Origin of the sequence: Microterricola viridarii (assembly GCF_900104895.1) — a bacterium.
Taxonomy (GTDB): Bacteria; Actinomycetota; Actinomycetes; order Actinomycetales; family Microbacteriaceae; genus Microterricola; species Microterricola viridarii.
Genome location: NZ_LT629742.1, coordinates 1,648,081 through 1,761,355 on the forward strand (window position 1 = coordinate 1,648,081; position 113,275 = coordinate 1,761,355).

Annotated in this window: 101 protein-coding genes, 3 tRNA genes and 1 pseudogene (2 of these 105 running past the window's edge); 68 read left to right on the forward strand and 37 right to left on the reverse strand. The window is 70.4% G+C overall.

Annotated features, from left to right (window positions below):
- On the forward strand, positions 1-680 hold the 3' portion of the coding sequence (locus tag BLT62_RS07480; RefSeq protein WP_083363491.1) for an HNH endonuclease signature motif containing protein. It extends 538 nt beyond the left edge of the window; 680 of the gene's 1,218 nt are visible here — the last part of the coding sequence; its start codon lies beyond the left edge, outside the window; the stop codon is at positions 678-680.
- Here the strand turns inward: BLT62_RS07480 and BLT62_RS07485 are convergent.
- Positions 677-1,234 carry a hypothetical protein gene (locus BLT62_RS07485; protein WP_156786274.1) on the reverse strand — a complete coding sequence of 186 codons (558 nt, stop codon included), beginning with the start codon at positions 1,232-1,234 and terminating at the stop codon, positions 677-679. The genes BLT62_RS07480 and BLT62_RS07485 overlap by 4 nt on opposite strands.
- A gap of 447 nt (positions 1,235-1,681) precedes the next feature.
- On the opposite strand from BLT62_RS07485, the gene BLT62_RS07490 reads away from it, so the two are divergent.
- Positions 1,682-2,434 carry a rolling circle replication-associated protein gene (locus tag BLT62_RS07490; protein WP_231919390.1) on the forward strand — a complete coding sequence of 251 codons (753 nt, stop codon included), beginning with the start codon at positions 1,682-1,684 and terminating at the stop codon, positions 2,432-2,434.
- Positions 2,435-2,599: 165 nt separating this feature from the next.
- Here the strand turns inward: BLT62_RS07490 and BLT62_RS07495 are convergent, their stop codons facing one another.
- Positions 2,600-4,000, reverse strand: a complete 1,401-nt coding sequence (locus BLT62_RS07495) for a recombinase family protein (protein ID WP_083363494.1) — start codon at positions 3,998-4,000, stop codon at positions 2,600-2,602.
- 31 nt (positions 4,001-4,031) lie between these two features.
- Between BLT62_RS07495 and BLT62_RS07500 the strand changes: the two genes are divergently transcribed.
- A complete protein-coding gene (locus BLT62_RS07500) occupies positions 4,032-4,244 on the forward strand; it encodes a hypothetical protein (protein WP_083363495.1) in 213 nt (70 codons plus the stop codon).
- 172 nt (positions 4,245-4,416) lie between these two features.
- On the opposite strand, the gene BLT62_RS07505 is transcribed toward BLT62_RS07500, so the two are convergent.
- Positions 4,417-5,352 carry an HhH-GPD family protein gene (locus BLT62_RS07505; RefSeq protein ID WP_083363496.1) on the reverse strand — a complete coding sequence of 312 codons (936 nt, stop codon included), beginning with the start codon at positions 5,350-5,352 and terminating at the stop codon, positions 4,417-4,419.
- Positions 5,353-5,405: 53 nt separating this feature from the next.
- Here BLT62_RS07505 and BLT62_RS07510 point away from each other — a divergent pair, with 53 nt between their 5' ends.
- On the forward strand, positions 5,406-6,020 hold the full coding sequence (locus BLT62_RS07510) for a nucleoside/nucleotide kinase family protein (protein ID WP_083363497.1): 615 nt from the start codon (positions 5,406-5,408) through the stop codon (positions 6,018-6,020).
- Between the two features lie 372 nt (positions 6,021-6,392).
- Here BLT62_RS07510 and BLT62_RS07515 read toward each other — a convergent pair whose 3' ends face one another.
- On the reverse strand, positions 6,393-7,403 hold the full coding sequence (locus BLT62_RS07515) for a ketopantoate reductase family protein (protein ID WP_083363498.1): 1,011 nt from the start codon (positions 7,401-7,403) through the stop codon (positions 6,393-6,395).
- Between the two features lie 97 nt (positions 7,404-7,500).
- On the opposite strand from BLT62_RS07515, the gene truB reads away from it, so the two are divergent.
- From truB to BLT62_RS07535, 4 genes are read left to right on the forward strand one after another with little or no spacing between them, the layout of a single operon-like run.
- Positions 7,501-8,502 carry a tRNA pseudouridine(55) synthase TruB gene (gene truB / locus BLT62_RS07520; RefSeq protein WP_083363499.1) on the forward strand — a complete coding sequence of 334 codons (1,002 nt, stop codon included), beginning with the start codon at positions 7,501-7,503 and terminating at the stop codon, positions 8,500-8,502.
- The gene (locus BLT62_RS07525) at positions 8,499-8,867 is read left to right on the forward strand and encodes a hypothetical protein (protein ID WP_083363500.1); all 369 of its coding nucleotides are present in this window, start codon (positions 8,499-8,501) and stop codon (positions 8,865-8,867) included. Before truB ends, BLT62_RS07525 begins: the two co-directional genes overlap by 4 nt.
- A 40-nt stretch (positions 8,868-8,907) precedes the next feature.
- Complete coding sequence (locus BLT62_RS07530) at positions 8,908-9,360, forward strand: hypothetical protein (RefSeq protein ID WP_083363501.1); 453 nt, start codon at positions 8,908-8,910, stop codon at positions 9,358-9,360.
- Positions 9,360-10,292: a bifunctional riboflavin kinase/FAD synthetase gene (locus tag BLT62_RS07535; protein ID WP_083365366.1), complete on the forward strand. Its 933-nt coding sequence runs from the start codon at positions 9,360-9,362 to the stop codon at positions 10,290-10,292. Before BLT62_RS07530 ends, BLT62_RS07535 begins: the two co-directional genes overlap by 1 nt.
- 82 nt (positions 10,293-10,374) lie before the next feature.
- Here BLT62_RS07535 and BLT62_RS07540 read toward each other — a convergent pair whose 3' ends face one another.
- A complete protein-coding gene (locus tag BLT62_RS07540) occupies positions 10,375-11,040 on the reverse strand; it encodes a hypothetical protein (protein WP_083363502.1) in 666 nt (221 codons plus the stop codon).
- 23 nt (positions 11,041-11,063) lie between these two features.
- Between BLT62_RS07540 and BLT62_RS07545 the strand changes: the two genes are divergently transcribed.
- Positions 11,064-12,281: an MFS transporter gene (locus BLT62_RS07545; RefSeq protein WP_083363503.1), complete on the forward strand. Its 1,218-nt coding sequence runs from the start codon at positions 11,064-11,066 to the stop codon at positions 12,279-12,281.
- Positions 12,282-12,321: 40 nt separating this feature from the next.
- Here the strand turns inward: BLT62_RS07545 and BLT62_RS07550 are convergent, their stop codons facing one another.
- A complete protein-coding gene (locus BLT62_RS07550; protein WP_083363504.1) occupies positions 12,322-13,281 on the reverse strand; it encodes an ROK family protein in 960 nt (319 codons plus the stop codon).
- Between the two features lie 120 nt (positions 13,282-13,401).
- On the opposite strand from BLT62_RS07550, the gene BLT62_RS07555 reads away from it, so the two are divergent.
- The 6 genes from BLT62_RS07555 to BLT62_RS07580 all read left to right on the forward strand — a co-directional run bounded on the left by BLT62_RS07555 (position 13,402) and on the right by BLT62_RS07580 (position 19,422).
- Positions 13,402-14,346 carry a sugar-binding transcriptional regulator gene (locus tag BLT62_RS07555; protein WP_083363505.1) on the forward strand — a complete coding sequence of 315 codons (945 nt, stop codon included), beginning with the start codon at positions 13,402-13,404 and terminating at the stop codon, positions 14,344-14,346.
- 73 nt (positions 14,347-14,419) lie between these two features.
- The gene (deoC, locus tag BLT62_RS07560) at positions 14,420-15,406 is read left to right on the forward strand and encodes a deoxyribose-phosphate aldolase (protein WP_407662187.1); all 987 of its coding nucleotides are present in this window, start codon (positions 14,420-14,422) and stop codon (positions 15,404-15,406) included.
- Between the two features lie 11 nt (positions 15,407-15,417).
- Positions 15,418-16,944 carry an aldehyde dehydrogenase family protein gene (locus tag BLT62_RS07565; protein WP_083363507.1) on the forward strand — a complete coding sequence of 509 codons (1,527 nt, stop codon included), beginning with the start codon at positions 15,418-15,420 and terminating at the stop codon, positions 16,942-16,944.
- Positions 16,941-17,801 carry an aldehyde dehydrogenase family protein gene (locus BLT62_RS07570; protein ID WP_083363508.1) on the forward strand — a complete coding sequence of 287 codons (861 nt, stop codon included), beginning with the start codon at positions 16,941-16,943 and terminating at the stop codon, positions 17,799-17,801. Before BLT62_RS07565 ends, BLT62_RS07570 begins: the two co-directional genes overlap by 4 nt.
- Positions 17,802-17,902: 101 nt before the next feature.
- Positions 17,903-18,772 (forward strand): glycerophosphodiester phosphodiesterase, encoded by an 870-nt coding sequence (locus tag BLT62_RS07575; protein ID WP_083363509.1) that lies wholly within the window; start codon positions 17,903-17,905, stop codon positions 18,770-18,772.
- 65 nt (positions 18,773-18,837) lie between these two features.
- Positions 18,838-19,422: a GDSL-type esterase/lipase family protein gene (locus tag BLT62_RS07580; protein WP_083363510.1), complete on the forward strand. Its 585-nt coding sequence runs from the start codon at positions 18,838-18,840 to the stop codon at positions 19,420-19,422.
- Here the strand turns inward: BLT62_RS07580 and BLT62_RS07585 are convergent.
- The gene (locus BLT62_RS07585; RefSeq protein ID WP_231919392.1) at positions 19,406-20,779 is read right to left on the reverse strand and encodes a M20/M25/M40 family metallo-hydrolase; all 1,374 of its coding nucleotides are present in this window, start codon (positions 20,777-20,779) and stop codon (positions 19,406-19,408) included. The genes BLT62_RS07580 and BLT62_RS07585 overlap by 17 nt on opposite strands.
- Positions 20,780-20,783: 4 nt before the next feature.
- A complete protein-coding gene (locus tag BLT62_RS07590; RefSeq protein WP_083363511.1) occupies positions 20,784-21,062 on the reverse strand; it encodes a metal-sensitive transcriptional regulator in 279 nt (92 codons plus the stop codon).
- A 51-nt stretch (positions 21,063-21,113) separates the two neighbouring features.
- Between BLT62_RS07590 and BLT62_RS07595 the strand changes: the two genes are divergently transcribed.
- The 7 genes from BLT62_RS07595 to BLT62_RS07625 all read left to right on the forward strand — a co-directional run bounded on the left by BLT62_RS07595 (position 21,114) and on the right by BLT62_RS07625 (position 29,011).
- Entirely contained in the window at positions 21,114-22,994 is a 1,881-nt protein-coding gene (locus BLT62_RS07595; RefSeq protein ID WP_172829660.1) for a DUF2207 family protein, read from the forward strand.
- A 31-nt stretch (positions 22,995-23,025) separates the two neighbouring features.
- The gene (locus BLT62_RS07600) at positions 23,026-23,385 is read left to right on the forward strand and encodes a DUF6804 family protein (RefSeq protein ID WP_083363513.1); all 360 of its coding nucleotides are present in this window, start codon (positions 23,026-23,028) and stop codon (positions 23,383-23,385) included.
- A 163-nt stretch (positions 23,386-23,548) separates the two neighbouring features.
- The gene (locus BLT62_RS07605) at positions 23,549-25,675 is read left to right on the forward strand and encodes a DEAD/DEAH box helicase (RefSeq protein ID WP_083363514.1); all 2,127 of its coding nucleotides are present in this window, start codon (positions 23,549-23,551) and stop codon (positions 25,673-25,675) included.
- Between the two features lie 105 nt (positions 25,676-25,780).
- Positions 25,781-26,812: a 6-phosphofructokinase gene (locus tag BLT62_RS07610; RefSeq protein WP_083363515.1), complete on the forward strand. Its 1,032-nt coding sequence runs from the start codon at positions 25,781-25,783 to the stop codon at positions 26,810-26,812.
- 41 nt (positions 26,813-26,853) lie between these two features.
- Complete coding sequence (locus BLT62_RS07615) at positions 26,854-27,360, forward strand: 8-oxo-dGTP diphosphatase (protein WP_083363516.1); 507 nt, start codon at positions 26,854-26,856, stop codon at positions 27,358-27,360.
- Between the two features lie 140 nt (positions 27,361-27,500).
- Entirely contained in the window at positions 27,501-28,682 is a 1,182-nt protein-coding gene (locus tag BLT62_RS07620) for an inorganic phosphate transporter (protein WP_083363517.1), read from the forward strand.
- Entirely contained in the window at positions 28,679-29,011 is a 333-nt protein-coding gene (locus BLT62_RS07625; RefSeq protein WP_083363518.1) for a peptidase, read from the forward strand. The genes BLT62_RS07620 and BLT62_RS07625 overlap by 4 nt, the downstream gene beginning before the upstream one ends.
- Positions 29,012-30,249: 1,238 nt before the next feature.
- Here the strand turns inward: BLT62_RS07625 and BLT62_RS07630 are convergent.
- A complete protein-coding gene (locus BLT62_RS07630; protein ID WP_083363519.1) occupies positions 30,250-31,530 on the reverse strand; it encodes a uracil-xanthine permease family protein in 1,281 nt (426 codons plus the stop codon).
- A 128-nt stretch (positions 31,531-31,658) separates the two neighbouring features.
- Between BLT62_RS07630 and BLT62_RS07635 the strand changes: the two genes are divergently transcribed.
- Entirely contained in the window at positions 31,659-33,158 is a 1,500-nt protein-coding gene (locus tag BLT62_RS07635; RefSeq protein WP_083363520.1) for an NCS2 family permease, read from the forward strand.
- 79 nt (positions 33,159-33,237) lie between these two features.
- Here BLT62_RS07635 and BLT62_RS07640 read toward each other — a convergent pair whose 3' ends face one another.
- The 5 genes from BLT62_RS07640 to BLT62_RS07660 are packed head-to-tail and all read right to left on the reverse strand — an operon-like array spanning position 33,238 to position 38,337.
- Entirely contained in the window at positions 33,238-33,999 is a 762-nt protein-coding gene (locus BLT62_RS07640; protein WP_083363521.1) for a FadR/GntR family transcriptional regulator, read from the reverse strand.
- 16 nt (positions 34,000-34,015) lie between these two features.
- A complete protein-coding gene (locus BLT62_RS07645; RefSeq protein WP_197675181.1) occupies positions 34,016-34,816 on the reverse strand; it encodes a 3-oxoacyl-ACP reductase in 801 nt (266 codons plus the stop codon).
- A gap of 41 nt (positions 34,817-34,857) precedes the next feature.
- Positions 34,858-36,213: an aldehyde dehydrogenase family protein gene (locus BLT62_RS07650; protein WP_083363522.1), complete on the reverse strand. Its 1,356-nt coding sequence runs from the start codon at positions 36,211-36,213 to the stop codon at positions 34,858-34,860.
- The gene (locus BLT62_RS07655) at positions 36,210-36,983 is read right to left on the reverse strand and encodes a gamma-glutamyl-gamma-aminobutyrate hydrolase family protein (protein ID WP_083363523.1); all 774 of its coding nucleotides are present in this window, start codon (positions 36,981-36,983) and stop codon (positions 36,210-36,212) included. Before BLT62_RS07655 ends, BLT62_RS07650 begins: the two co-directional genes overlap by 4 nt.
- Positions 36,970-38,337, reverse strand: coding sequence for a glutamine synthetase family protein (locus BLT62_RS07660; RefSeq protein WP_083363524.1), 1,368 nt, complete (start codon positions 38,335-38,337; stop codon positions 36,970-36,972). Before BLT62_RS07660 ends, BLT62_RS07655 begins: the two co-directional genes overlap by 14 nt.
- Before the next feature lie 239 nt (positions 38,338-38,576).
- Between BLT62_RS07660 and BLT62_RS07665 the strand changes: the two genes are divergently transcribed.
- The 3 genes from BLT62_RS07665 to BLT62_RS07675 all read left to right on the forward strand — a co-directional run bounded on the left by BLT62_RS07665 (position 38,577) and on the right by BLT62_RS07675 (position 42,356).
- Positions 38,577-40,121: an amino acid permease gene (locus BLT62_RS07665; RefSeq protein ID WP_083363525.1), complete on the forward strand. Its 1,545-nt coding sequence runs from the start codon at positions 38,577-38,579 to the stop codon at positions 40,119-40,121.
- Between the two features lie 162 nt (positions 40,122-40,283).
- A complete protein-coding gene (locus BLT62_RS07670) occupies positions 40,284-40,721 on the forward strand; it encodes a DUF4190 domain-containing protein (RefSeq protein WP_231919393.1) in 438 nt (145 codons plus the stop codon).
- Between the two features lie 183 nt (positions 40,722-40,904).
- Entirely contained in the window at positions 40,905-42,356 is a 1,452-nt protein-coding gene (locus tag BLT62_RS07675; RefSeq protein ID WP_083363526.1) for an aspartate ammonia-lyase, read from the forward strand.
- 366 nt (positions 42,357-42,722) lie between these two features.
- Here the strand turns inward: BLT62_RS07675 and BLT62_RS07680 are convergent, their stop codons facing one another.
- Complete coding sequence (locus BLT62_RS07680; protein ID WP_083363527.1) at positions 42,723-43,598, reverse strand: fumarylacetoacetate hydrolase family protein; 876 nt, start codon at positions 43,596-43,598, stop codon at positions 42,723-42,725.
- Positions 43,599-43,842: 244 nt separating this feature from the next.
- Here BLT62_RS07680 and BLT62_RS07685 point away from each other — a divergent pair, with 244 nt between their 5' ends.
- A complete protein-coding gene (locus BLT62_RS07685) occupies positions 43,843-45,123 on the forward strand; it encodes an L-fuconate dehydratase (protein WP_083363528.1) in 1,281 nt (426 codons plus the stop codon).
- A 78-nt stretch (positions 45,124-45,201) separates the two neighbouring features.
- On the opposite strand, the gene BLT62_RS07690 is transcribed toward BLT62_RS07685, so the two are convergent.
- The 5 genes and pseudogenes from BLT62_RS07690 to BLT62_RS18390 form a co-directional block, all read right to left on the reverse strand.
- Positions 45,202-45,873 carry a FadR/GntR family transcriptional regulator gene (locus BLT62_RS07690; RefSeq protein WP_083363529.1) on the reverse strand — a complete coding sequence of 224 codons (672 nt, stop codon included), beginning with the start codon at positions 45,871-45,873 and terminating at the stop codon, positions 45,202-45,204.
- A gap of 336 nt (positions 45,874-46,209) precedes the next feature.
- Entirely contained in the window at positions 46,210-47,733 is a 1,524-nt protein-coding gene (locus BLT62_RS07695; protein WP_083363530.1) for an AlkA N-terminal domain-containing protein, read from the reverse strand.
- 32 nt (positions 47,734-47,765) lie between these two features.
- Positions 47,766-48,419 carry a hypothetical protein gene (locus BLT62_RS07700; protein ID WP_083363531.1) on the reverse strand — a complete coding sequence of 218 codons (654 nt, stop codon included), beginning with the start codon at positions 48,417-48,419 and terminating at the stop codon, positions 47,766-47,768.
- Between the two features lie 44 nt (positions 48,420-48,463).
- The gene (locus BLT62_RS18385) at positions 48,464-49,138 is read right to left on the reverse strand and encodes a hypothetical protein (RefSeq protein WP_331710519.1); all 675 of its coding nucleotides are present in this window, start codon (positions 49,136-49,138) and stop codon (positions 48,464-48,466) included.
- 154 nt (positions 49,139-49,292) lie between these two features.
- Positions 49,293-49,925 (reverse strand): annotated as a pseudogene (locus BLT62_RS18390) (ribonuclease catalytic domain-containing protein); the annotation flags it as partial.
- 59 nt (positions 49,926-49,984) lie between these two features.
- On the opposite strand from BLT62_RS18390, the gene BLT62_RS07710 reads away from it, so the two are divergent.
- Complete coding sequence (locus BLT62_RS07710; protein WP_083363532.1) at positions 49,985-51,760, forward strand: proline--tRNA ligase; 1,776 nt, start codon at positions 49,985-49,987, stop codon at positions 51,758-51,760.
- Positions 51,761-51,818: 58 nt separating this feature from the next.
- Here the strand turns inward: BLT62_RS07710 and BLT62_RS07715 are convergent, their stop codons facing one another.
- Positions 51,819-53,312, reverse strand: a complete 1,494-nt coding sequence (locus tag BLT62_RS07715; RefSeq protein ID WP_083363533.1) for an SDR family oxidoreductase — start codon at positions 53,310-53,312, stop codon at positions 51,819-51,821.
- A gap of 97 nt (positions 53,313-53,409) precedes the next feature.
- Here BLT62_RS07715 and BLT62_RS07720 point away from each other — a divergent pair, with 97 nt between their 5' ends.
- The gene (locus tag BLT62_RS07720) at positions 53,410-54,636 is read left to right on the forward strand and encodes a ferrochelatase (RefSeq protein WP_083363534.1); all 1,227 of its coding nucleotides are present in this window, start codon (positions 53,410-53,412) and stop codon (positions 54,634-54,636) included.
- Between the two features lie 14 nt (positions 54,637-54,650).
- Here BLT62_RS07720 and BLT62_RS18315 read toward each other — a convergent pair whose 3' ends face one another.
- Positions 54,651-55,208, reverse strand: a complete 558-nt coding sequence (locus BLT62_RS18315) for a TetR/AcrR family transcriptional regulator (RefSeq protein ID WP_269457800.1) — start codon at positions 55,206-55,208, stop codon at positions 54,651-54,653.
- Positions 55,209-55,334: 126 nt separating this feature from the next.
- Here BLT62_RS18315 and BLT62_RS07730 point away from each other — a divergent pair, with 126 nt between their 5' ends.
- From BLT62_RS07730 to BLT62_RS07745, 4 genes are all read left to right on the forward strand, one after another.
- A complete protein-coding gene (locus BLT62_RS07730) occupies positions 55,335-56,870 on the forward strand; it encodes an MFS transporter (RefSeq protein WP_407937560.1) in 1,536 nt (511 codons plus the stop codon).
- Between the two features lie 87 nt (positions 56,871-56,957).
- Positions 56,958-58,016 carry a 3-isopropylmalate dehydrogenase gene (locus BLT62_RS07735; RefSeq protein ID WP_083363536.1) on the forward strand — a complete coding sequence of 353 codons (1,059 nt, stop codon included), beginning with the start codon at positions 56,958-56,960 and terminating at the stop codon, positions 58,014-58,016.
- A gap of 8 nt (positions 58,017-58,024) precedes the next feature.
- Entirely contained in the window at positions 58,025-59,134 is a 1,110-nt protein-coding gene (locus tag BLT62_RS07740; RefSeq protein WP_083363537.1) for a branched-chain amino acid aminotransferase, read from the forward strand.
- A gap of 37 nt (positions 59,135-59,171) precedes the next feature.
- Positions 59,172-59,954 (forward strand): fumarylacetoacetate hydrolase family protein, encoded by a 783-nt coding sequence (locus BLT62_RS07745; RefSeq protein WP_083363538.1) that lies wholly within the window; start codon positions 59,172-59,174, stop codon positions 59,952-59,954.
- A gap of 134 nt (positions 59,955-60,088) precedes the next feature.
- Here BLT62_RS07745 and BLT62_RS07750 read toward each other — a convergent pair whose 3' ends face one another.
- Positions 60,089-61,159, reverse strand: coding sequence for an aminotransferase class V-fold PLP-dependent enzyme (locus BLT62_RS07750; RefSeq protein WP_083363539.1), 1,071 nt, complete (start codon positions 61,157-61,159; stop codon positions 60,089-60,091).
- A gap of 81 nt (positions 61,160-61,240) precedes the next feature.
- Here BLT62_RS07750 and BLT62_RS07755 point away from each other — a divergent pair, with 81 nt between their 5' ends.
- From BLT62_RS07755 to BLT62_RS07790, 8 genes are all read left to right on the forward strand, one after another.
- The gene (locus tag BLT62_RS07755) at positions 61,241-62,194 is read left to right on the forward strand and encodes a LysR family transcriptional regulator (RefSeq protein WP_083363540.1); all 954 of its coding nucleotides are present in this window, start codon (positions 61,241-61,243) and stop codon (positions 62,192-62,194) included.
- Positions 62,195-62,250: 56 nt separating this feature from the next.
- On the forward strand, positions 62,251-63,768 hold the full coding sequence (gltX, locus tag BLT62_RS07760; protein ID WP_083365371.1) for a glutamate--tRNA ligase: 1,518 nt from the start codon (positions 62,251-62,253) through the stop codon (positions 63,766-63,768).
- 14 nt (positions 63,769-63,782) lie between these two features.
- On the forward strand, positions 63,783-64,700 hold the full coding sequence (locus BLT62_RS07765) for an NAD(P)/FAD-dependent oxidoreductase (RefSeq protein WP_083363541.1): 918 nt from the start codon (positions 63,783-63,785) through the stop codon (positions 64,698-64,700).
- A 122-nt stretch (positions 64,701-64,822) separates the two neighbouring features.
- A tRNA-Gln gene (locus BLT62_RS07770) sits at positions 64,823-64,894 on the forward strand.
- A 190-nt stretch (positions 64,895-65,084) separates the two neighbouring features.
- Positions 65,085-66,542: an anaerobic C4-dicarboxylate transporter family protein gene (locus tag BLT62_RS07775; RefSeq protein ID WP_083363542.1), complete on the forward strand. Its 1,458-nt coding sequence runs from the start codon at positions 65,085-65,087 to the stop codon at positions 66,540-66,542.
- 47 nt (positions 66,543-66,589) lie between these two features.
- Positions 66,590-67,945 carry a M20/M25/M40 family metallo-hydrolase gene (locus tag BLT62_RS07780; RefSeq protein ID WP_083363543.1) on the forward strand — a complete coding sequence of 452 codons (1,356 nt, stop codon included), beginning with the start codon at positions 66,590-66,592 and terminating at the stop codon, positions 67,943-67,945.
- Between the two features lie 35 nt (positions 67,946-67,980).
- Entirely contained in the window at positions 67,981-69,264 is a 1,284-nt protein-coding gene (locus tag BLT62_RS07785) for an APC family permease (RefSeq protein WP_083363544.1), read from the forward strand.
- Positions 69,265-69,350: 86 nt separating this feature from the next.
- The gene (locus BLT62_RS07790; RefSeq protein ID WP_083363545.1) at positions 69,351-71,555 is read left to right on the forward strand and encodes a transglycosylase domain-containing protein; all 2,205 of its coding nucleotides are present in this window, start codon (positions 69,351-69,353) and stop codon (positions 71,553-71,555) included.
- On the opposite strand, the gene BLT62_RS07795 is transcribed toward BLT62_RS07790, so the two are convergent.
- Positions 71,552-72,196 carry an MBL fold metallo-hydrolase gene (locus BLT62_RS07795; RefSeq protein ID WP_083365372.1) on the reverse strand — a complete coding sequence of 215 codons (645 nt, stop codon included), beginning with the start codon at positions 72,194-72,196 and terminating at the stop codon, positions 71,552-71,554. The two genes, BLT62_RS07790 and BLT62_RS07795, sit on opposite strands and share 4 nt — an antisense overlap.
- An 87-nt stretch (positions 72,197-72,283) precedes the next feature.
- Here BLT62_RS07795 and BLT62_RS07800 point away from each other — a divergent pair, with 87 nt between their 5' ends.
- From BLT62_RS07800 to BLT62_RS07825, 6 genes are all read left to right on the forward strand, one after another.
- Positions 72,284-73,186: a diacylglycerol/lipid kinase family protein gene (locus tag BLT62_RS07800; RefSeq protein WP_083363546.1), complete on the forward strand. Its 903-nt coding sequence runs from the start codon at positions 72,284-72,286 to the stop codon at positions 73,184-73,186.
- An 88-nt stretch (positions 73,187-73,274) separates the two neighbouring features.
- Positions 73,275-73,347, forward strand: a tRNA-Glu gene (locus BLT62_RS07805).
- 639 nt (positions 73,348-73,986) lie between these two features.
- Positions 73,987-74,059: transfer RNA gene (locus tag BLT62_RS07810), tRNA-Glu, on the forward strand.
- Between the two features lie 98 nt (positions 74,060-74,157).
- Positions 74,158-74,904 (forward strand): DsbA family protein, encoded by a 747-nt coding sequence (locus BLT62_RS07815; protein WP_083363547.1) that lies wholly within the window; start codon positions 74,158-74,160, stop codon positions 74,902-74,904.
- Between the two features lie 11 nt (positions 74,905-74,915).
- Positions 74,916-75,764, forward strand: a complete 849-nt coding sequence (locus BLT62_RS07820) for a cytochrome c biogenesis CcdA family protein (RefSeq protein WP_083363548.1) — start codon at positions 74,916-74,918, stop codon at positions 75,762-75,764.
- A gap of 2 nt (positions 75,765-75,766) precedes the next feature.
- Positions 75,767-77,122: an MFS transporter gene (locus tag BLT62_RS07825; protein ID WP_083363549.1), complete on the forward strand. Its 1,356-nt coding sequence runs from the start codon at positions 75,767-75,769 to the stop codon at positions 77,120-77,122.
- On the opposite strand, the gene BLT62_RS07830 is transcribed toward BLT62_RS07825, so the two are convergent.
- From BLT62_RS07830 to BLT62_RS07840, 3 genes are all read right to left on the reverse strand, one after another.
- On the reverse strand, positions 77,119-78,309 hold the full coding sequence (locus BLT62_RS07830; RefSeq protein ID WP_083363550.1) for a glycine C-acetyltransferase: 1,191 nt from the start codon (positions 78,307-78,309) through the stop codon (positions 77,119-77,121). The two genes, BLT62_RS07825 and BLT62_RS07830, sit on opposite strands and share 4 nt — an antisense overlap.
- A gap of 9 nt (positions 78,310-78,318) precedes the next feature.
- Entirely contained in the window at positions 78,319-79,371 is a 1,053-nt protein-coding gene (tdh, locus tag BLT62_RS07835) for an L-threonine 3-dehydrogenase (protein WP_083363551.1), read from the reverse strand.
- Between the two features lie 80 nt (positions 79,372-79,451).
- The gene (locus BLT62_RS07840) at positions 79,452-80,153 is read right to left on the reverse strand and encodes a TIGR00645 family protein (RefSeq protein ID WP_231919394.1); all 702 of its coding nucleotides are present in this window, start codon (positions 80,151-80,153) and stop codon (positions 79,452-79,454) included.
- A 301-nt stretch (positions 80,154-80,454) separates the two neighbouring features.
- On the opposite strand from BLT62_RS07840, the gene BLT62_RS07845 reads away from it, so the two are divergent.
- The 9 genes from BLT62_RS07845 to BLT62_RS07885 all read left to right on the forward strand — a co-directional run bounded on the left by BLT62_RS07845 (position 80,455) and on the right by BLT62_RS07885 (position 89,887).
- The gene (locus BLT62_RS07845) at positions 80,455-81,477 is read left to right on the forward strand and encodes a TerC family protein (RefSeq protein WP_172829661.1); all 1,023 of its coding nucleotides are present in this window, start codon (positions 80,455-80,457) and stop codon (positions 81,475-81,477) included.
- Positions 81,478-81,724: 247 nt separating this feature from the next.
- Complete coding sequence (locus tag BLT62_RS07850; RefSeq protein WP_231919395.1) at positions 81,725-82,522, forward strand: PP2C family protein-serine/threonine phosphatase; 798 nt, start codon at positions 81,725-81,727, stop codon at positions 82,520-82,522.
- Between the two features lie 146 nt (positions 82,523-82,668).
- Entirely contained in the window at positions 82,669-84,138 is a 1,470-nt protein-coding gene (gene leuC / locus BLT62_RS07855) for a 3-isopropylmalate dehydratase large subunit (protein WP_083363554.1), read from the forward strand.
- 2 nt (positions 84,139-84,140) lie between these two features.
- The gene (gene leuD, locus BLT62_RS07860; RefSeq protein WP_083363555.1) at positions 84,141-84,737 is read left to right on the forward strand and encodes a 3-isopropylmalate dehydratase small subunit; all 597 of its coding nucleotides are present in this window, start codon (positions 84,141-84,143) and stop codon (positions 84,735-84,737) included.
- A gap of 38 nt (positions 84,738-84,775) precedes the next feature.
- Complete coding sequence (murA, locus tag BLT62_RS07865; RefSeq protein WP_083363556.1) at positions 84,776-86,146, forward strand: UDP-N-acetylglucosamine 1-carboxyvinyltransferase; 1,371 nt, start codon at positions 84,776-84,778, stop codon at positions 86,144-86,146.
- 23 nt (positions 86,147-86,169) lie between these two features.
- The gene (locus BLT62_RS07870; protein WP_231919396.1) at positions 86,170-86,934 is read left to right on the forward strand and encodes a lysophospholipid acyltransferase family protein; all 765 of its coding nucleotides are present in this window, start codon (positions 86,170-86,172) and stop codon (positions 86,932-86,934) included.
- Positions 86,924-88,069: an NAD(P)H-dependent glycerol-3-phosphate dehydrogenase gene (locus BLT62_RS07875; RefSeq protein WP_231919397.1), complete on the forward strand. Its 1,146-nt coding sequence runs from the start codon at positions 86,924-86,926 to the stop codon at positions 88,067-88,069. Before BLT62_RS07870 ends, BLT62_RS07875 begins: the two co-directional genes overlap by 11 nt.
- Positions 87,972-89,060: a D-alanine--D-alanine ligase family protein gene (locus BLT62_RS07880; protein ID WP_083363558.1), complete on the forward strand. Its 1,089-nt coding sequence runs from the start codon at positions 87,972-87,974 to the stop codon at positions 89,058-89,060. Before BLT62_RS07875 ends, BLT62_RS07880 begins: the two co-directional genes overlap by 98 nt.
- Positions 89,061-89,584: 524 nt before the next feature.
- Positions 89,585-89,887: a GIY-YIG nuclease family protein gene (locus tag BLT62_RS07885; RefSeq protein ID WP_083363559.1), complete on the forward strand. Its 303-nt coding sequence runs from the start codon at positions 89,585-89,587 to the stop codon at positions 89,885-89,887.
- Positions 89,888-90,260: 373 nt separating this feature from the next.
- Here the strand turns inward: BLT62_RS07885 and BLT62_RS07890 are convergent, their stop codons facing one another.
- Positions 90,261-90,746, reverse strand: coding sequence for a DUF3515 family protein (locus tag BLT62_RS07890; protein ID WP_083363560.1), 486 nt, complete (start codon positions 90,744-90,746; stop codon positions 90,261-90,263).
- Positions 90,747-90,770: 24 nt separating this feature from the next.
- On the opposite strand from BLT62_RS07890, the gene thiL reads away from it, so the two are divergent.
- Entirely contained in the window at positions 90,771-91,853 is a 1,083-nt protein-coding gene (thiL, locus tag BLT62_RS07895) for a thiamine-phosphate kinase (protein WP_083363561.1), read from the forward strand.
- Here thiL and BLT62_RS18320 read toward each other — a convergent pair whose 3' ends face one another.
- Genes BLT62_RS18320 through rsmD form a run of 3 tightly spaced genes read right to left on the reverse strand, consistent with a single transcriptional unit; the run spans position 91,854 to position 94,647 of the window.
- Positions 91,854-92,585, reverse strand: a complete 732-nt coding sequence (locus BLT62_RS18320) for a potassium channel family protein (protein WP_083363562.1) — start codon at positions 92,583-92,585, stop codon at positions 91,854-91,856. It lies immediately after the preceding gene.
- Positions 92,582-94,021, reverse strand: a complete 1,440-nt coding sequence (locus BLT62_RS07905) for an ATP-binding protein (RefSeq protein ID WP_231919398.1) — start codon at positions 94,019-94,021, stop codon at positions 92,582-92,584. The genes BLT62_RS18320 and BLT62_RS07905 overlap by 4 nt, the downstream gene beginning before the upstream one ends.
- Positions 94,022-94,074: 53 nt before the next feature.
- Positions 94,075-94,647 carry a 16S rRNA (guanine(966)-N(2))-methyltransferase RsmD gene (rsmD, locus tag BLT62_RS07910; RefSeq protein WP_083363563.1) on the reverse strand — a complete coding sequence of 191 codons (573 nt, stop codon included), beginning with the start codon at positions 94,645-94,647 and terminating at the stop codon, positions 94,075-94,077.
- A 52-nt stretch (positions 94,648-94,699) separates the two neighbouring features.
- On the opposite strand from rsmD, the gene BLT62_RS07915 reads away from it, so the two are divergent.
- The 11 genes from BLT62_RS07915 (at position 94,700) to BLT62_RS07965 (ending at position 108,472) form a co-directional block, all read left to right on the forward strand.
- Positions 94,700-95,479: a tetratricopeptide repeat protein gene (locus BLT62_RS07915; protein ID WP_083363564.1), complete on the forward strand. Its 780-nt coding sequence runs from the start codon at positions 94,700-94,702 to the stop codon at positions 95,477-95,479.
- Positions 95,476-97,716, forward strand: coding sequence for an ATP-dependent DNA helicase RecG (locus tag BLT62_RS07920; protein ID WP_083363565.1), 2,241 nt, complete (start codon positions 95,476-95,478; stop codon positions 97,714-97,716). Before BLT62_RS07915 ends, BLT62_RS07920 begins: the two co-directional genes overlap by 4 nt.
- Before the next feature lie 50 nt (positions 97,717-97,766).
- A complete protein-coding gene (gene coaD / locus BLT62_RS07925; RefSeq protein ID WP_083363566.1) occupies positions 97,767-98,255 on the forward strand; it encodes a pantetheine-phosphate adenylyltransferase in 489 nt (162 codons plus the stop codon).
- A gap of 38 nt (positions 98,256-98,293) precedes the next feature.
- Complete coding sequence (locus BLT62_RS07930) at positions 98,294-99,307, forward strand: AAA family ATPase (RefSeq protein WP_083365376.1); 1,014 nt, start codon at positions 98,294-98,296, stop codon at positions 99,305-99,307.
- Between the two features lie 13 nt (positions 99,308-99,320).
- The gene (locus BLT62_RS07935; RefSeq protein ID WP_083363567.1) at positions 99,321-100,694 is read left to right on the forward strand and encodes a DUF58 domain-containing protein; all 1,374 of its coding nucleotides are present in this window, start codon (positions 99,321-99,323) and stop codon (positions 100,692-100,694) included.
- Positions 100,684-103,107 carry a transglutaminase family protein gene (locus tag BLT62_RS07940; RefSeq protein WP_083363568.1) on the forward strand — a complete coding sequence of 808 codons (2,424 nt, stop codon included), beginning with the start codon at positions 100,684-100,686 and terminating at the stop codon, positions 103,105-103,107. The genes BLT62_RS07935 and BLT62_RS07940 overlap by 11 nt, the downstream gene beginning before the upstream one ends.
- A 75-nt stretch (positions 103,108-103,182) precedes the next feature.
- Positions 103,183-103,686: a YceD family protein gene (locus BLT62_RS07945; protein WP_083365377.1), complete on the forward strand. Its 504-nt coding sequence runs from the start codon at positions 103,183-103,185 to the stop codon at positions 103,684-103,686.
- Between the two features lie 2 nt (positions 103,687-103,688).
- Positions 103,689-103,892, forward strand: coding sequence for a 50S ribosomal protein L32 (gene rpmF / locus BLT62_RS07950; protein WP_067226862.1), 204 nt, complete (start codon positions 103,689-103,691; stop codon positions 103,890-103,892).
- 44 nt (positions 103,893-103,936) lie between these two features.
- Positions 103,937-104,632: a ribonuclease III gene (gene rnc, locus BLT62_RS07955; RefSeq protein ID WP_083363569.1), complete on the forward strand. Its 696-nt coding sequence runs from the start codon at positions 103,937-103,939 to the stop codon at positions 104,630-104,632.
- A 27-nt stretch (positions 104,633-104,659) separates the two neighbouring features.
- Complete coding sequence (mutM, locus tag BLT62_RS07960; RefSeq protein WP_083363570.1) at positions 104,660-105,589, forward strand: bifunctional DNA-formamidopyrimidine glycosylase/DNA-(apurinic or apyrimidinic site) lyase; 930 nt, start codon at positions 104,660-104,662, stop codon at positions 105,587-105,589.
- A 300-nt stretch (positions 105,590-105,889) separates the two neighbouring features.
- Positions 105,890-108,472, forward strand: a complete 2,583-nt coding sequence (locus BLT62_RS07965; RefSeq protein ID WP_083363571.1) for an ATP-dependent Clp protease ATP-binding subunit — start codon at positions 105,890-105,892, stop codon at positions 108,470-108,472.
- A gap of 72 nt (positions 108,473-108,544) precedes the next feature.
- Here the strand turns inward: BLT62_RS07965 and BLT62_RS07970 are convergent, their stop codons facing one another.
- From BLT62_RS07970 to BLT62_RS07995, 6 genes are all read right to left on the reverse strand, one after another.
- A complete protein-coding gene (locus BLT62_RS07970; RefSeq protein WP_083363572.1) occupies positions 108,545-109,066 on the reverse strand; it encodes a DUF6434 domain-containing protein in 522 nt (173 codons plus the stop codon).
- A 47-nt stretch (positions 109,067-109,113) separates the two neighbouring features.
- A complete protein-coding gene (locus BLT62_RS07975) occupies positions 109,114-109,941 on the reverse strand; it encodes an ABC transporter ATP-binding protein (RefSeq protein ID WP_083363573.1) in 828 nt (275 codons plus the stop codon).
- Positions 109,938-110,741: an ATP-binding cassette domain-containing protein gene (locus BLT62_RS07980; protein WP_083363574.1), complete on the reverse strand. Its 804-nt coding sequence runs from the start codon at positions 110,739-110,741 to the stop codon at positions 109,938-109,940. Before BLT62_RS07980 ends, BLT62_RS07975 begins: the two co-directional genes overlap by 4 nt.
- Positions 110,738-111,607, reverse strand: coding sequence for an ABC transporter permease (locus BLT62_RS07985; protein ID WP_083363575.1), 870 nt, complete (start codon positions 111,605-111,607; stop codon positions 110,738-110,740). The genes BLT62_RS07980 and BLT62_RS07985 overlap by 4 nt, the downstream gene beginning before the upstream one ends.
- Positions 111,604-112,572 (reverse strand): ABC transporter permease, encoded by a 969-nt coding sequence (locus BLT62_RS07990; RefSeq protein WP_083363576.1) that lies wholly within the window; start codon positions 112,570-112,572, stop codon positions 111,604-111,606. Before BLT62_RS07990 ends, BLT62_RS07985 begins: the two co-directional genes overlap by 4 nt.
- Before the next feature lie 73 nt (positions 112,573-112,645).
- Positions 112,646-113,275, reverse strand: the end of a protein-coding gene (locus tag BLT62_RS07995) for an ABC transporter substrate-binding protein (protein WP_083363577.1). Its footprint extends 876 nt past the window's final position; only the last 630 of its 1,506 coding nucleotides appear in the window; the start codon falls outside the window, past its right edge — the gene reads right to left on this strand; it ends in the stop codon at positions 112,646-112,648.

Consider the following 113,275-nt stretch of genomic DNA (forward strand, 5'->3'; position numbering starts at 1 on the left):
ACGAGGTGCGCGGGCAGGCCCGCGTCTGGGAGAGCGTCCTGGACGAGGACGGCACCGAACCGATTGAGGAGCGGGCGATGGCCGCGCGCGGCATCAGCGGCGGCCTGACCCGGGACGGGTTGGTGCACCGCAGGATGGCGCTGCTGCCGGAGGTCGACGCCAAGTTCGAGTCCCTGCTGAACGCCTATCTGAGCCCGCGCTCGAAGCCCACCTTCAACGACGCCGACCCGGACCAGCCGAAGGACCCGCGGGCGACCGCGCAGGCCCGGCACGATGTGTTCGCGAGCCTGATCGACGGGGCCGCCCGCAGCGCCGCCGCCCCGACCATGGGCGGGGCCGCCCCGACCGTGCTGGTCTCCGTGCGGCAGGCCGACCTCGCCGCCGGCAGCGGCGCCGGCTTCATCGAGGGCTGCGAGGCCCCGATCTCCCTGCGGGCGGTCGAGCAGTTCGTGTGTGCCGGCGGGCAGCAGCACGTCCTGATCGACGGCGACGGGCGCCTGGTCAGCCTGAGCAGCACCGATCGGGTGTTCAACGCCGCCCAGCGGCGGGCGATCAGCCTGCGCGACGGCGGCTGCATCATCCCCGGCTGCTCCATCCCGGCCGCCTGGTCCGAGATCCACCACGTCATCGCGTACCGGGACGGCGGCGAGACCGAGACCTGCAACGGGGCAAATTCTTAATACGTCCCTTGTGCAGGCATCTCGTCCGCGGGCTTCCGATGAGGCAACGGTGGGTCAATCGATTCGAAACCTCGCAACTGATTCGAGAACCACTTGCGTTTGACCTTTCCTTGCTTCCACCGATCAAGGAAGGTGATTGCCAGGTTCATGTTTTCTTCCGCCCACTTGAGCTTCTCGCGATAGTTGTCCAAGTCGTTGACGCCTTCGCTGAATCCTTCGACCGTACCGACCACAATCCGCATCGCCCATTCCCCGACGGCCCGGTCGCGATGAGGAAGGGCCCAGGTGAAACGCCATCCCATGTCGTAGACCTCCCACCGGCTGAACTTCGGGCGCTGTTCATCGATCGATAGTCGCTGCGCGACGTAAGCACAGAAGGACATGAACTTCTCAAACGCGGCCTCGACACGCTGAGCTTCACGGGCTCGCCGCTCTGCCCGTTGCTGTAGCCAGAAAAGCGTGATTGTGCCTGCTAGCGCCACCAGCCCGCCCGCCACTACTGGCGCGACAGATTTCACAAACTGCGCGGCGGCTTCCGGATCAATCCAGCTCATGCGTCCCCCTCAGAGTCAACCCGAAGGTTATCGTAGGGCGGCTCGGCCGCCGCTTTACTTGAATCTGCAACGTAACTCGGGAACGAGCCACAGCGGTCAGATGGCAAGGTTTCGCCAGCCGAAGGCTGGCGAAACCGCGGCAGCTTGGAAGACGCTGTGAACGAATGACAATGTTGTCATTCTTCCGGTATGAATGACAGACACGTAAGGGTGCAGCGCTAGAGGCGATGCATAAGTGAATTGTCGATAGGTGTGAGGGACCTCTGTGAGGTTGAGCGGCGCTAGAAGGCCAGTGCCCCCGCTCGAATAGAAACGACTAGAGGCCAGACCCGGTTGAAATCCGGGAGCTGAAGTGCGCGTCGTTCCTAATGATCTCGACGGCACTTCGGTGTTCCTGTCGGCATCGAGCACTGGTCCCTTATGTCTCCTCACGCTTCAGCGTCGTCCTTGCAGTCCCTCGTGCGCCCGGATGCGGGCTGGCAGTTCAGCCTCTACCCGGATGCCGGGGAAGGAGGCGGCTCGTTCCAGTACTCAGTGCGCCGGGTGCCCGAGTATGTCGCGTCAGGCTCCGCCGCCGATCCGGAGCGGGCCGCTGCCGAGGCGGGCCGTCGCGCCCGGGCCAAGCTCCGCCGCTACTGCGCCGCCAACAGACTGAACCGGCTCGGCACACTCACCTACGCGGGCGCGGGCAACCATGACCCGGCAGCGCTCCGCGAGCACCTGGCGGGCTTCTTCCGTGCGCTGCGGGAGAGCCTGGGCGGGGCGGCGTTGCCGTATGTGTGGGTCCCAGAGTGGCACAAGTCCGGGCACGGCCTGCACGCGCACTTCGCCGTGGGTCGATACATCAAACGGTCCCTGATCCTGGATGCTTGGCCGCACGGCTTCGTTCACATCAAGCTGCTCGGGGATCTCCCGGTCGGCTCCGGCGACCTCTCACAGGCCCGGCGTGCCGCAGGCTACCTGTCCAAGTACGTCGCGAAGACGTTCGCTGACCCGACCGTGCGCGATCTCGGCCTGCACCGCTATGACGTTGCGCAGGGTTTCCAGCCTGCTGTGTTGCGCTTGTCGGCATCCTCGTCGGACGCGGTCATCGGGGCAGCGTCGGAGTTGATGAGCGGTGCGCCGGTGACGCGGTGGTCGTCGGCGGAGAATGCCGACTGGCAGGGCGCTCCGGCGATCTGGGCGCAGTGGGGGCGCTGATGGCCCTCGATGCGGATGCGGTGCGGGCGTGGGTGGAGCGCACCTGCATTGAGCAAGGTGTGCCGGTGTTCGTCGCCGATGCCGCCATCGTGGTGCGGGTGGGACACCTGTTGGGGTCCGGGGCCCCGGGCGCGGTCCCGGAGGGGCGAGCCGGGGGCGCGGGCCTCACAGGGTCCAGACTGGCTCGATCCGGTTCGGGTCGAACTTCCCACCCTTCTTCACCGCCGGGGTGATCACGGCGTGATCGAGCACGGCGGCGACGATTGCGGCCTGCCGCTGCAGGTTCATCCCCTCCCACCGGGTGCGCAGCTCCTGCCCGTGGCCGACGATGCCCTCCAGCGCTGTGCTCCCAGTGATCTGGGAGAGCTGGCGGTCGATGGTCTTGATCCGATGCTCCAGCGGTTCCCGGGCGGCCTTCCACTCCGGGCGGGAGATATCCCCGTCCGCCCACATGCTGGCCAGTTCGGCCATCTTCGCCTGGGCGCAGGTCAGCTGCTCCAGGAGCTCGCTGTGCCGGGCGTCGTCGGCCCGCCGCCCGGTGAGGGTGTCGCCCATCTGCGGCGTGTCCAGCCGGTAGAGCACGGCGGCGGCGATCCACTCCTCCACCGGCGGGGCGGTGACGGTGATGCCGCCGCAGCCGCCGTGGTCCGGCCCGGACAAACACACGTAGCGGCGCTCGAGCTGGCGGGCGGAGGAGAACAGTCTCCCGCCGCACTTGCCGCAGCGCAGCATCCCGCTGAGCAGGTAGCTGCGCGGGGTCCGCCGCCCGGTCGCCACCTTGGCAGCGAACACGTTGAGCAGTTGCTGCCGCTCCTCGAGCGTGATGATGCCGTCCCAGATGGCCGGCCCGACGACCTCGCCGAGGTGGGAGCGCAGACCGGCGATCCGCGGCGAAAGCAGAATCGCCCGCAGCGTGGGTGTGCGCCACTCCGCCCCGGTGCTGGTCGGGACGCCCTGGGTATCCATCCACACTGCCACGGACCGCACCGATTCCCCCGCGAGCACCCGTCGCATGGCCTGCCGGATCAGCTCGGCCTCGACCGGGTTCACGGTGAGCTTGTCCGGCTCGTAACCGAAGGGCCGGTTCGCGCCTCCGCCGGGCTTGCCCGCCTCGGCGTTCTGCCGGGCCTTCCGACGCAACCTCTCCGACTTCCGGGCGGACTCTTTCGCGGCGAACGCTGCGAAGATGCGCGCCATGAACATGCCATCATCGGTTCCAAGGTCCACGTCCGCCGTCACCGTGGCGAGCTGCCGCACACCTGCCCGTTCGCAGATCTCGGCGAACTGTTCCAGCTCGACCGGGCGGCGAGTGAGCCGGTCGAGGTTGTAGACGACCACGCCATCGCGCCGCCCCTGCTCGATGTCGGCCACCATCCGCTGATAACTTGGCCGCGTCTTGCCGGAGTAAGCGGACACGTCGTTGTCGACGTACTCCTCGGCCACGCCCCAGCCGCGCTCGGCGGCGAGCTTGCGGCAGTCCTCAAGCTGGCGGGCCACGCCCAGAGCCTGTCCACTCGGGTCAGACGATATGCGGGCATAGATGGCGACGGAGCGCAGTTGATCCATACGGGCATATTAGCGATACGCGTGGAACGGGGTGCTGCTGTGCTGGTTCCACCACCGCACGATCGAGACGAGCGGCTGGCGGATCCTGATGATCGACGGCGTCCCGCACGTGAAACCGCCGCCCTGGCTGCGGAACGGACGCACCGACGCGGAGACGCCGTGGCGAAGATCGACGAGGTCCCGCACCCAGCTGGCCGACCTGCTCGAGCGCCAGCGGGAGCGCCAGCCCGTCCTCGTCGAGTAGAAGCCGCGGCCGGAACGAAACCCCTCCAACCTGATCGGGCACACGCTCAGGGCTTCGGTCGCTGGCGCTCCCTCCAGCCAGCGTGCGGAGGCGCGCCGACCGCCGATGCCTCCTTCCAGCCAACGCGGCGTGAGGCGACTACTCGGCAAAGCCGGCGACGTCGCTCGTCGCGCTAGGCGTGCGGCAGCGTGTACCCGCCCTCGGCGGATGCCACGGCCAGACCGTCGGCGAGCAGCCCGGCCAGCGCTCGGGAGCGCTGCGCGGCATCCGGCCAGACGCTGTCGATCTCGGCATCCGTCACCGGCTTGTGGGCTGCCCGTAGCTCCTTCATGATGAGCCCGCGCACCTGGCGGTCGGAGCCCTCGTACTTCTTCTGCACCGCCTTCAGCGGGCCGAGGTAGGCGGGGGAGCCGGCGGCCAGCCAGGCGCAGCGAGCGCTCAGGGGGCACTGCCCGCAGCGCGGGTTCCTGGCGACGCAGACAAGCGCGCCGAGCTCCATCATCCCGGCGTTGAAATCGTGGGCGGCGCTCTCGCCCGCGGGCAGCAGCTCCTCCATCGCGGCGAGGTCGCGGCCGCGGCTGGGCGGCGCGGGCTCGGCCTGCCCCTGCACGGCCCGGGCGATCACCCGGCGGGTGTTGGTGTCGACGACCGGATGCCGCAGGCCATACGCGAAGGCGGCGACGGCTCGCGCGGTGTAGTCGCCGACTCCCTTGAGCGCGAGGAGGGCGTCGACGTCGCTCGGCACGACGCCGCCGTGCCGCTCGGTGATCTGCACGGCGGCCTCGTGCAGCCAGAGCGCCCGGCGCGGGTAGCCGAGGCTCGACCACGCGCGCAGCGCCTCGGCCGGGGGAGACGCGGCGAGGTCGGCCGGCGTCGGCCAGCGCTCCAGCCAGGCCTCGAGGTGCGGGATGACGCGGGCCACCGGTGTCTGCTGCAGCATGAACTCGCTGACCAGCGTGCCCCAGGCGCTGAAACCGGGCTCCCGCCAGGGCAGGGCGCGGCCGTTCTCGTGGAACCAGTTGACAATCTCGGTGGCGAGGCCGGTCTCAGGCGTCTCGCCCGCGTCGGGGCGCTCGGCGTTGTGGGGTGGAATGGTGCGCGTGCTCATCAGCTCCAGCGTAGGCGGCCCGGGCAGGGGCGAGCGCGGCGTAGGCTCAGCTCATGGAACTCGTTCTGACCCCGCGTGTGCGTTTTCTGCGAGCCCTCGGCGACGAGATCATGCACAACTACGGCCACGGCCGCACGATCGTCGCGATCGACGGCGCGCTGCAGAGCGGCAAGACGGCCTTCGGCGACGACCTGGCCGCAGTGCTCACCGAGCGCGGCCACCCGGTGTTTCGAGCCAGCCTGGAGTGGTTCCACCGCTCCCGCGAGGAGCAGGCGAAGTTCGGCGACGACACGGCGGAGCGCTACTACAACTACGGCTTCGACTACTCGCTGCTGCGCCGGGTGCTCGTCGAGCCGTTTCGGATGGGCGGCAGTACCGGGTTCGTGACGAAGGCGTTCGACCCCAAGCGCGGCATCCAGGTGCAGCCGAAGTGGCTGACCGGGCCGATCGACGCGACGCTGATCATCGACGGCCGCTTCATCAACCGACCGGAACTGCGCGGTCTCTGGAACTACAGCATCTTCCTCGACAGCGAGCCGCTGGCGGGGCCGGAGGGCGAGGCAGACCGGATCTACTTCGGCGAGGCGCACCCGCGCACGCAGGCCACCGCCATCGTCGACAACCACGACCCTGCCCACCCGCGCCGCGTCTTCGCCGACAGCTGCTGAGCCGCGCCGCCGGCCTGCTGAGTCCGCACGTCGCGAGAGTGCAGCATTCGCGCAGGGAGAGCCGTTTGGCGAACGAATACTGCACTCTCGCGGCGTTGGCTTCGGTCGCTGGCGCTCCCTCGAGCCAACGTGAGGATGCGCGGGGGCGGTGTTGGCTTCGGTCGCTGGCGCTCCCTCGAGCCAACGTGGGGATGCGCGACGGCGCTGCTGGCTTCGGTCGCTGGCGCTCCCTCGAGCCAACGTGGGGTGCACGTCGGCTGGAGGGCGCAGCGCCGCGACGAAGGAGCAGCGCAGCGCCCGAAGCCCCGGAGCCAACCAGCAACGAATGCCGCGGCATCCAGCGGGCCCCGGCGGCCGAGGCGACGCGCAGGTTCAGGCCGCGGCGGCGAGGCGGGCGAGGGCGAGCTCGGGGGAGAGGAACTCGCCCGTGCGCTCCACCTCGTGCACGAGGGCGGTGATGGCGGCGTTCGTGGGCGTGGGGATGCCGACCGCGGCACCCTCCCGCACGACGGCGCCGTTCAGGAAGTCGATCTCGCTCGGCTGGCCCCGGCGCAGGCTCTGCTGGGTCGAGCCGAGGTTCGGCACCGAGCCCATCCGCCACTTCATCGACAGCGGCAGGATCTGGCCGAGCGCAAGCGGCATCCGCACGAAGAGGCGCAGCCGGGCGTCGCTCAAGCCCTGCAGCGCGCCGAAGTGCACATCGTGGGCGACGGCCACCCGAACGGCCTCGCGCATGCTGCGGGTCATCGCCAGGCGCAGGCGCCGGTGCCCGACGACCTCCTGCACGGTCAGGCCGGTGATGGCGGGCAGGCCGTTCAGCATGTTGACGATGAGCTTGGTCCACTGCGCGCCGATGAAGTTGTCCTGCGCGATGACCGGCACGGCGCCGGAGAGCACGGCCTGCCAGTGCTTGGTCGCGGCATCCGCCGGCCCGGAGCCACGCCCCAGATAGCTGGGCGCGGCCGTCGTGATGCGCACCTCGCCGGGTGTCGTGTAGTTCGCGGCGATGATGGCGAGCAGTCCGAAGCAGTCGGATTCCGGCAGCAGCCGCTCCGCGGTCGCCACCCCGTCGAGGCCGTTCTGCACGACGATGACGGGCACACCATCCAGCCCTCCGGGCACGCCCATGTTCTGGGCGAGGGCCGCCTCGGCATCCTGCGCCTTGGTGCAGAGCAGCAGCAGCTCGGGCCGCGCCGTCAACACCTCGGCCGCCGCGACCAGCGCCGTGCTCTCGCCGAAGCCGCCGCTCAACCGGATTCCGTGCTCGCGGATGGCCGCCAGCTGGGCGCCGCGCGCGGTCACCTCGACCTCGTGCCCCGCCCGGCTGAGCAGCGCGGCAAAGGTTCCGCCCAGGGCTCCCGCCCCGATGACCGCAATTCTCATGTTTCGAGCGTAGGCCCTGACCGGGGGCCGGGGCGGCGGGGGGAGCGCAGAGGAGCGGGCGGAGGGCGGGGCCGCGCGCCGATGTTAGCCTTGCACTGTGAGCAGCAGCGGCATTCTTCTTGTTGACAAGCCGCAGGGCTGGACCAGTCATGACGCGGTCGCCAGGACCAGGCGCCTGGCCGGCACCCGCAAGGTCGGCCACGCCGGCACCCTCGACCCGATGGCGACGGGCCTCCTCGTGCTCGGCATCGAGAGCTCCACGCGCCTGCTCACCTATGTGGTCGGGCTCGACAAGGAGTACTACGCGACCATCCGGCTCGGCGCGGCCAGCACCACGGATGACGCGGAGGGCGAGCTGATCGGCGAGGTTCCCGCCGCGGGCGCCACCGCCATCGACCCCGCCGGCATCACCGCCGGCATCGCCGCGCTCACCGGCGACATCGAGCAGGTGCCGAGCTCGGTCAGCGCGATCAAGGTCGACGGCAAGCGGGCGTACGCCCTGGTTCGCTCCGGCGAGGAGGTCGTGCTGAAGTCCCGCGCGGTCACCGTCTCGGCCTTCGAACTGCTCGGCAGCACCGCCGTCGACGGCTATCTCGACCTCGAGGTGCGCGTGGAGTGCTCCTCCGGCACCTACATCCGGGCCCTGGCCCGCGACCTCGGCGCCGCGCTCGGCGTCGGCGGCCACCTGACCGCGCTCCGCCGCACCCGCATCGGCCCGTTCCAGGTGGCGGATGCCGGTGAGCTCGACTCCCTCGACGTCGCCAGCTCGCTGATCCCGCCGGCTGCCGCCGCCGCCCTGCTGTTCCCGGTCGTCAACCTGGACGCGCAGCAGGCCATCGACCTCGGCCACGGCAAGCGGATCGCGCTGGACGACGCGCAGCGCGCGGACACCGCGCCGGGCCTCCGCGCCGCAATCGCCCCGGACGGCCGCCTCGTCGGCCTGCTGGAGCTGCGCGGCAGCAACGGCAAGTCCGTCGTCAACTTCCCGAGCGATGCCCCGGCATCCGCACCCACGAACGCGGCACCCACCAACGCCGCACCGACCGGCCCCGCACAGTCCAGCCCCGCACCGACCAGCCCCGAGGAGTCACCAGCGTGATCGAGTGGTTCACCTACCTGCAGATCGCTGTGGCCGTGGCGGCCGGGCTGCTCGCGATTGTGCGCGGACTCGCCGGGCGCACCCCGAGTGACCTCGTGCTCGGCGCCCTCGGCATCGTCGAGCTGCTCCTGATCGTCCAAGTGGTCATCGCGATCGTCGCCCCGCTCACCGGAAACGACCCGAGCGGCAGCCTGCTGGAGTTCTGGGTGTACCTGATCTCGGCCGCGCTGCTGCCGATCGCCGCCGGTTTCTGGGCGCTGATCGAGCGCAGCAAGTGGAGCACCGTGATCCTCGGCGTCGCCGCGCTCGCGGTGGCCGTCATGCTCTACCGGATGCTGCAGATCTGGACGGTGCAGGGTGTCTGAGCTCGTGGTTTCTGGGCGCCCGACACTGCTGCGATAATCGATGACTGTGACTGTTCAGCCTTCGCCCCGCCCCCGAGCCGCCCGCTCGAGCGGCATCGGCCGACTCCTCATCGCCGTGTACGCGGTGCTCGCCCTCGGCGCGGCCGGCCGCTCGGCCGTGCAGATCATCGAGCGCTTCGACACCGCCCCGCTCGCCTTCACCCTCTCGGCCATCGCCGCGCTCGTCTACTTCGTGGCGACCGTCGCCCTGATCGCCCCCGGCAAAGCGTGGAGCCGCGTCGCGTGGGCCGCGATCGGCTTCGAGGCGGTCGGCGTCCTCATCGTCGGCGCGCTCAGCGTGGCCATGCCCCAGCTGTTCCCTGAGGCGACCGTGTGGTCGTTCTTCGGCATGGGCTACCTGTTCATCCCGCTGGTGCTGCCCTGGCTCGGCCTCTGGTGGCTCGCCACGGTGCGCCGCTCGGAGCGTGTCGCCGCGGCAGCCGAGGCCGCATGATGCAGATCTTCTCCGGGATCGCCGAGGTGCCGTCCGGTTGGCGCCGCTCCGCCGTGAGCATCGGCAAGTTCGACGGCGTGCACGCCGGGCACCGCGCGCTCATCGACGCGATGCTCAAACGAGCGGATGCCGACGCACTCGCCTCCGTCGCCGTCACCTTCGACCGCAACCCCCTCGAGTACCTCGCTCCAGAGAAATGCCCGAAGTCGCTCGTCAGCACCCGGCAGAAGCTCGACCTGCTGGCCGAGACCGGGGTGGACGCCACCGTCGTGCTCGCCTTCGACGAGACGCTGGCCAATCAGCCCCCGGAGGACTTCGTCCGCCTGATCCTGGTGGACGCCCTGCACGCGGCGCACGTGCTGATCGGCCGCGACTTCCGCTTCGGCGCCAAGGGCGCCGGCGACGCCGAGCTGCTCCGCGCGCTCGGCGCAGAGCTCGACTTCACCGTCGAGGTCATCGACGATGTGCACCCGGACGGCGATCGGCGCATCTCCTCCACCTGGATCCGTGAACTTCTCGCCGACGGGGACGTCGCCGGAGCCGGCCGCCTGCTCGGGCACATCCCGACCGTGCGCGGCGAGGTCGTGCACGGCGCCAAGCGCGGCCGCGAGCTCGGCTTCCCGACGGCGAACCTCACCCCGGACTCCGAGGGACTCGTGCCCGCCGACGGCGTCTACGCCGGCTGGCTCGTCGACGAGGACGGCGTGCGCTACCCGGCCGCCATCTCGGTCGGCAACAACCCGACGTTCGAGGGTGTGCCGCAGAAGCAGGTCGAGGCCTACGTCATCGACGAGGAGCTGGACCTCTACGGCCACGAGGTCCAGGTCGAGTTCGCCGAGCGGATCCGTGGCATGGTGGCGTTCACCGGCATCGAGCCGCTGATCCGGCAGATGGCCGACGACGTCGTGCAGGCGAAGGCCCTGCTGGCCTGAGCGCCCCTGGCCTGAGTGCCCCGGGGCCTGAGCGCCTCGTGGCCCGAATGCCTGCCGGCCTGACAGTCTCTGGCCCGCGTCCTCAGCTGCCCGGGACGTGCGTTCCGCGCCCGAACAGGAAGCGCAGGATCGTCTCGGCGTCGGAGTCGATGCTCTCCCCGCGCCCGACGCTCCAGTCCGCGTCGACCGCGTGCAGGCGCCGCCCGCGCACCGCGGCCCGCGCGGCGTAGGGCGCACGCTGCGCCTGGTAGAGGGCGACGGCGCCGCTGCTGAGCGGGGCCAGCCCGGTGGGCTCCCCGGCCACGCTCGCGATGTCGAGGGCCGCGCAGACAGCGGCGGCCAGCTCGCCGATGCGCACGGGCGGTTGCCCGGTCCGGGCGGCCAGTGCGCGCAGCTCGGCGCTCGGGCCGGCCGGCGTCGCCGCCGCGCCCGCCCGGATCGTGCGCTCGAGCGCGGCGGTCGGCCGCAGCGGATGCCGCGGCAGCTCTCGCCGGAGCGCCGCCCGCCGCTCGGCTGCCGGCGTCCGCAGCCGCCAGAGCAGCACGGCGCTCGCCTCGGCCGGGCTCGCGGCCTGGCCCAGCTGCCCGGCGGGCTCGCCCGCGGCCCATCGCTCGGCCGGCATCTTCTCGATCAGGGCGACGATGCGGTACAGCACGAGCGCCAGGGCAGGGCCCCAGTCGCCGCTGACCGCGGAATCATCGCCGCGCTCGCCCTGGCTCAGGGGGAGGTGTTTGGCCAGCTCGCTCATGTCAGCCAGCCTAGACTTCACAGGTGACCGAACAAACCGCCCGCCCGCTCTGGGCTGGGCGTACCCTCGCGCTGCTCGGCATCCTGATCGTCGCACTCAACCTGCGCACCGCCGTCGCCGCACTGTCGCCGATCGCCGACCACATTGCCGCCGACATCCCGCTCTCGCCGACCGCGCTCGGCGTGCTCGGCATGCTGCCGCCCGTCTGCTTCGCGCTGTTCGGCATCTTCACTCCGGTGTTCACGCGCCGCATCGGCCTCGAACCGACGCTCATCATCGCCCTCGTGGCCATCGTGCTCGGCCACAGCGTGCGCGGGCTGTCGGTGTCTCTGCCGATGCTGCTCCTCGGCAGCGCCATCACCTTCGCCGGCCTCGGCGTCGGCAACGTGCTGCTGCCTCCGCTGGTCAAGAAGTACTTCCCCGACCGCATCGGGCTGATGACCACGCTGTACGCGACGGCGCTCTCGGTGAGCACGTTCCTGCCGCCGCTGCTGGCGGTCCCCGTCGCGGATGCCGACGGCTGGCAGTTCTCGCTCGGCATGTGGGCCGTGTTCGCCACGATCGCGCTGGTGCCCTGGCTGATCCTCGCGATCGGGCACCGCCCGGACAAGTCCGCGCTCCCGGAGGAGGCGAAGCCACAACTGCTGGTCAAGGCGTGGCGCTCCAGCGTCGGCTGGTCGCTCATGGTCGTCTTCGCGGTGTCCTCGCTCAATGCCTACGCGATGTTCGCCTGGCTGCCCGGCCTCTTGATCGACTCCGCCGGGCTGACCCCCGGTGAGGCCGGCGCGATGCTCTCGCTCTACGCGGCCATGGGCCTGCCCGCCTCGCTGGTGATCCCGCTGCTCGCCGCTCGGCTGCGCCACGTCGGCATCCTGGTCTACGTCGGGGTCGCCTTCTTCCTCGTCGGCTACCTCGGGCTGCTGCTCGTGCCCGCCCAGCTCACCTGGCTGTGGGTCGGCCTGGCCGGTTGCGGGCCGCTGATCTTCCCGCTCTCCCTCGCCCTGATCAACCTGCGCACCCGCACCCACGAGGGCGCGGTCGCGCTCAGCGGCTTCGTGCAGGGCGGCGGCTACACGATCGGCGCGTTCGGGCCGCTGCTGGTTGGCCTGCTGCACGAGGTCACTGGCGGTTGGACCGTGCCGCTGCTCGTGCTGATGGGATCCGCCGTGGTGTGCGCACTCGCCGGCTCCATCGTGGCGCGGCCGCACATGCTCGAGGACGGGCACGCGCAGCGCGGCTAGCCGGCCATGTTGGCGCGGCTAGTCGACCGTGTCGGCGCGGCTAGTCGACCATCTCCGCGCGGTGGATCAGGGCGGCAGCGCCGATCAGCGGGCCCTCGCCGGAGAGCGCGGAGGGCACCACCTGCACCCGGGTGACGTAGCCGAACGTGGCGCGCTCGGCGACCGCGGCGCGGGCGTGCTCGAACAGGAGCGGGCTCACGTGCGAGAAGCCGCCGCCGATGGCGACGATGTCGAGGTCGACGAGGCTGGCGGCCGAGGCGATCGCGCGCCCGATGGCGCGTCCGGAGCGCGCCACGGCGCGGAGGGCGATCGGGTCGCCCGCGGCCACGGCCGCCGCGAGCTCCTCGCCCGTGCCGCCGACCCAGCCCTCCGCATTTGCCCAGGCGACGGTGCGCGGGCCAGAGGCGACGGCCTCGAGGCAGCCGCTGCCGCCGCACGGGCAGGCATCCTCGTGCCCGCCGATCTCGACGTGGCCGATGTGGCCCGCGTTTCCGGTTGGGCCCGGCACCGTGCGGCCGCCGAGGATGAGGCCGCCGCCGACGCCGGTGGAGACGATCATGCCCATGACGTTGTCGTGGCCGGATGCCGCGCCCACCCAGTGCTCGGCGAGCGTGATGCACAGGCCGTCCAGGCGCAGGGTGACGGGCACGCCGGGCACGACGGGGTGCACTGTGTCGGCGACGAGGGCGCTGAGCGGGTAGTCGTCCCAGACCGGCATGTTGAGCGGGGAGACGCGGGAGTCGACGAGGTTCACCGGCCCGGCCGCGCCGATGCCGACACCGGCGATGCGCTCGGGGGAGACGGCGGTATCCGGCCCGATCAGCGCGAGCACGCCGCCGAGGGCGCTGCGCACGCTCGCGGCGAGTTCCTCCGCGCTGCGCTCCGGCCCGGTCGGCGCACGGTGGCGGCTGCCGGCGAGCACGGCGCCGTTCTCATCGACGAGGGCGGCTTCGACTTTGGTGCCGCCGATGTCGACGGCGATGGCGAACGATGCAGACATGGCTTCGAGCATAGAGTGCGCGCGGGCGGCCACCCGTCTGCTCATATGAGCAGAAAGCGCAACGAGTGTTGATATGTGGGGCTGCGCGCGCTTACGCTGGATGAGGAAGGAAGGCGGACCATGGTCGAACACGACGAGCTGTTGTCGATCCGCGCTGCGGAGCTCTACTACGAAGAGAACAAGACGCAGGACGAGATCGGATCAATACTGCGCCTGACGCGCTGGAAGGTCGGGCGGCTGCTCGCCCAGGCGAAGGCCAACGGCTTCATCCGGATCGAGATCGTGCACCCGCGCGCCCGCCGGCTCCCGATCGAGCGCCGGCTCCGCGAGAAGCTCGGGCTGACCGACGCGATCGTGGTCTCCTCCGCCGGTGTGAGCGGCGACGACGAGCTGCAGTCGCGCACCGCCCAGGCCGCCGCCGACTACCTCACCTCCCTGCGCCCCATCCCGCGCACCCTCGGCCTCAGCTGGGGCCGCACCCTGCATGACGTCTCCATACACCTCAAGCAGGGCTGGGCGCCCGGCGTCAACGTCGTGCAGATCAACGGCGGCGTCAGCCTGAACAAGCGGGCGGGCACGGCGGCGACAACGGCCGTCACCATCGCCAGCAAGGCCGGCGGCCAGGCCACGCTGCTGCCGAGCCCGGCCATCCTGGAGCGCATCGAGACCAAGCGCGCCATCGAGGCCGACCGCTCGGTCGCCGCCGTGCTCGAGATGGCGGCAACGGCCAGCGCCTACCTGTTCAGCGCCGGTGCGGCCGACCAGAACTCGGTGCACGTCGACAGCGGATACATCACCGCCGACAACGTCACGGAGCTGGTGCGGAAGGGCGCCGTCGGCGACGTCATCGGCCGCTACATCGACAGCAACGGCAACATCGTCGACCCGGCCCTCGACGACCGCACCGTCGGGCTCCGGCTCGACGACCTGCGCCGCTCCGCCCTCTCCATCGCCGTCATCGCCGGACCCAGCAAGCACGCCGTCGCCGGCGCGGTCGTCAGCAGCGGGCTCTGCACCGTGCTGGTGACCGACGAGGACACCGCCAACGCCCTGCTCGGCGACTGACCCCCCCCAACTCAACAACCGCACATCATTACCGCCCAAACAGTGAGGACACCTCGTGACAGGCACCCAACTCATTCCCACCGAGCGAGCGCTTGCGCTCATCGGCGGGGAGCCCAGCGACGCCAACCTGCGCCGCTACTTGCACGGCATCCCCGGCGTCGACGCGGTCGGCCTGGAGCAGCGTGCAGCCGCCCTCGGCACCCGCTCGGTCAAGACCACGTCCAAGGCGTGGGCGCTCGACACCATCATCAAGCTGATCGACCTCACCACCCTCGAGGGTGCTGACACCCCCGGCAAGGTGCGCTCGCTGGTCGCCAAGGCGCTGACCCCGGATGCCGGCGACCCCAGCTGCCCGCGGGTGGCCGCCGTCTGCGTCTACGGCGACATGGTCCCGTACGCGGTCGCGGCCCTCGGCGCCGCCCACGGCGACCCGGACAAGGGCGGCGTCAGCGTCGCCGCCGTCGCCACCGCGTTCCCGAGTGGCCGGGCGTCCCGCTCGATCAAGCTCGAGGACACGGCCGACGCCGTGCGGGCGGGCGCGGACGAGATCGACATGGTCATCGACCGTGGCGCGTTCCTCTCCGGCCGCTACGGCCTCGTCTACGACGAGATCGTCGCCGTCAAGGAGGCGTGCAAGCGCCCGGACGGCAGCTATGCCCACCTCAAGGTGATCCTGGAGACCGGCGAGCTGAACACCTACGACAACGTGCGCCGGGCATCCTGGCTGGCGATCCTCGCGGGGGCGGACTTCATCAAGACCTCCACCGGCAAGGTCGCCCCGGCGGCGACCCTGCCGGTCACGCTGCTGATGCTCGAGGTCGTGCGTGACTGGTACCGCCTCACGGGCGAGAAGATCGGCGTCAAGCCGGCCGGCGGCATCCGCTCGTCCAAGGACGCCATCAAGTACGTGGTGACCGTGGCCGAGACCGTCGGTGAGGAGTGGCTGACGCCGCACCTGTTCCGCTTCGGCGCCTCCAGCCTGCTGAACGACGTGCTCTTGCAGCGACAGAAGATGGCGAGCGGTCACTACTCCGGCGCCGACTACGTGACGATCGACTAAGGACCAGACACATGAGTTTTCTCGAATACGCACCAGCCCCTGAGTCGCAGTCGATACTGCACCTGAAGAGCGATTACGGCCTGTTCATCGACGGCGAGTTCGTCGAGGGCCAGGGAACGCCGTTCCAGACCATCTCCCCGGCGACGGAGAAGCACATCGCGAACATCGCCCACGCCTCAGAGGCCGACGTCGACCGCGCCGTCGCCGCAGCCCGCCGGGCCTACGACACCACCTGGTCGCGGATGTCCGGCAGCGACAGGGGCAAGTACCTGTTCCGCATCGCCCGGCTCGTGCAGGAGCGGGCCCGCGAGCTCGCCGTCGCCGAGACCCTCGACAACGGCAAGCCGATCAAGGAGAGCCGCGACGTCGACGTGCCCCTCGTCGCCGCCTGGTTCTTCTACTACGCCGGCTGGGCAGACAAGCTCGACCACGCCGGCCTCGGCGCCAACCCCGCCTCGCTCGGCGTCGCCGCCCAGGTGATCCCGTGGAACTTCCCGCTGCTGATGCTGGCGTGGAAGATCGCCCCGGCGCTCGCCGCCGGCAACACCGTCGTCATCAAGCCGGCCGAGACCACCTCGCTCTCCGCGATGATCTTCGCCGAGATCCTGCAGCAGGCTGACCTGCCCGCCGGCGTCGTCAACATCGTCACCGGCGCGGGCGAGACCGGCTCGGCGCTCGTCAACCACGGCGACGTCAACAAGGTGGCCTTCACCGGCTCCACCGCGGTCGGCCGCATGATCGCCCGCTCGACCGCCGGAACGGACAAGCGCCTCACCCTCGAGCTCGGCGGCAAGGCGGCGAACATCGTCTTCGACGACGCCCCCATCGACCAGGCCATCGAGGGCATCGTCAACGGCATCTTCTTCAACCAGGGCCACGTCTGCTGCGCAGGCAGCCGGCTCCTCGTGCAGGAGAACATCCACGACGAGGTCATCGACCGGCTGAAGGCCCGCCTCTCCACGCTCCGCCTCGGCGACCCGCTCGACAAGAACACCGACATCGGGGCCATCAACAGCCGCGAGCAGCTGGAGCGCATCCGTGAGCTCAGCGACATCGGCGAGCAGGAGGGTGCAGAGCGCTGGACGGCGGACTGCGCCATCCCCGAGAACGGCTTCTGGTTCGCGCCGACCATCTTCACCAACGTGTCCACCAGCAACCGCATCGCCCGCGACGAGGTCTTCGGCCCCGTGCTCTCCGTGCTCACGTTCCGCACGCCGGCCGAGGCCATCGCCAAGGCCAACAACACGCCGTACGGCCTCTCCGCCGGCATCTGGACCGACAAGGGCAGCCGCATCCTGGCCGTGGCCGACAAGCTGCGCGCCGGTGTGATCTGGGCGAACACCTTCAACCGCTTCGACCCGGCCAGCCCGTTCGGCGGCTACAAGGAGTCCGGCTACGGCCGCGAGGGCGGCCGCCACGGCCTCGCCGCGTACCTGAAGCCGGCCTCCAGCACCGCGGCGCCGGCCAAGGCCGTCACCGCAGCATCAACCAGTGCCATTACCCCGAAGGCCAAGACCGCAAAGAAGGCCAGCAAATGACCCGCCTCGCCGTTCCCAAGACCTACAAGCTCTACATCGGCGGCAAGTTCCCGCGCAGCGAGTCCGGGCGCACCTACGAGGTGCTCTCGAACAGCGGCGAGTTCCTCGCCAACGCCGCCATGGCCAGCCGCAAGGATGCCAGGGACGCCGTGGTCGCGGCCCGCTCCGCCGTCTCCGGCTGGTCCGGGGCGACCGGCTACAACCGCGGCCAGGTGCTCTACCGCATTGCCGAGCTGCTCGAGGGCCGTCGCGCCCAGTTCGTCGCGGAGATCCGCGACGTCGAGGGCGTCAGCGCCGCGGCGGCCTCCGCGCAGGTCGACGAGGCCATCGACCGCTGGGTCTGGTACGCCGGCTGGGCCGACAAGTACGTGCAGGTGGCGGGCAACGCCAACGCGGTCTCCGGCCCGTACTTCAACATCTCGGTGCCGGAGCCGACCGGCGTCGTGGCCATCGTCGCCCCGCAGGGCTCCTCGCTGCTCGGCCTGGTCTCGGCCGTCGCGCCGGCGCTCGTCGCCGGCAACACGGTCGTCGTCATCGCCAGCGAGAAGCTGCCGCTGGCCGCGATCAGCCTGAGCGAGGTGCTGGCCACCAGCGACGTGCCCGGCGGCGTCGTGAACATCCTCACCGGCTCGCCGGCCGAGATCACGCCGTGGCTGGCCAGCCACGCCGACGTGAACGCCATCGACCTGGTCGGTGCGGGCTCGCTCGACTGGATCTCGATGCAGGTCGCCGCGGCCGACACCCTCAAGCGGGTCTTCACCCCGGAGAACGGGCCGGATGCCGCCGCGCCCACGCTCGGCCGCATCACCGGATTCACCGAGACGAAGACGGTCTGGCACACCAAGGGCCTGATCTAGTCCCCGTCGCCCGCGAACGCCGCCGACCCCCCCGCTTTGGGGCGTCGGCGGCGTTTTCCGTTTTATAACGGAACGGTAACGCGTGGGGTAGGGTTTCGGCCATGAAGCGTGCGCTGGTGCTCGCGGCATCCGGAGTGGTGCTGGCCCTGTTGAATGCCGTCCTGCTCGCGCCGAGCAGCAGCCAGGTGTACGCCTCGGACGTCTTCGGCGCGCTGCGCCTGCCGGGGGACCCTGCCTTCATCGCCGGCCACCGCGGCGACCGCTCCGTCGCACCGGAGAACACGATCCCCGCCTTCACCGCCGCGTTCGAGAACGACGCCATGCAGTTCGTCGAGACCGACGTGCAGCTGAGCCGGGACGGCGTCCCGATGCTCTTCCACGACACGACGCTCGAGCGCGTCGCCGGCACAAGCGCGCGCGTCGGCGAGCTGAGCGAGCGGCAGCTGAAGCGGCTGGACGTCGGCGCGTTCTACGGCGCGCGCTTCGCCGGCACCCGGATGCCGAGCCTCGCCGAGTTCCTGGACCTGGCCGCCGACTACGACAAGCGCCTGCTGATCGAGCTGAAGTCGGATTGGACGCTGTCGGAGATCGACCGGGTGCTCGCCGTCGTCGACGCGTCGGCTGTCGGCTCCCGCGTGATGCTGCAGAGCTTCAGCATCGAGACACTGCAGAACCTGCAGGAGGCGGCGCCGCAGATCCCGCGGCTGATGCTGATCCGTGAGCTGCCGGAGGACCCCGTGCCGATGGCCAGGCAGTTGGGCGTGCTGGCTCTCGGCACGACGGCCCGTGCGGTGACGGCGGCGCCGGAGGCCCTGCAGCGCCTGCACGAGGCCGGATTCGGCGTGCTCTGCTACACGCTGAACTCCGAGCGCAGCTGGGCAGAGGTGCGTGCGCTCGGCGTCGACGGCATCATCACCGACACCCCGAGCGAGCTCGACGGCTGGCTCGCGCAGAACGCCCCTGGCACCTAGGCGTCGCGGCCCGAACCTAGCCAAATCACAGCATCCGGGGGCAGGATAGATCTCGGAGGTTCGTCATGCCTGGAACAATCGCGTTTGTGGGGGACAGTCTGACGGCCGCCGGGCGCTGGGACGAGTGGCTCCCCGAATTCACGGTGAGCAACCATGCCGCGGGGGGCGCGACGACGGCCGATGTGTTGGCCGAGGTCGACGTGGTGCTCGCCAACCGCCCCGACGCCTATGTGCTTCTCATCGGCACCAACGACCTGGCCTGGCGCAAGTCCGTCGAGCACGTGGTGCGCAATGTGGAGAGCATTCTCGCCACGGTGCACAAGCATGAGCCGAGCACGCGGATGCTGGTGCAGTCGGTGCTCCCGCGCGAGCCGGAGTTCGCGGCATCCATTCGCGACATCAACCGGCACCTCTGGCAGTACTCCAGCACCGTGCGGGCGCAGTTCCTCGACCTGTGGCCCGTTCTGGCCGACGAGAACGGCGCGCTCTCGCCCGTGCACAGCGAGGACGGCCTGCACCTGACGGCGGCCGGCTACGAGCTCTGGCTCGACGCGCTGCGGCCGGCCATCGAGCGCCTGTTCGCCGTGCCGACGACCACGACGCCCATCGACGTGCTCTCCGACGCGATCTCGGTCAGCGGCCTGCGATGAGGTGTCGGTAGAAGTCAATCCCGCGCAGCCACGTCGCCACGTGGATCCGCTCGTCCTGGGCGTGCAGGGTCGCCCGTTCCTCCGCGCTCATCTCGAACGGCGTGAAGCGGTAGACGGCATCGCTGACGCCGGTGAACCAGCGGCTGTCGCTCGCCCCGGTCTGCACGTAGGGGGTGGAGAGCACCTCGCCGTCGATGGCGGAGACCGCGTCGACGATCGACTGCCAGGCCGGCCCGGACATGGGGGAGACGGGCGACGGCTCGCTGGACTGGTGCACCGACACCTGCACGAGCGGGTCGGCGATCGCGCGGCGCACGTGCGCCACCGTCTCGGCGATGCTGGAGCCGACCGCGACGCGCACGTTCACGATCGCCTCTGCCCGCTCGGCGAGGGCGTTGTGCGCCATGCTGCCGGAGAGCTGGGTGACGGCCGTCGTGGTGCGCACGAGGGCGTTCGTCTCGTCGCTCATCCGCGCAAAGACGAGGCGCAGCACAGGGCCGAACAGGCGGGGACGCCGGAACACCGCCGCGAGCGGCCCGCTGCTGTGCGCGCCGACGATGCGCAGCATCTCGGCGATCGCCGGGTTGATCGCGGTGGGGAACGGCCGGGCATTCAGCCGCACGATGGCGCGGGCCAGCCGCACCGTCGCCGTCATCTTCGGGGGAGTGGAGGCGTGCCCGCCCTGCTGCTGCACCGCGAGGGCCAGGCTGGTGATGCCCTTCTCGCTGACGCCGATCATGGCGCTCGGCCGGGCGAGGCCGGGCAGCACGCCGCTCACGATGGCGCCGCCCTCGTCGAGAACGAGGGCAGGGCGGATGCCACGCTCGGCGAACAGCGCCGCTGCCGCCTGCGCGCCGCTGCCGTGGGTCTCCTCGTCGTGGCCGAAGCTCAGGTAGATGTCGCGGCTCGGGGTGAGGCCGGTCGCGAGCTCGGACTCGACGGCCTCCAGGATCGCCACGAGGGCGGCCTTGTCGTCGAGGGCGCCGCGCGCCCAGAGCACGCGCTCTGCCCCGTCGCCATCGACCACGGCGTCGAACGGCGGATGCCGCCAGCCCTCCGCGCTCGCCGCGACGACGTCGTAGTGCGCCATGAGCACCAGCGGTGCGGCATCCGTCGTGCCTCGCCAGCGGAACAGCATCGAGTGCTCCGCGACGAGTTCCAGCTCGAGCCCGGCATGGGCGAGCGGGTAGAGCTCGGCGAGCATCTCGCGGAAGCGGGTGAACGCGGGCCAGTCCGTCTCGGACGGGTCGGTGCGCGACATCGTCGGCACGCGCAGCAGCTGCTGGAAGCGCGCCACCGCAGGGTCGGCGTCCAGCGGGCCGGCGGTCGACGGCGCGGCGTCGCGCAGGGTGCTCATGCGCCTAGCCGCGGTTGTTGCTGAGCTCGAAGACCTTCAGCAGCTCGGCGACGGCGGCATCGCGCTCGTCGCCGCCCGCCTCGAACTGGTGCGTGACATGGGTGCGCAGGTGGTTCTCCACGAGCAGCTTGTTCAGCGAGCCGAGCGACTTCTGGATCGCCAGGGACAGCGTGATGATGTCGACGCAGTAGTCCTCGTTCTCGATCATCTTCTCGAGCCCGCGCATCTGCCCCTCGAGGATGCGGGTGCGGTGCAGTGCACGCTTCTTGATGTCTTCGATCACGCACCCAGACTAGCGGCAGCAGCCTCCATGCGGGCCGATACTGTGGAGGCCATGAAGCAACGCCTGCGCCGCCCGCTGCCCCTCCTCGCCGCCGCCCTGCTGCTGCTCGGAATCGGCACGGGGCTGGCCGGCACGGTGCCGGCCGCGCAGGCGGCCGTGGAGCCGGTGGCTGCAGTGGGCACCGGCGTCGACGAGTTCCGCTTCGCCTCCTTCGACGCCGACTACCTGCTCGGCCGCGACGCCGAGGGGCGCTCGACCCTCGAGACGACGGAGACGCTCGTGGCGGTGTTCCCGGAGTTCGACCAGAACAGGGGCATCCGCCGGGCGATCCCGCTGCGCTACGACGGGCACCCCACCGACCTGGTCGTGCAGGGCGTCACCGACGAGAACGGCGTGCCGCGCCCGTACGAGAGCGAGGAGGACGAGGACGGCGAGTTCCTCATCGTCACGATCGCCGCCGACGGCTACGTGCACGGCGCGCAGAGCTACGTCATCCGCTACAGCCAGCAGAACATCACGCTGGAGCCGGATGACGGAACACAGCAGGAGTTCTACCGCGACGTCAACGGCGTCGGCTGGGCTCAGCCCTTCGACCGGGTCGGGGCGACGCTGCGGATGGACGCGGAGCTCGTCGCCGCCCTGAACGGGCAGATGGCCTGTTACCGCGGCCCGCAGGGCTCCAGCCAGCCGTGCGAGCAGATCGTGCTCGCCGAGAGCGCCCCGCCGAGCGACCCGCCGAGAGTCGTTGCGGAGGCGAGCGGGCTCGGCGCGTACGAGAACCTGACCATGGCCGTCGGATTCGAGCCGGGAACCTTCGTGCCGCGGGACGGCTCCCTGGCCGCCTCGCCGTCCGGCATCGCCGGGGTCGGCGCCGCCCTGGCGACGCTTGGCGTGTTCGCCGCCGCGGTCATCACCCGCCGCCGGCGCTGGCGTGACGCGCCGGGCCGGGGCATTGTCATCGCCGAGTATGAGCCGCCGGCCGGGGTCGACGTGCTGCTCGCCGCCGAGCTGCTGGGCCGCGAGAAGAAGGGCGTCACGGCGGCCATCCTCGACCTCGCCGTCGGCCGCGCCCTGCGTGTGATCGAGCTGAAGAAGAGCCGCTTCCAGCTCGAGTTGGTGGACCCGGACGCCGCGAGCGGCCCGCTCCGCCCGGTGCTGACCGCCATCTTCGGCGAGAGTCTCCGTCCCGGCGAGCGGCACACGCTCGGCACGACGAGCAACAGCATCGGTACGAAACTGCACGCGGTGACCGCGGCGACCAGGAAGCGGTCGCGCGCCGCGGGCTTCCGGCGCCGGGCGGATGCCGGCCGGCGGGTGCTCCTCGTCGCCGCGGCGTTGTGCGGCGCGGTGCTGACGGTGGTGCTCAGCGCGATCGCCCTCGAATCGGACCGCGGCGGGCTGTGGCCGCTGGCCGCCATCCTCGTGGCGGGCCTCGCCGCCGTGCTGACCGCGATCTGGCTCGCCGACATCCGCCCGCTCACCGCCCAGGGCGCGCTCGCCGTCGAACACCTGCGCGGCCTGGAGCTGTTCATCCGGCTGGCGGAGGCCGACCGGCTGCGGATGCTGCAGAGCCCGAGCGGCGCCTTGCGCGACGCGGTGCCGGGAGTGCAGGGCGGCAGGCCCGCTGGCGGCCCGTCCGACGCGCAGGTGCTCCGGCTGCACGAGAAGCTGCTGCCGTACGCCGCGCTGTTCGGCCAGGAGAAGGAGTGGGCGGCGGCGCTTGCCTCGCTCTACGCCCAGAGCGGCGAGCCCGACTGGTACCAGGGCCGCAGCGGCTTCAACCTGGCCGCCTTCGCCGTCGGGGTGAGCAGCTTCAGCACCGCCTCGTCGAGCTCCTGGTCGAGCTCCTCCTCGAGTTCCTCCAGCGGCGGCTCCGGCGGCGGCGGCTTCAGCGGTGGCGGCGGCGGCGGGGGAGGCGGCGGCGGCGTGTAGGCCGGGGCCGGTGAGCGCCTACGCTGGGAGCATGTCGAATCGCCCCGCCGCCCGCACCCCCGCACGCTCCGCCACGCCAGAGTTCAGCCGTCCGGCGCTGGCGCCCGGGCTGCTCGGAGCGATCGCGCTGATGGTGGGGCTCGCGCTGCTGGACGTCGACGCCTTCACCATCATCCGCTTCGTGGTCAGCATCCTCGCCCTGATCGTCTGCGTCTTCGCCGTGCAGGGGAAGGCGTGGTGGTGGCTGATCGGCCTGGCCCCGATCGCCGTGCTCTGGAACCCGATCGTCGTCATCGAGCTGCACGGGCAGGGCTGGGTCTCTCTGCAGTTCGTGGCCGCCCTGATCTTCATTGCCAGCGGAATCTTCATCAAGGTGCCGAGCAAGGCCTGAAAACCCCGCCGACGCAGTACACTGATACCGCGTCGGCAGACCCTGTCACCGCCTCGACCGTGCACGGCACGTTGCTTGGGGATGGGTTCGGCGCGTAGTTCGCGGGCATCACCGGGCAGCAACCGGTCGAGGGCGAACGCAGGCATCCGAGAGTTGGAGAACAATGCCCGAACAGCGACGCTCCCGTCAGCGCACCCGCAGCCGCGATGACGAGGCGCCCATCATCCCGATCCTCGCCCGCAAGGTGCGCGAGGTGGAGGCGAAGGCGCAGGGCGGCAAGGTCGGCCCGACCAACCGCACCAAGTTCCAGGTCATTGCCCTGCTGATGCGCGAGGAGCGCGCTCGGGTGAAGACCGATCCAGAGATCAGCGACGCCAGCCGCGCCGAACTGCTCAAGCGCCTCGACGGCATCGCCCAGATCCTGGCCAAGACAGCGGCCCGCGACACCAGCCTGATCACCCTGCTGGAGCCGGACGCCGGGGTCGGCGCCGTCGCGCAGCGCTTCCGCCGCGACTGGCTGCTGGAATCCGGTGCAGAGCTCAGCCCGGACGAGCTGATCATCACCCGCGAGCCGGAGGCCAAGCCCGAGATCGCCGAGAACCAGGTGATCCCGCAGTCGGTGAAGGCCCGCCAGCTGGCGAACCCGTTCCTCGCCCCCGATTTCTCCCGCCCGGCCACGCCCGTCGTGCCGGTGCGCAGGCTCGCCAACTGGGAGCTGCTCAGCCCCCTGTTCAAGTCCTTCGAGTACGGCTCCGGCGGCCAGTCCGCCAGCATGGAGCTGCCGGAGGCGCCGAAGATCGACCGTCTCTCGCCCAAGGGCATGACGCTGATGAAGCACCAGGCCCGTTTCGTGGAGAGCGTGCGCCGCGGTCACCGCAGCTTCCTGCTCGCCGACGAGCCGGGACTCGGCAAGACCGCGCAGAGCGTGCTCGCGGCATCCGTCGCCGACGCCTACCCGCTCCTGGCCGTCGTGCCCAACGTCGTCAAGATGAACTGGGCCCGCGAGGTGGAGCGCTGGACGCCGCACCGCCGCGCGACGGTCATCCACGGCGACGGCGACACCCTGGACGCCTTCGCCGACGTCGTCATCGTCAACTACGACGTGCTCGACCGGCACCGCACCTGGCTCGGCACCCTCGGGTTCCGCGGCATGGTCGTCGACGAGGCGCACTTCATCAAGAACCTGCAGTCGCAGCGCTCCAAGCACGTGCTGGCGCTGGCCGACAAGATCCGGCAGACCACGCCGGGCGGCGACCCGCTGCTCATGGCCCTGACCGGAACCCCGCTGATCAACGACGTCGACGACTTCCGCGCGATCTGGCAGTACCTCGGCTGGATTAACGGCGACAAGCCGGCCCCCGCCCTGCTCGCCAAGCTCGAGGAGTCCGGCCTCACGCCGGCCGACATGGGCTTCTACGCCGAGGCACGCGCCGCCGTCATCGACATGGGCATCGTGCGCCGCCGCAAGGTCGACGTGGCCAAGGACCTGCCGGCCAAGCGCATCGCCGACCTGCCGGTGGAGCTGGACGACGACCTCGGGCGCTCCATCCGCCAGGCGGAGCGCGAGCTCGGCTACCGGCTGCGCGAGCGCTTCCTCGCCCTCGTCTCCTCCCGTGGCCTCACCGTCGGGCAGCTCGACGAGGACCAGTTCGACAGCTTCGTCCGCGCCGTCGCGCATGCAGAGCTCGAGGAGTCGAAGGCCGCCAAGTCCGGCGACAACGTGTTCACCATGGTGCGCAAGATCGGCCAGGCCAAGGCGGCGCTCGCCGCCGACTACGCGGCCCAGCTGGTCCGCTCCGTCGGCAAGGTGGTCTTCTTCGCGAAGCACATCGACGTCATGGATGCCGCAGAGGAGACCTTCGCCAAGCGCGAGCTCAAGACGGTGTCGCTGCGCGGCGACCAGAGCGCTGTGGCCCGCCAGGCCGCCATCGACGCGTTCAACAACGACCCGGAGGTCTCGGTCGCGGTGTGCTCGCTCACGGCGGCCGGCGTCGGCGTCAACCTGCAGGCCGCCTCCAACGTGGTGCTCGCCGAGCTCAGCTGGACGGCTGCGGAGCAGACGCAGGCGATCGACCGCGTGCACCGCATCGGCCAGGAGGAGCCCGTCACCGCGTGGCGCATCATCGCCGCGCACACCATCGACGCCAAGATCGCTGAGCTCATCGACAGCAAGCAGGGGCTCGCCGCGCGGGCCCTGGACGGCTCGGACGAGGAGCTCGTCGCGGCGGACTCCGTGCAGCAGAATGCGCTCGCGCACCTGTTGCGGCAGGCCATCGACGGTTCGCTGTAGACTCACAAAATCCGACCGATACGCCCCGACGAAGCGGCATTCGGGCGCATGCTCAGGTGGCATGCGTCGGAACCACCACCCAGAACCAACGAGGAGCCAGGGCGCATGAAGATCGGAATCTTGACGAGCGGCGGAGACTGCCCGGGCCTGAACGCGGTGATCCGCGGGGCGGTGCTCAAGGGCGTCATCTCGCACGACACCGAGTTCGTCGGCTTCCGCTCCGGCTGGCGCGGCGTCGTCGAGGCCGACATCATGCCGATCACGCGCCACGACGTGCGCGGCCTCGCCAAGCAGGGTGGCACCATCCTCGGCTCCAGCCGCACCAACCCCTTCGAGGGCGAGGGCGGCGGGCCGGAGAACATCCAGCGCATGCTCGATGAGAACGGCATCGACGCGATCATCGCGATCGGCGGCGAGGGCACCCTCACCGCCGCACGCCGCCTGCACGACGAGGGCGGCATCAACGTCGTCGGCGTGCCGAAGACGATCGACAACGACCTGACCGCCACCGACTACTCCTTCGGCTTCGACACCGCCGTGGAGATCGCCACGGAGGCCATCGACCGCCTGCGCACCACCGCCGACTCGCACGGCCGCTGCATGGTGCTCGAGGTCATGGGCCGCCACGTCGGCTGGATCGCCCTGCACTCCGGCATGGCCGGCGGCGCGCACGCCATCCTCATCCCGGAGCAGCCGCAGTCCATCGAGCAGATCTGCGAGTGGGTGGAGTCCGTGCGCGAGCGCGGCCGTGCCCCGCTCGTCGTCGTCGCCGAGGGCTTCACCCTCGAGGGCATGACCGAGGCGCACTCGCACAAGGGCCTGGACGCCTTCAACCGCCCGCGCCTCGGCGGCATCGCCGAGCTGCTCGCCCCGATGATCGAGGAGCGCACAGGCATCGAGTCCCGCGCGACCGTTCTCGGCCACATCCAGCGCGGCGGCGCCCCGAGCGCCTACGACCGGGTGCTGGCCACCCGTCTCGGCATGGCAGCCGTCGAGGCCGTCTACGAGCGCCAGTGGGGCTCCATGGTGTCCCTCCGCGGCACCGAGATCAAGACCGTGAGCATCGCCGAGGCGACCGGCGGGCTGAACACCGTGCCGCAGGACCGCTTCGACGAGGCCCGCATCCTGTTCGGCTAGGCCGACCGCCGCGCATTCGATCCACCCCGATTCGAGCTGACATGGACCCCGCCCCGCTCCCGCAGGTGTGCGTCGTGTACCTGCTGCGCACCGACGAGCGCGGCATCCGGCAGGTGCTGCTCGGCCGCAAGAAGCTCGGCCTCGGCCAGGGCAATTTCGTCGCGCCGGGCGGCAAGCTAGAGCCGGGGGAGTCGCCGGCGGATGCCGCGGTGCGCGAGGTCGCCGAGGAGGCGGGCGTGCTCGTCGCACCCGCAGACCTGCAGAGCCGCGGCATGCTCGACTACTTCTTCCCGCACCGCGAATCGTGGAGCCAGCGCTCGCACGTCTTCGTCTGCGAGCGCTGGACGGGCATTCCCCGAGAATCCAATGAGCTGAATCCGGAGTGGGTCGACCTGGACGCCGTCCCGTACGCAGAAATGTGGGATGACGCCCGGTTTTGGTTGCCGGAGGTGCTGGCAGGGGGAGAGGTCCGACGCGACTTCACCTTCGGCGAGGATCTTGCAAGCGTCGTGGATGCGACACTCTCGGCCGAGCGTCCCCAGCGCTGACCCGCGCTCAGGTTGACCTTGGTCGATCTGGGTGTAAGTATCGACGTGGTGTTCCGCAGTTCTTCGATTTCGGCAAGCCATTCCTAGTGAATTTCCGGTGTATTTTCACCGAACCCCTCTTCCCCTAAAGAAAGTCGCCGGTGGATATCACCCTGATCGTCGTGCTTGTCATCGCGCTCGCACTGTTCTTCGATTTCACGAACGGCTTCCACGACACCGCCAACGCGATGGCCACCCCCATCGCGACCGGTGCCATGAAGCCGAAGGTCGCGGTCACCCTCGCGGCGCTGCTCAACCTCGTCGGGGCGTTCCTGTCCACCGAGGTCGCCAAGACCATCTCGCACGGCATCATCAATGAGGGCGAGGGCGGCGTTCTCATCACGCCGGAACTGATCTTCGCCGGCCTCATCGGCGCTGTCGTCTGGAACATGCTGACCTGGCTGCTCGGGCTCCCGTCCAGCTCCAGCCACGCGCTCTTCGGCGGTCTCATCGGTGCTGCCCTCGTCGGCGCCGGCATCAACGCGATCAACATCGACCAGGTGCTCTCCAAGGTGATCCTGCCCGCGCTCATCGCGCCGGTCACCGCGGGTGTCGTCGCCTATGCGGCCACCAAGCTGGCCTACGCCATCACCCGCCGCTACGACGGCCGCCCCGACGGCCGCGACGGCTTCCGCTACGCGCAGATCTTCTCCAGCTCGCTCGTCGCCCTGGCGCACGGCACGAACGACGCGCAGAAGACCATGGGTGTCATCACGCTGGTGCTGGTCTCCAGCGGCCTGCAGGCAGCCGACAACGACAACGTGCAGACCTGGGTCGTCGTGACCTGTGCACTCGCCATCGCGCTCGGAACGTACATGGGCGGATGGCGCATCATCCGCACGCTCGGCACCGGCCTCACCGACGTCAAGCCCGCCCAGGGCTTCGCCGCGGAGACCGCCACGGCGGCCACGATCCTCGCCTCCACCCACCTCGGTTTCGCCCTCTCCACCACGCAGGTCGCCTCCGGCTCGGTCATCGGCTCTGGCCTCGGCCGCCGCGGATCGACCGTGCGCTGGGGCACCGCCGGCCGCATCGGCATCGGCTGGCTGCTCACACTTCCCGCCGCCGCCCTCGTCGGCGCGGTCGCCGCCTGGATCGCGCACCTCGGCCCGTGGGGCATCGTCGTCGACGCCGTCATCGGCACCGTCGTGATCGTCGGCATCTTCCTCTGGTCGCGCCGCGACGAGATCTCGCACAGCAACGTCGTCAGCGACGTCGCCGACTCGGGCAAGGCCGTCAAGATCAAGAGCAACCCCAAGCCCAAGCGAAAGGCAAAGCCGTGATCGACTGGGTCGCCTTCTTCATCGTCTTCCTGGCGGCGATCGTCTCCACCGTCGTCGTCGTCTCCACCTACTCGCTCGGCCTGCGTCTGCTCTCGGCCTCCGGCCGGGTCCCCGTCGTCGAGCCGGCCGAGTTCACCGACGCCATCACCGTGATGTCGGCCAAGGAGATCAAGACCGCCACCAAGCGCGCCCGCAAGGCCGCCAAGAAGAACCCGCTCACCGCGGGGCAGAAGCAGGCCGCCTTCATCGGCGCCTGGGCCTGCTTCGTCGTCTGTGCCTGCGCGGTGCTCTTCGGCATCTACCTGATCGTCCCCGCCCTCCACTCCTAGGCCGGCGCCGCCGCCGGCCCGCGTGGCCGCCCGCGCAGCCGCCCGCGCGGTCGCGGCTGCTCCCCGCGCCACTTCGTAGGCATCCGGCCACCTGGTGTGGCGCGGAGGCCTACGAACTGGCGCACAGCGGCCGTCGCCGCACGCCCGCCGGCCGCAGCCCACCCGTGTCGCCGCACGCCCGTCGCCGCGTGTGGATGTCGCAGCGGGGATGTCGCAGCGTGGCTGGGTCGCGGTGGGACTGTCGCAGCGACTGCCCGACGCTCGTCGTTCGCGTGCTGCGCCACTTCGTGGGCCTCCGCGCCAGCTGGTGTGGCGCGGAGGCCCACAAACTGGCGCACAGCACCCGTTTCCGTGCGCCGGTTGTTGCACGCTCGGTGCAGAACGGATGCCGCGGCGCACCCGTGTTGCAGTACGCCTGTCGCAGCGCGCCCGGCGCCCTACGGCTGTCGCAGCGCGGCTGTCGCAGCGTGTGGATGTCGCAGCGGGGCTGTCGCCGTACCGCTGTCGCTGCGACCGCCCGATGCGCGCTGTTCGCGTCCTGCGCCACTTCCTGGGCCCCCGCGCCAGCTGGTGTGGCGCGGAGGCCCACGAGCTGGCGCACATCGGCCGTTGCCGTGCGCCCGCCGAGGCGCACCCGTGTAGCCGCAGGCCCGTCGCAGCGCCCGTCGCAGCGGGGCTGTCGCAGCGGTTGCCCGATGCGCGCTGTTTGCGCGCTGCGCCACTTCGTGGGCCTGCGCGCCAGCTGATGTGGCGCGGAAGCCCACCAACTGGCGCACAGCGGCCGTGGCCGCATGCCCGCCGAGGTGCCCCCGGGTAGTCGCACGCCCGTCGCAGCGAGCCCGGCGCAGTACGGCTGTCGCAGCGTGGCTGGGTCGCGGTGGGACTGTCGCAGCGGCTGCCCGATGCGCGCTGTTCGCGCCCTACGCCACTTCGTGCGGATCCGCGCCAGCTGATGTGGCGCGGAGGCCCACGAACTGGCGCACAGCGGCCGTGGCAGTGCGCCGGTTGCTGCACGCTCGGTGCAGAGCGGATGCCGCGGCGCGAGCGCTGTCGCACCGGCATCCGTCGACCAGGCTGCCAGCAGTCGCGCCTCCGCCGCCGACGGGAACGCGCGGGAACGATCGGGGACGCAAAAGCCTCCCCGTCGACACCGCGCGCGAGGCGCGGAGTCGACGGGGAGGCGAGTGCTGTGGTGCGGGTGGTGCTGTGGTGCGGGTGGTGCTGTGGTGCGGGTGGTGCTAGAGCTTGTTGGTGCCGCGGACGCGGGCCACCGCGGTCATCACGTGGTAGACGACGATCGCGGCAATGGTGCCGAGCGCGATACCGGTGAAGGTGATGCCGCCGATGGTGATCGTGTAATCGGCGATGGCGATGATCAGGGCGGTCGCGGCCGTGAACTGGTTGATCGGGCTGTTGAAGTCGACCTTGTTGTCGAGCCAGATCTTCACACCGATGATGCCGATGAGGCCATAGAGCGCGGTCGTGACGCCACCGAGGACTCCCGGCGGGATGGTGTTGATGACGGCGCCGACCTTGGGGGAGAGGCTGAGCAGGATCGCGAAGATGCCGGCCACCCAGTAGGCGGCAGTGGAGTAGACGCGGGTCGCGGCCATGACGCCGATGTTCTCGCCGTAGGTGGTGGTTCCGGAACCGCCGAAGCTACCGGCGAGCATCGTGGCGACACCGTCTGCGAACAACGCGCGGCCGGTGAGCTTGTTGACGCCCGGGTTGGTCAGCTGAGCGACGCCGCGCACGTGGCCGACATTCTCGGCAATCAGGACGAGCACAACGGGGATGAACGCGGGCAGGAAGGCGAGCACGGTGGGGTCGGTGAACGGGTTCGTGGGGAATGCGAAGGTCGGCAAGCCGATCCAGGCGGCTTCCGCGACCTTGTCGAAGTTCACCTGGCCGAACAGCACGGCGGCCACGTATCCGACGAGCACACCGATGAAGATGGACAGCCTGCCCAGGATTCCCCGGAAGAAGACGGCGCTCAACAGCACGGCGGCCAGCGTGATGATGGCGGTGAGCGGGGCCTGGGCGAAGTTGGCCCCGGCCGCGGGCGCGAGGTTGAAGCCGATCAGCGCCACAATGGCGCCGGCCACGACGGGCGGCATGAGCGCGTCGATCCAGCCCGAACCGGTGACCTGCACCAGGAGGCCGACGATTGCGAGCATGGCGCCGACGACGACGATGCCGAAGAGGGCGTTGCCGTAGTTGGTGCCGACCGTTGCCGCGGTGATCGGGGCGATGAACGCGAAGGAGGAGCCCAGGTAGCTGGGGAGCTTGTTGCGGGTGACCAGCAGGAACAGGATCGTGCCGAGACCGGAGAACAGCAGGGTCGTGCTGGGCGGGAAGCCGGTGAGGATCGGGACGAGGAACGTCGCGCCGAACATGGCGACGACGTGCTGCATCCCCAAACCGATCGTGCGCGGCCAACTCAGTCGCTCTTCAGGGGCGACGATTGTGCTCGCGGCGACGTTCTTGCCGTCTCCGTGCAGCTTCCAGGGCAGTTCCATGCGGTGTTTCCGTTCAGAGAGGGGGTGCGAAATGGGGGTGCGGGGCGGGAAACCCCTTGACGATCGTAGGGACTGTTGGGGCCCAATGCGTGCCTCCGCTAGGAAAACCCTTAGAATCAACCGGGGATTTGACAACATATGAGCACAAGGAGCTAGCCATTTCACAGTCAACGGCCACCGAGACACCCGCAACACCGCCTTCGGGCCTGAAGTCTCGAATCGACAGCTACTTTGAAATCACGCGGCGCGGCTCCAACTTCGCCACCGAGGTGCGCGGCGGCATCGTCACCTTCGTGACGATGGCGTACATCGTCATCCTGAACCCGATCATCCTGAGCAGCGGCGTCGACATCGACGGCAACTCGCTCGGATTCCCGCAGCTCGCGGCCGTCACCGCGCTGACCGCCGGCGTTATGACGATCCTCTTCGGTGTCGTCGCCCGCCTGCCGTTCGGCTTCGCGGCCGGCCTCGGCATCAACTCCTTCCTCGCCGTGAGCGTCGTCGGCGAGGTGACCTGGCCCGAGGCCATGGGCCTCGTCGTCATCAACGGCCTGATCATCGTGCTGCTGGCCGCCACCGGCCTGCGCCGCCTGATCTTCGAGGCGGTGCCGATTCAGCTGAAGCTCGCCATCACCGTCGGTATCGGCCTCTTCATCGCCTTCATCGGCCTCGTCAACGCCGGCTTCGTCACCTCCACCGGTGCGGCCTCCCCGCCCGTCGGCCTCGGCGTCAACGGCTCCGTTGCGACGATCCCGACCCTCATCTTCATCGTCACCCTCGTCGTCACCGGCGTCCTGGTCGCCCGCAAGGTCAAGGGCGCCCTGCTCATCGGCCTCGTCGGCAGCACCGTGCTCGCCGTCATCGTCGAGGCGATCGCGAAGCTCGGCCCGCAGTTCTCGAACGGCGAGTTCAACGCCGGCGGCTGGAGCCTCTCTGTCCCCGCGCTGCCCGCCCAGTGGGTCAGCATCCCCGACCTCAGCCTCGTCGGCCAGGTCAGCTTCGGCAGCTTCGAGCGCATCGGCGCCCTGGCCGCCATGATGCTCGTCTTCACCCTCGTCTTCACGAACTTCTTCGACGCCATGGGCACCATGACCGGCCTCTCCAACGAGGCCAAGCTGGCAGACGCCAAGGGCAACTTCCCCCGCCTGAAGAGCGCGCTCGTCGTCGAGGGCATCGGCGCCGTCGCCGGTGGCTTCACCTCCAGCTCCTCCAACACGGTCTTCATCGAGTCGGGCGCCGGCATCGGTGAGGGTGCGCGCACCGGCTTCGCCAACCTGATCACGGGCCTCATGTTCCTGGTGGCGATGTTCTTCACGCCGCTCACCTCGATCGTGCCGACCGAGGTGGCCAGCGCCGCCCTCGTCATCGTGGGTGCCATGATGATGACCCAGATCAAGGACATCGACTTCAGCGAGTTCTCCGTGCTGCTGCCGGTGTTCCTCACGATCGTCGTCATGCCGCTCACCTACTCGATCGCCAACGGCATCGGCGCGGGCTTCGTCGCCTGGGTGCTGATCCGCTCGCTCTCCGGCAAGGCCAAGGGCATCAGCCCGCTGCTCTGGATCGTCGCGGCAGGCTTCCTGCTCTACTTCGTGCGCGGCCCGATCGAGACCATGCTCGGCCTGTAACCGAGAAGCACACAACAGAACGGCCGGATGCGACATGCATCCGGCCGTTCGGCGTTTGCAGGCGTGGTCCGGGCAGCCTCTAACCCAGGAAGCCGCGCAGCAGGGCCTCCGAGCCGGCGATGTGCTCGGTCATTGCCGCGGCCGCGGCATCCGGGTGCCCGCGCAGGATCGCCTTGACGATCGCCTCGTGCTGGGCGTTGGAGTGCACGATGTTCGGCGTGAGCAGCGGGATGTCGTCCAGCAGCTCGTTCACCCGCATCCGCACGTCGGCCACCAGAGGCACCAGGCCCGGCGAGCCGACCAGCTCGGCAATGAGCAGGTGCAGGCGCGAGTCGTGCCGGCGGTACTCCTCCGGGGCGGCGGCGCTGCAGTCGTCGAGCGCCTGCCAGAGCCGCTCCCGGTCTACCGCGCTCAGCTCGCACAGGGCGGCCTGCCGCACGGCGCCGACCTCCAGGATGCTGCGGAGCACGAGGGTGTCCTCGATCTCGGACGCCGGAACAGAGCGCCGCTCGCGCAGCTCGCCGTTCGCGTCGACGACCGGGGTGCCGCGCGGGACGGGGTCCACGACGAAGGTGCCGCCGTAGCGGCCGCGCCGGGACACGACGTAACCGGCCTCGGTCAGCGAGGCGATGGCGTCGCGCAGCGTGTCGCGGCTGACGGCGAGCATCCCCGCGAGCTCGCGCTCGGCCGGCAGCTTCTCGCCGGGCGCGATCAGGCCCAGTCGGATGGTCTGCAGCAGCCGCTGCACCGTCTCCTCGAAGGCGTTCGCGCTCTTCCCCGGGCGCAGCAGCAGCTCGGCGCTCAGCAGGCCGTGCTGTGCCGCATCCGGAGAATCAATCATGGTTCCAGCCTAGGACTCACTCTGGGGTGACATAGGCGGAGCTGATGCCGCCGTCGACGAGGAACGTCGACCCGGTGATGAAGGAGGAGTCGTCGCTGGCGAGGAAGGCGACGGCTGCGGCCAGCTCCTCCGGCTCGGCGAAGCGCCCGACGGGGATGTGCACGAGGCGGCGCTGGGCGCGCGCCTGGTCCTTGGCGAACAGCTCCTGCAGCAGCGGGGTGTTCACCGGGCCGGGGCAGAGGGCGTTCACTCGGATTCCCTGCCGGGCGAACTGCACGCCGAGCTCGCGGCTCATCGCCAGCACGCCGCCCTTGGAGGCCGTGTAGGAGATCTGCGAGGTGGCGGAGCCCAGCACCGCGACGAAGGACGCCGTGTTGATGATGGAACCGTTACCCTGCTTCACCATGTGGCGGAGTGCGGCGCGGGAGCACAGGTAGACCGACTTGAGGTTGACGTCCTGCACCTTCTCCCAGGCCGGCAGCTCCGTCGTCTCGATCGAGTCGTCGTCGGGCGGGGAGATGCCGGCGTTGTTGAAGGCGATGTCCACGGAGCCGTAGGTGGCCGCCGCGGTGTCGAAGAGGTTGTTCACCTGCGCCTCGTCGGTGACGTTGACCTGCACGAACAGGCCGCCGACGAGCTCGGCCGCCGCAGCGCCCGTCGCGGCGTCCATGTCGCCGATGACGACGGTCGCGCCCTCGGCGGCGAAGCGTTTCGCGGTGGCCAGGCCGATGCCGCTGGCGCCGCCGGTGATGACGGCGACCTTGCCGGCCAGGCGCTGGGTGAGGTTGATCGGGGTGATCGCGGGGGCGGCGTTCATGGTTCTCTCTTTCGTGCTGGGATGCTGTGGCGTGCGTGTGATCAGTCGACGGCGATGAACACGTTCTTGGTCTCGGTGAACGCGAGCGGTGCGTCGGGGCCGAGCTCGCGGCCGAGCCCGGACTGCTTGAAGCCGCCGAACGGCGTGCTGTAGCGCACCGAGGAGTGCGAGTTGACCGAAAGGTTGCCCGACTCGACCCCGCGGGCGACGCGGAGGGCCCGGCCGACGTCCCGGGTCCAGATCGAGCCGGACAGGCCGTAATCGCTGTCGTTGGCCAGCTGCACGGCATCCGCCTCGTCGTCGAAGGGCAGCACGGTCACGACGGGTCCGAAGATCTCCTCGCGGGCGGCGCGGTCGCCGCGCCCCGGCGTCAGCACGGTGGGCGCGAACCAGAAGCCGGGGCCGGTCGGCGCGCTGCCGCGGAACGCGACGGGGGCGTCATCCGGCACGAAGGAGGAGACGGCGTCGAGGTGCTTCCGGGAGACCAGCGGGCCCATCTCTGTGCCCGGCAGGGCGGGGTCGCCGACGGCGACGCCCTGCACGGCGGGCTCCAACAGCTCCATGAAGCGCTCGTAGGCGCTCCGCTCGACGAGGATGCGGCTGCGGGCGCAGCAGTCCTGCCCGGCGTTCTCGAACACCCCGTACGGCGCGGTGGCGGCGGCCTTCTCGATGTCGGAGTCGGCGAAGACGATGTTGGCGCTCTTGCCGCCGAGCTCCAGCGTCACCCGCTTCACCTGCTCGGCGCAGCCGGCCATGATCCGTTTGCCGACCTCGGTGGAGCCGGTGAAGACGACCTTGCGCACGGTCGGGTTCGTCACGAAGCGCTCGCCGACGACGGAGCCCCGGCCGGGCAGCACCTGGAACAGCCCCTCCGGCAGCCCGGACTCCAGGGCGAGCTCGGCCAGGCGGATGCTGGTCAGCGGCGTCCACTCGGCCGGCTTCAGCACGACGGCGTTGCCGGCGGCCAGGGCCGGGGCGAATCCCCACGCGGCGATCGTCATCGGGAAGTTCCACGGCGTGATCACGCCGACGACGCCGAGCGGCTCGTTGAACGTGACGTCGAGACCCCCGGCCACCGGGATCTGCCTGCCGAAGAGGCGCTCGGGGGTGGCGGAGTAGTAGTCGAGCACGTCGCGCACGTGGCCGGCCTCCCAGCGGGCCTGGCCGATCGGGTGGCCGGAGTTGCGCATCTCGGTCTGGGCGAGGTTCTCGATGTCGGCGTCGACGGCGGCAGCGAAGCGGCGGAGCGCCCGCGCCTTGTCGGCGGGGGCGAGCGGCGCCCAGGCGCGCTGGGCGGCGGCCGCGCGGGCGATCGCCGCGTCCGTCGCCTCCACGTCCAGGTGCTCGACGGTCTCGACGATGCTCTCGTCGGCGGGGTTGATGATCGTGTAGCTCACGGTTGCTCCTTCAACGTCCTGTGCCGCCTCGCGGCCTCGACCAGGCCGGCGAAGAGCCGGCGGTCGGCGGCGTTCTCCTCCGGATGCCACTGCACGGCGACCCCGAACGGCACGCCGGGCAGCTCAACCGCCTCGATCACGCCGTCGGCGGTCGTGGCGGACACCCGCAGCCCCGGTGCCACCCGGTCGAGCGCCTGGTGGTGGTAGACGTGCACGTCGAGGGCGTCCCCGAGGAGGTCGGCGACGGCGGTGCCCGCCTCGGTCTGCACCGTCTCGGTGCCGAACTCGGCCGGCGCCGGCTGGTACTTCTCGCTGCCGACCACGTCGGGCAGGTGCTGGTGCAGGCTGCCGCCGAGGGCGACGTTGAGCATCTGCGCGCCGCGGCAGATGCCGAGGAAGGGCAGCTCCGTCTCGATGGCGGCGTGCAGCAGGGCGTCCTCCCACTCGTCGCGGTCGCCGCGGGGCGCCCCGGTCCTCGGGTGCGGCTCCTGCCCGTAGCGGGCGGGGTCGATGTCGGCGCCGCCGGCGATGATGAGCCCGTCCAGGCCGGCGAGCACGCGCCGCGCAGCTGCCGCGGTGACCGGCTGGGGCGGAAGCACGACGGCGATGCCTCCGGCATCCGTCACCGCATCGAGGTAGACCTGCGGCAGGAAGGAGGCGCGCACGTCCCAGACGCCGGTCTGCGCCTGCTCCAGGTAGCTGGTGATGCCGATGACCGGTGCGTCGGAGGGCTCGGACTCGGCGCCGGTCCCGGGCTCAGAGCCGCTCAAAGCCGCGCACCCGCTCCCAGTCGGTCACAGCCGAGTCAAAGGCCGCCAGTTCGACGGCGGCGTTGTTCAGGTAGTGGTCGACGACCTCGTCGCCGAAGGCGGCCCGGGCGATGGCCGACTCCGAGAACAGCTGCGCCGCCTCGCGCAGGGTGGCCGGCACCCGGGCCGCCCCGCCGGTGTAGGCGTTGCCGACGAAGGCGTCCTCGAGCTCGAGCTCGTTCTCGATCCCGTGCAGGCCGGCCGCGATGAGGGCCGCGACGGCGAGGTACTGGTTGACGTCGCCGCCCGGCACCCGGTTCTCCACCCGCATGCCCGGGCCGTGGCCGACGACGCGGAGGGCGCAGGTGCGGTTGTCGATGCCCCAGGCCACGGCGGTGGGGGCGAAGCTGCCGTCCACGAAGCGCTTGTACGAGTTGATGTTCGGGGCGAAGAACAGCGTGAGCTCGCGCATGGCGGCCAGCTGGCCGGCCAGGAAGTGGCGGAACACCGTGGACATGCCGTGCTCGGCATCCGTGTCGGCGAAGACGGGGGAGCCCGCCTCATCGCGCAGCGAGATGTGGATGTGGCAGCTGTTGCCCTCACGCTCGTTGAACTTGGCCATGAAGGTCAGGCTCTTGCCGTGCGCGTCGGCGATCTCTTTCGCGCCGTTCTTGTAGATCGAGTGGTTGTCGCAGGTCGCCAGCGCATGCGCATAGCGGAATGCGATCTCCTGCTGGCCGAGGTTGCACTCGCCCTTGACGCCTTCCGAGTACATGCCCGCACCGTCCATCGCGTTGCGGATGTCGCGCAGCAGCGGCTCCATCCGGGTGGAGGCGAGCATGGCGTAGTCGATGTTGTAATCGGATGACGCGGCCAGGTCGCGGTAGCCCTTCGCCCAGGCCTGGCGGTAGCTGTCGTCGAAGACGATGAACTCGAGCTCGGTGCCGACGAACGGCACCAGGCCGCGCTCGGCCAGGCGCTCGAGCTGGGCCTTCAGGATCTGGCGCGGAGAGGCCACGACCGGCGCCTGGTCCAGCCACTGCAGGTCGGCCGTCACCATCGCGCTGCCCGGCAGCCAGGGCACGAGGCGCAGCGTGTCGAAGTCGGGGATCATCGCCATGTCGCCGTAGCCGCGCTCCCAACTGGACATCGCGTAGCCGTCGACGGTGTTCATCTCGACATCGACGGCGAGGAGGTAGTTGCAGCACTCGGCGCCGTGCTCGGCGACATCCTCGAGGAAGAGCCGGGCGGAGATGCGCTTGCCGATCAGGCGGCCCTGCATGTCGGTGAACGCCAGGATCACTGTGTCGATCTCGCCCGCGGCGACGAGCCCGGTGAGCTCGGCCAGTGAGAGGTTGCCGGAACGGGGGGTCATACGCATCTCCTCGGTGAGACTCAGGCCACAAATGGTTTGCTTGGCGACCATTACACCATAGTGATGCCAGCGCGCCGGGGGCAATCGTCGAGAACGCGCCGAACTTCCCGAGAAAATTCTTGCCACAAAGGTATGTACGTCGAACCATTGCAGGCCCTATAGTCGGGCCAGCAAATCACACAGCCCAGCAGCCTGCCCGCTTTTCCCGCGGCAGGCACTCAGAATGCGAAGGAACGTGAATGTCCAAAGACACCTTGAACGTGTCGGGAGTCACCTATACGACTGCCGAAGCCGGCTACTTCGAGAAGCGCAAGCTCAAGCGCTCCGCCGGCGTCTGGGGCCTCTGGGGCCTCGCCGTGGCCGCCGTCATCTCCGGAGACTTCTCCGGCTGGAACTTCGGGATCACGGCCGCCGGCTTCGGCGGGATGCTGATCGCCTTCGCCATTCTGGTGGTCATGTACTACGGCCTCATCTTCTCCATCGGTGAGATGAGTTCGGCGATGCCGCACACCGGCGGCGCCTACTCCTTCTCGCGCGCGGCGATGGGGCCGTGGGGAGGCTTCGTCACGGGCCTCGCCGAGACGGTCGAGTACGTCGCGACCACGGCGGTGATCGTCTACTTCTCGGCGGCGTACGCCGACGGCATCACCTCCGAGCTGCTCAACTTCTCGATGCCGGCCTGGGTGTGGTGGGTGATCCTCTACGTCGCGTTCATCCTGCTGAACTCGGCCGGGGCGGCGATCTCGATCCGCTTCGCCATCGTCGTCTCGATCATCTCGATCGGCATCTTGATCGTGTTCGCCGTGATGGCGATCGCCTCCGGCCTGTTCAGCTGGGACAAGCTCTTCGACATCGCACCGGATGCCGGCCAGAGCGCGTTCCTGCCGCACGGCGTCCTGCCCATCCTGTTCGCGCTGCCCTTCGCCATGTGGTTCTTCCTCGGCATCGAGGAGCTGCCGCTGGCGGCCGAGGAGTCACACGACCCCGTCCGCGACATCCCGCGCGCCGGCCTCTGGGCCCGCGGCACGCTCATCTTCACCGGGCTTCTCGTGCTGTTCCTGAACACCGGCATCCTCGGCGCCGAGGTCACGGGGGGCGCGGGGGAACCGCTGCTCGACGGCTTCCGCGCCATCGTCGGCGACGGGCTCGCCGCCGTGCTCGCCCTGTTCGCCCTGATCGGCCTCCTCGCCTCGCTGCAGGGCATCATGTTCGCCTACGGGCGCAACATGTACTCCCTCTCCCGGGCCGGCTACTACCCGAAGTTCCTCTCGCTCACCGGCAAGCGGCAGACCCCCTGGGTCGCGCTGCTGGCCGGTGGCCTGATCGGCTTCGTCGCCCTGATCATCGTGGATGCCGCCGGCGGTTCCGCCGGGGTGGCCGGTGCGATCGTGCTGAACATCGCCGTGTGGGGTGCCGTGCTGGCCTACCTGCTGCAGATGACCGCCTTCGTGATCCTGCGCAGGAAGTACCCGAGCGCCAAGCGCCCCTACCTCAGCCCGTGGGGCGTGCCCGGCGCCGTCGTCGCGGGAATCATCGCCGCCCTGATCTTCGTCGGCTTCCTGCTGAACCCGACCTTCGGCCCGGCCATCGTGGCCATCGCGGTCGTCTACGCGGTCATGCTGATCGGCTTCGCGGTCTGGGGCCGCCACCGGCTCGTGCTCTCCCCGGAGGAGGAGTACGCGGTCTCCGGCGGGCTGCACGGCGACCCGGAGGCCGACGGCTACGGGGGAGCGCTCGAGGAGGAGCTGCTCGCCAGCGACGGCGTCGACGAGCCCAAGCCCTAGACGGGGGAATCGGTTCGTGGGGTCTCCGCTTCGGCGGAGACCCCACTGCCGTTTCGGGGGGATAGCCCCATACTCGCCCGCTCGGATGCCCCATAACGTTGGTGTTGTGCTCGAATCCAGCACAGAACCCCACCGCACATCCGCTACAGAAGGAGCCCTCCCATGTCTGCCACCATCCCCGTCGTCCCCTCGGCCCCGGCAGAGCCGAACAACGCCCCGACGCCGCCCGCCGGCTTCACCGAGCAGCCGTCCGCCGGCTACGCCGAGCAGCCGCCCGCCGGTTACGCCGCGCAGCCGGGCGCCGCCTATGTGGGGCAGCAGCCCGCGGCATCCGCCACCCCCACCCAGTGGCTGAGCATCTCCAGCCTCGTGCTCGGCATCACCTCGATCTTCGCCGGCTGGACGTTCATCGTTCCCGTCGCGGGCCTGATCCTCGGCATCCTCGCGCTCCAGCGCGAGCCGGCCTCTCGCACCATGGCGATCTGGGGCGTCGTGCTCAACAGCGTGCTGCTCGCAGGCGGCCTGCTCGTCGGCCTCGGCGCGTTGATCTTCGGCCTCGCCGCGCTGCCCTTCGCCATCCTCCCGTTCGCCATGTTCTAGGGGCACATGCCTCCGCCCGCATGGGCCCTCGGCTAGGCTGGAGGGGTACCAAGAGCCACAAGCTCGCACACCCTCGAGGCAATGGAGCCGTTCGTGTCGATCAGCACGCCCACAAGCACGTCCACCACTATCGCGGAGGGCGCTGCAGGCGCCACACCCGGCCGCACACAGGAAGCACCCACTATGCAGGCAAGCCCAGGATTCCGTCTGGAGAGCGATTCGCTCGGGACCGTCGAGGTTCCCGAGAACGCATACTGGGGGGTGCACACCAAGCGTGCACTCGACAACTTCCCGATCGCGAAGCGCCCCATCTCCGTGTACCCCGATTTCGTGCGCGCGCTGGCCCAGGTCAAGCAGGCCTGTGCCCGCGCCAACGTCGAGGTCGGTGCGCTGAGCGCCGAGAAGGGCCGCTGGATCGACGAGGCGTGCACGCGCATCATCCAGGGGGCACGCCACGAGGAATTCGTCGTCGGCGTCATCCAGGGCGGTGCCGGCACCTCGACCAACATGAACGCGAACGAGGTCATCACCAACGTCGCGCTCGAGATCGCCGGCTACGACAAGGGCCGCTACGACATCCTGCACCCGATCGACGACGTCAACCGCAGCCAGTCGACCAACGACACCTACCCGACCGCGATCAAGGTCGGCCTGGCGTTCTCGCTGCGCCACCTGACTCTGGAGCTGCGCCTGCTGCAGGAGTCGTTCTCGCACAAGAGCGACGAGTTCACCAACGTGCTGAAGGTGGGCCGCACCCAGCTGCAGGACGCCGTGCCAATGACGCTCGGCCAGGAGTTTCACGGCTTCGCCACCACCCTCGGCGAAGACTATGACCGCCTGATGGAGACGCTCACGCTGCTCGCCGAGGTGAACCTCGGCGCGACCGCCATCGGCACCGGCATCACCGCCGACCCCGGATACGCGGCCGCCGCGGTGCGCCACCTGAGCGAGATCACCGGACTCAACATCCAGAGCGCCCCCGACCTGATCGAGTCGACCAGCGACGCCGGCGCGTTCATGTCGTTCAGCGGCTCGCTCAAGCGCAGCGCGATCAAGCTGTCCAAGATCTGCAACGACCTGCGTCTGCTCTCCTCCGGCCCGCAGGCCGGCTTCGGCGAGATCAACCTGCCGCCGATGCAGGCCGGCTCGAGCATCATGCCGGGCAAGGTCAACCCGGTCATCCCGGAGGCCGTCAGCCAGGTGGCCTACGCCATCGCCGGCAACGACGTCGCCATCACGATGGCCGCAGAGGGCGGCCAGCTGCAGCTGAACGCCTTCGAGCCGGTCATCGCACACTCCCTGTTCCAGGGCCTGGCGTGGATGACGCAGGCCTGCTGGACGCTGCGCGTGAACTGCATCGACGGCATCACCGCCAACGAGGACCGCCTCGAGGCCATGGTCGCCTCCAGCGTCGGCGTCATCACCGCGCTGATCCCGTTCATCGGCTACACCGAGGCGGCGAAGATCGCCAAGGTCGCGCTCAGCACCGGGCACCCCGTCGCCGATCTCGTGGTCGCCGCCGGCCTGATGACTCGCGAGGCCGTCACCGAGCAGCTGCAGCCGAGCAAGCTCTCCGGCATGGATGCCGCGGCGCCCGTGCCGGTCACCGACCTGAAGGCCGAGCCCTCCGAGTAGCAGCTCCGCTCACGCAGACCTCTCACGCAGACGGCTCTCACGCAGACGCCGGCGCCCAGATGGGCGCCGGCGTCTGCGCGTTCGGGGCAGCCGTCGCGTTGCGGCGGCGCGAAAAAACAGGACGAGAGGCTTCGCGGGGCGTATATGCGCTCGACGGGGCTGTGCTCCTGTTTTTTTCACAGGGGCCGCGGTGTTGGCTTCGGTCGCTGGCGCTCCCTCGAGCCAACCGGGGAGAGGCGCCGCGCATTCGCACGTCGGCTGGAGGGCGCCGCGCCGCGACGAAGGAGCAGCGCAGCGCCCGAAGCCCTGAGCGGCTCCGCCGAGACCGCCGTCTGCGACATCCTCCTGCCCGCTACACGTGTAGCGCTAGATCACCCGGCAGTGCGTGGTGAGGTAGCCGATGCCGTCGATGGACACCGTCACGGTGGAGCCGTCGCGGAGGAAGATCGGGGGCTTGCGCGAGTAGCCGGCGCCGCCCGGGCTGCCGGTCGAGATGAGGGTGCCGGCCGGGATCGTGGCCGAGCGCGACAGGTACGAGATGATCTCGGCGACGGTGCGCACCATCTCTCCGCTGGAGGCGTCCTGCAGGATGTGGCCGTCGACGTTCGTGGTCAGCCAGAGGTCCTGGGGGTCCGGCACCTCGTCGGCGGTGACGACGACGGGGCCGGTGGGCGTGAAGCCGTCGAACGACTTGCACCTCGACCACTGCGCCTCGCTGAACTGGATGTCGCGGGCGGTGATGTCGTTGACGACCGTGTAGCCCCAGACGTAGTCGAGGGCGTCGCGCACCGACACGTTCTTGGCCGGCTTGCCGATGATCACGCCGAGCTCGGCCTCGTAGTCGACCTGCTGGGAGATCTCGCCGGGCCAGGTGGTGGTCGCCTCGTGCGCGGTGAGCGAGTTCGGCCAGAGCGCGAACACGGTCATGGCGCTCTCGCTGCGCAGCTTCAGCTCGCTGGCGTGTGCGGCGTAGTTCGCGCCGACGGCCAGGATGTGCGGCGGGCGCAGCACGGCGGATGCGTGCCGCAGCTCGTCGATCGGCGTGAGCGAGACGCGCTGGGCGACCGCCTGGTCGACGACGGCCCGCACGTGGGCGAGGCCCTCCTCGCCGCGCTCGATGAGCTCCTGCAAGTCGGCGGGCGCCTCGTCCATCACCTCGTCGAGGAAGAGCGCGCCACTCCCGAGGGTCACAGCTAGGCGGGGGGTGGATTGACCGTCAAACCTCAGATGCGCAAACTTCACCCCTCTACGCTATCGGGGCTGGAGGGATATTCCTTGTACGTCATCACCAGCTGGTCGCGCCGTTTCTTGCACTTTCTGCACAAAGCGCCCGTTGCCGGGCCTCAGATGGCCGAGAACCGCCCAATCATCGGAACTCTCGCGCGGCGGTATCCGGGCATCTTCGGGTGTTTCGCGGCGACTGTGCCTCAATTGACAAGCCAAAGATCGGATGTTTATAGTCACTTGACCCCAAGGGAAGGTTTCCATGAGCACGATCATCAGCGTCGACACCACTGACGTCCGTTTTCCGACGTCACTGCAGCTGGACGGCTCCGACGCCATGAATCCAGACCCGGACTACTCCGCGGCCTACCTCGTCATCCGCACGGATGCCGCAGACGGCCTCGAGGGGCACGGATTCGTCTTCACCATCGGCCGCGGCAACGACGTCGAGGTGGCCGCCATCGACACGCTCGCCGGGCACCTCGTCGGCCGCAACGTCGAGGAGCTCCTCTCCGACATGGGCGCCACGTCGCGCCTGTTCATGCACGACTCACAGCTGCGCTGGCTCGGCCCGGAGAAGGGCGTCATGCACATGGCCATCGGTGCCGTGATCAACGCGCTCTGGGACCTCCGCGCCAAGCGCGAGGGCAAGCCGCTCTGGCAGCTGCTGGCTGCGCTGAGCCCCGAGGAGATCGTCGACCTCGTCGACTTCCGCTACCTGAGCGACGCGCTCACCCCGGAGGAGGCGCTGGAGATCCTGCGTGCCGCAGAGCCCGGCCGCGCCGAGCGCGAGGCCGAACTGCTCGCCAACGGCTACCCGGGATACACCACCAGCCCCGGCTGGCTCGGCTACTCCGACGAGAAGCTCGCCCGCCTCTGCCGCGAGGCGATGGCCGAGGGCTTCACCCAGATCAAGCTCAAGGTGGGCGCCGACCTCGACGACGACATCCGCCGCCTGCGCATCGCCCGCGAGACCTGCGGCGAGGGCTTCCCCATCGCCATCGACGCCAACCAGCGCTGGGACGTCGCCGACGCCATCGCCTGGGTGAAGGCGCTCGAGCAGTTCGACATCAAGTGGGTTGAAGAGCCCACCAGCCCCGACGACGTGCTCGGCCACGCCGCCATCGCCCGCGGCATCGCGCCGATCCCGGTCGCGACGGGCGAGCACGCCCAGAACCGCATCATCTTCAAGCAGCTGCTGCAGGCGGATGCCATCGGCTTCATGCAGATCGACGCCGCCCGCGTCGGCGGCGTGAACGAGAACATCGCCAACTTGCTGCTGGCCGCGAAGTTCGGTGTCCCGGTGTGCCCGCACGCCGGCGGCGTCGGTCTCTGCGAGGCCGTGCAGCACCTGAGCATGTTCGACTACATCGCGGTCTCTGGCAGCAAGGAGGGCCGGGTGATCGAGTTCGTCGATCACCTGCACGAGCACTTCGTCACCCCCGTCGTGATGCAGAACGGAAGCTACATGGCGCCGCTGGCTCCCGGCGCCGGCGCCGAGATGCACGCGGCATCCGTCGCGGAGTTCACCTTCACGCGCTGATCCTCAGCCGCCACCTGCTCGAGCCTCCGGGCTGGAGCCTGGTTCGCCCGTCGGGTTCTCCCGGCGGGCGAATCGGCGTTAAAGCGCCTCGCGCAGCCACTGCTCCACGCCGCTGACGTGCACGACGGTGAGGGCGTGGGCCAGATCGGCGTCGCCGCGTTCGAGGGCGGCGACGATGCCGGCGTGCTCGTGCAGGGTGCGCGAGACAGCGTTCTCCTGGGTGACGCCGCGCCAGATGCGGGCGCGCACGGTGTGGCTGGAGAGCGAGTCGATCAGGCTGCTGAGGTAGCTGTTGCCGGCGGCGGTGACGATGCGCCGGTGGAACTCCAGGTCGTGCTCGACGAGCCCCTCGACCGAGGTGGTCTCGTCGACGGCGGCGATCATCGCGGTCAGCTCTGCGATGGTGTCGGAATCGAGCTTGCCGGCGGCCATGGCCGTCGCGGCCGGCTCGAGGATCCGGCGCACGGCGAAGATCTCCAGGATCGAGGCGTCGTCGTGCAGGTCGACGACGAAGGACATGGCCTCGAGCAGCAGTCGGGGCTCCAGGCTGGTGACGTAGGTGCCGTCGCCACGCCGCACGTCGAGCACCCGGATCACCTCGAGCGCCTTGACCGCCTCGCGCAGCGAACTGCGGGAGAGCCCGAGTGCCTCGCTGAGCTCCTTCTCGGGCGGGAGCCGGTCGCCGGGGCCGAGATCGCCGGAGACGATCATCTCCTTGATCTTGAGGATTGCTTCGTCGGTCACAGCCATGCCGTCATACTATCGGCGGGTTCCAGCCGGGCCGCGGCGCCCCGCGCGGGGTTGGCTTCGGTCGCACGCTCCCTCGAGCCAACGGGGTGGACCCGGGGGTTGGCTTCGGTCGCAAGCTCCCTCGAGCCAACGTGGGATGCGCGCCGGTTTCCTCTCCACGTCGGCTGGAGGGAGCGAGGCACGAGCGACCGAAGCCCGGGAGCCACCCTGGCCGGGTTGCCCCGGTCGCGCGGGGCTGGCTTCGGTCGCACGCTCCCTCGAGCCAACGGGGTGGGGCGTGGGGTTGGCTTCGGTCGCAAGCTCCCTCGAGCCAACGGGAGCGGGCGCCTCTCGAGCTCAGCCGGCGAGCGCCCGCCACAGGTGCATGCCGGCGTAGCTGCGCCAGGGCGCCCAGGCGGCCCCGTGCGCGGCGAGCGGCGCCGCGGCATCCGGCAGGCCCAGCCGGGCGGCGCCCTGCCGGATGGCGAGGTCGCTCGTCAGCAGCACGTCCGGGCTGCCGAGCACGCGCATGCTGACGTAGCCGGCCGTCCACGGGCCGATGCCCTTCACCGCCATCAGCCGGGCCGAGAGGTCCTCCTTGCTCTCGCCCACATCGAGCCAGAGCTCACCGGAGGCGAGCGCCTCCGCGACCCGCATGATGGTGTCGATGCGGGCGACCGGGCCGCGCAGCACGCCCCGGCCGCCGGCCGCGATCTGGGCGGCCGTGGGGAACAGCGTCCAGCCGCCCCGCTCGGCCGGCAGCCGGTCGCCGAGCGCCTCGGCCAGCCGCCCGAGCAGGGTGCGGGCGGCGGCCATCGAGATCTGCTGGCCGATCAGGGCGCGGAACAGCGTCTCCTCCGGGCTCATGCTGCCGGGCACGCGGATGCCGGGCACGCGCGCGACCGCGGGGGTGAGCGCCGGGTCGGCCGCCAGAGCGGCATCGATCGCCGCGGCATCCGCGTCGAGGTCGAGCAGGCGGCGCACCCGCGACACCAGTGGGGCCAGGTCGGCGAGCTCGTCGAGGGTCACCTCGCAGGAGACGAACGGCGCCTCCGGCGTGCCCGCGAGGCTGAGCGCCACCGTCGCGGTGCCGGCCGGCAGCCGCACCGCGCGCCGGTACGCCCCGGACTCGAAGCTCTCCACCCCGGCCACGGCGCGCAGCCCGAGGAAGCCGAGCACCCCGGCGCCGTCGAACGGCGCCCGCGCCGGCAGCCGCAGCGACACGGTGGTGCCCGGCTCGGCCGGCCCGCCGGGCGCCACGACCGGCTGCGCCCCGCGGCGGCGCGCCCCGCGCTCCCGCAGCTCGCTCGGCGTCTGCTGGTACACGGCCGCCACCGTCTCATTGAACTGCCGGATGCTGCCGAAGCCGGCCGCGAACGCGATGTCGGTGAGCGGCAGCCGCGTGTTCACGAGCAGCTCGCGGGCCGTCTGCGCGCGCTGCGCCCTGGCCAGGGCGAGCGGGCCGGCGCCGAGCTCCTGCTGCAGCACCCGGCCGAGGTGGCGCGGCGTGTAACCGAGCCGGGCGGCGAGGCCGGGCACCCCGCTCCGCTCCACCTCGCCGTCCGCGATCAGGCGCATCGCGCGGGCGGCGAGGTCGTCGCGCACATTCCACTCGGGCGAGCCGGGTACGGCATCCGGCAGGCACCGCTTGCAGGCGCGCAGGCCGGCCTCGTGGGCTGCGGCGGCCGTGAGGTAGAAGGAGACGTTCGCGGCCTTCGGCGTCGTCGCCGGGCAGCTCGGCCGGCAGTAGATGCCGGTGGAGTGCACGCCGGTGATGAACTGGCCGTCGAAGCGGGCGTCCCGCGCGCTCATGGCGCGGTAGCGCTCGGCGAAGAGCGCCATCTCCCGCGTGGCCTGTCGGGCTGCCGCTGCCTGTGTCATGCCTCTAGCGTGACACGTTCCGCGCCTCCTGGTTAGCGGGATTCGGACATGACTGTTCGGGCGGAGCGGTCGCCGAGGACGATGGCAATGACGCCGAGGAAGACGGGGCCGACGGCGCGGAGGAGCGCGTCCAGCGAGCTGAGCATCAGCGCAATCGTCTGCGCGTCCGGATTGGGGCCGCGCCCGGCGCCGATGTTCACGAAGATGAGCTGGCTGAGCAGCCACACAGCGGCGAGAGCCGCGAGCACCCATCCCGGGGCCCAACTCCACGGCCGCGGCACGACCCCGGCCCTGGCGATCTGGATGACGGCGATGGCGGCCACCACGAACTGGACGAGGGAGTCGACGAGTCGCACCTCCATCCACAGCCCGGCGAGGTCGTTGCCCGTGCCGAGGGTGCGCCAGAACACCTGGGAGGCAACCAGCAACACCGCGAACGCCGCCAGGGCAGCCGTGCCGAGCGGTCGCCGCGCCGTGACGCTGCCTGTGCCGCCGAGGCCGAAGGCGAAGATCAGCAGCGCGAGGGCGTGTGCGGCCGTGCTGATCGGACCGACGGCCTCACCCGGCAGCAGCACAGGCCACCAGGCGAGACTAAACAGCGTGGCGGCAATGAGCAGCGACCCGCCGATCGTCCAGGCGCGGCGCACATCCGTCGCGGGGCGAACGCTACTCTGCGTGTCGGTCATGGCCAGAGCCTAGCCAAAGCACGGCGGCAGGTCGAGGAGCCGCGTCACACCGCCTCGAAGGCCACACTGCCCGTGCTGATGTCCGCCGAGCGCAGCACGACGGTGATGACCGAGCCGGGTGACGGATGCCGCGGCGCCGCGCACTCCGCCGTGACGACGGGGTCGGCGAGCTGGATGCGGGCGCGCTCGCCGCGGAGCGAGAGCACCGTCGCCGGGAAGCGCGCTCCGACGCTGCCGCGGAGCATGGCCGCCTCCACCCGATTCAGCGAGGCGGCGTCCAGCTCGACTGCGAGCCGAGCGCTGGCCCCCATGATGGCCGGCAGCTCCGCGAGCGACTCCCTGGCCCAGTCCGGCACCGGCTCGCCGGCCGAGAGCGCGGCGCAGATGACGAGGCTCCACCGGTCGACGAGGCGGCGGAGCGGCGCCGTCGCGTGCGCGTACGGCGCCGCGATCGCCGCCTGCACCGGGTCTGCCGGGGCCGGCATCCCGCGCTCGACGTCGAAGGGCAGGTAGCCGGCACCGCGGAACAGGCTGGTCGCGGCCTGCAACACGGCCAGCGCGGCCGGGTTCTCCCGATCCAGGCCCCGCAGGTAGTCGCCGTAGTGCTGCCCTGCCGGCCACGGCAGCCCGAGCGCGACGGTCTGCCGCCGGAAGTCCGCGAAGTCCTCCTCGCCCGGCGCCGGCATGGTGCGCAGGATGCCGACCCCGCCGTGCAACATGAGGCCGGCCGCTGCCCGTCATCAGCGAGAGCTGCGCGTTCCAGTCCTCGACCGGCAGCGGCCGGCGCCGTTCCACCCGGTACCCGTCCGGGCCGAGCACGATCTCCTCGTCCGGAGAGTTCAGGCTGGCGCCGCCGCGCAGCCGCTCCAGCTCGAGGCGGGCGCGGCCGACCTGCGGCAGCAGCGCCAGCGATTCCGGCGCGGTGCCGGCGTCGATGGCGGCCTGCGCCTCCGCGTAGCTCAGCCGGGCGCGGGAGCGCACGAGCGCCCGCTCCACGCTCACGCGCTGCACCTCGCCGTGCCGGTCGAGCGTGAAGTCCCAGACGAAGGCGCCGCGGGTGGCATCCGGCAGCAGCGATCCGGCGCCCTCGCCGATCGTCGGCGGGTGCAGGGGGATGCGGCCGTCGGCGGCGTAGAGCGTCTGGCCGCGGCGGCGCGCCTCCCGATCGACGGCGCCGCCGGGGGAGACGAGCGCGGGCAGGTCCGCGATCGCGTAGCGCACCCGCCAGCCGGCGCCGGGGGAGCGCTCGATGTGCAGCGCCTGGTCGAGGTCGGTCGTGCCCGGCGGGTCGATCGTGACGAACTCGACCGCCGTCAGGTCGACGCGGGAGGGATCACGAGCGGGGCCGTCACCGGTGAGGGCGGCGCTCGCCGCCTGCTCGGCCTCGGCCACGGCATCCGCCGGGAAATCGCCGGGAAGCCCCAGCGCAACGCGCAGCGCCGCCAGGGAGGAGGCGAGCTCCGTCTGGGCGGCGGATGCGGCGATGTGGGGTCGGCGGGCCGGCATGCGCCCAGCCTAGGGCTGTCGCGACACGCGCCAGGGGCCCGGGCGATAAAGTAGACGCTGTGATTACACGCCTCTCGAACTATTTCCTCCGAACCCTTCGCGAAGACCCCTCTGACGCAGAGGTCACCAGCCACCGCCTCCTCGTGCGGGCCGGCTACATTCGCCGACAGGCGCCAGGAGTGTTCGCGTGGCTGCCGCTGGGCCTGCGCGTCAAGGAGAAGATCGAGCGCATCATCCGCGAGGAGATGAACAACGCCGGCGCGCACGAGGTGCACTTCCCCGCGCTGCTGCCGCGCGAGCCGTTCGAGATCACCGGCCGCTGGGAGGAGTACGGCGACGGGCTGTTCCGCCTCAAGGACCGCAAGGGCTCCGACATGCTCCTCGCGCCCACCCACGAGGAGGCGTTCACGCTGCTCGTGAAGGACCTCTACAACTCCTACAAAGACCTGCCCCTCTCGCTCTACCAGATCCAGGACAAGTACCGCGACGAGGCGCGCCCCCGTGCCGGCCTGCTGCGCGGCCGCGAGTTCACCATGAAGGACGCCTATTCCTTCGACTACACGGATGCCGGCCTCGACAAGAGCTATCAGGCCCAGCGCGACGCCTACGAGCGCATCTTCACGCGCCTCGGCCTCGAGTACGTCATCGTGAAGGCGGATGCCGGCGCGATGGGCGGCTCCAAGAGCGAGGAGTTCCTGCACCCGACCCCGATCGGCGAGGACACCTTCGTGCGCTCGGCCGGCGGCTACGCCGCCAACGTCGAGGCCTTCACGACGCTGGCCCCCGAGCCCCGCTCCTTCGAGAACCTGACGCCCGCCGAGGTTCTGCCGACGCCGGACACCGCCACCATCCAGACGCTGGTGGACAGCGCCAACGCGAACCACCCGCGCCCGGACGGCCGGCTCTGGACGGCCGCCGACACCCTGAAGAACGTCGTGCTGGCCCTGCGCTACCCGGACGGCACCCGCGAGCTCGTCGTCGTCGGCCTGCCCGGCGACCGCGAGGTCGACCAGAAGCGCGCGGAGGCGGCCTTCGCCCCGGCCGAGGTCGAGCCCGCCAACGAGGATGACTTCAAGGCCAACCCGGGCCTGGTCAAGGGCTACATCGGCCCCTGGTCGCCGGCCGGCCCCGTGCTCGGCGCTGACGAGGAGAAGCCGAGCAGCACCGGCATCCGCTACCTGCTCGACCCCCGCGTCGTCAGCGGCAGCGGCTGGATCACCGGCGCCAACGAGCACGGCCACCACGTCTTCGGCCTCGTCGCCGGGCGCGACTTCACGGCCGACGGCACCGTCGAGGCTGCAGAGGTTCTCGCCGGCGACCCGGCGCCCGACGGCTCCGGCCCCGTGGAGCTCGCCCGTGGCATGGAGATCGGCCACGTCTTCCAGCTCGGCCGCAAGTACGCGGAGGCCCTCGGCCTCAAGGTGCTCGACGAGAACGGCAAACTCGTCACCGTCACGATGGGCTCCTACGGCATCGGCGTCACCCGCATCCTCGCGATCATCGCCGAGCTCAACAACGACGCGAACGGCCTGATCTGGCCGAAGACGGTCGCGCCGTTCGACGTGCACGTCGTGGCCACCGGCCGCGACGCCGCCGTGTTCGAGGCCGCGGAGACCGTCGCGGCGGCGCTCGAGGCCGCAGGCAAGGACGTCCTCTTCGACGACCGCCCCAAGGTCTCGCCCGGCGTGAAGTTCGGCGATGCCGAGCTGATCGGCGTGCCGACGATCATCATCGCCGGCCGCGGTGTTGCAGAGGGCGTCGTCGAGATCTGGGACCGCCGCACGGGGGAGCGCACCCCCGTCGCCATCTCCGAGGTCGTCGAGGCGCTCGGCTAGTCTGACTCCGCATCGTCCGGGCATGGCCGGGGGCTTCACGCCCCCGGCCATGCCCGTTTCAGGAGCGGTGTTCCGTGCGTCTGCGGGTGCGCGCCTCGGCCTCCAGCACGATTCGGTTGGCCATTCCGGAGAAGATCGCGCCGTGGAAGGGCACGAGGGCGTACCAGTACAGGCGCCCGGCCAGACCCTGCGGGAAGTACACGGCCCGCTGCCGGTAGCGGCGGCGCCCGCCGTCATCCGCCGTCTCCAGCTCGAGCCAGCCCCGGCCCGGCATCCGCATCTCGGCGCGCAGGCGCAACCGGCGGCCGCGCTCGATGTGCTCCACCCGCCAGAAGTCCAGGGCCTCGCCGGTCTGCAGCCGCGCCGTGTCGCGCCGCCCGCGGCTCAGGCCGACGCCGCCGACGAGCTTGTCCAGCCAGCCGCGCACCGCCCACGCCAGCGGGAACGAGTACCAGCCGTTCTCGCCGCCGATGCCCTCGATCACCGACCAGAGGTCGTCGATGCCCGCGGACGTCTCCCGGTTCTTCTCATCAATGAACACGGTGTGGCCGGCCCAGTCCGGGTCGCTCGGCAGCGCGTCGGCCGGCGCGTCATCCAGGCTGGCCCCGTGCCAGGAGGTCTCCACCTCGCCGGCCCGCATCTTCGCCAGCGCGAGCCGCACCGCCCGCCGGTAGCCGGTGAGCCCGCCGGGCGGCGGCGGGATGAGCGCGTCGATGTCGTGCTCGCGCACGACGCAGTCGTACTGCAGCGACTCGATGATGGGCACGGCGAGCCGGCGGGGGATCGGCGTCACCAGGTTCACCCACTGCGAGGCCAGCCAGGGCGTGAGCACGGGCAGGGGTGCGATCGGCCGCTGCGGCAGCCCGGCCTCGACCGCGTAGCCGTTCATCATCTGGCCGTAGCGCAGCACGTCCGGGCCGCCGATGTCGAACGTGCGGTTGATCGCGCCGGCGACCTCGACCGCGCCGAGCAGGTAGTGCAGCACGTCGCGCACGGCGATCGGCTGCACCTTGTTGCGCACCCAGCGCGGGGCCGGCATGTACGGCAGCACCTCGGTCAGGTGCCGGATCATCTCGAAGGACGCCGAGCCGGAGCCGATCACGATGCCGGCCTGCAGCGCGATGGTCGGCACCCCGGATGCCAGGAACAGCTCGCCGACGGCCTTGCGCGAGCGCAGGTGCCTCGACAACTCCGCGGAATCGGGGTGCAGCCCGCCGAGGTACACGATGCGTTGGACGACGGCCGCCCGTGCCGCCCGTGCCACGTTGCCGGCGGTCTGCAACTCGGTCTGCTCGAACGAGCCGCTGGCCGAGAGGGAGTGCACCAGGTAGACGACGACGTCGATGCCCGCACAGGCCGCCGCCACGTCGGTGGGGTTCAGCAGGTCGCCCTCCACCACCTCGACGTCCTCGCGCCAGGGCACATCGGCGAGCTTCTTCGCCGAGCGGGCAAGCACCCGCACCCGGTGACCCTGCTCGAGGAGCCGGGGGACGAGCCGCCCGCCGATATACCCGGTCCCGCCCAACACCAGAACGCTGTGCTGCTCCTGCATGGCTGCCTCTCGAGGGCGGACCTTTTCCGCCCACTGTCCATGTTACGTTATTTACTAGCCAAGCTAGATAAATTCCTGATCGTGATGGAGACGCACAATGGACAACAGTGAGCACACCCCGCCGGTGATCGGCGCCAGCGCGGCGGCAGTGGGCGGGGCGGAACGTGTCGAGGTGCCGGTGCGCTACGACGCGATCCTGCTGGCCGGCTTCGGCGGGCCGGAGGGTCAGGACGACGTCATCCCGTTCCTGCGCAACGTCACCAGGGGCAGGGGAATCCCGGAGGAGCGGCTGGAAGAGGTTGCGACGCACTACCGGCACTTCGGCGGCGTCAGCCCGATCAACGACCACAACCGCCAGCTCAAGGCCGCACTCGAGGAAGAGCTCGACCGCCGCGGCATCGATCTGCCCGTGCTCTGGGGCAACCGCAACTGGACCCCGTATCTGGGCGAGGCCCTCGACGAGGCGAAAGAGCGCGGTTTCACCTCCTTGATCGCGATCGCCACCAGCGCCTACTCCTCGTACTCCAGCTGCCGCCAGTATCGCGAGGACCTCTGGGGTGCACTCGACGCCAGCGGAACCCACGGGGAGATCACCATCGACAAGGTGCGGCAGTTCTTCGACCACCCGGGGTTCGTCACGCCGTTCATCGAGGGCGTCGACGAGGCGGTCGCCGCCCTCGAGGACGAGCTCGGCACGAGTGACATCGGGGAGCGCGTTGAGGTGCTGTTCACCACGCACTCGATCCCCACGGCGGATGCCGAGCGCTCCGGGCCGCGCGATCGCGACTACGGCCACGGCGGCGCCTACGCCGCCCAGCACAATGCCGTCGCGGAGGTCGTGATGCTCGCGGTCGAGCAGCGCAGGGCAGGACGCAGTGCAGAGCGCCCCGCGGGGGCGCCGTCCACGCCGATCCCGTGGCAGCTCGTCTACCAGTCCCGCTCCGGCGCCCCCAGCACGCCGTGGCTGGAGCCGGACATCAATGACGCCATCGCCGCCCTGCCCGCGGCCGGGCGCAACGGTGTGATCGTGGTGCCGCTCGGATTCGTCAGCGACCACATGGAGGTCATGTGGGATCTCGACAACGAGGCGCGCGAGACGGCCGCCGACAACGGACTGCGCATGATCCGGGTGGCGACCCCGGGAACGCATCGCGCGTACGTCTCCGGGCTCGTCGACCTCGTGCTGGAGCGGAGGGACGGCGTCCCGGCGGCGGAGCGCCCGGCGATGACGGCGCTCGGCCCGTGGTCCGACGTCTGCCGGCCCGCCTGCTGCGAGAACGCCCGCCTCGGCTTCCGCCCGGCGCTCGCCGGGGTCGCTCCGTAGGCGAACGCCGGGCGCTACTTCAGCAGCTTGGCGATGACGGCGAGCAGGCGGTCCATCTGCTGCGTCGACTCGGCAGAGCGCGGGTCGAACCCGGCCGACGGCATCGGGTTCTCCAACGCGGAGTTGTAGTAGAGCCCGTCGCTGACCAGGAGGATCGCCTCGGCGACGTCCGGGTCACCGACGGCCTCCTCGATCACGGCCAGCCACTGCTGCCGCATTGCGCCGATCGCCTCGTTCGCGGAGGGGTGGGCGCCCTGGGCCAGGCAGGCCGCGGCGATGATCGCCCGGTCCAGCGGCGTGCCCGCGTTCACCGAGGTGCGGATCAGATAGTCGACCGCGCCGGCCGGGGCGGTCCGGATGCGCTCGACGTCGGCGGTCGCGAGCTCGCCCAGCCGGGCCAGCTGGCCGTCGACCAGGGCGTCCTTGGAGCCGAAGTGGTAGAGCAGGCCGCCCTTGGAGACCCCGGCGCGGGCCGCGACGGCGTCCAGCGTCGCCGCCTTCTCGCCCTGCTCGATCAGAATCGCCTCGAAGGCGTCGAGCAGGCGGTCGCGGGTCGAGGAGGGGGTGGTCACCCGTCCAGCGTAGCGAGAGTCGTCGAGAGGCATGTTGTCACTATACCGGCTGGACGGTATAGTGGACGAGTCCTGATTGAATGACGGCGCGCGGATGCCGCGTGCCCACCGAAAGAGTTGATAGTTGTGACCACGCCCACCGCCACACAATCTGTGCCCACTGCCCTGCAGCCAGCGCGCAGCAGTCGTCGGCAATGGGTCGCGCTCGCCGTGCTCATGCTGCCGGTGCTCCTCGTGTCGATCGACAACACCGTGCTGAACTTCGCACTGCCGGCCATCTCGGAGGCCCTGCAGCCGAGCGGCACCCAACTGCTCTGGATGATCGACATCTACCCGCTGATGCTGGCCGGACTGCTCGTCGCCATGGGCAGCCTCGGCGACCGGATCGGCCGCCGCAAGCTCCTGCTGATCGGCTCGGCCGGCTTCGGCATCGTCTCGGTGCTGGCTGCATTCGCGCCGAGCATCGAGTGGCTCATCGCCGCCCGCGCCCTGCTCGGCTTCTTCGGCGCCATGCTCATGCCCTCCACGCTCTCGCTGCTGCGCTCGGTCTTCACCGACCGCGAACAGCGCCGGCTGGCGGTCGCCATCTGGGCCAGCGGCTTCGCGGCCGGCAGCGCGCTCGGCCCGATCGTCGGCGGATTCCTGCTCGAGCACTTCGTCTGGGGCTCCGTTTTCCTGATCGCCGTGCCGCTGCTGCTGCCGCTGCTGATCCTCGTGCCGCTGCTGGTGCCGGAGTCCCGCGACCCGCACCCGGGCAAGATCGACGTGCCCAGCATCCTGCTCTCGCTGTTCACCATGCTCCCCGTCGTGCTCGGCATCAAGCGCGTCGCCGAGGGAGGCTTCGACCTGATCGGCGTCGCCGCCGTGCTCGTCGGCGTCGCAGCCGGCATCCTGTTCGTGCGCAGGCAGAATCGGCTCGAGACGCCCATGCTCGATCCAGAGCTTTTCCGCCACGGCGCGTTCAGCGGGGCGGTGCTGATCAACCTGTTCAGCGTCATCGCCCTCGTCGGCGGCCTGTTCTTCGTCTCCCAGCACCTGCAGCTCGTGCTCGGCCTCTCCCCGATGAACGCCGGCCTGATCCTCGTGCCCGGCCTCGTCGTGATGATCATCGCCGGCCTCGCCGTCGTGCCGATCGCCAAGCGGGTGCGCCCGTCGCGCCTGGTTCCCGCCGCGCTGCTCATCTCCGTCGGCGGCTACGCGGCCATCGCGCTGAGCGGCGGCCAGATCTCCGCACTCGGCATCGCCATCACGTTCACCGCGCTGGGCCTCGGCATCGGGGCGGCGGAGACCGTCTCGAACGAGCTGATCCTCACGAACGTCCCCGCCAACAAGGCCGGTGCGGCATCCGCCGTCTCGGAGACCGCCTACGAGCTGGGCGCCGTGCTCGGAACCGCCATCCTCGGCACCATCCTCACCGCCTCCTACCGCGCGGCCGTCGAACTGCCGCTCGGGCTCACCGCCGCGCAGGAGGCTGCGGCGGGGGAGACACTGGGCGGCGCCGTGGCCGTCGCCGGGCAGCTGCCGGCCGACATCAGCCAGGCGCTGCTTGACTCGGCCCGCGCCGCCTTTGACAGCGGCGTCGGCCTGGCCGCGTGGATCGGCGCCGGGCTGGTGCTGGCCGCGGCCGTGATCGGCCTCGTCCTGTTGCGCAAAGCGCGCTGACGACTGCGCAATCGGGGTGGGCCTCGGTACTACGCTGGGAACAGTCGTCGTGCCGCAAGGCCCACCTCGCCCTAGCCAAGGAGTGCAATGTCCCGTGTCGTGAAACTTGCTGTCATCCCCGGTGACGGGATTGGTCCAGAGGTGATCGCCGAGGCGCTCAAGGTTCTGGATGCCGCAACGGCCGGCAGCGACGTCACACTCGACACCACGCACTTCTCGCTCGGCGCCGCACGGTTCCTGGAGACCGGCGACGTCCTGACGGACGCCGACCTCGAGCACATCAAGGAGCACGACGCGATCCTGCTCGGCGCCGTCGGCGGCGTGCCGGGCGACCCGCGCCTGGCGAACGCCAACATCGAGCGCGGACTGCTGCTGAAGCTGCGCTTCAGCCTCGACCACTACGTGAACCTCCGTCCGAGCGTCCTCTACCCCGGCGTGGCCAGCCCGCTGGCCGAGCCCGGCGCCGTCGATTTCGTCGTCGTGCGCGAGGGCACGGAGGGCCCGTACGTCGGCAACGGTGGCGCGATCCGGCAGGGCACCCCGCACGAGGTCGCCAACGAGGTCTCGGTCAACACCGCGTTCGGCGTCGAGCGCGTCGTGCGCCACGCGTTCGCCGTGGCATCCGCCCGCCCGCGCAAGAAGCTCACCCTCGTGCACAAGACCAACGTCCTGGTCTTCGCCGGCTCGCTCTGGCAGCGCACCGTCAACGCCGTCGCGGCCGAGTACCCCGACGTGGCCGTCGACTACCTGCACGTGGACGCCGCCACCATTTTCCTGGTCACCGACCCTGCTAGATTTGACGTCATCGTCACAGACAATCTCTTCGGCGACATCCTCACCGATCTGGCTGCAGCTATCAGCGGCGGCATCGGCCTCGCTGCCTCGGGCAACATCAACCCGAGCGGCCAGTTCCCCAGCATGTTCGAACCGGTCCACGGATCGGCCCCGGATATCGCCGGCAAGCAACTGGCAGACCCCACCGCAGCGATCCTCTCCGTCGCGCTCCTCCTGGCCCACCTCGGCCTCGACGCGGCAGCCGAGAACGTCAACCGCGCGGTCGTCGCCGACATCGCGGCACGCACGGGCGAGGCCCGCGCCACCGCTGCCATCGGCGACGCTATCGTCAGCACCCTCTCCATCGACTAGGACGAACGATGACCAACACTGAAAGCACCCCAGCCCCGCTCGACTTCGCCGTGACCCGCAACCTCGTGGGCACCTCGGATGCCGCCCGCGCCGAGATCCTCGCGGACCCCGGCTTCGGCAACCACTTCACCGACCACATGGTCGACATCTGCTGGTCGGCCAAGGGCGGCTGGCACCGGCCGCGCGTGCAGCCGTACGGCCCGATCCCGTTGGACCCGGCAGCCGCCGTGCTGCACTACTCGCAGACCATCTTCGAGGGCATGAAGGCCTACCGGCACGAGGACGGCTCCATCTGGACGTTCCGCCCCGAGGCGAACGCGGCGCGCATGCAGCGCTCCGCCCGACGCCTGGCCCTGCCCGAGCTGCCGACCGAGTACTTCATCGAGTCGCTCAGGCAGCTCATCGCCGTGGACGGCGACTGGGTGCCGTCCGAGGAGGACGAGAGCCTCTACATCCGCCCGTTCATGTTCGCCAAGGAGGCCTTCCTCGGCGTGCGCGCGGCCGAGAAGGTCGCCTACTACGTCATCGCCAGCCCGGCCGGCGCCTACTTCCCCGGCGGCGTCAAGCCGATCTCGATCTGGCTCTCCACGGACTACGCCCGCGCCGGCCGCGGCGGAACCGGTGCGGCCAAGACCGGCGGCAACTATGCCTCCAGCCTGCTGCCGCAGGCCGAGGCCTACAAGCAGGGCTGTGCCCAGGTGCTCTTCCTCGACTCCGCAGAGGGCAAGTACCTCGAGGAGCTCGGCGGCATGAACGTCGTCCTCGTCTACAAGGACGGCCGCGTCGTCACCCCGGAGTCGCCCAGCATCCTCGAGGGCATCACCCTCGACTCGGTGCTGCAGCTGGCCCGCGACCGCGGGCTCCAGGTGGAGCAGCGCCGCGTCACCTTGGCCGAATGGCAGGAGGGCGTGGCATCCGGCGACATCACCGAGGTGTTCGCCTGCGGCACCGCAGCGGTGATCACCCCGATCGCCCAGCTGCGCAACAACGAGGTCACGATCGGCGACGCTGACGCGCCAGCCGGAGAGCTGACCATGTCGCTGCGCGAGGAGCTCACCGACATCCAGTACGGCCGCCGCCCAGACAAGCACGGCTGGCTCACCCGCCTCGACGCGTAGTCGCGCCGCCCGCTCCACCGCACGAAAGGTCCTCCTCGTGAAGATCGCCCGCTTCAGCCACGACTCCCGCATCGCCTACGGCATCCTCGACGAGGGTGACCTCGTCGTGCTCGCCGCCGACCCCATGTACGGCGGCCTCGACACGACGGGGGAGCGGGTGCCGCTGGCCGACGCCGTGCTGCTGGCCCCCGTCATCCCGAGGTCCAAGGTCATCGGCATGAGCCGGGGCTACTACCTGAGCGAGTCGGAGAAAGAGGACCAGGAGGGCGGCCTCGACCGCCGCCTGGAGCCGCAGTTCTTCCTCAAGCCGAACACGACCGTGGTCGGGCCGAACGACCGCGTCGTGCTGCCCGCCGCGTCGACCGACGTGCACGGCGAGGCCGAGATCGCGATCGTGATCGGCAAGATCGCCAAGAACGTGGCGGTCGAGGACGCCGAGTCGAAGATCTTCGGGTACACGGTCGCCAACGACCTCACCGCGGTCGACCTGCTGAAGAGCGACGACCACAGCGCCAGGGCCAAGAGCTTCGACGGGTTCTGCCCGCTCGGGCCCGTGATCGAGACCGAGTTCGACATGGAGGGCGTCGAGGTCAGCGGCAGCGTGAACGGCGAGCTCGTGCAGAGCGGCGACACCGCGCTGCTGCGGCACTCGGCGGCCGAAACCGTCGCGTTCCTCTCCCGCTGCTTCACGCTGCTGCCCGGCGACGTCATCCTCACCGGCGGCCTCGGCCGCTCGTTCCCGGTGCGGGACGGCGACCGCGCCACCGTCACCGTCGAGGGCATCGGCTCGCTGAGCAACCCCGTCATCCGTCTCGGCTAACGCCCCGGTCGCGCTGCTCTCGCGGCCCCCGAAAAGTCCCGCGGCCCCCGATATACCCGGGGCCGCGGGACTTATCGCGTGCCGCGACGCGATTGCGGGCGCCGGCGGCCGGGCGCGCGGCCGTTCCGGCCGAGTCAGCGGCCGAGGGCGCGCAGCGCGTCGGCGACGTCGTCCCCGTCGTTCCAGAGGTGGAACGCGACGCGCGCGCAGCCGGCACGGCCGGACGCGGTGATCCCGGCCGCCGTCAGGGCGCCGAGCGCGGCACCGTCGGCATCCGGCCACGCCACGATCGCCTGGCCTCGCGGCTCGATGCCGAGCCCGGTGCAGAAAGCGTCGGCGAGCCCGACGGCATGGTCGCGCACGGCCGCCAGGTCGAGCCGGCGGAACAGCTCGATCGCCGGCTCCGCACCGACCCAGGCCTGCCAGGCGGGGGAGGCGTCGAAGCGGCGCGCGCTGGCGGCGAGCTCCATCGTGGGGCCGTAGCAGGCGGCAAGGGGGTCCTCGCCGGCGTACCAGCCGGTGTGCAGGGGGCGCAGCTCGCCCTGGAACGCCGCCGAGACGGTGAAGAAGGCCACACCGCGCGGGGCGCAGAGCCACTTGTAGCTGTGGCAGATCGTCGCGTCGAAGGCGGCGGCATCCACAGGCATCCAACCGGCCGCCTGGGTGGTGTCGCAGAGCGTGCGGGCACCGTGCCGCCGCGCGGCGGCGGCGATGGCGGCGACGTCGGCGATCGCGCCGGATGCCGACTGCACCAGCGAGAACACGACGAGGGCGGTGCCCGGGCGCACACTCTCGGCCAGCTCGGCCAGTGGCACGTGGCGCACCCGCACACCGCGGTGCTCCTGGCCGAGGAACGGGAAGACCATGGAGCTGAAGTCGCCGTCGACGCAGAGCACCTCGGCGCCGTCCGGCAGCCCGGCCGCGACCATGCCGGTGAACACGGAGGCCTGCGCTCCGATGGCCACGCGGTCGACGCCCACCCCGACGAGCCCCGCGTAGCCGGCGCGCACTCGCTCGACCGTCTCGGCGTAGCCGCCGACGGTGGCCTCGCCGCGCGCCCAGCGCTCGGCGTCGATGAGGGTCGCGGCGATGGTGTCGCTGCTCGGCAGCCCCATCGTGCACGCCCCGAGGTAGCCCCGGCCGCCGCGGAAGAGCGCGCTCGCCTCGGCGAGCGTTGTCGGGTTGTCGAGGGTCGTGCTGTGCATGCACCCAGCCTGATCGATCCCGACATATTGAACAAGGCGCGTGATTCAATGCAAACAATAACGATGGATTATGATTAGCACATGCGGCCACCAGAACTCGAGCACGACCTCGACCTCGACTCCCACTCGCTGCGCGTCGTCAACGCGATCGCCGAACACGGTTCGATCACCGCGGCGGCCGAGGCGCTCGGCTACAGCCAGCCCGCGATCAGCCAGCACCTCAAGCGGCTGGAGGCGCGCATCGGCATGCCGGCGATCGAGCGCGTCGGCCGCGGGGTGCGGCTCACGGAGGCCGGCCAGGTGCTGGCCCGCTACGCCCTGCCCGTGATCAGCGCGCTGGACGCCGCGGCCGGCGAGCTCGCCGAGCTCAGCGGGCTCCGCTCCGGCCGGGTGCGCCTGGCCGCCTTCCCCTCTGCCTCGCCGACGATCGTGCCGCGGCTGCTCGCCGCGATGAACGAGCGGCACCCCGGCATCAACATCAGCTACATCGAGGCCGAGCCGCCCGAGGCCGTCGCCGCGGTGCGCGAGAGCCGGGCCGACCTCGCCCTCACGTTCAGCTACCGGGGCGACCCGCACACCGAGAGCGCGCACGGCCTCTCGGTGCGGGCGCTCAGCCGGGAGGAGATGATGCTGGTGCTGCCGGCCGGGCACCCCCTCGCGACATCCGGGACCGTCGACGTCTCCCAGCTCTCCGGCGAGGCGTGGATCGCCGGCTGCCCGCGCTGCCGCGGCCACCTGCTCGAGCTCTGCGACGACAGCGGCTTCACGCCGCGGATCGGCTACGAGACCGACAACTTCCTCGCCGTGATGAGCATGGTTGCGGCCGGGCTCGGCGTCGCCGTGCTGCCGACCCTCGCCATCGAATCGGCCGGGGTGCCGGCCGGCGTCGTGGTGCGGCCGACGAGCAAGCGCAACTTCCGCACGATCCACGTGGTCGGCACCCCGGGGGCCCGGCAGGTGCCGGCGATCGCGGCCACCCTGCAGATGCTCGCCGAGCTGACGACCAGCCGAAACCAGGAAAGTGTGCGCGCCTGACGCGCGTCGGCCCTTGGCCACGGATATTACCGCCGACGACGGCTAAGATCGACATGATGTCTGACGCAAATCACCCCTGGTCCACCGCCACCGGCAGCGACGTTCGTGTGCGCTTCTGCCCCTCGCCCACCGGAACGCCGCACGTCGGCATGGTCCGCACGGCCCTGTTCAACTGGGCCTACGCGCGCCACACCGGCGGCAAGCTGATCTTCCGCATCGAGGACACGGATGCCGCCCGCGACAGCGAGGAGAGCTTCCACCAGCTCGTCGACGCGCTCACCTGGCTGAATCTCGACTGGGACGAGGGCGTCAACGTGGGCGGCCCGCACGAGCCGTACCGGCAGTCGGAGCGCACCTCCCTCTACCTCGAGGTGATCCAGAAACTCAAGGTCTCCGGACACGTCTACGAGTCCTTCTCGAACGCCGAGGAGATCGACGCCCGCAACGACGCGGCCGGCCGCGCCCGCCAGCACGGCTACGACAACTTCGACCGCACCCTCACCGAGGAACAGCGCGCCGCCTTCCGCGCGGAGGGCCGCGAGCCCGCCCTGCGCCTGCGGGTGCCGGACACCGACCTCTCCTTCACCGACCTGGTCCGCGGCGAGATCACCTTCCCGGCCGGCTCGTTCACCGACTTCGTCGTGGTGCGCCCGAACGGCGCCCCGCTCTACACGCTGGTCAACCCCGTCGATGACGCGCTGATGGGAGTGACGCACGTGCTCCGCGGCGAGGACCTGCTCTCCTCCACCCCGCGCCAGATCGCGCTCTACCACGCGCTGATCGACATCGGCGTGACGACCTTCGTGCCGCTCTTCGGTCACATGCCCTACGTCATGGGCGACGGCAACAAGAAGCTCTCCAAGCGCGACCCGGAGTCGAACCTGTTCCACCACCGGGAGCGGGGCTTCATCCCGGAGGGCCTGGTCAACTACCTCTCCCTGCTCGGCTGGTCGCTCTCGCACGACCGCGACGTGTTCTCCATCGCGGAGCTCATCGCCGCCTTCGACATCGAGGACGTCAACCCGAACCCGGCTCGCTTCGACCTGAAGAAGGCCGAGTCGATCAACGGCGACCACATCCGCATGCTCGACGTCGTCGACTTCGCGGCGCGCACTGTGCCCTACCTCGAGGCTGCCGGCATCCTCACCGCCCCGCTCACCCCGAGCCAGGCCGCGACGCTGGCCGAGGCCGCCCCGCTCGTGCAGGAGCGCATCACGCTTCTCGGCGAGGCGCCCGGCATGCTCGGCTTCCTGTTCACGGATGCCGCGGGCTTGCAGTACGACGAGGCGGCGCTCGCCTCGCTGCCCGCGAACGCCGGAGAGGTGCTCGCCGCCTCCCTGGACGCGCTCGATCGTATTCCCGCAGCGGAATGGACCCACGAGCAAGTGCAGGAGGCGCTCAGCGCCGCGCTCATCACCGGCCTCGAGCTGAAGCCCCGCATCGCCTACGGGCCGCTGCGCGTCGCGGTCTCCGGGCGCAAGGTGTCCCCGCCGCTGTTCGAGTCGATGCAGATCCTCGGCAAGGACGACGCCCTCGCGCGTCTGAACCGCCTGGCCGCCTCTCTGCAGGCCTAGTTTCGGGAGGTGTCGTGAGCGATTTCGACGTCGCCGTCGTTGGCGCGGGCCCGGCGGGGCTGAGTGCCGCGCTGGGGCTCGTGCGGTCCCGCCGAACCGTGCTGCTGGTCGACAGCAACCGGCCGAGGAACGCGGCGACGCTGCGCTCGCACGGCTTCCTCACCCGCGATGGCGTGCCGCCGCTGGAGCTGCGCAAGCTCGGCCGTGAGGAGTTCGAGGCATACCCCGGCGCGAACTTCCACGCCGGGCTCGTGCAGCGCGTGCAGCAGGACGCGGACGGCTTCCGGCTCAGCGTGCGCGGCATCCGCGGTTCGAGCGACCTGGAGGCCACGGTCGGCAACATCGTCGTGGCGACGGGCCTGATCGAGAAGCTGCCGTCCGTGCCGAGCCTGCGTGCCTGGTACGGCACCGACCTGCACAGCTGCATCGAGTGTGACGGCTACGAGAAGCGCGACGCCGCCCTCGCCCTGATCGGCGAGTCCGGCGACCTCGCCGAGCGGGCGCTGCTGATCAGCCAGTGGTCGAGCGACCTGATCGTGTTCACGAACGGCGCCGCCGCCGTGACCGCGGCAGAGCAGGCCGCGTTGGCCCGGCGCGGCGTGCAGGTCGAGCGGCGCGCGATCGCCGACGTAGTGGGGGAGCGCGGCCGGATGACGGGTGTCCTGCTCGAGGACGGCGAGACGATCCCGCGCGAGGCCGGCTTCGTGCGCCCGGAGTGGACCCCCGCCATCGACTACCTCGACGGCATCGGGGTGCGGCTGGACGACTCGGGCCTGATCGCCGTGGACGGCCTCGGCCGCACCAGCGTGCCCGGCGTGTACGCTGCAGGCGACTCGACGGCCCCCGGGCCGGAGCAGCTCATCATCGCGGCCGGGCACGGCGCCCAGGTGGCGGCTGCGCTGAACCGGGACCTGCTCGGACCGCTGCTCTGACAGCCCCGAAAACGGGTGCGGCACGCGCGGGATTCCGCTCCGGTTTTGCCCTAGCTCGCCGCATGGGTTAGAGTTCTTTTCGGCCCGAGGTTCGCTTCCGGGTCACCGGCCCGGTAGGGCATTGGGGTATGGTGTAATTGGCAACACGGAGGTTTCTGGTACCTTTGTTCTTGGTTCGAGTCCAGGTACCCCAGCAGTAATACAGTACGAACCCGGGAGTGATCTCCCGGGTTTTCGTCGTTTAACGGCCCATCCGCGGCATCCGCTGGCCCCGCCGAATTATCACCCTCGCAGCATGATGGCTCCCGCCCGGCGTGCGGGTTACGCTGGGCCACCGCCGGCGAGGGCGTGCTCGTCGGATCACTGCCAACGGATGGAGTGGCGATGGAAATCGTGCTCGTGGTCTTGCAAGCGTGTGTCGTCATCGGGGCCATCGTGCTCGGCGTCCGGACCGGGGGCCTGGGCCTCGGGCTCTGGGGTGTCGTCGGCACCGTCGTCCTGGTCTTCGCCTTCCAGCTTCCGCCCGGCTCCATCCCGGTCGACGCGTTCTTCATCATCATCGCGGTGATCACGGCATCCTCCGCGATGCAGGCCGCCGGCGGCATCGACTACCTGGTCTCGATCGCCTCGAAGATCATCCAGGCGAACCCGAAGCGGCTGACCTACGTCGCACCGCTCGTGGCGTTCGTGTTCACCGTGCTCTCGGGAACGTCGAACATCTTCTTCGCCCTCATCCCCGTCATCTACGAGACCTCCTACCGCAACGGGCAGCGCCCGGAGCGGGCCCTCGCGGCCTCGACGGTCACCTCGGGCCTCGGGATCACGGCGAGCCCGGTCTCGGCGGCCATGGCCGCCTACCTCGTGCTCATGGAGGGCACGGGGTACGGGCTTCCCCAGATCCTGCTCATCACCGTGCCGGCCGCCGTCGTCGCCTGTATCGTGGCCTCCTTCGTGCAGCAGCGCCTCGGCAAGGACCTGCTCGACGACCCGGTGTTCCTCAAGAGGGTCGAAGAGGGCACGGTGGAGGTGCCGGCCGTCCTGGCCGAGCGGTATGCGGCGAAGATGGGCAAGAGCCCGGTGCCGGCCGCCGACGCCACCTCGGCTGGCGCCTCCGCGGGCGCCCCCGCTGGCGCCGCCGCGGAGCAGCCGCCCGCCAAGGCCGTGCTGATCGAGCACCCCGTCCCCCCGGGCGGCATGACCGCCGCGATGATCTTCGTCGCCGGGACCCTGCTGATCGTGCTGCTCGGCCTGTTCCCCGGCCTCCGCCCGGCCTTCCCGGACGAGGAGGGCGAACTGGTGCCGATCGGCATGTCGACGGTCATCGAGATGATCATGTTCAGCGTGGCCCTCGTCATCATCCTGGCCCGCCGGGTCAAGCCGTCCACAGTGGTCGAGCAGCCGCTGCTCAAGTCCGGCTTCGTCGCCGCGGTCGCCCTCTTCGGTATCGCGTGGATGGCCGACACCTTCATCTCGGCCAACCAGGAGACGATCATCGAACCGCTCGGCGCGATGATCGAGGCCAACCCGCTGCTGCTCGCCGTCGCCCTGTTCATCGTCTGTGGTCTGACGACCAGCCAGTCGGCGACGACGAACACGATGATCCCCATCGCCTTGGCCGCCGGCCTGGCGCCGGGAATCATCACCGCCATGTGGCCGTCCCTCATCGGCGTCTGGCTGTTCCCGGCGAACGGCTCGCAGATCGCCGCCGTCGAGACAGACCTCACGGGGTCGACCAAGCTGACCCAGGTGCCCGTCTGGCACTCGTTCACGATCCCGATGCTGGTGTCGTGGGCCGCGGTCGTCGCGGCCGGCCTGTTGATTCAGCTCGCGATTCCTGCGTGAGCGCCCCGCCCCACCGCAGAAGAACCCAGCCCGTCGAGGAGGAACCCATGTCCGATCCCAGCCGCATCGCCGCCGCAGCCGCAGAGCTCATGCCCGAGGTGCTGGAGCGCCTGGAGCGTCTCGTGCGCATCCCCTCCATCGCCTTCCCCGGCTTCGATCCCGAACCGGTGCACGCGATGGGCGCGGCCGTCGTCGAGCTGTTCACGGATGCCGGGGTGACGGGCGTGAGCCTCCTCGATGTGCCAGACGGCTACCCGTGCGTGTACGCCGACATCCCCGGCCCGGCCGGCTCGCCGACCGTGCTGCTGTACGCGCACTACGACGTGCAGCCGGCGCCGCCCAGTCAGGGCTGGTCGAGTGAGCCATTCGAGCCCATCACGAAGGCCGACGGCCGCATCTACGGGCGAGGCGCGGCCGACGACAAGTCCGGCCTCGTCATCCACTACGGAACGCTGAAGCTGCTCGGCGGGCAGCTGCCGTGCAACCTCAAGATCCTGGTCGAGGGGGAGGAGGAGACGATCTCGCACCTGGAGGCGTTCGTGGAGGCCAACCCCGAGCTGTTCACGGCGGACGCCTATGTGATTGCCGACATCGGCCCGCAGCGCGTCGGGCGGCCAGGGCTCACGACCGCGCTCCGCGGTGATGTCGCCTGCACCGTCACGGTGCGCACCCTCGCCAACCCGGTGCACTCCGGCATGTTCGGTGGGGCGGCGCCCGACGCGCTGACCGCCATGATCCGGATCCTCGACACGCTGCACGACGAGAACGGCGACACCGTCATCCCCGGCGTCGACAGCGGGAGGTGGAGCGGCGCGGCCATGGAGGAGGACGTCTACCGGGAGGGTTCCGCCATCCTGCCCGACGTCGAGTACCTCGGCACCGGGACGCTCTCAGACCGGATCTGGGCCAAGCCGTCTGTCACGGTGCTCGGCATGGACCTGCCGAACACGGCGGAGGCCTCCAACGTGCTGCTGCCGGAGGTCACGGCGAAGCTCTCGATGCGGATCGTGCCCGGGTCGGACGGTGACGCCCAGCTCGAGGCGCTGATGGCCCATCTGCGCGCACAGCGCCCGTGGAACTGCCAGGTCGAGGTGGAGAAGGTCAAGGTGGGCCACGCCTTCGCCGTGGAAGAGTCGCACCCGGCGATCGTCGCAGCCTCCACCGCGCTCACCGACGCCTACGGCGCGCCCGTCGAGTCGATCGGCAGCGGGGCGTCGATCCCTCTCGTGGCCTCGCTGCAGAAGGTGGCGCCCCAGGGCGCGATCATCCTGTGGGGCGCAGAGGACACCGCGCAGTCCCGCATCCACGCCTCGGACGAGTCCGTCGACCCGGGCGAGATCGAGCGGATGATCGCCGCGCAGACGCTGTTCATCCTCAACCTGGCCGAGGCCGCCCGCGGCTGAGCACGCGCCGACCGCTCGGCGCAGAGGAGGGTGAGATGTCCGCTCCACCGGGCACGAAGAGGATGACGGTCCTCCAGGCGACGTTCATCGGCGTCGGCTCGATGGTCGGCGCCGGAATCTTCGCCCTGCTGGGCGCGGCGGGCGCGGTGGCGGGGTCGGCCGTCTGGCTGTCGTTCCTCATCGCCGGGATCATCGCCGCGCTGCAGGGCTACTCCTTCGCCAAGCTCGGCGCCCAGTATCCCTCCGGCGGCGGCATCCTCACCTTCCTCAGCCGCGGGTTCGGGGAGGGCCACCTGACCGGCATCGGCTCCTGGTTGTTCTTCTCCGCCGGGTCCATCGTCGTCGCCATGATCGCCTCCTCCTTCGGCAGCTACGCCAGCTCGGTCGTCGCCGACGGAGACCCGTTCTGGGCGAAGGTGCTGGCTGTGGCGCTGGTACTCGTGATGACGGGGCTGAACGCGGTCGGCCCGACAGCCGTCGCCCGCGTGCAGTCGGTCATCGTGATCGTGGTGCTCGGCATCCTGGTCGTCTTCGCGGCGGTGACCATCGCCACCTGGAACCCGGCGCTGCTCGCGCCGTCCGGTTATCCGGCGGTCCAGGAGATCGTCGCCAGCGTCGCACTCACGTTCTTCGCCTTCCTCGGCTTCGGTGTGATCACCTTCACCGCCAAGGACCTCCCCAACCCGGCCCGCCAGTTGCCCAGGGCCATCTACCTCGCCATCGCCATCGCCACGACAATCTACGTCGCCGTCTCCCTGGGCGTTTTCGGCACCCTCACCGCCGACCAGGTCGTCGAGTACGGCAGCACCGCGCTCGCCGAGGCGGCGAAGCCGGTGCTGGGCCAGGCCGGCTACGTGCTCATGGTGATCACGGCGCTCTTCTCGACGACGGGCGCCGTCAACGCCGGGCTGTACCCGTCGATCGGGATGACGGCCCACCTCGCCTCGGTCGGACAGTTCCCGCCCGTCTTCGGCCGCTCGGTCGGGCGGTTCCCGGTCGGACTGCTCGTCATGGCGGCACTCGCGATCACGCTCGTCGTCGGCTTCGACGTGAACAAGATCGCCTCCATCGGCAGCGCGGTCGCGCTGCTGGTGTTCTCCGCCGTCACGGTCGCGCACTTCCGGCTGTTCCGCATCACCGGCGCCAGCATCGTCGTGCTGGTGATCGCACTCATCACGACGTTGGGCACCTTCATCGTGTTCTGCACCACGACTCTCGCCGAGGAGCCGACAAGCGCGATCGCACTCGTCGGCATCATCGCCCTGTCCATCATCATCGACTTCGTCTGGAAGGCCAGCGCCCGCCGTTCCAGGGCCTGAAAGTTAGCCGAGGACGACTCATTTTCTGGCTGGAATCTCTGGACTTCGACGATTCGATGTTGTTCGATTGAACTCCGGTTGGGTTGATGAGTGTGCAGGACGGGTGTGATCCAGTGGGCCGCAAGAAACCTCAGGAGCCGTCCTTCACCGAGACGCGAAGCCCGGGGGGAGTGATCGGCGGGCTGCTCGGCCTCGTGGCCGCCGCCATCGCCTGCGGGGTGCTCGTGGCCGGCGCCGTCACCCCCGTCGTCGCCCTGGGCGGCCTGGCCGCGAGCAACTCGATGGCCTACTTCGAGGGCCTCCCCGAGTACCTCGCCATCACCCCGCTCTCCCAGAAGAGCAACATCTACGCGATGCAGGCCGATGGCACGCCGCTTCTGCTCGCCTCGTTCTACGACCAGAACCGCGTCGAAGTGGGCTGGGACCAGGTGGGCCAGTTTGTCAAGGATGCGACGATCGCCGGCGAGGACCCGCGCTACTACGAGCACAACGGCATCGACGCCCAGGGCACGTTGCGCGCCGTGGCGATGACGGTGCTCGGCGACCAGATTCAGGGCGGTTCCTCGATCGCCCAGCAGTACGTCAAGAATGTGCGCGTGCAGACCTGCGAGCTCGAGGCCACAGAGGCGAAGCGGATGAGCTGTTACGACGAGGCGACCGCGACCTCCGCGTCGCGCAAGCTCAAGGAGATGCGCCTGGCGCTCGGGGTGGAGAAGCGGTACACCAAAGACGAGGTGCTGCTCGGCTACCTGAACATCGCCGGATTCGGCGGCCGGGTGTATGGCATCGAATCGGCAGCCAACTACTACTTCAACACCTCGGCATCCGCACTGACCCTCGCCCAGTCGGCCAGCCTGATGGCCATCGTCAACAACCCGGTGAAGTTCCAGCTGGACAACCCGGACAGCTTCTCGAACGGTGCCGCCAACGGCTACGCGGCCAATAGGACCAGGCGCGACTACATCCTCGACCAGATGCTGCGCTACGACAAGATCACCCAGCAGCAGCACGACGAGGCGGTCGCCGCCCCCATTGAGCCCCAGATCACGGAGCCGAGCACCGGCTGCCAGACGGCTGGCCCCTCCGCGTTCTTCTGCGACTACGTCAGCGCGGTGCTGCAGACGGACCCCGTCTTCGGGGCCGACGCCGACACCCGCCTGCTCAACTTCCGCCGCGGCGGCTACAACGTCTACACCACGCTCGACATGGAGCTGCAGAATGCGGCCACGCGCGCCATGGGCGAGAACGTGCCCCTGAGCTACCCGGGCTGGGACGTCGGAGGCGTCATCTCGAGTGTGGAGGTCGGCAGCGGCCGGGTGCTCGCGATGGTGCAGAACAAGGCGTACACCCAAGACCCGGCGGTCGCCGGCGCTGACCCCACGTACACCGCGCTCAACTACAACACCGACTACGACCAGGGTGGTTCCGGCGGCTTCCAGCCGGGTTCGGGGTACAAGGTGTTCACGCTGGCCGAGTGGTTGAAGGAGGGGCATTCGCTGAACGAGCGGGTCGACTCCCGGCCGAAGGCGAGCTGGGGCACCTTCAAAGACAGCTGCCTGGGGCCGCAGAACTACGACAGCGAGCACTGGAGTCCGAAGAACGACGCCAATGAGGCCGGCGCCAACTACACGGCGCTGCAGTCGACGCTGCAGTCGATCAACACCGGCTACATCGGCATGGCCAAGAAGATCGATCTCTGCGGCATCCGCAAGACGGCGGAGGCATTCGACATGCACAGGGCCGACGGCGAGCCGCTCGTGCAGAGCGCATCGGCGGTCATCGGCATCAACGAGGTCGCGCCGCTCAGTATGGCCGTCGCCTTCGCCGGCATCGCGAACAACGGCGTGACCTGCAGCGCCGTCGCGATCGATCGCATCGTCGACTCGAGCGGCGCAGAGCTGCCCGTGCCACAGTCCGTCTGCCAACAGTCGGTGACCCCGGATGTCGCCGCCGCCATGCATTTCGCCCTGCAAGGGGTGATGACCAGCGGCACTGCCACGCAGTCGTGGACGTCGACGTCGCCCCGCGTGCCCATGATCGGCAAGACCGGCACGACCGACGGCAACAAGGACACCTGGATGAACGGGGCGAGCAGCGAGGTCGCCACCGTTGCGGCCGTCGTCAGTGTGACGGGGGACGCCAACCAGCGGGCGACCTACTTCGACAGCGGGCTGGCATCCACGGCCAGGCACCGCATGTGGTCGGCGGTGATGTCGGTGGCGAACGCGAAGTACGGCGGCAACCCGTTCACCACCATCTCGCCGTCGACGGCGCTCCGGCCGAGCAACTAGATCTCGATGGACTCGCCCGGCGTGAGCGGGCTGAACTGCCCGCCGGCCTGTTCGGTGCTCCACGCGAGCCTGGCGTTGGAGAGCGCCTTGCCGGCGTCCGAGAGCAGCATCTCGTGCGTCGGGAAGCTGTGCCTCGGCGCGACCGCCTCGACGTAGTCCATCGCCTCCGACAGCTTCATCCAGGGGGCGGCGGCCGGCACGGCCAGCACCTCGACGAGCGTGTCGGCCGGAGCGTCGAAGGAGTCGCCGCCGTAGTAGAAGCGCCCGTTGACCAGTACCCCGACATTGTCGATCAGGGGGATCGAGCGGTGGATGAGCGCGTGCGTGCCGCCGAAGAAGCGCAGCTCGAAGCCGCCGACGACCACGCTGTCGCCGGCTGCGACCGGCTGCACCGGGATTCCGGCCGCGGCGGCAGCGGCCACGACGCCGGCCGGGCCGAACAGGGCGACCCCGGGGCTGGCGGCGCGGATGCGCTCCAGCTGCTCCGGCGTCCAGTGGTCATCGTGCAGATGGGTGATCACGACGGCGACGACCGAGGCGTCCGGCTCGATCGGGCGGGTGAACTTGCCCGGGTCGATGATGAGCGTCTCGCCCGCGTTCTCGATGATGACCGCCGCGTGTTCCAGTTTCGTGATGCGCATGCCCTTGAGCAAACACCGTGTCACCCCGAGCCGCAACACGCAGCGCCCAATTGGTGCCAGCCCGCCGATCACCCCCATAATCGGCCTATGCTTCCTGCACCTCTGCGCCTGACTGTGGCGATCAACCCGAATGCCTCCTTCGGGCGCCGCCGCGACGTCGGCCCGCGGGTCGCCGAGCGCTTGGCCGAGGCCGGCCACCAGGTGGCGATGCTGCGCGAGCCCAACCTCGAACTGCTCCGCCGGGAGGCAGAGGATGCCGTCGCCCACGGCACCGACGCGCTGATCGTCGTCGGCGGCGACGGCATGGTGTCGCTCGGCGCCAACCTGGTGGCCGGCACGGCGACGCCACTGGGCATCGTGGCATCCGGAACCGGCAACGACATGGCGAGGGCACTCGGGCTGCCGATCGACGACGCGGAGGCGGGCATCGACGTGCTGCTCGCGGCGCTGCAGCGGGAACCGCGCGTCATCGACGCGGCCCGGGTGCGGCACGGCGGCCTCACCACCTGGTTCTGCGGGGCCCTCTCCGCCGGCTTCGACGCGCGGGTGAACGAGCGCGCCAACCGGATGACGCGCCCGCGCGGGCCGAGCCGGTACACCATCGCGATGGTGCGCGAGCTGATGAGCTTCAAGCCGATCCGCTATTCGCTCGTCGTCGATGGCGTCGCCCGCGAGGTCAGCGCGATGCTCATTGCGGTGTCCAACGGGGTGTCGATCGGCGGCGGCATGAAGATCACCCCGGATGCCGAGCTCGACGACGGCGAGCTGGACCTGCTCATCGTCAGCGCACTCTCCAAGCCGCGGTTCCTGAAACTCTTCCCGCGGGTCTTCGCGGGGGAGCATGTGAGCGAGCCGGAGGTCGAGATCACCCGGGTGCGCACCGTGTCGCTGGCGGCGGCCGACGTCGTCGCCTACGCCGACGGGGAGCGGGTCGGGCCGCTGCCGCTCGACGTGGAGGTCGTTCCCGGCGCCCTGAGAATGCTGGTCTGAGCGATGCCGGGACCGGGCAAAACGCCCGGGACTGCATCAATTTGGAATGCCCCCACACCGTGTGACATACTTTTCAAGTTGCAAAAACGGCCCCATCGTTTAGCGGCCTAGGACACCGCCCTCTCACGGCGGCAGCACCGGTTCAAATCCGGTTGGGGTCACACAAGTCAGAAAGCCTCCGGTTCTCCGGAGGCTTTCTGCGTTTCCGGCGCAGTTTCGCGCTGGCTCTAGGCGCGCGCGGGGGAGCTCCCGCTGGTCGAGCCTGTCGCCCCCCGCGTTGGCTCGAGGGAGCTTGCGACCGAAGCCAACTCCGCCGCACCACCCCCGTTGGCTCGAGGGAGTGCCAGCGAGCGGCGCCGGATGCCGCGGGCTGCGGTTCTGGCCGAGCCGCTCACGGCTTCGGGCGCTGCGCTGCTCCTTCGTCGCGGCGCGGCGCCCTCGAGCCGACGTGCAGGGGAGCGCGGTGTGCACCCGGCAGTTCCCCGTGGTTGAGCCTGACGCCCCCGCCCGCCCCGCCGCGTTGGCTCGAGGGAGCCTGCGACCGAAGCCAACATCACGCGCTGGCTGCGACCCGATCGGGTCGGCTGTGGGGCTTCGCTCGTTCCTCGCTCAAGCCGACGTGTATCTCCGCGTTGGCTCGAGGGAGCTTGCGACCGAAGCCAACAGCCACCGCGACGGGGCGCGACCCGCCCGGGCTGCGCGTCGCCCGGCCCGCGAGAGCCCAGTGTTGGTGCGGGTCGATGGCCGCCCGTGTCGGAGCGGCACCGAAAGCTGTGGCATAATTGACGAGTTGCAAAAACGGCCCCATCGTTTAGCGGCCTAGGACACCGCCCTCTCACGGCGGCAGCACCGGTTCAAATCCGGTTGGGGTCACAACTCAGTTAGAAGGCCTCCGGTTCTCCGGAGGCCTTCTCTGCATATACCGGTACGAAACTGGGCATATACGGGTACGGAACAGGGGAGAACGAGACATGGCCGCGAACTCACAACGGCGGTTTCGCCTCTCCAGCGTGATCGTCATCGCCCTCGGATCCGCGCTCCTCGGCGGACTCGGCACCGCCATCGTGATGAACTCCCCGCTCGGCGGAAACGCGTCCGCGGCTCCCGGCCAGACGGCCGCCGGCCAGGCAGAGCCCGGCGCCGAGCAGCAGCAGACGGCATCCGGCGTGCCAGACCTGGCCCGCCGTATCGATGGCGACCCGACCGCCCTCGGCGCCGTCGACGCCCCCGTCGTGATGATCGAGTACGCCGACTACCGCTGCCCGTTCTGCAGCCTGTTCGCCCGTGACACGATGCCGAAGATCATGGAGCAGTACCTCGCCGACGGCACCCTCCGCATCGAGTGGCGCGACCTGCCGATCTTCGGCGAGCAGTCGGTCCAGACCGCCATCGCCGCCCGCGCGGCCGGCGATCAGGGGCTGTTCTGGGAGTACAACGCGGCCGTCGCCGCCGCAGCGCCAGAGCGCGGCCACCCCGACATCGACCGGGCGATGCTGATCGGCTTCGCCGAGCAGGTCGGCGTGCCCGACCTGGCCGCGTTCGAGCTGGGGCTCGACTCCGAGACGCACCGTGCAGCCGTGCAGGCAGACCTGCAGGAGGCGCAGTCCATCGGTGCGACGAGCACACCGCTGTTCCTCATCGGTGACGAGGGCATCGCCGGCGCCCACCCGCTGGAGACGTTCCAGGACGTCATCGAGCGCCAAGCCGCGCGCCCGTAACCGGCCCCGCCATGGAGATCGGGCTCGCCGCCGCCTTCCTCGGCGGCCTCGTCACCCTGCTGAGCCCCTGCTCGGCGCTGCTGCTTCCCTCCTTCTTCGCCTACGCGTTCAGTTCGCGCACACAGCTCCTCGCCCGCACGGCCGTGTTCTTCCTCGGCCTGCTCACCATGCTGCTGCCGATCGGCATCTTCGCCAGCACCCTCGGCGCGTTGATCACCGGGCACCGCGGGCTCATCGTCACGATCGCCGGCGTCCTGGTCATCCTCGCCGGCGTGCTGAGCCTGGCCGGGGTCCGGATGCGGCTGCCGCAGGTGCAGCACGGCGGCGGCTCCGGGGCGCTCTCCGTCTACATCCTCGGAATCGCCTTCGGCGTGGCCGGCAGCTGTTCCGGCCCGGTGCTCGGCTCCATCCTCACCATCGCGGCGCTCCGCGGCGACGCCCTGTTCGGCGGCGCCCTGCTCACCGTCTACGCCCTCGGCATGGTGGTGCCGCTGTTCCTGCTGGCCCTGGCCTGGGAGGCGTTCGACATCGGCAGCCGCGGCTGGCTGCGCCCGCGCGTCGTGCGGATCGGCCGCTGGCGCTCCACCTGGATCGAGGTCGTCTCCGCCCTGCTGATGATCGGCGTCGGCGTGCTGCTGATCGCCACCGACGGCACCGCGGGCCTCGGCGGCATCCTCACCGTCCAGCAGCAGTTCGATCTCGAACTGTGGGCGAGCGGGCCGGGCGCCGCCTGGGTGCCGATGCTGCTCCTCGGCCTCGCCATCTTTGTGGGCCTGATGGTGGCACTCCGGCTGCGTCGTCGGAGAGAATTGACGGCGGCGCCGTTGCACGCGTCTCAGGCAGCAGACACCGGGGAGTAGCGATGAGCGAGTCGGCGCAGGCGAGGGCGCAGCTGCCCCGCGCGCTCCGCCCGTTCCGCACCCGCCAGTACCGCATCCTCGCGGTCGCGCTCACGCTGTCGCTGCTGGGCTCCGGGATGTGGTTCGTCGCCGTCGTCTGGCAGGTCATGGAGCTCGGCGGCGGCCCGGCCCAACTCTCCCTCGTCGCCACGATGAGCGCCATCGGCCTGGTCGCCGTCGTGCTGGTCGGCGGCGTGGTCGCCGACCGTGTGGTGCAGAAGCGCATCCTGCTCGTCGTCGAGGCCTCGAAGATCATCGTGATCGGCGCGATCGCCTGGCTGGCACTCGCCGAGACCCTGGAGATCTGGCACCTCATGATCGCGGCGCTCGTGATCGGCGTGGGGGAGGGCTTCTTCTACCCGGCCTACAGCGCCATGCTGCCCTCGATCCTGCCCGGCGACGACCTGCTGGCCGCGAACGGCTTCGAGGGCATGCTGCGCCCCGCCGCGATGCAGGCCGCCGGGCCCGCGCTGGCCAGCGCCGCCGTGGCCGCGGCATCCCCGGCCCTCGCGTTCGTCATCGTGGGCGCCCTGCAGGTGGTCGCGGTCGTGGCGCTCGTCGTGCTGCGGCCCGTTCCGCTCCGGCGCAACCTGGAGGCCGAGGTGGCCAGACACCCCCTGCGCGCGGTGCTCTGGGACCTCTCCGAGGGCTTCCGCTACATGTTCTCGACGCCCTGGCTGCTCGCGACCCTGCTCTTCTCGATGGCCTTCGTGCTCGTCATCATGGGCCCGATCGACGTGCTGGCCCCCTTCGCCGTGCGCGACTCCGCGGGCGGCGGCGCCACCGAGTACGCGCTCGTGCTGGCCGCATTCGGGGTGGGCAGTGTGCTGGGCGCCCTGTTCATCTCCTCGAGGCGGATGCCGCGGCGCTACCTCACCGTTCTGACGCTCGCCTGGGGGCTCGGCAGCCTTCCCCTGGCCGTCATCGGCTTCACCGACCAGGTGTGGCTGATGGGGCTCGCCGTGTTCATCGTCGGATTCAGCTTCTCGATCGGCGGGGTGATCTGGGGAACCCTGCTGCAGCGCCGCGTTCCGCCGCACATGCTGGGCCGGGTCTCCAGCCTCGACTTCTTCGTCTCCCTGGCGTTCATGCCGATCTCGATGGCGCTGGCCGGCCCGGTGGGAGAGGCGATCGGGCTCGCCCCGACCTTCGTCATCGCCGGCGTGCTGCCGCTCGTCTTCGCGGTGATCGCAATCGTCTGGGCCCGGCTGCCGAAGGACGAGATCGCCCACCCGCTCAGCGAGGGCGCCAACGCGGTCGAGCTCATCGCCGACGCCCCGCCCTGGGAGCCAGGCCCGCGCCTGGAGGAGACGCTCTAGGCGGATGCCGCCCGCTCCGCCTCCCTCGCGCGCACGAAGGCGCCGACGGCCTTCTCGATGTCGGCCTCGCTGTGCGCGGCCGACAGCTGCACCCGGATCCGGGCGGTGCCCTGCGGCACGACCGGGTAACTGAACGCGATCACGTAGACGCCGTCGCCGAGCATGTGGTCGGCGATGCGCGCCGCCAGGGCGGCGTCGCCGAACATGACGGGCACGATCGGGTGCTCGCCCGGGAGCAGCTCGAATCCCTCCGCGGTCATCCGCGCCCGGAAGCGCGCGGCGTTCTGGCGCAGCCGCTCCCTGTCGGCGCCGCTGCCGGCGACGAGGTCGAGTGCGGCCAGGGTGCCGGCGACGACGGCCGGGGCGACGGTGTTCGAGAACAGGTAGGGCCGGGCGCGCTGCCGGAGCAGCGCGATCAGCTCGGCGTGCCCGGCGACGTAACCGCCGGACGCACCGCCGAGCGCCTTGCCGAACGTGCCCGTGTACAGGTCGACGCGGCGCTCCACCCCGGCCAGCTCCGGGGTGCCGCGGCCGTGCTCGCCGACGAAGCCGACCGCATGCGAGTCGTCGACCATGACGAGCGCGTTGTGGCGCTCCGCGAGATCGCAGATCTCGGCCAGCGGTGCAAGCGAGCCGTCCATCGAGAACACGCCGTCGGTCACGATCAGGCGTTGCCGGGCGCCGGATGCCGCCAGCAGCTGCGCCTCCAGCTCAACCATGTCGCGGTTGGCGTAGCGGTACCTGGCCGCCTTGCAGAGCCGGATGCCGTCGATGATCGACGCGTGGTTCAACGCGTCGCTGATGATGGCGTCATCCGGCCCGAACAGGCCCTCGAAGACGCCGCCGTTCGCGTCGAAACAGCTGGAGAACAGGATCGTGTCGTCGGTGCCGAGGAACTCGGAGACGCGTCGCTCCAACTCGATGTGCAGGTCCTGCGTGCCGCAGATGAAGCGGACGCTGGCCAGGCCGAAGCCCCAGTCGTCCATCGCCTCCTGCGCGGCGGCCACGATCACGGGGTGGTCGGCGAGGCCGAGGTAGTTGTTGGCGCAGAAGTTCAGCACGTCTCCGCCGTTGGCGGTGATGTGCGCCGACTGGGCCGAGCTGATGCGGCGCTCGTGTTTGAACAGGCCTGCCGCCGCGATCTCGTCGAGCGTGTCCTGGGCCTGCTGCTTCATCGTTCCGTACATTCGGTGCTCCTATTCATCGCTGACCCCGCTCCAATCCAGCACGACCTTGCCGCCGTGCGCCTCGCGGGCCGCCGCGAAGCCCGCCTCCCACTCCTGCGCGGTGAAGCGGTCGGTGACGACCGTCGCCAGCGCGTCGCGGAGCGCGCTGCTCGATTGCAGCATGGCGCTCATCGCGTTCCACGACTCGTACATCTCGCGTCCGTAGATGCCCTTGATGGTGAGCATGTGCGTGACCACCTTCGCCCAGTCCACCTCGATCGGCGCGCTCGGCAGGCCGAGCATGGCCACCCGCCCGCCGTGGTTGAGGTTCTCGATCATCTCCGGCAGCGCGCCGGGGTGCCCGCTCATCTCGAAGCCGACATCGAAGCCCTCGCGCATGCCGAGCTCGCGCTGCGCGTCGGCGATGCGCCGCTCGGCGACGTTCACGGTGACGTCGGCGCCGACCTGCCTGGCCAGCTCGAGCCGCGGCGCGGAGACGTCGGTGACGACGATGAAGCGCGCCCCGATGTGCCGGGCGACGGCCGCGGACATCAGGCCGATCGGCCCCGCCCCGGTGATCAGCACGTCCTCGCCGACCAGCGGGAAGCTGAGCGCCGTGTGCACGGCGTTGCCGAACGGGTCGAAGAGGGCGCCGAGGTCGGGGGAGACGTCGTCATGGTGCACCCAGACGTTGCTCTCCGGGATGACGATGTACTCGGCGAACGCGCCGTCGCGGTTGACCCCGACGCTGAGCGTGCGGATGCACATCTGCCTGCGCCCGGCGCGGCAATTGCGGCAGTTGCCGCAGACGATGTGGCCCTCGCCGGAGACCCGGGCGCCGACGGCGACGTCGCGCACCTCGCGGCCGATCTCCACGACCTCGCCGAAGAACTCATGGCCGGGGATGAGGGGCGGCACGATGGTGCTCGCCGCCCAGGCATCCCAGCTCTCAATATGCAGGTCTGTTCCGCAGATGCCGGTTCGCAGCACGCGGATCTTGACTTCTCGGTCGCCCGGGACCGGTTCCGGCCGGTGGGCCAGTTCCAGTCCGGGAGCGCCGTGTGGCTTGAATAGTGCCAGCACGAAAACGCCTCTCGCTCGTCGTTGAACGTGACGACGGGTGTGCCGTCATCCGCAACTGTAGACGAGCGAGAGGCGAGCGGTCAGAGTGCGTCGACCAAGTCGTGCTGCTGGGCGGCAGCGGGCGCCGGGGCGTGGGCGGCAGCGGGGGCCGGCGCCGCTGCATGCGCAACGGAGGGGGCGGGGGCGTGCGCGTGTGCCGCGTGTGCCGCCTCCACATGGGCGTGCTGGGACATCTTGTCGATCCAGGCCAGGGCGATGGCGGAGAGGATGAACACGCAGTGGATGACGACCTGCCAGAGCACGCCCTCACTGGTGTAGAGCGCCTTGTCCTTCGGGCCGCCGATGCCGCCCACCTCGATGAAGGTCTTGAGCAGGTGGATCGAGGAGATTCCGACGATGGCCATCGCCAGCTTGACCTTGAGCACGTTGGCGTTGACGTGGCTGAGCCACTCCGGCTGGTCGGGGTGGCCGTCCAGGTTGATCTTGGAGACGAACGTCTCGTAGCCGCCGATGATCACCATGATCAGGAGGTTCGCGATCATCACGACGTCGATCAGGCCGAGCACGAGCATCATGATCTTGGTCTCGTCCATCTCGCCGAAGTCCGAGATCAGGTGCCAGAGCTCCTTCATGAACAGGACGACGTACACGCCCTGCGCGACGATGAGTCCCAGATAGAGCGGCGCCTGCAGCCAGCGGCTGAAGAAGATCGTGTACCCGAGCGCGGCCGAGGCCGGGCTCTTGCGGAATTCGCGGGCGGGCGGGGGCGTGACGAGGCTCACACAGTCTCCAGAGTTGGGGGTGGAATTCTGCGCAGGGCGGGTGCGCAGGAAAATACTAGGGGAAGGAAACACGGCTCCCGCTGTGAAGGGCGCCCCGAGGCATCCGTTAGACTCTGCAGAGCGAAGGGGAGTATCCCACCGGGCCATCGGCCCACCTCGAATCCGTCAATACGGGCGCCGCAGTCGGCGCTCCGGGCTCGGGGCATTTCGTTCTCACACCGATGAGAGCAGAATGCGGGAGAGACTTTCGAGCCTCGTGCTACCCACTTTCGCGAGTGGGAGCCCCTTCCGAAAGGCCCCCGTGCACCCCGATCTGCCCATCGCATTCGAAGTCGGATCGCTGATCCTGCTGACGCTCATCCTCGTCGCAGACCTGCTGATCGTCTTCAAGCGCCCCCACGTGCCCTCCATGAAGGAAGCCTCGCTGTGGGTCGCCTTCTACGTCGTCCTCGCCCTGATCTTCGCCGGGCTCATGCTGCTCTTCGCCGGCGGCGAGTTCGCGGGCCAGTTCCTGGCCGGTTGGCTCACCGAGTACAGCCTGTCGATAGACAACCTCTTCGTGTTCGTCATCATCATGGCCCGCTTCAGCGTGCCGAGGAAGTACCAGCAAGAGGTGCTGATGGTGGGCATCATCATCGCCCTCGTGCTGCGCGGAGTCTTCATCCTGCTCGGTGCCCAGCTCATCGAGAGCTTCAGCTGGGTCTTCTACATCTTCGGCGCCTTCCTGCTCTTCACCGCCATCAAGCAGGCATTCGGCAAGGAGGAGGAGGGCGACGGCGAGAACGGTCTCATCCGCTGGCTGCGCCGCCGCGTCACGATCAGCGACGACTACGACGGCGCCAAGGTGCGCACCGTCATCGACGGCCGCAAGGTGCTCACCCCGATGATCATCGTCTTCATCGCCATCGGCACCACGGACCTCATCTTCGCGCTCGACTCGATCCCGGCCATCTTCGGCATCACGCAGAGCCCGTTCATCGTGTTCACCGCGAACGTCTTCGCGCTGATGGGCCTCCGCCAGCTCTACTTCCTGCTCGGCGGGCTGCTGGAGCGCCTCGAGTACCTCAAGTACGGCATCGCGTTCATCCTGTTCTTCATCGGCGTCAAGCTCGTCTTCCACGCCATGCACACCAACGAGCTGCCGTTCATCAACGGCGGCGAGGGCATCGCCTGGGCGCCCGAGATCGACACCTGGACCTCGCTGGGCGTGATCATCGGCTCCATGGCGATCGCCACCATCGCCAGCCTGATCAAGGCGCGCTCGGACGCCAAGAAGCGCGGTCACACGCTACTCGAAGAGGTCCCGCACTTCACCGAGGAGTAATCGCCGCCGGTTCGCGCCGAGCGGGAGCTCCGCCGCGTGAACCCCGCTGACCGCGAAACCCCAACTGACCGCGAAGCCCCCGCCGGTTGAGCCTGTCGTAACCCCGACAGCTCACCCGGTGGGGGTTTCCTCGTTGCCGCCGGCGGATTCCGCCCTGCACGAACGTGCGCTGGCGCACTGCCAGCTTTGGTAACTTGGAGCGTTCGTACGGCGCAGTGCCGTCATCGCCGTCATCCGGGAGATACACGTGGCAATTGACCAGCCGAGCCCCTTCGCGCTGCCGGGCGGAACGCTCGACCTCTTCGTGGAGGCGCGGAGCGACGTCGGGGCGGTGCGCAAGGTGAACGAGGACTCGCTGCTGGCGGCGGCGCCCGTCTTCCTCGTCGCCGACGGCATGGGCGGGCACGCCAAGGGCGACGCGGCCAGCCAGGCCGTCGTCCAGGTCTTCGCCGAGCACATCGCCCCGGGCGTGCTCACCACCCCGGAGCAGGTGCTCGACGCGATCCACTCCGCCAACGACGCCGTGCGCGATCTCAGCACGGTCGGCGACTCCGGCACCGCGGTGGCCGGCACCACCCTCACCGGCGTCGCCCTCGTCGACGCCGGACCGGACGAGGAGGGGGAGAGCTTCCGCTGGATGGTCTTCAACGTCGGCGACTCCCGCGTCTACGGCTGGGACGGCCGCGTGCTCCGTCAGCAGAGCGTCGACCACTCGGCGGTGCAGGAGATGGTGGATGCCGGCCTGATCAGCGCAGAGGATGCCGAGCAGCATCCGGAGCGCAACGTCATCACCCGCGCCCTCGGCGCGGAGGACAGCGTCGATGTCGACGTCTGGCTGAACCAGCCGCGCGAGTACGGCACCTACCTGGTCTGCTCCGACGGGCTCAGCAAGGAGTTGGAGCGCAGCGAGATCTCGGCGATCTTCGCCAGGCACGAGGCCCAGGGCGACTTCACCGGCATCGCCGACGAACTCGTCGAGGCCGCGCTGGAAGCCGGCGGAAGTGACAATGTTTCGGTGGTTGTCGTGCGTGCGGCGACCCCCTGATGCTGAGTGCTAGCCTGTAGACGTGTTGTACGGTCGACTTCTTCTGTGCCGCGACGAGTCCTAGTTTCCAGGCCTCCCTCGTCGCGGAGTTCGCCGTTGGCCCAGACCGTTGGCTGAGAACCATTCACTGAGGAAGACGCTCACACATGACTAGCGAATCACGCACTGCTGCACGCCCGCGCACCCTGGCCGAGAAGGTCTGGGATGCCCACCTGGTCAAGAAGGGTGAGGACGGCACGCCGGACCTCATCTACATCGACCTGCACCTCGTCCACGAGGTCACGAGCCCCCAGGCCTTCGACGGCCTGCGCCTGGCCGGTCGCCCGCTCCGCCGCCCCGATCTGACGATCGCCACGGAAGACCACAACACCCCGACGCTGGCCATCGACAAGCCCATCGCCGACCTCACCAGCCGCACCCAGATCGAGACGCTGCGCCGCAACTGCGAGGAGTTCGGCGTGCGCCTGCACTCGCTCGGGGACATCGAGCAGGGCATCGTGCACGTCGTCGGGCCGCAGCTGGGCCTCACCCAGCCCGGCATCACCGTGGTCTGCGGCGACTCGCACACCTCCACCCACGGCGCATTCGGCGCGATGGCGTTCGGCATCGGCACCAGCGAGGTCGAGCACGTCATGGCCACGCAGACCCTGCCGCTGAAGCCGTTCAAGACGATGGCCATCACCGTCGAGGGAACGCTGCGCCCCGGCGTCACCGCCAAGGACATCATCCTCGCCGTGATCACCAAGATCGGCACCGGCGGCGGCCAGGGCTACGTGCTCGAGTACCGCGGCAGCGCCATCCGCGCGCTGTCGATGGACGGCCGCATGACCATCTGCAACATGTCGATCGAGGCCGGCGCCCGCGCCGGCATGGTGGCACCGGATGCCACCACCTACGAGTACCTGAAGGGCCGCGCCCACGCGCCGGAGGGCCAGGACTGGGACGACGCCGTCGCCTACTGGGACACGCTGGCCACCGACAAGGGCGCTGCCTTCGACGCCGAGGTTGTCATCGACGCCGACACGCTCGAGCCCTTCGTCACCTGGGGCACCAACCCCGGCCAGGGGGCTTCGCTCAGCGACAGCGTGCCGAACCCGAACGACTTCGCCGACGCCAACGAGCGTGCCGCGGCCGAGCGCGCGCTCGAGTACATGGACCTCACCGCCGGCACCCCGCTCAAGGAGGTGGCCGTCGACGCCGTCTTCATGGGCTCCTGCACGAACAGCCGGATCGAGGACCTGCGGGCATTCGCCAGCATCATCCAGGGCCAGAAGAAGGCCGACGGCGTGCGCGTCATGGTCGTCCCCGGCTCCGCCCGGGTGCGCATCGAGGCCGAGGCCGAGGGCCTGGACAAGATCATCACCGACTTCGGCGCCGAATGGCGCTTCGCCGGCTGCTCGATGTGCCTCGGCATGAACCCAGACCAGCTGGCGCCGGGGGAGCGCTGCGCGTCGACCTCGAACCGCAACTTCGAGGGGCGTCAGGGCAAGGGCGGCCGCACCCACCTCGTCTCGCCGCTCGTGGCGGCGGCCACCGCCATCCGCGGAACCCTCTCGAGCCCGTGGGACCTCGAGCACAGCAGCGATTTGACCGTCACCAGCGGAGAGGCGAAGTAGCCATGGAGAAGTTCACCACCGTCACCGGAGTCGCCGCCCCGCTGCGCCGCTCCAACGTCGACACCGACCAGATCATCCCCGCCGTCTTCCTCAAGCGGGTCACCAAGACCGGCTTCGAGGACGCGCTGTTCCACGGCTGGCGCCAGGACCCGGAATTCGTGCTCAACAAGCCCGAGTTCCAGGGTGCGCGAATTCTCGTGGCTGGCGCCGACTTCGGCACCGGCTCGTCCCGCGAGCACGCCGTCTGGGCGCTGCGCGACTTCGGTTTCGACGTCGTGCTGAGCCCGCGCTTCGGCGACATCTTCCGCGGGAACTCAGGCAAGCAGGGCCTGCTCGCCGCGGCGATCACCGAGGACGAGGTCGAGGCGTTGTGGGCCGCCATCGAGGCGAACCCCGGCACTGAGATGACCGTCGACCTGGTGGCGCGCACCGCAACCATCGGGGACCTTCAGGTTTCCTTCGAGGTGGACGATTACACTCGATGGAGGTTGCTCGAAGGTCTGGACGACATCGGGCTCACCCTGCGCGACGAAGCGTTGATCTCAGAATTCGAGGCCACCCGCGAGAGCTGGCGACCCCAGACTCTCCCAGTAAAGTAGCCCCTCCCAGCGAGGCAGAACGTGCAGGCGGAAAACATTTGAATACTCTCGGCGAAGATGCAAAGAACCACGGCGAAGCCGTCGGCCTCGCGGTCGACAAGATCACCATCCACGGTGGCAAGCCACTGGTCGGTCGCATCGAACTGAAGGGTGCCAAGAACCTCGTCACCAAGGCGATGGTCGCGGCGCTGCTCGGGGAGACCCCCAGCGTTCTGAAGGACGTGCCCAACATCAGCGACGTGCGCATCGTGCGCGGCCTGCTCGAGGTGCACGGCGTCACGGTCACAGAGGGCGAGGAAGAGGGCGAGCTCATCCTCGACCCGAGCAACGTCGAGGTGGCCCACTTCGCCGCCATCGACGCGCACGCCGGCTCCAGCCGCATCCCGATCCTGTTCTGCGGGCCGCTGCTGCACCGCCTCGGCGAGGCGTTCATCCCCGACCTCGGCGGATGCCGCATCGGCGACCGGCCGATCGACTTCCACCTGGACGTGCTGCGCACCTTCGGTGCCGTCGTCGAGAAGCTGCCGAGCGGCATCCGGATGTCGGCACCGAACGGCCTCCACGGGGCCAAGGTCGAGCTGCCCTACCCGAGCGTCGGCGCGACCGAGCAGGTTCTGCTCACCGCCGTGCGCGCGGAGGGCATCACCGAGCTGAAGGGTGCGGCGATCGAGCCGGAGATCATGGATCTCATCAACATCCTGCAGAAGATGGGCGCGACGATCTCGGTCGACACCGACCGCGTCATCCGCATCGAGGGCGTCAAGCAGCTGCGCGGCTACACCCACCGCTCGCTGTTCGACCGCAACGAGGCGGCCAGCTGGGCCGCCGCCGCACTGGCCACCGAGGGCGACATCACCGTCGGCGGCGCGCGCCAGGCCGAGATGCTCACGTTCCTCAACGTCTTCCGCAAGGTCGGCGGCGCCTTCGACATCCTCGAAGACGGCATCCGCTTCTACCACCCGGGCGGTGACCTCAACCCGGTCATCATCGAGACCGGCGTGCACCCCGGCTTCATGACCGACTGGCAGCAGCCGCTCGTCGTGGCCCTCACCAAGGCCAAGGGCGTCTCGATCGTGCACGAGACGGTCTACGAGCAGCGTTTCGGCTTCGTCGACGCGCTCGTCGACATGGGTGCGACCATCCAGATCCACAAGGAGTGCCTCGGCGGGCACGCCTGCCGTTTCGGGCAGCGCAACTTCAACCACTCCGCCGTGATCACCGGGCCGACCCAGCTGCATGGCGCCGACGTCGAGGTCCCGGACCTGCGCGGTGGCTTCAGCCACCTCGTCGCCGCGCTGAGCGCGGAGGGCACCTCCACGGTGAGCAACGTCGGCATCATTGCCCGCGGCTACGAGAACTTCATCAGCAAGCTGCAGATCCTCGGCGCTGACTTCGTTCTCGAAGACTGATGCCGTCGAAGGATAATGGGGGGATGCCTCACAACATCCCCGGCCGTCGCCCGCGCTCCGAGAAGAGTCAACCCTCGATCTTCTGGGTGTTCGCAGCTCTCGCGGTGCCGCTGATGAACCTCGCCGCCCGCTTCGAGATCCGCGACGGCGACAAGATGCCGCGGCACGGCGCCTACGTGCTGGCCCCGAACCACTACAGCGAGATCGACCCCGTCGTGGTCGGCGTCGTGGCCTGGAAGCTGGGGCGCTACCCGCGCTTCCTGGCCAAGGCCTCCGTGTTCAAGGTGCCCGTCCTCGGCTGGGCGCTGCGCACCTCCGGCCAGATCCCCGTCGAGCGCTCCGGCAACAACTCGCACTCGGCGATCCGCGCAGCGGAGGAGCTGGTGGAGAAGGGCCGCATGGTCGTCGTCTACCCGGAGGGCTCGCTCACCCGTGACCCCGACCTCTGGCCGATGCGGGGCAAGACCGGCGCGGTGCGCATCGCGCTCGAGCGCGGCATCCCCGTCATCCCCGTCGCGCACTGGGGCAGCCAGCAGCTCATGGCCCGCTACTCCAAGAAGATCAGCCTCTTCCCGCGCAAGCACATCATGGTCAAGGTCGGCGACCCCGTCGACCTGGACGCGTTCCGCGGCAAGCCCCTCGACACGGCCAATCTCACCGCCGCGACCGCGCTCGTGATGGACGCCATCACCGTGCTGCTCGAGGATCTCCGCGGCGAGAAGGCACCAGCCCAACGGTGGAACCCCGCCGCACATGACCAGAAGGAGACGGGTCGTTTTGACTCCTAGGGCCACCAAGACCCCCACCGTGAAGCCGGGAACCCGCGTCGCCGTGCTCGGCGCCGGGAGCTGGGGCACCACCTTCGCCAAGATCTTGGCCGATGGCGGCGCGGATGTCGTGCTCTGGGCCCGCCGGCCGGAGCTCGCCCGCGAGATCCAGGAGGCCAAGCGCAACAGCGACTACCTGCCCGGGATCAACCTGCCGAACACCCTCCGCGCCACCTCGCGGCTCGACCTGGCCCTGGCCGGCGCCGAGCAGGTCTTCGTGTCGGTGCCGAGCCAGTCGCTGCGCGAGAACCTGATCACCGCAGAGCCGCACCTGGGCGCGAACGCCATCATCGTCTCGCTGATGAAGGGCGTGGAGCGCTCCACCGGCCTGCGCATGAGCGAGGTCATCGAGCAGGTGCTGCCGGTCAGCCCCGACAGGATCGCCGCCATCTCCGGCCCGAACCTGGCACTGGAGATCGCCAGGCAGCAGCCGACCGCCGCCGTCGTCTCCTCCACCAGCCTGGAGACGGCCCAGGCCGTCGCCCTGCTCGCCCGCAACAGCTACTTCCGCTCCTTCGTCAACACCGACGTCATCGGCACCGAGTTCGGCGGCGTGCTGAAGAACCTCATCGCCGTCGCCATCGGAATCGTCGACGGCGTCGGCTACGGCGAGAACACGAAGGCCTCGATCATCACCCGCGGCCTTGTCGAGATGACCGACTTCGCGGTCGCCTACGGCGCCCACCCGGAGACGCTCTCCGGCCTCGCCGGCCTCGGCGACCTGATCGCCACGTGCCAGTCGCCGCTGTCGCGCAACAACACGGCTGGGCGCCTGCTCGGCCAGGGCTACAGCCAGGCCGACGTGGTCAAGCAGATGCAACAGACAACTGAGGGCCTGGCATCCGTCGGCCCCATCCTCGAATTGGCCAAGGCCAAGGGTGTCGAGATGCCGATCGTCGAGCAGGTGCGCCAGGTTCTGGCCGGCACACTGAACCCGCGCGACATCGCACCGCACCTCACAACAGACTCGGACGAGCCGCAAGGCGAAAGGACTCTCGATGACGCACAAGCTCACGGTGGCGCTGCTCTTTGGGGGACGGTCAAGCGAACATTCGATCAGCTGCGCCACGGCGGGCGGGGTGCTCTCGGCGATTGACCGCGAGCGCTTCACCGTCATCCCGATCGGCATGACGCGCGACGGGGCCTTCACCCTGCAGCCAGACGACGCCGCCCTGTTCACCTTGAACCCGGCAGCCATGCCGCAGGTTGTCGACAACGGCACGCGCGTGCGCTGGCCGGAGAGCACGGCGTCCCGCGAGCTGACGGTGACGGATGCCGACGGCACCAGCCGCTCGCTCGGCGCCGTCGACGTCGTCTTCCCGATCCTGCACGGCCCGTTCGGCGAGGACGGCACGGTGCAGGGCCTGCTCGAGCTGGCCGGGCTGCCGTTCGTCGGCTCCGGCGTGCTCGCCAGCGCGCTCGGCATGGACAAGCACTACACGAAGACCGTGCTGCGCCAGGCCGGCATCGCCGTCGCCCCGTGGCAGACGGTCAGCGCCCGCGACTGGGCGACGGATGTCGCCGGGGTCGAGGCCGCCGTTGCCGAGCTCGGGCTGCCCGTCTTCATCAAGCCGGCCCGCGCCGGCTCCAGCGTCGGCGTGAGCAAGGTGACCTCGCTGGACCAGCTGGCCGGCGCCATGGCGGTTGCCCTGGCCGAGGACGACAAGGTGCTTATCGAGGCCACGATCATCGGCCGCGAGGTCGAGATCGGGGTTCTGGGCGGACGCCCCGGGCAGGCGCCGCGGGCATCCGTTGCCGGCGAGGTCGTGGTCAGCGGCCGCGACTTCTACGACTTCGACGCCAAGTACATGGGTGCCGACGGCATCGAGCTGGTCTGCCCGGCCGTGTTGAGCGAGGCCGAGCTGTCCGAGATGCGCGAGCTCGCCGTGCGCACCTTCGAGGCGATCGGCTGCGCGGGCCTGGCCCGGGTCGACTTCTTCCTGACCGCGGACGGCTTCGTCGTCAACGAGATCAACACGATGCCCGGGTTCACGCCGATCTCGATGTTCCCGACCTGCTGGCAGAACTCCGGGCTCAGCTACCCCGAGCTGATCGACGAGCTGATCGCGCTGGCCCTGGCGAGGTAGCGCCTCGCACGCTCCCTCTCCCGTTGGCTCGAGGGAGCGTGCGACCGAAGTCAACACCGTTGTGACCTCTCCCGTTGGCTCGAGGGAGCTTGCGACCGAAGCCAACACCGTCCGACCGCGGTTTCGGCGGATCCGCTCGCGGCTTCGGGTGCTGCGCTGCTCCTTCGTCGCGGCGCGGCCCCCTCGAGCCGGCGTGCTTCTCCCGTTGGCTCGAGGGAGCTTGCGACCGAAGCCAACACCGTCGGACCTCGGTTTCGGCGGATCCGCTCGCGGCTTCGGGGGCTGCGCTGCTCCTTCGTCGCGGCGCGGCCCCCTCGAGCCGACGTGCTTTCTCCCGTTGGCTCGAGGGAGCGCCAGCGACCGAAGCCAACACCGTCGTGACCTCTCCCGTTGGCTCGAGGGAGCGCCAGCGACCGAAGCCAACACCGCCGGGACAGCAGCTCACAGCCCGGCGTTGCGTGGGGGTTTTCCACAACCCGAATCGGCATCCGCCTGCGCCGTTCGCCGACGCGCACGATGGGAACATGCCCTACATGTACATGCTTCGCTGCGTCGACGGCACGCTCTACACGGGGAGCACCTGGGGCCTCGACGGCCGCCTGGTGCAGCATCAGTCTGGTTCCGGCGCCAAGTACACGGCGCGGCGGTTGCCGGTGCGCCTCGTCTACTACGAGGAGTTCGACAGCATCGCGGCCGCGTTCGCCCGCGAACACACCGTGCAGGGCTGGCTGCGCCGTCGCAAGGATGCGCTGATCGCGGGAGGCCCGGGCATGCGCGTGCGGGAGGACGGCGTGCACGAGCCCGCGCGTTGGGCCGCTGAGGGCTAGCGCGGTCTGGTTGACTCCGCGGCTTCGGGGGCTGCGCTGCTCCTTCGTCGCGGCGCGGCCCCTCGAACCGACGTGGGGAGAGAGCGGCGCGGCCCCCTCGAGCCGACGTGGAGAGGGAGCGGCGCGGCCGCCCTGGCCGACGTGACCTCTCCCGTTGGCTCGAGGGAGCGCCAGCGACCGAAACCAACACCGTCGGACCGCGGTTTCGGCGGATCCGCTCGCGGCTTCGGGTGCTGCGCTGCTCCTGCGTCGCGGCGCGGCCCCCTCGAGCCGACGTGGAGAGGGAGCGGCGCGGCCGCTCTGCCCGATGTGATTTCTCCCGTTGGCTCGAGGGAGCGCCAGCGACCGAAGCCAACGACGCGAGCGGGAATTGCTACCCGGCGGGGAGCACGTCGGTGACGTCGACGCAGGCGTTCTCGGCGGGGATCACCGAGATCGCGCCCTCCAGGTCGATGAGGGCGCTGGCGGAGGCCTTGTCGTAGTCGACGATGACCTCCGTCGCCGGGGTGCGTCCGTACGTCACAAAGCGGAAGATCGGCTTGTTGCTGTCGTCCACGATCCAGTCGATGCCGCCGACGGCGACGCACTGCTGCGTTGTCGGCCCGGGCACCTCGACGCCGCAGCGCAGCAGGATCGTGGCCGGGTCGCCCCAGGCGCCAGTGCCCTGCGCGTTGGTCTCGCGCAGCTTCTGCTCGCCGAGCGCCTCGGGCAGTCGCACCACGATCTCGGCGCAGCCGGGGTTCGTGGCGTCGTCGGCGGGTTCCAGCGCAACGGCGGCGGCACAGCCGGCGAGTGTTGCGGTGATGAGCAGCGCCGTGCCGAGGGCGGCCAGCGGGCGGGTCAGAGTACGGGAGAGCATCGCTCCTCAGGCTACCTTGAGAGTATGACGCGCGCTGAATCGACCCCCGCCGGAGCTGACCCCGCACAGGCCGACCCCGCTCAGCCCAGCCCCGCACAGGCCGACCCCGCAGACCCGACACTGGCCGAGCTCAGCGAGATCGCGGTGCTGCAGCGCATCTTCCCGCGCCTGCCCGAGTCGGACGCCACCCTGCTCGGCCCCGGCGACGACGCCGCCGTCCTCGCGGCGCCGGACGGCCGCTTCGTCGTCACCACCGACATGATGATCCACGGCCCGGACTTCCGCCTGGCCTGGTCGCGCCCAGCGGACCTCGGCTGGAAGGCCGCCGCCACCAACCTCTCCGACGTCGCCGCGATGGGTGCCCGCCCGACCGCGCTCGTCGTGGCGATCGCCGCCCCGCAGCACCTGCCGGTCAGCGTGCTCGAGGGCATCAGCGACGGCCTGCGCGAGGCCTGCGCCGCCCTCGCCCCCGGCTGCGGCGTCGTCGGCGGCGACCTCTCCGCCTCCGACACTCTGACGCTGGCCGTCACCGCCTTCGGCGACCTGGAGGGCCGCGCCCCCGTGCTCCGCTCCGGCGCACGGCCCGGCGACACCGTCGCCGTCGCCGAGGGCGGCAACACGCTCGGCGAGGCCGGCCGCGGCCTGGCACTGCTGTTCACCCGCGCCATCGACGCGGAGGGGGCCCCGGATGCCGCCGCTGCCGACGCCCTCCGCACCGCGTACCCGCGCCTGCTGGGCGCCCAGCTGCGCCCGTCGCCGCCGATCCCCGCCGGGGCGGCCGCCGCGGCATCCGGGGCCACCGCCATGCTCGACGTCTCGGACGGCCTCGCCCTCGACGCCACCCGCATCGCCCGCGCCAGCGGCGTGCTGATCGACTTCGAATCCGCGGCGCTCGGCGAGCACCCGGAGAGCGCGCTCGGCGGGGGAGAGGACCACTCCCTGCTGGCCTGCTTCCCGGCAGGTGCGGTGCTGCCCGCCGGGTTCCGGCCGGTCGGGCGCGTGCTCAAGCTGCCGGCGGGGGAGCCGGCCGGCATCACCGTGGACGGCGCGCCGCACCTGCCCGGCGGCTGGGACCCGTACCGCGGCTGGGACGGCCACGCCGGCTGACTAGTCCTCTTCCTCGTCTCGCTGCCGCGGCTTGGGCTTGCGGGGGGCCACAGCGCCCGGGTCGCGCGTGGTGATGCGCTCGGAGAGGTAGGAGACGATGAGCGCGCTGGCCGTGCCGATGATCACGACGCCGCCGGCCATCAGCATGACGGCCAGGGTGCGGCCGAACGGGGTGATCGGCACGTAGTCGCCGTAGCCGACCGTCGCCAGCGTCACGAAGGCCCACCAGATCGCCTCGCCGAACGTCACGATCGTCGCGCCGGGCGCGTTCCGCTCCACCTGCAGCACCGTGATCGCGATGACGTACACGTACATGCCGGCGTAGGCGGCGGCCACGGCGAGCACGCGGGAGCGCAAGGCGTTGCCGCCGTTGCCCATGAAGCCGGGCGTCGAGTCCAGGTGTCGCAGCAGCGAGAACGGGCGCAGGATCGGCAGCAGGGCCGCCCAGAATTCGACTTTGTACGTGCGGACGTAGGCGGCGCGCCGATGCGGCGCCGTCAGGATCAGCCGCACGACCGGGTCGATGATGAAGGCCAGCCAGGCCGCGCCCAGCACCACGACGATGAGGATCTGCTCGTCCCGCGTCCAGCTCGGCCGGATCGTCACCAGGCTGTACGCCACGAGGAACCCGATCGAGAGCAGGATCAACGGCCAGCGCGTCGCCCGCTCCCAACGGCCCCGCACCTCCTCCCGGTGTAGAGCGGATGCCGACAGCGGGCGCTCCTGGCTCATCGCGGGCGCGCGCCCTCCGCCCGCAGCGGCACGCGCACGTCGACCCCGCCCTCGACGGTGAGCCGGGTGCGCATCGAGGCCAACGTCGGCGCCGGCACGAAGCCGCCGGCGAAGAACGCCTCGCCCTGCCGGAACCCGGTCGTCCGCGCCAGCATGGCCGCCGGCGCGAAGCCGAACCGCACGGCGAGCTCGGTGAGGTCGGCCGGGGAGCTCATCCGCATCACGGCGACGTTGTCGCACTGGGAGAGGATTCCGGAGGCCACCTTCGACGGGCGCTGGGTCGAGAGCAACAGCCACAGCCCGAACTTGCGCCCCTCCGCGGCGATCTGGGTGATCCGCTCCCGCACGGCGACCTCGAGCGGCCCGTCGTTCTCCGGCGAGCACAGATTGTGCGCCTCGTCGATGACGATGAGGATGGGCCGGCGCTCTTCCCGCCGCTCCCAGAGCTCATCGAGCACGGCGAGGGCGACGACCAGGTACTCGTCGGGGTGGTTGAAGCCGCCGAGGTCCAGCACCGTGGCGTCCGGCCGCTCCCGGATGATGTCGGTCACGGCCGGTCGGTCGCCCGCCCACAGCTCCCAGTCGATCAGCCGGAGGTTGTCGATCCGGGCCGCCAACGTGCGGGCGGCCGGGCTCTCGCTCCGCAGCAGCCGCGGGATGATCTCCTCCGGGCTGCGGCTGCCGATGGTGCGCTCGAAGTGCAGCAGCTCGTTGTACTCTGCGCGGTCGGCCAGCGGGTCCAGGCGCAGCACCGCCGCCTTGGACGGCATGGACAGCTCGGTGAAGCGCACCAGCAGCGGGTCGGCGGAGTCTCCGGCCGGGCGCAGCACGCGGATGTCGCGGCTCTGCAGCAGCGCGGCCTCCTCAGCCGACTCCGCCTCCTCGCCGTGGGCGCTCAGCTCACCGAGCCGCACGAAGTCGGCGTTGGGGTCGAAGATCACCATCGGCAGCCGGGTGCGCACGAGCAGCTGCTCGATGAGCACGCCCAGCGCGTAGCTCTTGCCCGAGCCGCTCTGCCCGCACCAGAAGGTGTGCCGGTTGAAGCGCTGCGGGATGAGGCGGGCGGTGACGGCATCCGCTCCGAGCACGGAGCCGACGTTGAGCGTGGCCCCGGCGGTCGCATAGACCAGCTCGATCATCGACGGCTCCGCGGTGACGACCTCGGCGGAGCCGAACGGGAAGGTGCCGCGTGCGTCGAGGCCGGACTCGCCGATTGCGCCGAGCAGCGCGCCCTCGCCGCTGACGGTGCCGCCGGGTTCGGCGGTCACGGCGTCGACCTGGCCCAGCTGTCTGCGGCCGTCAGGGCTGAGCAGGGTGACGAACTGGCCGTGGTCGGCCGCGCCGCTCACGACGGCCCCGAACGTGAATCGGCGGCCGTCGAGCGACAGCGCGTACGAGGTGTCCGCTGCGGGAAGTTCTACCTGGCTGCTCTTCACGCACAGAGTCTTGCATAGCGCTCACGCCGAGGGGAAGAGCCGCCGGGGGCCGCTCAGCGCGCGCTGGGCGCGGCCCACCACAGCGTGGTGTCGCCGTAGTCCTTGCGGCGGTCCAGCTCCAGCCCGTCCGGCCAGATCGGCTCCGGTGAGCGGGAGCTGCGCTCCACCATGACGACGGCGTCCTCGTGCAGCTTCGGCGCGAGGGTGAGCAGGTTCTGGGCGAGCTCTGCGTCACCGAGCTCGTACGGCGGGTCGATGAAGACGAGGTCGAAGCCGGCATCCGTGCCGTCGAGGAAGGACTGCACGCTCTGGCCGGAGACGGTGATCTGCGGGGCGCTGCGCGTGGGCGCCGCACGCGTGACGGCGGTGGCGTTGGCCCGGCACAGCGCGGCCGCCTGCGGGTTCTTCTCGACCAGCGTGACGATGCGGGCGCCGCGGCTGGCCGCCTCCAAACCGAGGGAGCCGGAGCCTGCGTAGAGGTCGAGCACTCGCAGCCCGGCGATGGCGTCGCGGGCCTCGAGCGCCGAGAAGATGGCCTCGCGCACCCGGTCGCTGGTGGGGCGGGTGCCCTGCTTGGGGACCTTCAGGGTGAGCGAGCCGGCGAAACCGGAAACGATTCGTGTCATTGTGCTTCGAGCCTAGCCCGCAGACGGGGGCCAACTCTGTGAAGATAGGTGTGTGTCAGATCTCAACTTGTCACCGAAGACCATTGACCAGACGGTGCTCGACCAGCTGTGGAACTTCGCCGATCCGCAGCTCTCGGCTGAGCGGTTCCGGCGTGCCAGCGACGATCCCGAGTACAGCGACGAGGCGAGGTCAGAGCTTGCGACCCAGCTCGCGCGTGCCCTCGGCCTGGCCGGCCAGTACGACGACGGCGACGCGGTGCTGAACGCGATCGACAGCGACAGCCCGATCGTGGCCGCGCGCATCGCCTTGGAGCGGGGGCGGCTGCGGGTCGCGGAGGGCGTCCCGGAGGAGGCCGTCCCGCTGTTCACGAAGGCCGCCCGTGACGCGGCGGCCGGCGGCGTGACCTTCCTGGTGCTCGATGCCGTGCACATGCTGGCGCTGACGGATGCCGGCCACGAAGAGGAGTGGGCCGCCGACGGGCTCGAGCTCCTGGCCACGGCCACCCAGGCGCGCACCCAGCGCTGGGGGGTGGCGCTGAACAACAACCTGGCCTGGTACCTGCACGACAACGGGCGACCGGAGGAGGCGCTGCCCTACTTCGAGCGTGCGCTGGACTTCGCGACGTCGGTCGGCACCGCCGACCAGCGCTTCCTCGCCCGCTGGGCGATCGCGCGCTGCCTGCGCTCCCTCGGGCGCACCGGGGAGGCGCTGGAGCTGCAGCGCGTGTTGGCCGTGCAACGACCGGACGACCCCTACGTCGCCGCCGAGATCGCCGTGTTGCTCGCGCCGCCGGAGGACGTGTCGGAGCAAGCGCCTACGATCGAAGAATGACCGAGCAGCCAGACTCCGCGTCCGCGCGGCGCGGCGGTTCACCGCCGACGATCGCCCCGGGGCTGGCCTCCCTCGACGACAAGATCGCCGGCGTGCTCGGCGGGCGCACGGCATCCGCCCTGCAGAAGTCCTTTGGCATGCTCACCATGGGCGACCTGCTCGCGCACTACCCGCGGCGCTACGCCAAGCGGGGGGAGCTGACAGCGCTCAGCGAGCTGCCCATCGGCGAGAACGTCACGATCGTCGGCCAGGTGATCGAGGCGCGCGAGCGCACCATGAAGACCCGACGCGGCTCGATCGTGGAGATCAAGATCAGCGACGGCAAGGGGGGCCTGGTCGGCCTCACCTTCTTCAATCAGCGCTGGCGGCTGGAGACGCTGCGCCCCGGCGTGCGCGGCATCTTCGCCGGCAAGATCACCGACTACCGGGGCACGCTGCAGCTCGCGCACCCGCACTTCGCCCCGTTCGAGGAGCATCCAGACGACGACGAGGCGGATGCGGCCGACGAGGAGCGGGCGCGGCGCTGGGCCGAGGCACCCATCCCCATCTACCCGGCCAGCAATCAGGTGACCAGCGCGGAGCTGACCACCATCATGCGCACCGCGCTCGACACGCTCGGGCTGGTGCCCGACCCGGTGCCGCCCGCGGTGCGGCGGGAGAAGTCGCTGCTCGACCAGGGCAGGGCCCTCACCGCGATCCACCGGCCGGAGAAGGACGCCGACTGGATCGGCGCCCGGCGCACCCTGCGCTACACGGAGGCCTTCGTGCTGCAGGCGGCCCTGCTCCAGCAACGCGCCCGTTCCCGGGCCGAGGCGGCAACACCCCGGATGCCGAAGCCGGGCGGGCTGCTCGAGCGCTTCGACGCCGCCCTTCCCTTCGCCCTGACGAACGACCAGCTGACGGTCGGCGCGGAGATCGCGGGCGACCTCGCCGTCGCCTCGCCGATGAACCGCCTCGTGCAGGGCGAGGTGGGCTCGGGCAAGACGATCGTCGCGCTGCGGGCGATGCTCGCCGTTGCCGACTCCGGCGGGCAGTCGGCCATGCTGGCGCCGACGGAGGTGCTGGCCTCCCAGCACCTGCGCTCGATCGTGCGCGCGCTCGGCCCCGAGCTCGCTGCGGAGCTGGTGCCCACCCTGCTCACCGGCCAGCAGCCGGTCGCCGAGCGGCGCAGGGCCACACTGCGGGCCGTGTCGGGGCAGGCGCGCATCGTCGTCGGCACGCACGCGCTGCTCGGCGATGCCGTCGCGTTCTACGACCTCGGTCTCGTCGTCGTCGACGAGCAGCACCGCTTCGGCGTCGACCAGCGCGAGGCGCTGCGGCTGAAGGGCCGCCAGCCGCACGTGCTCGTGCTCACCGCCACCCCGATCCCGCGCACCGTGGCGATGACGGTGTTCGGCGACCTCGATGTCAGCGTGATCAGCGAGCTGCCGGCCGGCCGCCCCGGCATCGAGAGCTTCACGGTGCCACTGGCCCTGAAGCCGGCGTGGGAGCCGCAGATCTGGCGCAGGCTCACCGAGGAGCTGGCGCAGGGCAGGCAGGGCTTCGTGGTCTGCCCGGCGATCGAGCCCAAGCAGTTGGAGGATGGCGAGCAGCTCGAGAACGACGCCGAGCCCGGGGCGGCGCCGATGGCGACGGTGGCGACCGTGCTCGGGGAGCTCCGCGCGCATCCCGCGCTCGTCGGGCGCCGCATCGAGCCGCTGCACGGCCGGATGAGCAGCGAGGAGAAGGAGTCGACGATGCTCGCCTTCGCCGCCGGGCAGATCGACGTGCTCGTGGCAACGACCGTCATCGAGGTCGGCGTCGACGTTCCGAACGCGTCGATGATGGTGGTGCTGGACGCCGACCGCTTCGGCGTGTCCCAGCTGCACCAGCTGCGCGGGCGCATCGGCCGCGGCGGCGTTCCCGGCGTGTGCCTGCTGGTGACCAGGGCCGTGCCCGAAAGCGTCGGCCTGGCCAGGGTCGAGGCCGTCGCGGCAACGCTCGACGGCTTCGAGCTCGCCCAGGTCGACCTGGAGCTGCGGCGCGAGGGCAACGTGCTCGGCGGGCTCCAGTCCGGCGGCCGCTCCTCGCTCAGGCTGCTCCGGGTGGCCACCGACGGCGAGGTGATCCTCGACGCGCGCCGGGCGGCGGAGGTCATCATCGACGAGGATCCGGAACTCGCCATGCACCCGGATCTCTCGGCCGCGGTCGAGCGCAGGCTCGACGACGCCAGCCGGGACTTCCTGAGCAAGAACTGAGCATCCGGCTGCCGGGTTGTTCCCGTGCTTCTGGCACTAGTGTGAGACCTATGCGCAGGATCGCCGTCGTCCCTGGTTCCTTTGACCCCGTCACCCTCGGTCACCTCGATGTGATCGAGCGGGCGGCCGGGCTCTACGACGAGCTGCATGTGCTCGTGGTGCACAACCCGGACAAATCCGCCCTGCTGCCGATCGCGCAGCGCGTCTCGCTGATCGAGCAGGCCATCGCCGAATCCTTCGCGGCAGAGAACGTCGTCGTGTCCTCGTGGACCGTCGGCCTGCTGGTCGACTACTGCACCGAGGTCGGGGCGTCCGTGCTGGTCAAGGGCATCCGCTCGCAGATCGACGTGGCCTACGAGACCCCGATGGCCATCGTCAACCGCCACCTCGCCGGCGTCGAGACCGTGTTCCTGTTGCCGAACCCGGCACACGGTCACGTCTCCAGCTCGCTGGTGCGCCAGGTATCGGCGCTCGGCGGTGACGTGTCGCCCTACGTGCCCCCCGCCGTCTCTGACTTCCTGCAGGGGAGCCTGGTGTGAACGGGCTGCCGGTGGAGACCGCGACGGCCGTGCCGCGCATGGCGCGAGCGCAGCAGGGCGCGGATGCCGTCGCCGGCATGCCGCTGGCAGAACTCGCATCCCGCGGGGCCCAGATCATGGCGAACGTCGAATCGGTGATCGACGGGAAGCACCTCGCCGTGCGCACGGCGCTGACCGTGTTGCTGGCCGGGGGACACCTGCTCATCGAGGACGTCCCCGGCGTCGGCAAGACCATGCTGGCCAAGGCGCTCGCCACCTCCGTCGACTGCACGGTGAGCCGCATCCAGTTCACGCCAGACCTCCTGCCGAGCGACGTCACCGGCGTGTCGATCTTCAACCAGGCCGAGCGCCGGTTCGAGTTCAAGCCGGGCGCCGTCTTCGCCAACATCGTCATCGGCGACGAGATCAACCGGGCCAGCCCGAAGACGCAGTCGGCGCTGCTGGAGTGCATGGAGGAGCGCCAGGTGACCGTCGACGGCACCACCTATGCGCTGACCAGCCCGTTCACGGTCGTCGCCACCCAGAACCCGATCGAGATGGAGGGCACCTACGCGCTGCCTGAGGCCCAGCGGGACCGGTTCATGGCCCGCATCTCCATGGGCTACCCCGACACCGAGAGCGAGCTGGCGATGCTCGACGCGCGCGACACGTCCAGCCCGCTCGCGCGCATCGGCGCCGTCGTCAGCGGCGACGAGCTGCGCGCCATGATGCAGACGGCTCGCACCGTGTACGCCTCGCCCGGGATCAAGGAATATGCCGTGAGCATCGCCAGGGCGAGCCGCGAGGACAGGGACCTGCGGCTGGGGGCCAGCCCGCGGGCCACCCTGCAGCTGGTGCGCGCCGCCAAGGCCCACGCCGCGCTGCACGGGCGCGACTTCGTGCTGCCGGACGACATCGACGAACTCGTCGTTGCCGTGCTCGGCCACCGACTGGTGCCGACCAGCCGGGCGCTCGGGCACCACCACCAGGACAGCGCACCGCTGATCGAAGAAGTGGTCAGGCGCATCGTCGCGGCCACGCCCGTACCCGTCGGCTCGACTCAGCGCGGTTAGCGGGGCGGCAGCCATGAGCGCGGGATCAGCGAACGGCGGGCTTCTGCCGCGGCGTGACTGGTGGCCGCGGCTCAGCCGGCGCGGCTGGGCGTTCCTCATCGTCGGCGTCTCGCTCGTGGCTGGGGCGCTGCTGTTCAGCCGGCGGGAGTTCCTCTTCATCGCCTTCGTGCTGATCGCCGTGCCGATCGTCGCGCTCTGCTACGTGGCCCTGCGCGGGGCGCGCGTGCACGTGACGCGGGTGTTCGCCCCGGGGATCGTCGCGGCGGGCGGCGAGGCGGTCGTGTCGCTCACGGTGCGCAACATCGGCCGGCGTGCCAGCTTCGGCGCGCGCTGGCGCGATCAGGCCGACGACGGCATCCACGTGCCGGCCGGCGCGCTCCTGCCTGCCCTCGGCCGCTACCAGCCGGGTCAGGGCGGCGGAGAGGACACCGCCAGGCTCGAGTACACGCTCCGGCCCCGGCGGCGCGGCGTGTACGACATCGGGCCCCTCGTGCTCGGGATGGTGGACCCCTTCGGCCTGGCCTACGCCGAGCGGCCGGTCGGCGAGCCGCACGACCTCATCGTGACGCCGCGGGTGAGCGCGCTGCCCGACAGGGGGCGCTCGCTGAGCTCCGGCACGGGGGCGGTGCACGAACTGCTGCGCCACACGAACCCGAACTCGGACGAGCTCATCGCCCGCGAGTACCGGCCGGGCGACCCGCTGCGCCGGGTGCACTGGGCGGCGACGGCCAAACGGGACGAGCTGATGGTTCGCCAGGAGGAGCAGCGCAGCAACCCGGAGGCGCGGCTCATCGTGGACACCACCCTGTCCGGCGCTTCGGCCGCCGAGCGAACCGGCGTGCGCCAGCGCTACGGACGTCTCGACGCCGCGGTGGAACTGGGGATGGAGGCCGTGGCCTCCATCGGAGTGCACCTCCTGGCCGCCGGGTTTCGGCTGGACGTGGTCGAGACGGGACCGAGCCAACTGGCGCCAGGCCAACCGGGCAGCGAGAGCGGCCGCGGCGGCTTGCGCGGGGACGCCCCGAGCTCCTTCCGCGCGCCGGGTGGGGACCGCGGGCTGCTGGAGGGCCTCGCGAACCTGCAGGTGCCATCGCCCGGACTGCGCGCGACGGAGGAGCAGTCCGCCGGGAGCGTGCTGCGCAACTCCAGTGCCCACCTGCCCGCCCTGGCCGTGCTCATCGACATCGACGACCGGGAGACCGAGGAGTTGGCGGCGCTCCGCCCCTACTGCGAGCCCGCGGTCGCGTTCGTGCTGAACACGATGCGCCGCGCCGCCATCGAGCGTCTCGTGGACGCCGGCTGGCACTGCATCGAGTTGCGGAGCCCCGAGCAGCTGCCCGACGCCTGGGCAGAGGCGCAGAGGGGCCGGGTGCAGGATGTCGCGTGAACGCGCCGCGCAGCGCCCCGCGCTCCTGCGCCCGGCTCCCCAGCGCTTCGCCCTGCGCGGCCAGCCCTACTGGCTGCTGTCCGGGGCGGTGATGCTGCTGGCGGCGACCGGCATTCTCGCCATCGCGCCGTTGCTGGCCCGTTTTGAGTGGTGGTGGGCGAGCGCGGCCATGATCGGGGTCGTCGGCTGCGCCTCTGCGGTGCTGCGCGGTTGGCGCGTTCCGCCTGCCGTCGTGCCGGTGCTCGCCAGCGCGTGCATGCTGGTCGTCCTGACGCTCACATTCGGCGCGGGCACGGGGTTGCTGTTCCTGCTCCCGACGCCGGACACCTTCGCGGTGTTCGGTTCGCTGCTGGCCGAGGGGCAGCTGTCCATCCAGACGCAGGCCGTGCCGGCCGAGGCGACGCCGGGCATCGTGTTCCTGCTGGCGATCGGCGGCGGCATCCTCGTCCTGCTGATGGACGCCCTCGCCGTGGCGGTGCGGCTGCCCGCGCTCGCGGGGATCCCGGTGGCGGTGCTGCTGATGGTGCCGACGGTGGTGTTGCGGCAGCCGGAGCAGCTCTGGGTGCTCGTGTTCGCCGCAGCCGCCTACCTGTTGCTGCTCCGGGTGGACGTGCGGACGCGGCGCTTCGAGGAGCAGGCCAGGGCCGCTCTGGAGGGCGGCAGCCGCGGGGGGCCGCGAGTCGTGGCGGCGACGAAGCAGCCCGGCCTCGGGCCGCTTGGCGGTGCCGTCGGCGTGGGGGCGTTCGGCATCGTCGCCGCCCTGTTCCTGACCGCCGCCACACCGCTGGTCTCGCTCGGCGCCCAGCTCGGCGTCGGCCCGCCGAGCAGCTCGCTGTTCGGGGGAGCGGTGAACCCGCTCATCGATCTCGGCCAGGACCTGCGCCGGCCGACATCCGTTCCCGCCCTCTCGTACAGCTCGGACGGCAACCGCCCCGTCTACCTGAAAATGCTCACGCTGGACTCGTTCGCCGGGGAGAGCTGGGTGGCCGGGCACAGTGCGTTCAACCAGTCGAACACTGTGGATGCCTTCCCCGCCCCGCCCGGGCTCGGCGATCAGGTGTCCACCCTGCGAGTGCGCACCAGCGTGCAGATCGCGAATGTGCGCAGCGAATGGCTGCCCGTGCCCTACCCGGCCACGAGCATCGAGGGTCTGCGGGGGCAGTGGTACTGGGACAGCTCCGCTCTGACGGTCGCCACCACGCACTCCTCCATCGCCGGCCAGAACTACGTCGTCAACGCCCTGGAGCTGGCCCCGACGCAGGAGGACCTGGCCGCGTCCGGCGGCGCATACCCGGCCGAGATCGCCAGCTACGTCGAGCTGCCCGGCGACACGCCGGAACTGATCCGCGAGACGGCGCTCGCCGTGACCGCGGAGGCCGGGACGCCGTACCTGAAGGCCGCGGCGATTCAGAAGTTCCTGCGCGGGCGCGACTTCAGCTACTCGGAGCAGTCTCCCGTCGAGAGCGGTTTCGACGGCGGGGGGCTCCGCGCCATCGAGCAGTTCCTCATCAAGCGCTCTGGCTACTGCATCCACTTCGCCTCGGCCATGGGGGTGATGGCCAGGTCCCTGGACATCCCCTCCCGCATCTCCCTCGGCTACGCACCCGGGCAGCGCAGCCGGGAGCGGCTGGACGGGGAGGCGCGCTACGACGTGCAGAGCTCGGACCTGCACGCGTGGCCGGAGCTCTACTTCGAGAACGTCGGGTGGGTGCCATTCGAGCCGACGCCCGGCCGCGGCTCCGTGCCGTCCTACTCGCTGCCGAGCGCCGCCGTGACGGCGCCGCTCGCGCCGACCCCTGGCTCCACCGGCGCGGCGGCGCCCGGGCGAGACCTGCGGGCGCTGGACGAGCAGCAGCAGGCGGGGTCGCTGGCACAGGCCGCCGACGCCCGGGCCCTGCTCAGCCGCACGCTGCTCCTCAGCGCCGGGCTCGTGCTCCTGCTCAGCCTCCCGCTGCTCAGCCGCACCGGGCTGCGGGCGGCGAGGCGTCATCGGGCGCGGACGGGCGGTGGCGTGCAACCGCTCTGGCAGGATCTCGCCGACACGCTGACGGACTGCGGCCATCCCGTCTCCGACACCGAGACGCCCCGTGCGCGGGCCGCGCAGCTGGCGGGCGTGCTGGGCAGTGCCGAGCGCGCCGACCCGGCCGCCTGGCGCCCCGCCCTGGATCGACTCCTCGCCGAGGTCGAACGGGAGAGCTATGCCCGGCCCGGCGCTCCGGAGCCCAGCGGTGCGGACGCCGCGCACCGGGCGCGCGCGGAGCTGCACGACGCCGCGCTGCTCGATTCGGCGATCAGATCCGCCACCCCATTCGGCCGCCGCGTGCGGGCCAGGCTGCTGCCGGCCTCGCTGTTCGGGCGCCTGCGCGGCGCCTGGGGCGCCGGCGCGGAGGGAGCCCCCAGCAATACTCGCTAGGATCTCGTGGTGAGTAATTTCAGCAAGACGCCCTACACCGTGCACGTGCGCGACCTTCTTCGTCGAGCAGGCGAGATGCGCGAGGTGGAGCTCGAGATTCCCGTCCCTGCCCAGCTGGGAGAAGGCCTCGTCGCCGTTCGCGAGGGCGAGATCATGGACGTCGACGTGCGTCTGGAGGCCGTTCACGAGGGCGTTTTGGTCAGCGCGAGCATCGAGGCGACGGCATCCGGAATCTGCGGACGGTGCCTGATTGACATCGAACTGCCAGTCGAAGTCGAGTTTCAGGAACTTTTCGCGTATTCTTCTGATGAAGCTTTTGAGTATGAGGTTCAAGATGACCACGTGGATCTTGAACCGCTGATCAGGGATGCGGTTGTGCTTGCACTTCCGTTCCAGCCGGTTTGCCGGCCGGATTGCCCAGGTCTCAATCCTGAGACCGGGGAGCGGCTTGCCGAAAAACCCGAACTCACCGTAGAAGAGCCGCGCGACTTGCGCTGGGCTGCGCTTGCGGACTTGCAGGTTTCCACAGACAACGAAGCAGGCGGAGACGCCGGCATCGACACGAAGAAAGAGAGATAGTCATGGCTGTTCCCAAGCGGAAGATGTCACGCTCCAACACGCGCGCCCGCCGTTCGCAGTGGAAGGCTGAGGTTCCCAACCTCGTCAAGACCGTCGAAAACGGCAAGGTCACCTACAGCCTGCCGCACCGCGCCAAGGTTGTCACCGACTCGGCCGGCACCGAACTCTTCATGGAGTACAAGGGCCGTAAGGTCGCCGACGTTTAATTCGGCACTCGTTGCCGACGTACGCCGTCTGAAGGGCATCTTGCATGGCTTCTCTTCCTGAGCAGCCGCGGGATGCCCTTGCGGCGTCTCTCGGCATCGATATCGACGATGCGCTGCTGGAGCTTGCTCTCACGCATCGCTCCTTTGCGTACGAGAACGGTGGCATTCCCACCAACGAGCGCCTGGAGTTTCTCGGCGACTCGATTCTCGGGCAGGCCGTCACGGTCATGCTCTACCGCAGCTTCCCGGATCTGGACGAGGGACACCTCGCCAAGAGACGAGCCAGCCTTGTGAGCAGTGTCGCGCTGGCCGAAGTCGCCCGTGCGATCGGGCTCGGTCAGTACATCCGGCTCGGCCGCGGTGAGATCCTGACCGGCGGCCGTGACAAGGCCTCCATCCTCGCCGACACGGTCGAGGCGATTATCGGCGCCGTCTACCTCGACAAGGGTGGCGACGTCGCGACGCCGTTCGTGCTGCGCCTGATCGAGCCGTTGCTGGCCGACCCGGACCGCTTCGGGGTCACCATGGACCCGAAGACGAGCCTGCAGGAGATCGCCGCGCACCGCGGCGGCGGCGTGCCCGTCTACGAGATCACCGAGAGCGGCCCGGACCACGACAAGCGGTTCGTGGCGACGGTCACCGTCGGCGACGTCACCGCCAGCGGCGAGGGCACCAGCAAGAAGCACGCCGAGATGGCCGCCGCCCTCGAGGCGTGGTCGCGCCTCACCGGGCGCAAGTAGCGCCCCGGCCTCCCGTGGAGCTGCCCGATGCCTGAGCTGCCCGAGGTCGAGGTCGTCCGCGCCGGGCTGGCCCCGGCCATCGGCGGCGCGCTCGTGCGCGGCGTCGAGGTGTTCGACGAGCGATCGCTGAAACGCCACGACGCGACATCCGGCAACTTTGAGGGCCTGCTCCTCGAGCAGCGGATGCTGGCCGCCGTGCGCCGCGGCAAGTTCCTCTGGATCCCGCTCGGCAGCGGCCGCGCGCTCGTCACCCACCTGGGCATGAGCGGGCAGGTGCTGCTGCGCAGCCCCGGCTTCGAGGAGTCCGGCCTGCTGCGCATCCGGCTGGCCATCGAGCACCCGGAGCACGGCGAGTTCTGGGTGAACTTCGTCGACCAGCGGATCTTCGGCTCGATGGCCGTCGACCGCATGGTGCCGACCCCGGACGGCGCCCCTGCAGGTTTCGCCGGCCCGGCAGCGACCGACGGTGCGAACTCGTGGCAGCTGAGCCTGCCGAGCCAGGTCGCCCACATCGCCCGCGACCCGCTGGACCCCGCCTTCTCCGACGCGGCCTTCTTCGCCGCGCTCTCCCGCAAGAACACCGGCATCAAGCGCGCCCTGCTCGACCAGGGCCTGATCAGCGGCATCGGCAACATCTACGCCGACGAGGCGCTCTGGGCGGCGCGGCTGCACTACGAGCAACCGGCATCCTCGCTGTCGACGCAGAAGAAGCGCACCCTGCTCGCCGAGGTGCGCCACGTGCTCGAGAAGGCCCTCGCCGAGGGCGGCACCAGCTTCGACGCGCAGTACGTCAACGTGAACGGCGCCTCCGGCTACTTCGCGCACTCGCTCAACGCCTACGGCCAGCAGGGCAAGCCCTGCCCGCGCTGCGGCACGCCGATCAGGCGCGAGCAGTTCATGAACCGCGGCTCGCACTTCTGCCCGAAGTGCCAGCGGCTGCGCGCGCCCCGCGCCTGACGGCGCGCAGCTCGGGCCGCGCCCCTGCCCGCGCCCGCGCGATGCGCGCCCTGCGCCACTTCGTCGGCGTCCGCGCCACATGAGCGGGCGCGGAGGCCGACCAACTGGCGCAGAGGGCAGCGGGCAGCAGGCGGCGGGATGCGGGATGCGGCGGCAGAATGCGGCGGCACGGTGGCGAGTGGGTGCGCGGCTGTGGCACTCGACCGGCTGAGGCTGGAGAAACACCGTGAGCCGGAATACCCCCGCGCCTCCAGCGTTGAACTTGAGCGAACTGCACTCAACTTTACCTGAGGAGGATTGGTGCCCGAAGATTTCACAGAGCCCGGAGCCAACTCGTTCGACGAGTTCCTCTCCCGCTACCTCGCGGGCGAACAGGCACGGCAGGCCAGGTCGATCGACCTCAGCCGCTTCCTGACCGCACGCACCCAGAGCATCCTGCGCCAGGCTGGACGCTTCGCGCTCGAGCGCGGCCAGACCGAGCTCGACGCCCTGCACATCCTGCGCGTGATCGTCGAGGACGAGAGCGTCTCGCAGGCGATCGCCCGCATCGGCGTGGCGCCGGAGCGCATCATCACCGCGACCGAGGCGCGCCTGCCCGCCGCGACGGATGTCGCCGACATCGACGCCGCCACCATCACGCCCAGCGCCTCCCGCGCGCTGTTCCACAGCTACCAGGTGGCCCGCTCGAGCGGATCGACGTACATCGACCCGGAGCACCTGTTCTTCGCGCTCGTGCTGGGGCAGGACGCCCCCGCCGGCCAGGTGCTCGCCCGCGCCGGTGTCACCGCCGAGGCGCTGACCCAGCAGATCCGCGAGCCGGTGACGGCGGGCGCGCCCGGCGACGCCGAGCTCGGTGACAGGGAGAAGGCAGGGGGCGCCGCGGAATCCGCGACCCCCATGCTCGACGCCTTCGGCACCGACCTCACGCAGCGCGCCGCCGACGGCGAGCTCGACCCCGTCATCGGCCGTGCCGACGAGATCGAGCAGACGATCGAGATCCTCAGCCGCCGCACCAAGAACAACCCGGTGCTCGTCGGCGAGGCCGGCGTGGGCAAGACGGCGATCGTGGAGGGCCTCGCCCGCGCCATAGTCGAGGAGACCGTGCCGGAGCAGTTGCTCGGCCGGCGCGTGATCTCGCTCGACCTGCCCGGCATGCTCGCCGGCACCCGCTACCGCGGAGACTTCGAGGAGCGCCTCACCAAGACCATGGAGGAGATCGCCGCGCACACGGGCGAACTCATCGTCTTCATCGATGAGGTGCACACCGTCGTCGGTGCGGGCGGCGCCGGAGACGGCGGAATGGACGCGGGCAACATCCTGAAGCCCCGACTCGCACGCGGCGAACTGCACCTCGTGGGTGCCACGACGCTGAGTGAGTATCGAAGGATCGAGAAGGACCCGGCGCTCGAGCGCCGCTTCCAGCCCGTCAAGGTGGGGGAGCCTTCGATCGAGGACGCCGTGCTGATCCTGCACGGGCTGAAGCCGGCCTACGAGGCGCACCACGGCGTGCGCTACACGGATGCCGCGCTCCGCGCCTCCGTCGAGCTCAGCGCCCGCTACCTCAATGACCGGGTGCTGCCGGACAAGGCCATCGACCTCATCGACCAGGCCGGCGCGCGCCTGCGCCTCCGCCTTGGCATGAAGACCGATGTCCCCGCGCTCATCGCGCGCCTCGCCGAGCTGGAGGCCGACAAGAATGCCGCCGTCGGCGCCGAGCACTACGAGGAGGCCTCGCGGATTCGCGATGAGATCGGGGCGGTGCAGGCCAAGCTCGACGCGGCGACCGCGCAGAGGGGCGGCGCTGCATCCGGCGACGCGGCGCACGTCGTCGACGAGGCGCAGATCGCCGGGGTGATCTCGCGGGCCACCGGGATTCCGGTGAACCGCCTCACCGAGAGCGAGCGGGAACGCCTCGGCGACCTCGAGGGCGAGCTGCACGGGCGCGTCATCGGCCAGGACGACGCGGTCACCGCGGTCGCCAAGGCCGTGCGCCGCAGCCGCACCGGCATGGGCGACGCGCGTCGCCCGGTCGGCTCCTTCCTGTTCCTCGGGCCGACCGGCGTCGGCAAGACCGAGCTCGCGAAGTCGCTCGCGGCGAGCCTGTTCGACGACGAGTCCGCCGTCATCCGCTTCGACATGAGCGAGTTCGGCGAACGGCACACGGTGTCTCGGCTCGTCGGCGCCCCTCCCGGATACGTCGGCTACGACGAGGCGGGCCAGCTCACCGAGCGTGTGCGACGCAACCCCTACTCGATCGTGCTGTTCGACGAGATCGAGAAGGCGCACCCCGACGTCTTCAACCTGCTGCTGCAGGTGCTCGACGACGGGCGCCTGACCGACGGCCAGGGGCGCACGGTCGACTTCCGCAACACCGTGATCGTGATGACCTCGAACCTCGGCCCGGAGTTCCTCGCGTCGCGGTCGGGCGCCCTCGGCTTCGTGGCCGGCTCCGACCCCTCCGGCTTCGGCTCGGCCGACGACGTGCGCCAGCGCGTCATGGGCAAGGTGCGCGAGGCCATGCGCCCCGAGTTCCTCAACCGCATCGATGAGATCGTGCTGTTCCAGAAGCTCGACCGGCCGCAGCTCGAGCGGATCGTGCGCCTGATGCTCGACGCCACGGCGTCGCGGCTCGCCGCGCGCGAGATCGGCCTCGAGGTGACGGATGCCGCGGTGTCCCTGCTGTCCGAGCGCGGCTACGAACCCGAGTACGGCGCCCGACCGCTGCGCCGCGTCATCCAGCGCGAGATCGACGACCGCATCGCCGATCTGTTCGTCAGCGGCGCGGTGGGCGACGGCGAGGGCGTGCGGGTGGACGTCGCGGACGGCGAGTTCCTGGTGACACCCGTCCCGCGCGCGACGCTCAGCCTGCCGCAGGCGGCGTAACCCACGAAACGGCGAACGCCCGGCGCTCCCTGGAGTGCCGGGCGTTCGCCGTGTCCGCAGGCCGTCGGCGGGCTAGGCGCGGCCCCGCTCATCGACCGACTGGCCGCGGTACGCCTGCCAAGCGCGCAACAGTTCCTCGCGGGAACCCCCGGGGTGGCTCTCATGCCAGCCGCGGGTGAACCGGTTGTACTCGAACTGGGCGTCGATCTCCTGCGGCCCCTGGCCGCGGGTGGCGCGGTAGTGCGCGAGCGCATCCCGCAGGGTTTGGGTGCCGTCGGTCTCCGCGAAGAACGCGCGCATCGCGCCGTCGAATCGGAACGGCGCGCCCACCTGCTCGGCGAACCACGCACGCACGGGCTGGCTGCAGCGCTGCCCGCGCGGGATGGGCGTCGCGGCCGTGAGCGCCCCCGACAGCTGCGCGGAGCCCCCGCCGAGCCGCGCTGCCGGCTCCGCGAACGGCTGCCCGTCGAGCGCCGCCGCGATGCGCCGCGTCAGGAGCTCCTTGCCGCCCGTCGAGCGGATGCCGAGAGCGCGGGCGAAGGCGCTGAGCTCGTCCTTCAACCAGTACCAGCGCAACAGCTCTGCGCCGCCCATCTCGGGGGTCAGTGGAGGGCGCGGGGTCCCTGGCATGCCGCGTCGGCCTAGCGGGGCAGCCGCGGCACGGCGGCGATGAGCGCCCGGGTGTACTCCTCGGCGGGAGCGTGCAGCAGCTGCGGGGTCGGCCCGGCCTCCACGACACGGCCGCCGCGCAGCACGACGGTGCGCTCACAGAGCGAGGCGACGGCGCCCAGGTCGTGCGAGACCATCACCAGGGCGAGGCCCGTGCGGTCGCGCAGGCCCTGCAGCAGGTCGATCACCTGGATGCGGGTGCTCATGTCGAGGGCGCTGACCGGCTCGTCCGCGAGCAGCAGGCGGGGCTTGCAGACGACGGCGCGCGCGATCGCGATGCGCTGCCGCTGGCCGCCGGAGAACTCGTGCGGGTAGCGGCGCAGCACGTCGGCGTCGAGGCCGACCGATTCCAGGGCGGATGCCGCCTGCTCCGCGGCCTCCCGGCCGCTCGCGATGCCGAGCGAGCGCAGCGGCTCGCTCACGATCCGGTCGATGCGCTGGCGCGGGTCCAGCGAGGAGTACGGGTCCTGGAAGACGGCCTGCACGGAGCTGCGGAAGCGGCGGATCTGCGCGGTGTCGCGCCGGTTCAGCGGCTCGCCGTCGAAGAGCACGGCCCCGCTGCTCGGGGCGTCGAGGCCGAGCAGCAGCCGGAGCGCCGTCGTCTTGCCGGCGCCGGACTCCCCGACCAGGCCGACGCTCTCGCCCGCGGCGATCGACAGGGAGACGTCGTCGAGCGCGAGACCGCCGCGGTGGTAGCGGTAGCCGGCGCCCTGGAGTGCGAGGATGGGCGGCGCGGCCGCGGCGGGCGCGGGGATGTCGGCCGGGGAGGTGCCGGCCGGGGGAGCTGCCTGCTCTGTCATAGCGCCTCCAGAGCGTTGTCGAGGGCCCGCGCGCTGGCGACGAGCCGCCGGGTGTACTCGTGCTCCGGGGCGCTCAGCACCCGGGCGACCGGCCCGCGCTCGACGGCGACGCCGTTGCTCAGCACGACCACCTCGTCGACCATCGAGGAGACGACGGCCAGGTCGTGGCTGATGAAGAGCAGCGCCATCTCGCGCTCGGCGACGAGCCGGTTGAGCAGCGCCAGCACCTCCGCCTGCACGGTGACGTCGAGCGCCGTCGTCGGCTCGTCGGCGATCAGCAGCGCCGGCCGGCTGGCCAGGGCGATCGCGATGGCGACGCGCTGGCGCTGGCCGCCGGAGATCTCGTGCGGGTAGGCCCGCAGCATGCGGTCCAGGTCCGGCAGGGCCACCTCGTCGAGGGCGGCCCGCACGGCCGTGTCGAGGGCGCTGCCGCGCAGCCCCCGGTGCCGCCGGATCGGGCCGGCCACCTGGCGTCCGACCCGCATCAGCGGGTCGAGGGCGGTCAACGGCTCTTGGAAGACGATGGAGGCGACGGGCCCGCGCAGGGGCTGGAGCACCCGCTCGTCGGCCCCGATCACCTCGACGCCGTCCAGCGTGATGCTGCCGCTCGCGGCCAGCCCGCTCGGCAGCAGGCCCGTGATGGCGAGCGAGGTGAGCGACTTGCCCGAGCCGGATTCGCCGATCAGGCCGAGCCGGGCGCCGGCCTCGAGGGAGAGGTAGAGCTCGTCGACGAGGGGCCGGGCATCCGGCGCGGCGGAGGCGGAGCTGATCGACAGCCGGTCGATGCGGAGCAGGCTCATCGGGAACGCTTTCGGGTCGGGTCGGCGAGGTCGCGCAGGCCGTCGGCGATGAAGTTGACGCCGACGACGAGGATGACGAGCGCGATGCCCGGGGCGATCGCGCCGGCCGGCGCCGTGGTGAACGTCGCCTGCGCCTCTTGCAGCATGCGCCCCCAGGAGGCGTTGGGCGGGGGAGCGCCGAGCCCGAGGTAGGAGAGGCTGGCCTCGGCGAGCACGGCCGCGCCGAAGAGGAGGGCGAGGTTGACGCCGAGCGTCGGCCAGATGTTCGGCAGCACGTGCTGGCCGACGATGCCGAACCAGCGGGTGCCCGAGGTGCGCGCGGCCGTCACATACTGCGCGCGCAGCACCTGGCTGGCGAGGATGCGGGTGAGCCGGGCGACGACGGCCGAGAGGGCGATGCCGATGGCGAGGACGGCGGTTCCGAGCGATGCGCCCTGGGCGGCGACGATCAGCATCGCCAGCAGCAGCACGGGGAAGGCGATCAGCACGTCGAGGGTCGCCGAGATGGTGTCGTCCAGCCACGGTTTGGCGAAGGCGGCGACGAGCCCGATCGTGATGCCGATGGCGGCGCCGACGGCGACCGCGCCGCAGCCGACGGTGATCGCGATGCGGGCGCCGATCATCAGCTGGGTGAGCAGGTCGCGGCCGAACTTGTCGGTGCCGAGCCAGTGATCCCAGCTGGGCGACTCCAGGCGGCCGCCCGAGGTGTCGCTCGGCTCGTACGGCAGCCAGACGAGCGAGACGAGGGCGACGGCCACGATCAGGCCCACGAACGCGATGCCGATCGCCAGCGTGCGCGAGCGCCGCCGGCCCTTCAGGCGGGGCGAGACGTGCTGGGTCGCGTCGGAGGGCGTCACGGCGGTCATCGGATGCCGTTCCCGGAGATGCTCGTGCGCAGGCGCGGGTCGATGAGGCGCTGGGCGACGTCGGCCAGGAAGCCGATCACCAGCACGAGCAGGGTGCTGACCAAGAGGATCCCCTGGATGTTCGGGTAGTCGTGCTGTTGGATGGCGGTCAGCAGCATGCTGCCGAGGCCGGGCAGGGTGAACACGCTCTCCACGACGACGGCGCCGAGGAATGTGGTGGCCAGCTCGATGCCGAGGATCGAGATGACGGGCACGATGCCGTTGCGCAGCCCGTGCCGCCAGAATGCGCCGGAGAAGCTGGCCCCCTGCGCCCGGGCGGAGCGCAGGTAGTCGCTGCCGATCACGTCGAGGGTGGCCGAGCGGATGTAGCGGGTGAGCGAGGCGCTCATCACCAGCGCGATCGTGATCACCGGCAGCGCCAGCGAGGTCAGCGCGGCACCGGGGTTCGCCCAGTCGTCGCGGGGGAAGCCGCCGGAGGGCAGCCAGCGCAGGTTCACGGCGAAGACGTTGACCAGCAGCATCCCGACCCAGAAGACGGGGACCGCGATGCCGAGCTGGGAGAAGCCGGAGAGCAGGATGCCGTACCAGCGGTCGGCGCGCACGGCGGCGATGAAGCCGGCCGGCAGGGCGATCAGCAGGGCGAGGGCGAAGGAGAGCAGTGTGAGCGGGATGGTCACGCTCATGCGCGCCGCGATCTCGGGGCCGACGGGCAGCGAGCTGATGAAGGAGCTGCCGAGGTCGAGGCTGAGCACGCCGCCGAACCAGTCGGTGAACTGCTGGAACAGCGGAAGGTCGGCGCCGACCTGGGCGCGGGCCGCGTCGATCTGCTCCTGGGTGGCGTTCACCGACAGCAGGGCGTTGGCCGGGTCGCCGGGCAGCACGCGCAGCAACAGGAAAAGCACGACCATCGCGATCGCGAAGGAGATCACGAGGAAGCCGAGGCGGCGCACAAGATAGACGGTCATGGAGACTTCAGGTTAAGGCCTGCAGGCCGGGACACCGCAACCGCGGTGTCCCGGCCCTCGGGGGATGGGGTGTTTAGCCGCGCACGATCTTCGAGACGAAGAACTGCGAGTTCAGCCCGTTGACGCCGTATCCGGAGATGTCGCTGGAGGCGACGACGATCTGCGGGTAGAGGTAGAGCCAGACGCTGGCGGCGTCCTGGGCGATCTGCTCGTTGACCAGCTTGAGCTTCGCGGTCTGCTCGTCGGTGCTGCTGGCGCGCTCGGCCTCTGCGACCCACTCGGTGACCTGCGGGTTGTTGTAGCCCCAGTAGAAGTCGGGGTTGCCGTACCAGACCACGTCGCGGTCGTTCACGTGCTCCTGCAGGGTCGCCTCGAAGTTGCGTTCCTTGAAGACCTTGGAGTACCACTCGTCGGCGCTGATGGTGTTGATGTTCACCGTGATGCCGACCTTGGCCAGCTCGCTCTGCAGGAACTCGGCGACGGCCGGGTGCGGGTCGTAGCTCGGGGTGTCGAGCGTGAACTCGAAGCCGTCGGCCAGGCCGGCCTCGGCGAGCAGCTTCTCGGAGAGGGCGGGGTCGTACGGGTTCACCTGCGTGAGGTCCTCGTACCAGGGGTCGGTCGGGGGAACCATCGAGCCGATGAGCGTGCCGTAGTCACCCCACACGGAGTTGAGCAGTTTCTTGGTGTCGATCGCCGAGTAGAC

Excerpts from the sequence above, each read along its gene's own strand:
- BLT62_RS07485 (WP_156786274.1), bottom strand. The coding sequence starts at position 1,234 with ATGAGCTGGATTGATCCGGAAGCCGCCGCGCAGTTTGTGAAATCTGTC.
- BLT62_RS07495 (WP_083363494.1), bottom strand. The coding sequence starts at position 4,000 with ATGGATCAACTGCGCTCCGTCGCCATCTATGCCCGCATATCGTCTGAC.
- BLT62_RS07505 (WP_083363496.1), bottom strand. The coding sequence starts at position 5,352 with ATGAGCACGCGCACCATTCCACCCCACAACGCCGAGCGCCCCGACGCG.
- BLT62_RS07510 (WP_083363497.1), top strand. The coding sequence starts at position 5,406 with ATGGAACTCGTTCTGACCCCGCGTGTGCGTTTTCTGCGAGCCCTCGGC.
- BLT62_RS07515 (WP_083363498.1), bottom strand. The coding sequence starts at position 7,403 with ATGAGAATTGCGGTCATCGGGGCGGGAGCCCTGGGCGGAACCTTTGCC.
- BLT62_RS07530 (WP_083363501.1), top strand. The coding sequence starts at position 8,908 with ATGACTGTGACTGTTCAGCCTTCGCCCCGCCCCCGAGCCGCCCGCTCG.
- BLT62_RS07535 (WP_083365366.1), top strand. The coding sequence starts at position 9,360 with ATGCAGATCTTCTCCGGGATCGCCGAGGTGCCGTCCGGTTGGCGCCGC.
- BLT62_RS07540 (WP_083363502.1), bottom strand. The coding sequence starts at position 11,040 with ATGAGCGAGCTGGCCAAACACCTCCCCCTGAGCCAGGGCGAGCGCGGC.
- BLT62_RS07550 (WP_083363504.1), bottom strand. The coding sequence starts at position 13,281 with ATGTCTGCATCGTTCGCCATCGCCGTCGACATCGGCGGCACCAAAGTC.
- BLT62_RS07555 (WP_083363505.1), top strand. The coding sequence starts at position 13,402 with ATGGTCGAACACGACGAGCTGTTGTCGATCCGCGCTGCGGAGCTCTAC.
- BLT62_RS07565 (WP_083363507.1), top strand. The coding sequence starts at position 15,418 with ATGAGTTTTCTCGAATACGCACCAGCCCCTGAGTCGCAGTCGATACTG.
- BLT62_RS07570 (WP_083363508.1), top strand. The coding sequence starts at position 16,941 with ATGACCCGCCTCGCCGTTCCCAAGACCTACAAGCTCTACATCGGCGGC.
- BLT62_RS07575 (WP_083363509.1), top strand. The coding sequence starts at position 17,903 with ATGAAGCGTGCGCTGGTGCTCGCGGCATCCGGAGTGGTGCTGGCCCTG.
- BLT62_RS07580 (WP_083363510.1), top strand. The coding sequence starts at position 18,838 with ATGCCTGGAACAATCGCGTTTGTGGGGGACAGTCTGACGGCCGCCGGG.
- BLT62_RS07585 (WP_231919392.1), bottom strand. The coding sequence starts at position 20,779 with ATGAGCACCCTGCGCGACGCCGCGCCGTCGACCGCCGGCCCGCTGGAC.
- BLT62_RS07595 (WP_172829660.1), top strand. The coding sequence starts at position 21,114 with ATGAAGCAACGCCTGCGCCGCCCGCTGCCCCTCCTCGCCGCCGCCCTG.
- BLT62_RS07600 (WP_083363513.1), top strand. The coding sequence starts at position 23,026 with ATGTCGAATCGCCCCGCCGCCCGCACCCCCGCACGCTCCGCCACGCCA.
- BLT62_RS07605 (WP_083363514.1), top strand. The coding sequence starts at position 23,549 with ATGCCCGAACAGCGACGCTCCCGTCAGCGCACCCGCAGCCGCGATGAC.
- BLT62_RS07610 (WP_083363515.1), top strand. The coding sequence starts at position 25,781 with ATGAAGATCGGAATCTTGACGAGCGGCGGAGACTGCCCGGGCCTGAAC.
- BLT62_RS07615 (WP_083363516.1), top strand. The coding sequence starts at position 26,854 with ATGGACCCCGCCCCGCTCCCGCAGGTGTGCGTCGTGTACCTGCTGCGC.
- BLT62_RS07630 (WP_083363519.1), bottom strand. The coding sequence starts at position 31,530 with ATGGAACTGCCCTGGAAGCTGCACGGAGACGGCAAGAACGTCGCCGCG.
- BLT62_RS07640 (WP_083363521.1), bottom strand. The coding sequence starts at position 33,999 with ATGATTGATTCTCCGGATGCGGCACAGCACGGCCTGCTGAGCGCCGAG.
- BLT62_RS07645 (WP_197675181.1), bottom strand. The coding sequence starts at position 34,816 with ATGAACGCCGCCCCCGCGATCACCCCGATCAACCTCACCCAGCGCCTG.
- BLT62_RS07660 (WP_083363524.1), bottom strand. The coding sequence starts at position 38,337 with ATGACCCCCCGTTCCGGCAACCTCTCACTGGCCGAGCTCACCGGGCTC.
- BLT62_RS07665 (WP_083363525.1), top strand. The coding sequence starts at position 38,577 with ATGTCCAAAGACACCTTGAACGTGTCGGGAGTCACCTATACGACTGCC.
- BLT62_RS07670 (WP_231919393.1), top strand. The coding sequence starts at position 40,284 with ATGTCTGCCACCATCCCCGTCGTCCCCTCGGCCCCGGCAGAGCCGAAC.
- BLT62_RS07675 (WP_083363526.1), top strand. The coding sequence starts at position 40,905 with ATGCAGGCAAGCCCAGGATTCCGTCTGGAGAGCGATTCGCTCGGGACC.
- BLT62_RS07685 (WP_083363528.1), top strand. The coding sequence starts at position 43,843 with ATGAGCACGATCATCAGCGTCGACACCACTGACGTCCGTTTTCCGACG.
- BLT62_RS07690 (WP_083363529.1), bottom strand. The coding sequence starts at position 45,873 with ATGGCTGTGACCGACGAAGCAATCCTCAAGATCAAGGAGATGATCGTC.
- BLT62_RS07695 (WP_083363530.1), bottom strand. The coding sequence starts at position 47,733 with ATGACACAGGCAGCGGCAGCCCGACAGGCCACGCGGGAGATGGCGCTC.
- BLT62_RS07700 (WP_083363531.1), bottom strand. The coding sequence starts at position 48,419 with ATGACCGACACGCAGAGTAGCGTTCGCCCCGCGACGGATGTGCGCCGC.
- BLT62_RS18385 (WP_331710519.1), bottom strand. The coding sequence starts at position 49,138 with ATGTTGCACGGCGGGGTCGGCATCCTGCGCACCATGCCGGCGCCGGGC.
- BLT62_RS07715 (WP_083363533.1), bottom strand. The coding sequence starts at position 53,312 with ATGCAGGAGCAGCACAGCGTTCTGGTGTTGGGCGGGACCGGGTATATC.
- BLT62_RS07720 (WP_083363534.1), top strand. The coding sequence starts at position 53,410 with ATGGACAACAGTGAGCACACCCCGCCGGTGATCGGCGCCAGCGCGGCG.
- BLT62_RS07735 (WP_083363536.1), top strand. The coding sequence starts at position 56,958 with ATGTCCCGTGTCGTGAAACTTGCTGTCATCCCCGGTGACGGGATTGGT.
- BLT62_RS07740 (WP_083363537.1), top strand. The coding sequence starts at position 58,025 with ATGACCAACACTGAAAGCACCCCAGCCCCGCTCGACTTCGCCGTGACC.
- BLT62_RS07750 (WP_083363539.1), bottom strand. The coding sequence starts at position 61,159 with ATGCACAGCACGACCCTCGACAACCCGACAACGCTCGCCGAGGCGAGC.
- BLT62_RS07755 (WP_083363540.1), top strand. The coding sequence starts at position 61,241 with ATGCGGCCACCAGAACTCGAGCACGACCTCGACCTCGACTCCCACTCG.
- gltX (WP_083365371.1), top strand. The coding sequence starts at position 62,251 with ATGTCTGACGCAAATCACCCCTGGTCCACCGCCACCGGCAGCGACGTT.
- BLT62_RS07775 (WP_083363542.1), top strand. The coding sequence starts at position 65,085 with ATGGAAATCGTGCTCGTGGTCTTGCAAGCGTGTGTCGTCATCGGGGCC.
- BLT62_RS07780 (WP_083363543.1), top strand. The coding sequence starts at position 66,590 with ATGTCCGATCCCAGCCGCATCGCCGCCGCAGCCGCAGAGCTCATGCCC.
- BLT62_RS07785 (WP_083363544.1), top strand. The coding sequence starts at position 67,981 with ATGTCCGCTCCACCGGGCACGAAGAGGATGACGGTCCTCCAGGCGACG.
- BLT62_RS07790 (WP_083363545.1), top strand. The coding sequence starts at position 69,351 with ATGAGTGTGCAGGACGGGTGTGATCCAGTGGGCCGCAAGAAACCTCAG.
- BLT62_RS07795 (WP_083365372.1), bottom strand. The coding sequence starts at position 72,196 with ATGCGCATCACGAAACTGGAACACGCGGCGGTCATCATCGAGAACGCG.
- BLT62_RS07800 (WP_083363546.1), top strand. The coding sequence starts at position 72,284 with ATGCTTCCTGCACCTCTGCGCCTGACTGTGGCGATCAACCCGAATGCC.
- BLT62_RS07815 (WP_083363547.1), top strand. The coding sequence starts at position 74,158 with ATGGCCGCGAACTCACAACGGCGGTTTCGCCTCTCCAGCGTGATCGTC.
- BLT62_RS07820 (WP_083363548.1), top strand. The coding sequence starts at position 74,916 with ATGGAGATCGGGCTCGCCGCCGCCTTCCTCGGCGGCCTCGTCACCCTG.
- BLT62_RS07825 (WP_083363549.1), top strand. The coding sequence starts at position 75,767 with ATGAGCGAGTCGGCGCAGGCGAGGGCGCAGCTGCCCCGCGCGCTCCGC.
- BLT62_RS07830 (WP_083363550.1), bottom strand. The coding sequence starts at position 78,309 with ATGTACGGAACGATGAAGCAGCAGGCCCAGGACACGCTCGACGAGATC.
- leuC (WP_083363554.1), top strand. The coding sequence starts at position 82,669 with ATGACTAGCGAATCACGCACTGCTGCACGCCCGCGCACCCTGGCCGAG.
- leuD (WP_083363555.1), top strand. The coding sequence starts at position 84,141 with ATGGAGAAGTTCACCACCGTCACCGGAGTCGCCGCCCCGCTGCGCCGC.
- BLT62_RS07870 (WP_231919396.1), top strand. The coding sequence starts at position 86,170 with ATGCCTCACAACATCCCCGGCCGTCGCCCGCGCTCCGAGAAGAGTCAA.
- BLT62_RS07880 (WP_083363558.1), top strand. The coding sequence starts at position 87,972 with ATGACGCACAAGCTCACGGTGGCGCTGCTCTTTGGGGGACGGTCAAGC.
- BLT62_RS07885 (WP_083363559.1), top strand. The coding sequence starts at position 89,585 with ATGCCCTACATGTACATGCTTCGCTGCGTCGACGGCACGCTCTACACG.
- BLT62_RS07890 (WP_083363560.1), bottom strand. The coding sequence starts at position 90,746 with ATGCTCTCCCGTACTCTGACCCGCCCGCTGGCCGCCCTCGGCACGGCG.
- thiL (WP_083363561.1), top strand. The coding sequence starts at position 90,771 with ATGACGCGCGCTGAATCGACCCCCGCCGGAGCTGACCCCGCACAGGCC.
- BLT62_RS18320 (WP_083363562.1), bottom strand. The coding sequence starts at position 92,585 with ATGAGCCAGGAGCGCCCGCTGTCGGCATCCGCTCTACACCGGGAGGAG.
- rsmD (WP_083363563.1), bottom strand. The coding sequence starts at position 94,647 with ATGACACGAATCGTTTCCGGTTTCGCCGGCTCGCTCACCCTGAAGGTC.
- BLT62_RS07920 (WP_083363565.1), top strand. The coding sequence starts at position 95,476 with ATGACCGAGCAGCCAGACTCCGCGTCCGCGCGGCGCGGCGGTTCACCG.
- coaD (WP_083363566.1), top strand. The coding sequence starts at position 97,767 with ATGCGCAGGATCGCCGTCGTCCCTGGTTCCTTTGACCCCGTCACCCTC.
- BLT62_RS07930 (WP_083365376.1), top strand. The coding sequence starts at position 98,294 with ATGGCGCGAGCGCAGCAGGGCGCGGATGCCGTCGCCGGCATGCCGCTG.
- BLT62_RS07935 (WP_083363567.1), top strand. The coding sequence starts at position 99,321 with ATGAGCGCGGGATCAGCGAACGGCGGGCTTCTGCCGCGGCGTGACTGG.
- BLT62_RS07940 (WP_083363568.1), top strand. The coding sequence starts at position 100,684 with ATGTCGCGTGAACGCGCCGCGCAGCGCCCCGCGCTCCTGCGCCCGGCT.
- BLT62_RS07945 (WP_083365377.1), top strand. The coding sequence starts at position 103,183 with ATGCGCGAGGTGGAGCTCGAGATTCCCGTCCCTGCCCAGCTGGGAGAA.
- rpmF (WP_067226862.1), top strand. The coding sequence starts at position 103,689 with ATGGCTGTTCCCAAGCGGAAGATGTCACGCTCCAACACGCGCGCCCGC.
- rnc (WP_083363569.1), top strand. The coding sequence starts at position 103,937 with ATGGCTTCTCTTCCTGAGCAGCCGCGGGATGCCCTTGCGGCGTCTCTC.
- mutM (WP_083363570.1), top strand. The coding sequence starts at position 104,660 with ATGCCTGAGCTGCCCGAGGTCGAGGTCGTCCGCGCCGGGCTGGCCCCG.
- BLT62_RS07970 (WP_083363572.1), bottom strand. The coding sequence starts at position 109,066 with ATGGGCGGCGCAGAGCTGTTGCGCTGGTACTGGTTGAAGGACGAGCTC.
- BLT62_RS07975 (WP_083363573.1), bottom strand. The coding sequence starts at position 109,941 with ATGACAGAGCAGGCAGCTCCCCCGGCCGGCACCTCCCCGGCCGACATC.
- BLT62_RS07980 (WP_083363574.1), bottom strand. The coding sequence starts at position 110,741 with ATGAGCCTGCTCCGCATCGACCGGCTGTCGATCAGCTCCGCCTCCGCC.
- BLT62_RS07985 (WP_083363575.1), bottom strand. The coding sequence starts at position 111,607 with ATGACCGCCGTGACGCCCTCCGACGCGACCCAGCACGTCTCGCCCCGC.
- BLT62_RS07990 (WP_083363576.1), bottom strand. The coding sequence starts at position 112,572 with ATGACCGTCTATCTTGTGCGCCGCCTCGGCTTCCTCGTGATCTCCTTC.